This window comes from Bradyrhizobium sp. GW821-FHT12B03 (assembly GCF_058807535.1).
The window spans coordinates 56072-170552 of the sequence record NZ_JBXAQU010000004.1 but is presented as its reverse complement, the minus strand read 5'-3'; the positions used below and the strand labels follow the sequence as shown (position 1 = coordinate 170552).

The window sequence follows — 114481 nt, the reverse complement described above, 5'->3', positions numbered from 1 at the left end:
TCGCCGCGCGCTTCTCGCTCGCCGGCATCTTGATCCTCGGCGCCACGCTGATCCGCGGCGAGGCCTGGTCGCTGTCCTGGCGCGATGCCGCGATCTTTGCCGTGCTCGGCATCGCCAACAACGCGCTCTATCTCGGGCTCGGCTACACCGGCCTGCAATCGGTCTCCGCTGGTCTCGGCGGCCTGATCGTCTCGGCCAATCCGGTGTTCACCGCGGCGCTCGCCACGCTGCTGCTTGGCGAAGGCATGACCTGGCGCAAGGCCAGCGGCCTGCTGCTCGGCATCATCGGCGTCACCGCGATCGTCTGGCACCGCCTGTCGGTCGGCACTGACTCGCTGCACGGCATCGTGTTCACGCTGGCCTCGCTCGCCTCCATCGTGGCCGGCACCATCCTGTTCAAGCTGCTCGCGCCGAAGGGGTCGCTGTGGATCGGTAACGGCGTGCAGAACCTCGCCGCCGGCATCGTGCTGACGCCGGTCGCGCTCACCTTCGCCGACCTCCATGCGATCGATGTCACCCCAGGCCTGATCGGCGCCTTCGCCTTCCTGGTGCTCGGCGGCTCGATCCTCGCCTACTGGCTCTGGTTTCATCTCCTGAAAGTGTGCGGCGCGACTGCTGCCAGCGCCTATCATTTCCTGATGCCGCCGCTCGGCATGCTGTTCGCGTATCTCGTGCTCGGCGAACACGTCGAGGCCCGCGACCTGCTCGGCATCATCCCGGTCGCACTCGGCATTTATCTCGTGACGCGGCCGGCCAAGGCGGTGTCGTAGACGTGCGAAAGTCTATCAACGTCGTCCTGGCGAAAGCCAGGACCCATTACCCCGACTGGCTATTGTTGCAGCAAGCTGTGGCCACTGCGTTCTCCAACAACAACGCCCTGTGGTTATGGGTCCTGGCTTTCGCCAGGACGACGCGGAGAATTTGCACCGTCATTGCGAGCGCAGCGAAGCAATCCAGAATCCCTCCGCAGTGATAGTCTGGATTGCTTCGCTGCGCTCGCAATGACGGAGGATGGATCAATCCTTCCGGAACACGATCGACGCCATCCATCCCGTCATCAGCGCCATGGCCGCGGTGGCGAGACCGTAGATCAGGCCGTTCTGTCGCGCGGTGGTCGCGACGAACTGCTCGAAACCGACCTTGACGATCTCGAAGGCGGTCTCGGTCTTGCCGACGAAGGCTCCGTTCGCAAACAGTTTGATCTCGACCTCATAGGTGCCGATCGGCACCTCCGCCGGCAACGGAATGCCGGTGCGAAACAGGGTCGGTGTCAGGAACGTCACCGCGCTCGCATCCTCGCGATAGAGCCCGCGCTGGGTGCGCAGGCGGATGAAGGCGGAGCGGAACACGTCGTTCGGCACCACGTCGGCATAATCGCCGCTGACACGCTGGGTCAGCAGCACGTTGTTGAGCCCGATCTGCTGCCGCCGGGCGATGTCGGGCGAGGTGATGACGTCGAAGGGGCGGTTGGCGAACAGCGCCAGATAGCTCGGCACCTGCAGGAACTGCCGGTAGTCGGTGTTGATCCAGATGCCGAAGGTGCGTTCCTTGCGCCGCGTCACCATGTCGGCGCGCGGGCCCATCACGGTGACCACGAGATCGTAAGCCTTGCGGTTGGCAGGCGTCGTGGCGTCCTTCTCGACCGAGCCGAACAGCACCAGCTCCTCGCCGGAATAATTCGGCGTCACCGTGACCCGGTGGTTGGAGACTGACACGATCAGTCGCTCGGCCCGCGCGGCGTCGCCGAGCAACAGGACGAGAAGAGCTGCGAGAAGCGCGCGTGTCATCCGGTCACCCCCAGCTCACGGATGGTGAAGAGATCCGCCGGCCGGATCACCAATTCGATCGCGAAGCGGACGCCGACCGAGAGGATCAAGAGGCCCAATAGCAGCCGCAGCTGCTCGCCGCGGATCTTCTGGCCGGCCCGTGCGCCGAACTGCGCGCCGGTGACGCCGCCGACCATCAGGATCAGCGCCAGCACGGCATCGACGAGGTGATTGGTCACCGCATGCAGCATGGTCGCGAACAGCATGGTGACGAGGGTGAGGACCATCGAGGTCCCGATCACCGTCGAGGTCGGCACCCGCAGCAGATAGATCATGATCGGCACCAGGATGAAGCCGCCGCCGATGCCCATGATGGCGCCGATGAAGCCGATCAATATGCCGACGATCACCACGGGGATGACCGAGAGATAGATCTTCGAGCGCTTGAACCGCATCTTCAGCGGCAGGCCGTGGATCCAGTTGTGGGTGCGCCGTGGCGGCACCGCGCCGCGCCGGGTCCGCATCAGGGCGCGCAGGCCTTCGGAGAACATCAGGCTGCCGACGGTGGTCAGCAGCACGACGTAGGACAGCGCGATCATCAGATCGAGCTGGCCGAGCGCGCGCAGCTGCGTGAAGGTCCACACCCCCAGCGCCGTCCCGGTCACGCCGCCGCAGAGCAGCACGCCCGCCAATGCCGGATCGATCGCGCGCCGGCGCCAATAGGCGAGTGCGCCGGAAAACGAGGAGGCTGCGATGTGGCTTGCGACGGAGGCGACCGCGACGGCCGGCGTGATGCCGATGAAGATCAGCAGCGGCGTCATCAGGAAGCCGCCGCCGATCCCGAACATGCCGGAGACGAAGCCGACCGCCGCGCCCATCGCCAGCACCAGGAAGACGTTGACGGGAAGGTCGGCGATCGGAAGGTAGAGCTGCATTGAACCTGCGCACCGGCGAGACGGATCGACGAACGCGGAATGCTCGCGGAAAGATCGGAACGATTGCCGCGTCCCTCAATAGCCGAATTCGACGCCGCGCGGATCAGGAATTTGGGGTGTGGTGAATGGGTGTGGCGAGGGTGATCGAGGCGCCGTGGTTATCAATGTCGTCCCGGCGAAGGCCGGGACCCATAACCCCAGGGAGTAGTTTGGCGAAGATCAGTCGCTTGGTTCTCCTGCCGACCATACTTGGCAGATCACGCGGTATGGGTCCCGGCCTTCGCCGGGACGACTAGGAGAAATTCGTCGTCAGAGGCGACTGAGCGACCGTTCTTAACGCACCGCTGACGCCGACTTCTTGCTCGCAACCGGCTTCGGCGCGGGCTTGGCGTTCGCTTGCGGGGCGTTGTCCCAGCCGCCGTTGGGGGCGGGAACGTTGACCGCATCGTCGGGCTGCGGCTCGGCGCTGAAGGTCTGGATCGCGAGCTTGGCGGCGGCGAGCGATTGCGGATCGAGGCGCTTCGCCACGTCGTCGCGCTTGCCGGACGCATCCGCGTCGCCCTGGGCGGCTGCCAGGCTGAACCATTTGTAGGACTCGGCGAGGTTCTGCTCGACGCCGATGCCGCGGGCATAGAGGATGCCGAGATTGAACTGGCTGTCGGCGACGCCGCGATCGGCCGCTTTCCGGAACCACTGCGCCGCGCTCTTGTAGTTGGCGCCGCGTCCGCCGCCGTCGGCATCGAGCACCGCGAGATTGTGCATCGCCTTGGCGTTGCCGCGCTCGGCGGCCTGCGTGTAGTAGCGGCGGGCGATGTCGGCGTCCTTCTTCACGCCGAGGCCCTTTTCATAAAGCGTGCCGAGGCGGAAGGTCGCGGGCACCACGCCGGCCTGCGCCGCGCGGTCGTACCATTTCGCAGCTTCGTCGTAGTTGGCGGCAACGCCCTTGCCCTCGGCAAAGCGCACGCCGATCTCGTAGGCGGCGGTTGCATCGCCCTTCATCGCGGCGGTGCGCAAGGCCGGGCCGCCGATCGCGTCGGGCAGCTTTTCGCTCGGCGGCACCTGCACCATGCTGAGCCGCGCGCGGCTCGTGCCGGACAACGCGCCGGTGACGTCGTTCGACGTCGCAGGCGGGGTTGGTGCAGCGGCCGGGGTCTGCGGGATTTCGACTGAGGCGGTGCCGCTCGGGCCCGTCGCGGCATTGTTCTGCGACTGCTTTCCGATCGGCGTCGGCGAGGTCATCGACGGCGTGACCTGCTCCGGCGCGGCGGGCTTGATCTCGACCGGCGGCGGCGGGGCCCGCGGCGCGGGCTCGCTCGACGTATTCTCCATCGCCTGCGGCGCCGGCGGCGGGCTGCCGCCATCGAGCAGGTTCATCGCCATCTTGAAGGTGCCGAGCACGATCACGACCACGCTCGCGCCGACCAGCAGCGAGCGGATTTTCGAGGTGATGGTCGAGGCGCCTTCCTGGCCCTTGTCCTTGGCGCGGGCGATTGCGGCCTTGGCGCCACGCGCCGGCTTCTCGGGCGGCTGCGCAGCGGCGGCTTGCGCCGCGCGGCGTGCGGCGGCGATGAAGCTCGACGACGACACCGGCTCTTTCGGCGCGGCGGGGATTTCGCTGATCGCGCTTTCGGAGGCGGCAATGCGCTCCGACGGCGTGGCGACGCGTCCACCCGGCCGCGTGCCCGGCTCGAGCGGATGGTCCGGCGGCAGTTCCGGCGCGAGCGCACTGCGCGCGGGCGCGGTATGCGGCTCGAGGATTTCGCTGATCGCGCGCGGCGGCAAGGGTGGTGCGGCTTGCGGCGCCATCGGGACTGGCGGCGGCGCGGCCGGTGCAGCGGCAGCGTGGAATTCGCGCGGCGCGGCTGCGAAGCCAGCCTGCGCCGGTTGTTGCATGGCGGCCGGATTCGGCAGCTCAGGCTTCGGATCGTATTTCGGCGGCTGTTGCTGCGGCCGAGGCTCGCGCGCCATCGGCGCGGGCTCCATGGGCGCAGCCATCGGCATCGGCTGCGGCGGGGGGGCCGGCGGCGCGGTGCGCACCGCGCGCAGATCGCCCTCGATCATCGAGAGGCGATCGACGACGTGGCCGAGCGCATTGTGAACGGCTTCGAGCGAGTCCTGGGTGTTGCGGGTGGTCTCGGCCTGGCTGAAGCGGATGTCGGAGAGCTCGCGCTTGACGAGATCGACCATGCCGGAATCGGGCGCCGGCGCCGAATTGCGGCTCTCGGCGAGGGCCGAATACGTCGCCTGCTGCCGTTCCAGATGCCGCAGGATGTCGTGCAGGCCGTCCTCGACGCGGCTCAGATTGCCGTTCCGCGGATCGGAGGCGGCCTCGATCCGCTCCAGCAGATAGGAGACGCGCTGTTCGAGATGCGCAAAGGTCGAGGCCGAATCGCTGCCGACCTGCATGCGGTCGAAACGATCCGACAGTGCGCGGATGGCGGCTTCGAGATGCTCGTTGCTCTCGGCAGGCTGAGGCCGCTCGCGCGATTCCAGCGCGGCGGTGAGCGCCGCGATGCGCTGCTCGAGCACGGCAAAGCTGTCGCCTTGGCCGGACGAGCGGGTGACCTGGTCGACCTTGGACGACAGCAGCTGCACGTCTTCGGAAAGCCGCGCCAGCGCTTCGTTGGAGGCGACGTTGGAGACGATGCCGCGCAGCGCCGAGATCGCGCCTTCGAGCTGGCGCACCGTCGACGGATCGTCATTGGCGCGCAGGATCAGGTCGAGCTTGGCGCCGAGATTGCGGATCGCCTCGTCATAGCCGGTGAGCTGCTCGGCCGGCGTCAGCGTGCGCAGCACCTGCTTGATGTCGGACAGCGCATGTTCGATGCCTGACAGGACCTGGGCGTCGGTGCCGGACGAGCGGGTCTCGTCGATGCGACGGTGCAGCGAGCGGATCTCGTTCTCGATCGATTCGATCGCGCGGCGCGGCATCGCCTCGGTGATGGCGTTGCGGATCTCGGCAAGCTCGGCGCGGAAGCCGTTGATCGCCTGCTCGGTATTGTCGGGGCGCTGCAGCGATTCGATCTGGCTCGTGATCTTGAGCAGATGGCGCTCGAGCGACGAGAAATCCGGCCCCGGCTGCGGGGGCGGCGGAGCGTAGGCAGGCGCGGGCGGCGCCATCGGTGCCATTGGCGGCGCGTAAGGGGCGGCCGTGGGCGCAATCGACGGCGCGGCGCGCGGCGGCATTTGCCTCGGCGTAAAGCCGTCGAGCTCGCTCTGCCGCGCGGTGATCTCGGCGACGGCGACGTCGAACGAGGCGGGGCTCAGGGGCGGCGAGCTGCGATAGACCTGGGCTGCCGCGCGCTCGACCGCGTCGGCCTGGCGCTGGCGCGTCTCGGCGGGCGCGGGACGCGGTGCCTGAGGCGGCTGCGGCTGAAGCTGCTGCGGCTTTGAGATTTGCGACAGGCGCGCATCGAGCCGCGAGATCGCATCGTTGAGCTGGCGTGCGACGCCCTGCTCGCGCGAGACTTCCGGACGCGGTGCGGGCTTCGAAATCCGCTCGATCTGCTGGGTGATCGCGTCGAGCCGCTGGTGGATGTCGGCGACTTCGCGACTCTCCTGGCTCGGTGCCTGTTGAGCCGGTGGCTGGCTCGGCATGTGTTGCGGACGCTGGTCGTAAGGTCCGCGAAAGTTTGGCGGGGCAGTCTCGCCGAGCGTGGAGTTCAGCCAGTCGTTGAGCGACATGCCGGCTCTGCGCGCAGCAGCTTCGGCCCGCTCCCGGACGGAGGGATCGATGCCGTCAACACTCCACGATACGCGCGAATTCATGACTCTGTCCGGTTCCGACTCCGGCGCCCCACCCGGCGCCTCCAGTCTCCCCACGCGTGCCGGTTGCAAGACAATCGAATTCGGCGCGGGTCGTCTGCCTCGAAAACCGACTTTTTCCTGTTACGGTAAATAACGGGTTAAGGAACGCGTTGCCGATGTCTTAAAATTGGGCGGCCGGCGGCCTCCCCGCCCGTCGGATGGCGATCGGAATCTCGCCTTGCCAGGAACTCTCAGCGTGCTGGCAGCTTGGAACTTCAGCAACGAAGGATGGCTCAAGATGGCAGGTCTGACCGAAGAAGATGTCCGCGAGCGCGCCTATGAGATCTGGAAAAGTGCCGGCGAGCCCAGCGGGAAAATGGATACGTTCTGGTATGCGGCTGAAAAGGAGCTTTTGGCCGAACGCTCGGAGAAAGGCGAGGTCCCGCCCGGAATGACCGACAATTTGCCGGTCTAGCGGGCCCCGTCAGCCCTTGCCCTCGCGCTTGCCGTCCTCCAGCGGCACCACCGTGCCCTTGCCGCTCATCGTCGACAGTGCCGCGAGTGCCTCTTCGCAGAAATCGGCCACCATCTGCTCGTGGCGGGCGCCGAGGCGAAGCAGGAGCAGGTTGCCAAGATCGAGCCGGCCCTCGGCCGTGCCGTCCGGGAAACGCTTTTTCAGAATCCGCTCATAATTGGCGTGGCGGTCGCGGTGGTGCTCCAGGCGGGCCATCAGATCGGTCCGCAGCGGCTCGATGTCGATGCTGTCGAGCGCATGCAGCCGGACCAGCAGGTCGTCCTTGGTCGAGGCGGGCGTGCTTGGCCGCGCGGCCCAGTGCCGCAGCGCTGTTCTACCCTCGGGGGTAAGCGTATAAACCAGCTTGTTGGGCTTGCCGGATTGCACGACCTCGCGGCCCTGGATGTAACCGCGGTCGCGCAGCTTGGAGAGTTCGCGATAGATCTGCTGGTGGTCGGCCTTCCAGAAGAAGCCGATCGAGGAATCGAACGTCTTGGCGAGCTCGTAACCCGTCATCGGACGTTCGGTCAGGCATGCGAGGATTGCGTCGCCCAGTGCCATGACTGGCCTCCTTCGTATTCGATCTTGACCAACCTGCTTGACTTTATGCGTATCTGCGCATATGCGTCAATATGCATATGAGGCAGCTTCGGATCGGGCCACAAGACCCGCCCCGAAGATTCAGCAAAATCAACCTCTTCGCTACTGTGCATGGGGTTGTTTTCTGGTTTTTTTGCCCAGGCCTTTAGGGAGGCACCTGAGAATGACCGGCCTCGACTCCTGGTACGGCTACATGAAGTCCCATGACCGCGCTCAAGCCCGCAAGGCGCTCTGGGACCTGCTTCATCCCGATGCCGTGTTCGAAAGCCCTGTGGTGCATTCCCCCCAGCGCGGCCGCGACATCACCTTCAAATACCTCTCCGGCGCCGAAAAGGTGCTCGGCGGTCCCGGCTTCACCTATGTCGGCGAGTGGCGAAGCGAGAGCGGCGCCGTGCTCGAATTCAAGGCCATCATCGACGGCATCGAGATCAACGGCGTCGACATCATCAGCTTCGATCCCGAGGGACGCATCACGCATTTCAAGGTGATGGTGCGTCCGCTCAAGGCGATCAACATGCTGCACCGCCTGATGGCGGAGCAGCTTGCCGCCCAGTCATAGCGAATTCCACCACTTCAACGCCCATGCCGGGAGACCACCATGCCGATCTATAAAGCCCCCGTCGAAGACGTGAACTTCCTGCTCAACGACGTCTTCCAGATCGACCGCTACGACAATCTCGCCGGCTTCTCCGATGCGTCGAGCGACGTGCGCGAGGCGATCCTGGGCGAAGCCGCCAAGCTCGCCGAGGAGGTGCTGCAGCCGCTGAATCGCGTGGGCGATCTCGAGGGATGCAAGCGCGCCGATGACGGCAGCGTCACCACGCCGAAGGGCTTCAAGGACGCGTTCAAGCAGGTCGTCGAAGGCGGCTGGCTTGGTCTGTCGGCGCCGACCGAGTTCGGCGGCCAGGGCCTGCCGGTGACGCTCAGCCAGGCCGTCAACGAATTCCAGATCTCCGCCAACATGGCGTTCTCGATGTATGGCGGCCTCACCATGGGCGCGACCGCGGCGCTGATCGTTCATGGCTCGCCGGAGCAGAAGAAGACCTACGTGCCGAAGATGGTCGCCGGCGAGTGGACCGGCACCATGAACCTGACCGAGCCGCATTGCGGCACCGATCTCGGCATGCTCCGCACCAAGGCGGTGCGTCAGCCCGACGGCAGCTTCAAGATCACGGGCACCAAGATCTTCATCTCGGCCGGCGAGCATGACCTCGCGGACAACATCATTCACCTCGTGCTCGCCCGCATCGAGGGCGCACCCGCCGGCATCAAGGGCGTCTCGCTGTTCGTGGTGCCGAAGTTCCTGGTCAATGCCGACGGTTCGGTGGGGCAGCGCAACGGCGTGGTCTGCGGCTCGATCGAGCACAAGATGGGCATCCACGGCAATTCCACCTGCGTGATGAACTACGACAGCGCCACCGGCTGGCTGATCGGCGAAGAGAACAAGGGCATGCAGGGCATGTTCGTGATGATGAACGAGGCCCGCCTCGGCGTCGCCGTGCAGGGCCTCGCGCAGTCCGAGGTCGCCTATCAGAACGCCGTCGCCTATGCCCGCGAGCGCATCCAGGGCCGTTCGCTGACCGGCGCCAAGGCGCCGGACAAGCAGGCCGACCCGATCATCGTGCATCCCGACGTGCGCCGCACGCTGCTGTCGATCCGCGCCTTCAACGAGGCCGCGCGCGCCTTCGTGATGTGGACCGCGCTGAAGAGCGACGTCGCCCACCGCTCGGAGGATCCCAAGGACCGCCAGGCCGCCGACGATCACATGGGCCTGATGACGCCGGTGCTGAAGGGCTTCCTCACTGATTACGGCTTCGCCAACGCGGTGCAGGCCCAGCAGATGTATGGCGGCCACGGCTACATCGCCGAGCAGGGCATGGAGCAGTTCGTGCGCGATGCGCGTATCGCGATGATCTATGAAGGCGCCAACGGCATCCAGGCGCTCGACCTCGTCGGCCGCAAGCTGCCGCGCGACGGCGGCCGCGCCATCATGGCGTTCTTCGGCGAGGTCATGGCCTTCGCCAAGGAGAACGGCGGCGACGAGGCGCTGAAGCCTTTCATCACCCCGCTCTCGGCTTCGCTCGGCCATCTCCAGCAGGCCACCACCTGGCTGATGCAGAACGCGATGATGAAGCCGGACAATGCCGGCGCTGCCGCAACCGATTATCTGCATCTCTTCGGCTTCGTTGCGCTCGGCTATATGTGGGCGAAGATGGCGAAGGTGACGAATGCCAAGATTGCCGAGAGCGGGGCGACGCCCTATCTCTCGACCAAGCTCGTCACCGGCCGCTTCTTCATGGAGCGGATGCTGCCGGAAACCGCGGCCAATCTCGCCCGCATCCAGGCCGGCTCCGCTACCATCATGGAATTGCCGGCGGAAGCGTTCTGAGAATTTTCGCTTCCCAGATAATCCCGATCGCGCCGCGGTCGTAACCAATACTGCAATCAGGAGGCTCCCATGGCAGATGCCTATATCTACGACCACGTCCGAACCCCGCGTGGCCGCGGCAAGGCCGACGGCGCGCTGCACGAGGTGACCGCGCTCGCGCTCGCCACCGTGCCGCTCAAGGCGTTGAAGGACCGCAACAACCTTCCCGAGGATTCCGTCGACGACGTCGTGCTCGGCGTGGTCGATCCCGTCGGTGAAGCCGGCTCCGACATCGCGCGCTTCGCCGCGCTGAAGGCGGGCCTCGGCGAAGCCGTGCCCGGCGTACAGATCAGCCGCTTCTGTGCTTCAGGCCTCGATGCCGTGAACTTTGCCGCGGCCCAGGTGATGAGCGGCCAGCATGAGCTCGTGATCGGCGGCGGCGCCGAATCGATGAGCCGCGTCGGCATCGGCGCCTCCGGCGGCGCTTGGCCGATGGATCCGTCGATGGCAGTGCCGGCGTATTTCATGCCGCAGGGCGTGTCGGCCGATCTGATCGCGACCAAATACGGCTTCTCGCGGGACGACGTCGACGCTTATGCGGTGCAGAGCCAGCAGCGTGCGGCGAAGTCCTGGGATGAAGGCCGCTTCGACAAGTCGATCATCCCGGTGAAGGACATCAACGGCCTCACCATCCTCGCCAAGGACGAGCACATGCGCCCCTCGACGACGATGCAGTCGCTGGCCCAGCTCCAGCCGTCATTCACGATGATGGCGCAGATGGGCGGCTTCGACGGCGTTGCCGTGCAGTCGCACCCCGAAATCGAGCGCGTCAACTACGTGCACCACGCCGGCAACTCCTCGGGCATCGTCGACGGCGCCGGCGCCGTGCTGCTCGGCAGCAGGGAAGCGGGCAGCAAGTATGGCCTCAAGCCGCGCGCCAAGATTCGCGCGTTTGCGAATATCGGCTCCGAGCCCGCGATGATGCTGACCGGCCCGGTCGACGTCACCGAAAAGCTGTTCGCGCGCTCCGGCATGAAGAAGTCGGACATCGACCTGTTCGAGCTCAACGAGGCTTTCGCCTCGGTCGTGCTGCGCTACATCCAGGCCTTCGACATCGACAACGCCAAGATCAACGTCAATGGCGGTGCGATCGCGCTTGGCCATCCGCTCGGCGCGACCGGTGCGATGATCCTCGGCACCGTGCTCGACGAGCTCGAGCGCACCAACAAGTCCACCGCCCTGGTGACGCTGTGCATCGGCGGCGGCATGGGCACCGCGACCATCATCGAGCGCGTGTAACGAGCTGCCGTAGGGTGGGCAAAGCGAAGCGTGCCCACCGCTGCTGTCTCCGCGAATGATGGTGGGCACGGCGCAACAGCGCCTTTGCCCACCCTACGAGATCACCATCAACCGCCGCGCCTGACATCGGCAGCGGCATCGAGGAGCAACCAACATGGCTTACAAGAATTTCAAGGTTGAGACCGACGCTGACGGCATCGCGCTCGTCACCTGGGACATCCCGGGCCGTTCGATGAACGTGCTCGACGAAACCTCGACCAACGAACTCGACGCGATCGTCAAGGCGACGACGGCCGATGCAGCGGTGAAGGGTGTCGTCATCACCTCCGCCAAGGAGGCGTTCTGCGCCGGCGCCGATCTGTCCATGCTCGAAGGCATGAACCAGGCCTACGCCAAGGTGTTCAAGGAGCAGGGCGAGACCGCGGCGAACCAGATGCTGTTCGACCAGAGCCGCCGCTTCTCGCTGGTGCTGCGCTCGATCGAAACATCAGGCAAGCCTTGGGCGGCCGCGATCAACGGCCTCGCGCTCGGCGGCGGTTTCGAGATCACGCTGTGCTGCCACTATCGCGTGGCCGCGGAGAATCCCAAGACGCGCCTCGGCCTGCCCGAGGTCAAGGTCGGCCTGTTCCCCGGCGCCGGCGGAACGCAGCGCGTGCCGCGCCTGGTGCCGCCGCAGGACGCCATGACCATCCTGCTCAAGGGCGATCCCGTCACGGTCGAGAAGGCCAAGGCGCTGAACCTGATTCACGCCGTCGTTCCCGCTGCCGATCTCGTCAAGGCAGCGAAGGACTGGATCAAGGGCGGTGGCAAGGCCGTCGCGCCGTGGGACGAGAAGGGCTTCAAGCTGCCCGGCGGCCCGGTGTTCTCCAAGGCCGGCATGATGATGTTCCCCGCCGGCAACGCGATCTACCGCCGCGAGACCTACGACAATTATCCGGCCGCGCGCGCCATCATGAGCTGCGTCTATGAAGGCCTCCAGTTGCCGATCGACGCCGCGCTGCGCGTCGAGTCGCGCTACTTCACCTCGGTGCTGCGCTCGAAGGAAGCGGCTGCGATGATCCGCAGCCTGTTCCTGTCGATGCAGGAGCTCAACAAGGGGGCGCGCCGTCCGAAGGACGTGCCCGCAACCAAGGTGAAGAAGATCGCCGTGATCGGCGCCGGCTTCATGGGCGCGAGCGTCGGCTACGTCTCGGCCCGGGCCGGCCTCGACGTCGTCCTGATCGACCGCGACCAGGAGAGCGCCGACAAGGGCAAGGCGCATGCGCAGAAGGTGATCGAAGAGCAGATCAAGAAGGGCCGCGCCAAGCCCGCGGATGCCGAAGCGCTGCTCGCCCGCATCACGCCGACCGCCGACTATGCCGCGCTGAAGGATGTCGACCTCGTCATCGAGGCCGTGTTCGAGGACCGCAAGGTCAAGGCGGAGACGTTCGCCAAGGCGCAGGAATACCTCAAGCCGGACGTGATTTTCGCCTCGAACACTTCGACGCTGCCGATCACCTCGCTGGCCGAGGGCTTCAAGGACCAGGGCAAGTTCGTCGGCATCCATTTCTTCTCGCCGGTCGAGAAGATGATGTTGGTCGAGATCATCAAGGGCAAGAACACCGGCGATGTCGCGCTCGCGACCGCGCTGGATTACGTCCGGCAGATCGGCAAGACGCCGATCGTGGTCAACGACTCCAGAGGCTTCTTCGCCAACCGCTGCGTCGGCCGTTACGTCGCCGAAGGCAACGAGATGTTCCTCGAAGGCGTGCCGCCTGCGATGATCGAGAACTGCGCCAAGATGGCCGGCATGCCGGTCGGCCCGCTCTCGCTGTCTGACGAAGTCGCGCTCGACCTCGGCCTCAAGATCATGAAGGCGACGGAAGCCGATCTCGGCCCGAACGCCATCAACCCCGATCAGAAGAAGCTGATGGTGGAGCTGGTCGAGAAGCAGGGCCGCCTCGGCCGCAAGAACAGCAAGGGCTTCTACGACTATCCCGAGAAGGGCAAGGGCTCGAAGAGCCTGTGGCCGGGCCTCTCGGCGCTGCAGCCGAAGCAGCTCGACCCTGACACGCTCGACGTCGAGGAGCTGAAGCAGCGCTTCCTGGTGGTGCAGGCGGTGGAAGCCGCGCGCACGGTGGAGGATCACGTCATCACCGATCCGCGCGAAGCGGACGTCGGCTCGATTCTCGGCTTCGGCTTTGCGCCGTTCACCGGCGGCACGCTGTCCTACATCGACTTCATGGGCACGAAAAAGTTCGTCGAGCTCTGCCACAAGCTGGAAGCGAAATACGGCTCGCGCTTCACGCCGCCGAAGCTGCTCGAAGAGATGGCGGCAAAGGGCGAAACCTTCTACGGCCGCTTCGCGCCGAAGAAGGCGGCTGCTTAAGGCAGCTTGAGGTCGCACCCATTCGTGAGAGCGAGAAAGGCCGGATCATCGATCCGGCCTTTCTTATGTCCAGGCAAGGTTGCGCCACGATCTTTCAGTTTGTGGAACCGATCATAGGATCCGTATCGAGAGGCATGCCACAGTTTCGGTGCCGCCCTGTCGCGCAATTGTCATGGGCGTGCCAAAGCGGCGCCGTTCTTTTGCTTGGCCTTGGCACTACTCTTGCTCGTGGTAGGGTCGTGAGCTTGGCAATCGACCCTGTTGGACACTTGCCGATCGTTCCGCCGATCGATCCATCGGCAGGTTGAAGACGAAAGAAGAGAGCGTCCTCGATGAACTCTTTGGTGCTGCGGAAGACCGCACTCGATCGCGATGCCGCCGGGAAATACGCCGTTGCACCCGCGCCGGGACGCCATATGCCAATGCAGAAGCTTGCGCGTCTGCGACGCAAGGGGCCGATGTTTTGGGCAATGCTGGCGTCGCTGGTGCTAGCGGCGGATCTTGCGCTCGCGCTCCTCGCCTGGCTCGCCGTCGATCTCGTCATGAGTTGAGATTTCCCGTGTGTGCAGCAGGCAGGTCGCGGCCAGATAGGCGAGCTGACAAATGGCCAGGCAAGCGGCAATGACGGTCACGCCTGCGAGGAGGCCGAAATCGGAGGAGCGCAGGACCATCGCGGCAAAGATTGCGATTGGCGGCGAAGCCAGCATCAGTGCCCAGACCCTGAACGTCAAGCCGATCGCCATTCCAACCAGCGCACTTGCCAGAACCAGGAACAAGGCAATCGTCAAGTTCAACTCCAATACGAATGCCGTTAGTCTGCAACCTTAATCTGCCCGTTCGGCAGGTAGTAACAAGACAGAGCCGCTTACGAATTGTGAACTTCTGTTCACAACCTCGTTTGCCGGCACGTTGCTGCAGTGCAGCTTCGCCTTGAAGGCAATGTGTTCCAAGCGCGAAAACAGAAAAGGCCGGATGTTCGATCCGGCCTTTTGCGTGTCGTTGGGAATCAAGGCTCAGGCGGCCTGGAGCAGCCCTTCCTTCTTCAGCGCTTCCTGCACCTGCGGCCGCGCTGCGACGCGGGCCTTGTAGCCGGTGAGGTTGGGCATCGCCGAAAGGTCGAACTTCATCCGGTCGCCCCAGGTCAGCATCGTGAAGAGATAGCCGTCGGCAACCGTGAACTGCTTGCCCATCAGGTAGTCGCGGCCGGCGAGCTGGCTGTCGATGTATTTCAGCTTGCCCATGACGCGATCCTTGAAGAACGCCTTGGCTTCATCGTTCAACGCCGGCGCGAACATCGGGCCGAAGCTCTTGTGCACCTCCGAGGTGAGGAAGTTCAGCCATTCGAGCAGCTTGTAGCGCTCGGAGCTGCCGTGGGCCGGCGCCAGCGCCTTGGCCGAGGCCTGATCGGCGATCATCTGGACAATCACCGGGCCTTCGGTCACGATCTCACCGCTGTCGAGGCCCAGCGCGGGGACCTGACCCTTCGGATTTACCTTCAGATAATCCTCACCGTTTTCGAGCTTCTTGGCCCGGATATCGACCTTGACCAGCTCGTAGGGCAGGCCGGCTTCCAGGAGCGCGATGTGGGGGGACAGGGAGCAGGCGCCGGGCGAGTAATAGAGTTTCATGGAATTTCCTCCTCTTGACGCTTGGTTGTGGCGAAAGGAACGCCTACATGCACCTGCATGCAATAGTCAAGATTGATGCAGGTGCATCGAGTGGGGTAAGAGACGGGCGACGAGTTTGAGCGGGACCATGAAACGCAAACCATCGACCGAGGCAACTGCCGCCTGGATCCGCCTGATGCGGGTGCAGAGCCGCGTGCTCGACTGTGTCGAGCAGGACCTGAAGAAGGCGGGGTTCCCGCCGCTGGCCTGGTACGACGCGCTGCTCGAACTCTCCCGCGCCCCCTCCGGCGAGTTGCGGCCGGTGGAACTCGAACGGCAGATGCTGATTCCGCAATACTCCACCTCGCGCCTGATCGACCGCCTGGTCGATGAGGGGCTTGCCTCGCGCCGCGAATGCAAGATCGACAAGCGCGGCCAATTCGTCGAGATCACGGAAGCTGGCCGCGAGTTGCAGAAGCGGATGTGGAGCGCCTATTCCGCCGCGATCGAGAAATATGTCGGCTCGAAATTGTCCGATGCCGATGCCGTCAAGCTCAGCGGTCTGCTCGACCGGCTGGGCTGCTCGTGCGGCGAGATGAAGCTGCCGCCCGTCGTCAGCGTTAACGAAAGCACGCCGTCGCGATGATCGCGCGGCAAACCAGCACGTCTGCGCGCCCAGTGGGTTCGCGGACCATCCCGTCACCCGCGCATTCGGTCGAAGCGCTATTGATTAGAGTTTGATATGGCGCGAGACCAGATCGATATGACGCCGCTGCAATCGCGCGACGAGCTCGTCGCGTGGTTCGAGGCCGGCTGCAAGGACCCGTCCGAATTCCGCATGGGCACCGAGCACGAGAAGACGCCGTTCACCCTCGAAGGCCACCGTCCGGTGCCTTACGAGGGCGCGCGCGGCATCGGCGCGCTGCTCGAGGGCATGAAGCTCCTGCTCGGCTGGGAGCCGATCATGGAGAAGGGCAACATCATCGGCCTCTACGACGTCACCGGCGGCGGGGCGATCTCGCTCGAGCCGGGCGGACAGTTCGAGCTTTCCGGTGCGCCGGTCGAGAACGTGCACCAGACCCAGAGCGAGCTGATGGCGCATCTGGCGCAGGTGCGCGAGATCGCAACGCCGCTCGGCATCGGCTTTCTCGGGCTCGGCATGACGCCGTCCTGGTCGCGCGCCGACATTCCGGTGATGCCCAAGGGGCGCTACAAGATCATGACCAACTACATGCCGAAGGTCGGCCAGTACGGCCTCGACATGATGTACCGGACCTGCACGGTGCAGACCAATCTCGACTTCTCCTCGGAAGCCGACATGGTCAAGAAACTGCGCGTCTCGCTCGCGCTGCAGCCGGTCGCGACCGCCTTGTTCGCAAACTCGCCGTTCACCGAGGGCAAGCCGAACGGCTTCCTCTCCTTCCGCTCGGAGATCTGGCGCGACACCGACAATGCGCGCGCGGGCATGATGCCCTGGGCGTTCGAGGACGGCATGGGTTTTGAGCGCTATGTCGACTACGCGCTCGACGTGCCCATGTATTTCGTCAAGCGCGGTGAGGAATACATCGACGTCTCGGGCTCCTCGTTCCGCGCCTTCTTCGACGGCCGCAACAACAATCTTCCCGGCGAGCGGCCGACATTGTCGGACTGGGCCAATCATCTCTCGACGATCTTCCCGGAGGTGCGGCTGAAGCGTTATCTGGAGATGCGCGGCTCCGACGGCGGTCCGTGGGGCCGGCTGCCTGCGCTGCCGGCGTTCTGGGTCGGGCTGCTCTATGACGATGTGTCGCTTGATGCCGCATGGGACATGGTGAAGCACTGGACCGCGTCCGAGCGCCAGGCCCTGCGCGACGACGTGCCGCGTTTCGGCTTCAAGGCGCGGATCAAGGACCGCTATCTGTTCGAGATCGCCAAGGAATGCCTCGTTCTGGCACATGCCGGCCTGCGCCGGCGCGGCCGGATCGACCAGCTTGGCCGCGACGAGACGCGGCATCTGGAGCCGCTCGATCGCATCGTCGATTCCGGCCGGACGCCGGCGGAGGAAATGCTCGAGAAGTTCAACGGCCCCTGGCAGGGCTCCGTGGAACCGGCCTACGCGGAATACGCTTTCTAGATCGACCGACGCTCAGAGGTTCAGCCGTTCATCGCCCATACAGGTTTGCGGCGATCAAATGACCGGCTGAAAAAACCTGAGCATCGTCAATAACTCGAAAGCTGTTCCGATGGGGAAGGGCCGCCTGTCCGGGGCCGTCGTCTTGGCCAAGGTCTTGGCGAGCGTCGTGGCGTGCGTCACGCTGCTCTCGCTCGTGATTGCGAGCGTGCCTGCGCGGGCCCAGACGGCGTTCGACAGGCCCGGCGGCGACTATTTCAATCAGCCGATCACGTCGGGCGATCCCGAGGATTGCGCGCTGCTCTGCGAGCGCGACCGCAAGTGTCGCTCCTGGAGCTTCAGCTATCCCGACATCGACGGCGCCTCTGCGGTGTGCTGGCTGAAGAACACGGTGCCGGCGCGCGTGCCGGGCAATTGCTGCATCTCCGGTGTGCGCGGCGCCGGCGTGATCGAGCCGCGCGTCGAAGGCGTGGAAACCTCGATCGATCGCCCCGGCGGCGACTTGCGCAATTTCGAGCTCAAGGACGGCGAAGGCGAAGAGGCCTGCAAGGCCGCCTGCACCGCCGACAACAAGTGTCGCGCCTTCACCTATGCCCGCCCCGGCTACACGGGCCGCGAGGCGCGCTGCTTCCTGAAAAAGGAAATCAAGCCGCCGCGCCGCAAGGCAGGCTTCACGTCGGGCGTGGTGCGGTAGAGCTCCCTCTCGTGCCCCGGGCGCAACGCACCACGTAGTGGTGCGCTGCTGAGCCGGGGCCCAGAGGTGCTGGGTCCCGGCTCTGCGCCGCATCGCTTTGCGATGCGCCTTGTCCGGGACACGAGAGCTACGTGTCCGCCGCAATCACCGTGAGCTCCGGCCAGAGCGCCTTCCATCGCGCGGCCTTCACTGCGTAACTTGCCGCGGAAAAATTCGCCCCCGGATTGGGTCGCGCAATCAGCCCCGCGACATCGCCGAAGCCGTGCGGCGCGTAGACCTCGTAGTCGTTGCCCGCGCGCCTGACACCGACTTGCGTGTTCTGCGTGAGGAAGCGGTCGATGCCATCCGTCGAGCACGTCAGAGGCGGGTAGGGCAGGCCGTGCTTGCCCGGGTACCACAAATGCACGCGCGCCTGGTTGCGCGTCTCGACCTTGACGCCGAGATGCCCGAGCCGCGCATGCACGTTCCGGATCACCGCATCCTCCGCCTCCCATGAGGTGTCGGCGTCGAAATAGAACACGTCGTAATCGGCGATGCCGTGATCGAGCGGGCGGCCCGTGAGCGCGTTCCACGCCGTCTGCACCAGGCAACCCGAGACCAGCCATGCGTCGGGCAACCCAAGCCTGGCGAGTTCGTCGATGATCGTAACGTTGACGGGATTTCTCAGCGCGAGCGCAAGGAATTCGTCGCGGTTCATCGTGAGGTGAGGAGACTTTCGCTCAATGCACGGCGGTGAAGAACCGCGCCAGGCGGAAACCGGACAGCCAAGTCCACACCGGCTGGCCGCGCATGCCGAGATCCCAGGAGCCGAGCACGGCATCCGCGCGTCCGACCAGATTGTCGATCGGCAACATGCCGACGCCACCGGAGCGTAAGGGCACGCGGCTGTCGGCGGAATTATCGCGGTTGTCGCCGAGCACGAAGAGATGCCCGGCGGGGACCGTCACTTCCTGCGTGTTGTCGAGCGGGCCGTTGTCGCGCATCTTGAAGATCAGGTGCGAGACGCCGTTCGGCAGCGTCTCGACATAGCGGTAGGCGGGCTCGCTGCCGCCATTGTCGTCCTCGGCCGCGCCAACGCCGTCGGGCTTGAGCTCGGCGGGACGGTCGTTGATGAAGAGCTGGCCCTGCCGCATCTGGATGCGGTCGCCGGGCAGACCCACGACGCGTTTGACCCAGGCCTGCGAGCGATCGCCGGGCCAGCGGAACACCACGACGTCACCCTGCTTCGGCGTCTCTGCGAACACGCGGCCGCTCTCGGGCAGGTTGATCTGGATCGGCAGCGACGAGGTGCCGTAGCCATAGGGGAATTTCGAGGCGAGCAGGGCATCGCCGATCAGCAGCGTCGGCTCCATCGAGCCCGACGGCACGTAGAACGGCTCGGCGAGCGCGCCCTTGGCGATGAACACCGCGGCGACGATGCCGGCGAGCTGGACGAGCTGCCCGCCCCAGCCGGTGCTCTTCCGCTTGGCGGGGACGGTTACCTTGTCGACACTCATGCGCCCGTTCCACCCACCGTAATGCGTTCCATCAGAAGTGACGGCTGGCCGACGCCGACAGGCACGCCCTGGCCGTTCTTGCCGCAGGTGCCGATGCCGGTGTCGAGCGCGAGGTCGTTGCCGATCATGCGGATGCGATGCAGGTCGGTCGGCCCGTTGCCGATCAGCATGGCGCCCTTCAGCGGCGCGCCGATCTTGCCGTTTTCGATCTTGTAGGCCTCGGTGCACTGGAACACGTATTTGCCCGAGGTGATGTCGACCTGACCGCCGCCGAAATTCGCGGCGAACACGCCGTTCTTCACTGAGGCGAGAATCTCGGCCGGGTCGCGGTCGCCCGCGAGCATGTAGGTGTTGGTCATGCGCGGCATCGGCACATGGGCATAGCCCTGGCGGCGGCCGTTGCCGGTCGGCTTCATGTTCATCAGGCGTGCGTTCTGGCGGTCCTGCATGTAGCCGACCAGGATGCCGTCCTCGATCAGCACGGTGCGGTTGGTCGGCGTGCCCTCGTCGTCGATCGAGAGCGAGCCGCGGCGCGAGGCAATGGTGCCGTCGTCGACCACGGTGACACCCTTGGCCGCGACCTGCTGGCCCATCAGGCCGGCGAACGCCGAGGTCTTCTTGCGGTTGAAATCGCCTTCGAGGCCGTGGCCGACCGCCTCATGCAGCATCACGCCGGGCCAGCCGGCCCCGAGCACGACGTCCATCTCGCCGGCGGGGGCGGGAATCGATTCCAGATTGACCAGCGCCTCGCGCAGCGCGCCGTCGGCGGCGTCGCGCCAGGACTTGGCCTCGATGAATTCGGCATAGCCGGCGCGGCCGCCATAGCCCTTGCTGCCGCTTTCCTGGCGGTCGCCCTGACCGGCGACGACGGAGATATTGACGCGCACGAGCGGACGGATGTCGCGATAGCTCTCGCCATCAGGCCGCAGGATCTCGACCACCTGCCAGGTCGCGCCCAGGCTGACGCTGACCTGCCGTACCCGCGGATCCCTGTCGCGCAGATAGGCGTCGATCTCGGCCAGCAGCTTGACCTTGGTCTCGAAGCCCGGCGCATCGAGCGGATTGTCGTCACTATAAAGCCGCACGTTGGTATGCGCGGGCGGCGCCGCGAAACTGCCGGAGTAACCGCCGCGCACGGCGGCGACCGCGTCGGCGGCGCGAATCAGCGCCGGCACCGACACGTCGGAGGAATGGGCGTAGCCGACCGCATCGTCCTTGACGGCGCGCAGGCCAAAACCCTGCGAGGTATCGTAAGTCGCCTGCTTCAGCCGCCCATTGTCGAACATCAGCGCTTCGGTCTGGCTGTACTCCAGAAACAATTCGCCGTCATCGGCACCGGCAAGCCCGCGCGCGACCTCGTGGCGAACCTGGTCGCGGTCGAGATTGGCGCGGTCGAGCAGGGAGGTCGTGGCGGGGTTGGTCATGTGTCCGTCCATTATCTGGAGATCTGGGGCAAGATAATGGTTTCGGACCGGTTCCGCGAGGGCGCGAAGCCTCACATTACGGAAACAATAGGTCGTCGCGGGTCCGGCTGCCTACGGCAACTTGTCATATCCCTCACCGAGCCCGTTCAGGCTGAGCGGGAAGCCAATCCCCTCTTCCGGGGTCTCGAAGATGATGAAGGTGGCGGTCTTGGCGGTGCGGAGCTGGCCGAGCAGCTTGTCGTCCATGACGACCTCGGCGACGCAGCCATTGGGCAGGCAGCGGACGAAGCCGGCGCGGCCGACGTCCTGGTTGTCGAGCTTGAGGCCGAGGCCGGAGGGCAAGAGGACGCCGAGCGGGGCGACCACGCGCATCAGGCGGCTCTTCTGATCGGCCGTCTTGAGCACGATCACGGTCAGGCCGGCATTGGAACGGTCTTCGGCCACCACGGACTGGATCAGCGCGCATTGCTCGGTCTGGGCGCCCGGCGGGGTGTCGCAGCGGATCTGCCAGTCGCCATGGACGGAGCGCACCGCGCCCTGCGCATGGGCGAGCCCCGGCAGCGCCATGACGATGGCCGCCGCCAGCAGGGCCGTCAGCATCGTAAGGCCGCCAGCCTGCCTTTTAGCCCGCCTTGCCACGCCTCTCGAAAACCCCATCGGGTCGGTCCCTCTGCTCGCCTGGGTCGCTCGCCCTTGGTGGGCTAATCTGGCGGACTGATACGGGAATGACGGCGTCTTGAAGGCGATTCCCAAGCAAATTCCACGCCGCCGAGGCCGCCACCGCCGGCACGAATCAGGTTCCTGTGCGGCCGTTCGCAAGTGCCTACAACGGGCAATTCCGCTGTCAAGCCGCACCATCCCGGGAAACGGTATTTTTGTCTGATCTTACTAGGAAATATCTTGCGGGTGATCGCAGGCAGAGGGGGCTCAAGACTGCATTGCGATAGATCAAGAATTATGGTTTGAGAGGCTTGATTTCGGCGTTCTAGCGATCTGGCCCCAATTCCTCTTAGAGGTATTCTTGCGCGGCGGTTTGTCAGACGGGCGGATCGAATAAGCGTTTCCCAAAAATAGGGGAATGCACTTGGGGTGATTTCGTAAGGGGAGCGCGACGGCATGAGGATGTCGATGGGCCGGGTCGGCCGACACTTGCTGGGATTGGCCGTGGCGGGTCTGACGCTGGCGACGGGCGGGGCGGCCTTCGCGGAGCTTGGGCAGCCGAAGCCGTGGGAATGGACGCTTCAGGAATCCGGTTCCCCGGTGATGGACAACATCGTCTGGTTCCACAACTTCCTGTTCGTGCTCATCACGCTGATTACGCTGTTCGTTCTGGCGCTGCTGGTGGTCGTGGTTGTCAAGTTCAACGCGAAGGCCAATCCGGTGCCGTCGCGGACCACCCACAACACGCTGATCGAGGTGGCCTGGACGCTGGTTCCGGTGCTGATCCTGGTCGGCATCTCGGTGCCGTCGTTCCGCCTCCTGTTCCTGGAGCTCGACGTGCCGAAGGCGGATCTGACCATCAAGGCCACCGGCAAGCAGTGGTACTGGTCCTATGCCTATCCCGATAACGGCAAGTTCGAGTTCGACTCGCTGATGGCCCAGGACAAGCAGCCCCGCCTGCTCGGCGTCGACAACGAGATGGTGGTGCCGGTCAACAAGGTGATTCGTGTCCAGGTGACCGGCGCGGACGTCATCCACGCCTTCGCGCTGCCGGCTTTCGGCGTCAAGATCGACGCCATTCCGGGGCGGCTGAACGAGACCTGGTTCAAGGCCACCAAGGTCGGCATGTTCTACGGCCAGTGCTCGGAGCTCTGCGGCAAGGATCACGCCTTCATGCCGATCGCGATTCGTGTCGTGGAAGACAAGGAGTTCGCCTCCTGGGTCGAGACGGCAAAGAAGAAATACGCGAGCGGCGGCGCCAGCACCTACGCCTCCGCGGCCGGCCCGACGCAGTAAGCGCCGGGCGAGGCTCGAGGGGACTGAAAGCGACATAACGGGCGGGACCGCATAAGGTCCGCATGGGACGCAAGGCAGGATTTGAAAATGGCAACGAGCGCAGCGGCACACGGCGATCACGCGCAAGACCACGGACATGACGAGCACGCCCATCCGACCGGATGGCGGCGCTACGTCTATTCGACCAACCACAAGGACATCGGCACGATGTACCTGATCTTCGCGGTCATCGCCGGCGTGATCGGTGCCGCGATGTCCGTCGCGATCCGTGCCGAGCTGATGTATCCGGGCGTGCAGATCTTCCACGAGACGCACACCTACAATGTGTTCGTGACCTCTCACGGCCTGATCATGATCTTCTTCATGGTCATGCCGGCGATGATCGGCGGCTTCGGCAACTGGTTCGTGCCGCTGATGATCGGCGCGCCCGACATGGCGTTCCCGCGCATGAACAACATCTCGTTCTGGCTGCTGCCGGCCTCCTTCGCCCTGCTCTTGATGTCGACCTTCGTCGAGGGCGAGCCGGGTGCCAACGGCGTCGGCGCCGGCTGGACCATGTATGTGCCGCTGTCGAGCTCCGGCCATCCGGGCCCCGCCGTCGACTTCGCGATCCTGTCGCTGCATCTGGCGGGCGCCTCGTCGATCCTCGGCGCCATCAACTTCATCACCACCATCTTCAACATGCGCGCGCCGGGCATGACCCTGCACAAGATGCCGCTGTTCGTGTGGTCGATCCTGGTGACGGTGTTCCTGCTGCTGCTGTCGCTGCCGGTGCTCGCCGGCGCGATCACGATGCTGCTCACCGACCGCAATTTCGGCACGACGTTCTTCAACCCGGAAGGCGGCGGCGACCCCGTGCTGTTCCAGCATCTGTTCTGGTTCTTTGGTCACCCCGAGGTGTACATCCTGATCCTGCCCGCCTTCGGCATGGTCAGCCAGATCGTCTCGACCTTCTCGCGCAAGCCCGTGTTCGGCTATCTCGGCATGGCCTACGCCATGGTCGCGATCGGCGGCATCGGCTTCGTGGTGTGGGCGCACCACATGTACACGGTCGGCATGTCCTCGGCGACGCAGGCCTATTTCGTCGCCGCGACGATGGTCATCGCGGTCCCGACCGGCGTGAAGATCTTCTCCTGGATCGCCACGATGTGGGGCGGCTCGATCGAATTCCGCGCCCCGATGATCTGGGCGGTGGGCTTCATCTTCCTGTTCACGGTCGGCGGCGTCACCGGCGTCGTGCTGGCGAATGCCGGCGTCGACCGCGTGCTCCAGGAGACCTACTACGTCGTCGCGCACTTCCACTACGTGCTGTCGCTCGGTGCGGTGTTCGGGATCTTCGCCGGCTGGTACTACTGGTTCCCGAAGATGTCGGGCTACATGTACAATGAAGGGCTCGCCAAGCTGCATTTCTGGGTCACCTTCATCGGCGTGAACCTGGTGTTCTTCCCGCAGCACTTCCTCGGCCTGTCGGGCATGCCGCGCCGCTACGTCGACTATCCCGACGCGTTCGCGGGCTGGAACCTGGTCTCGTCGGTTGGCTCCTACATTTCCGGCTTTGGCGTGCTGATCTTCCTCTACTGCGTGATCGACGCCTTCGCGAAAAAGGTGCCGGCTGGCGACAATCCGTGGGGTGCGGGCGCGACCACGCTGGAGTGGACGCTGCCCTCGCCGCCGCCCTTCCATCAGTTCGAAGTGCTGCCCCGCGTGCAATAAGCCATCTTGCGCGGCGCCCGTGACGGGCGCCGCGGCTCCATAACGAAGCGAGTTGATTTAGTGTCCGTCCTCGACCAGAACGCCATCGACATCAATCCCCGCATCTCCGAAGCGGAGGTTGGCGACTATCTCGCGCTGCTCAAGCCGCGGGTGATGTCGCTGGTGATCTTCACCGCGCTGGTCGGGATGGCGATGGCCCCCGGGCACTTCCACTGGGTGCTGGCGATCACCTCGCTGCTCTGCATCGCCGTCGGCGCCGGCGCCTCCGGTGCGCTCAACATGGCGCTCGAAGGCGACATCGACGCCAAGATGTCGCGCACGGCCAACCGGCCGATTCCGCGCGGCCGCATCACCCGCCCCGAGGCGATGGCGTTCGGCATGACGCTCGCCTTCTTCTCGGTGATGACGCTCGGCATCCTCGTCAACTGGATCGCGGGCGCGCTGCTCGCCTTCACCATCTTCTTCTACGTCGTGATCTACACGATGGGTCTGAAGCGCTGGACCGCGCAGAACATCGTGATCGGCGGCGCTGCCGGCGCGCTGCCGCCGGTGGTGGCCTGGGCTGCCGTGACCGGCACGGTCGACGTCGAGCCGCTGCTGCTGTTCGCCATCATCTTTTTCTGGACGCCGCCGCATTTCTGGGCGCTGGCGCTGTTCCGCTCCGACGATTACGCGCGTGCCGGCATTCCGATGCTGCCCAACGTCGCCGGACCCGATGCGACGCGTCTCCAGATCCTGCTCTACACCGTCGTGCTGATCGCGGTCGCTGCCGCGCCCTGGGCGCTCGGTTATTTCGACGCCGTCTACGGCATCGTCTCCCTGATCCTCGGCGCCGGCATGCTGGTGCTCGCGATCAACGTCTATCTGCGCCGCGAGCGCAGCCAATCACTGCGCGCCACGCGAAAACTGTTTGCCTTCTCCATCCTTTATCTGTTCGCGCTGTTCGCGACCCTGCTGGCAGAGGTCGTGTTCCGGGCGCTTGCTCCGATGGTTGGGGGCGCATGATCGCAGGGATGGCTGACAAACCCGAGCCAGATGGAATCGTCCTCACCGAGGCGCAGAAGAAGAGCCGTCGTCAGCGCTCCATTGCCATTGCTTTGGCGCTCGGCGTGCTCGTGGTGCTGTTCTTCGCCGTCACCATGGTCAAGGGACCGGCAGTGCTAATCCGGCCGATGTAGGTAAGATGGATCACGAGCCGACCATATCGCGGGATCAGAGCCGGACGGCCAGGAAAGGCGCCGGTAAGGGCCTCGGCCGTGACGTGCTGGTCGCCTCGATCTGCGGCGGCGTGGTTGCGCTGATGGTCGGCGCGTCCTACGCGGCGGTGCCGTTCTACAACTGGTTCTGCCGCGCCACCGGCTTCAACGGCACGACCCAGGTCGCGACCTCGGCGCCGGCCACAGGGCCGATCGCGCGCAAGATCGCGGTGCGCTTCGATTCCAACGTCGCGCCCGGCCTGCCCTGGAAGTTCGTGCCGGAGCAGAACGAGATCGAGGTCAATATCGGCCAGGTCGTGACCGTCTTCTACACCGTGACCAACCAGGCGGCGCGCACCACCGCCGGTCAGGCCGCCTACAACGTCGCGCCGCTGACGGTCGGCTCCTACTTCCAGAAGATCAACTGCTTCTGCTTCACCGAGCAGACCATGGCGCCTGGCGAGAAGCGCGAGATGCCGGTCGTGTTCTATGTCGATCCGTCGATCGCCGACGACCACGAGAACGACGGGCTGAACACGATCACGCTGTCCTACACGTTCTATCCGGTGAAGGATCCGGTGGTGAAGCCGCTGGCATCGGGCGAGGATGACAAACGCAAGGGAAATCTCTGACCGCCGGCGTACGCCGCGAGGGTTGGAAACAAGGGGATAAGTGCCTGATAGGCACGGGATTGAGGAGAGAGACGGAAATGGCTACGGCGCAAGGCAAGCATCACGACTACCATTTGGTCGATCCCTCTCCGTGGCCGGTGGTCGGCTCCATCTCGGCCTTCATCATGGCGGTCGGCGCGATCACCTGGATGCATCACATGTTCTCGGCCGCCCCGATCATCTTCGGTGTCGGCACCGTCGGCGTGCTCTACACCATGGCGAGCTGGTGGGGCGACGTGATCAAGGAAGCCCAGTACAAGGGCGACCACACCCGCGTCGTGCAGATCCATCACCGCTACGGCATGATCCTGTTCATCGCCTCCGAGGTGATGTTCTTCGTGGCCTGGTTCTGGGCCTATTTCAACGCGGCGCTGTTCCCGGCCGATGCCGTTCACGCCACCCGCGACGCGGTGTTCGGCTGCGGCCTCGGCACCCAGGCCGGCGCCTGCGCGGTCCCGGGCACGTGGCCGCCGAAGGGCATCGAGACCTTCGATCCCTGGCACCTGCCGCTCCTGAACACGCTGATCCTGCTCACCTCGGGCACCACGGTGACCTGGGCGCACCATGCGCTGCTCGAGAATGATCGCCAGGGCCTGAAATACGGCCTGATCCTCACCGTCGTGCTCGGTGCGCTCTTTACCTGCGTGCAGGCCTATGAGTACGGTCACGCGGCGTTCTCGTTCGCCGGCAACGTCTATGGCGCCACCTTCTTCATGGCGACCGGTTTCCACGGCTTCCACGTGCTGGTCGGCACCATCTTCCTGCTGGTCTGCCTGTTGCGCGCCTATGCCGGCCACTTCACGCCGAAACAGCATCTCGGCTTCGAGTTCGCCGCCTGGTACTGGCACTTCGTCGACGTGGTCTGGCTGTTCCTGTTCCTCTGCATCTATGTCTGGGGACACGGCGCCGAAACCATGGCCCACGGCGCGCACTGAGCAGCTTTGGATCGACCAGAAAGGGCGGCCGCAGGGCCGCCCTTTCGTTTTTCGGCCGCCGGAAGCTCTGGCGGAAACCGTGCTAAAGCGTTTTCGAGCGAAGCGGATACCGGTTCGCGGGAAGAAAACGCGTCAAAACAAGAATCTGGTGCTTCGGTTCTGATTCAATCAGAACCGATAATGCTCTAGAGTCCGCCATCATGAACGACACCGCCGGTCCATCCGAGCCCGAAACCACCGTCCTGCAAAGCGCGATGCGCGGGCTTGCGTGCAGATGTCCGCGCTGCGGCCAGGGCAAGCTCTATGCGGGCTTCCTGACGCTCGCACCTGGCTGCGACCGCTGTGGCCTCGACTACGCTTTCATCGACACGGGGGACGGCCCGGCGATCTTCATCATCATGCTGGCCGGCGCGATCGTGGTCGGCTGCGCGCTCGTCGTCGAGGTCAAGTATCAGCCGCCATACTGGCTGCACGCGGTGCTGTGGTTGCCGCTGATCCTCGCCACCACGCTGTTGCCGCTGCGCTCCATGAAGTCGCTGCTGATCGCGCTGCAATTCCACCACAAGGCAGCGCCGGGCCGGCTGGTCGACCGCGCGAAATGAACGAGACTGCGCGCAAGCCTCGCGTGGCCGGCTTCGCGCTGTTCACGCTCCTCCTGACGGCTGTGTGCGTTGCACTCGGCGTCTGGCAATTGCAGCGTCGGACCGCCAAGCACGAACTGATCGCGGCACTCACCGAGCGTCTGGCGGCGGCGCCCGTCGCGCTGCCGCCGCCCGCACAATGGGCTGCGCTCAACCCCGCGCGCGACGAATTCCGCCGTGTCAGCTTCACTGCGACCTACGCAGCCTCACCCGACGCGATGGTCTATTCGTCCGGCTCGGCCGTGCGCAAGGACGCCTCCGGTCCCGGCACCTGGGCCTTCCTGCCGGCGCGGCTCCCGAGCGGCGAGATGGTCGTGATCGATGCCGGTTTCGTCGAGAACACGATGCAGGATCGCAGCGTCGAGGATCGTGCGGTGAAGAAGCTGGTGACCGGGCAGCCCGTCGCGCTCACCGGCTATCTGCGTTTTCCCGAGGCGCCGGGCTGGCTGACACCGGCGGAGAACCGCGACAAGCGGCTCTGGTTCGTGCGCGATCATCTGGCGATCGCAAGCGCGCTCGGCTGGGGCGCAGTTGCGCCGTTCTACGTCGATCTGGAACAGCCGGCACCCGAGAACGGCATCCCGCGTCCAGGTCCGCTCGACGTGCATCTGAAAGACGATCACCTGCAATATGCCATCACCTGGTTTTCGCTCGCGGGCGCGGTGCTGATCGCCTTCGGCGTCTGGGTGAGAGGACGCCGCCCGGGTTGAATGTTCCGTAGGTTTCCGGAAGGAACCCGGTATCGTCCGGGGTTTACCATTCAGCGCACATTCACGAGTGTGGTCCTAAGCCGCATGCAAATTTTCGCGGCAAACAGGATTGCGTCGTGAGCGATTTCGATCAGATGGGAATTGTCGTCGATTGGGTGGATGCCTGCCGGAAGGGCGACCTCGCGGCGCTGCTCGACCTCTATGCGGACGACGCCGAGGTCGAATGCTCGTGCAACGGCTCGCATCGCTATCGTGGCCGAGGCGAGCTCGAAGCCTACTGGGGCCCGCGGCTCAGCGCATTCTCGTCGGCCGGCTTCGGTCTGGAAGAGATCAATCCCGTGCCGCACGGTGTCGATCTCGAATATTCCGTCGCGGGCGCGCTGCGCATCCGTGCGTCCTTTCGCTTCAACCCGGAAGGCAAGATCTTCACCACGCTTTGCGAGCCGGCGCGACAGAAAGCGCATCACGGCTGCGCGTGCTAGCTTTGCGCCGGCCCGTCCCGCGTCGTCTCCACGGGCAGACGGCAGCGCACATAGGTTCGTTGATCCGCACGCAGCAATGACAGCGATCCGCTGAGCGCGCGCACGCGCTCATGCATGCCGGTCAGGCCCCGGCCGAAGACGTTGCCTTCGGGAAATCCGCCACCGTCGTCGGATATCTCGATGGCGAGCGCGTCGCCTGAAATGGCCGCCTGCACATGGGCATGGCGTGCGGCGGCATGGCGCAGCACGTTGGTCAGCGCCTCCTGGATGACGCGATAGACGGTCTGGGCCAGCGGCCCGCCGATTCCGTCGAGACCGGGATCGACCGTGGCCGTCAGGCCGATCTGCGGGGCCTGCTTGCGAAAGTTCCGGAGCAGCGTCTGTACGCTGGTCGCAAGGCCCAATTCCTCGATATAGAGCGGCCGCAGCCGGTCGAGGATGCGGCGGTTGGTCTGCTGGAGCGCTTCGACCGATTGCAGCACCTGCTGCGCCGAATCGCCGAGATTTCCCGCCGGCGGCGAAGCCTCGATCAGCGAGATCGTGCCGGCACGGATGCTGAACAGCAGCGGCCCGAGTTCGTCGTGCAATTCGCGGGCGAGGTCGCGCCGCTCGTCGTCCTGGAGCGAGACCAGACGGTGCAACAGGTCGCGATTGTCCTGGCTCAACTGCGCGAGCGTTGCAGCCAGAGCATTGGCCTCCTCGCAGCTTTGCCGGATTTCCGGCGGTCCTTCGATCGGGATCGGCACGGTGTAATCGCCACGCCGCATTCGCGTCAGCCCTTCACCTAGATAGAGCAGCGGGCGCAGGGCCGATCCCGCAAAGGCATAGGCAATGGTGCCGGTGATCGCCATCAGCACGACGACCAAGCCGATCAGTGCGAGGAAACCGATCCATTTCTCGAACAGGTCGGCCGACTGGTCCGGCAGGAAGACGAGATCGCCGACACGCTTGCCGTCGATCGTCACGGGAGATGCCGCATCCATGTCCGGAATGGTGAGCAGATCGATGAACCATTGCGGCACGCCATGCGGCTGCTTGCGCAGGCCGTCCATCGGGGGGGATGCGGGACCTGCATCCACACCGCGGAATTGGATATCGGAGGAGGTGTCCAAAGAATGGACAAAGGCATCGAGCGTCTGCCGCGGATTGTCCGAGGCGCGCAGGGTGTTGTTGAGCGCGGCGGCGACCGCCCGGGTCGAGCGCTGCCCCGGCTCGTTCTCGTCGGCCAGTTGGCCCGCCGCGAAGGCCTGGAGCAGCACGCCGCCCATGATCAGCGCGGCGAGGAAGCTCACGCCGAGCGGAAGAAACAGTTGCGTCCGGAAGGAGAGCCGTTGCCACATTAGGTCAATTCTAACGCGTCCCGGCGGATTTCTCTCTTTCCATTTGTTCCCGCCGGTCTATGAGTCGAAAAACAAGAGAGCGCGCGATGCAAGATACCGCCAAGCCGGCGACCAGGGTTCTGATCGTCGACGACCATCCCGTAGTGCTGTCCGGTTGCCGCACCCTTTTCGCATCCGACCATTCGATCCGCATCGACGAGGCGACGGACGCCAAATCCGGGCATCGCGCCTATATCAGCAAGCGGCCCGACGTCACCGTGATCGACATCAGCCTGCCCGACGTTTCCGGCTTCGAGCTGATGCGCCGGATCCGCAAGGACGATCCTGATGCCAAGATCATCATGTTCAGCATGAACGACGATCCGGCCTTCGTGGTGCGGGCGGTCGAGCTGGGGGCGCAAGGCTATGTCTCCAAGGGCGACGATCCCAGGATATTGCTCAAGGCGGTGCGCAAGGTGGTCGCGGGCGACAATTTCATCTCGCCGCAGCTGGCGGAGGCCGTGACGTTTTCCGGCGCCGCGATCAAGGCCAATCCGGCCTCGCAGATGACGCCGCGGGAGCTCGAGATTCTCCGCCTGCTCGGCCGCGGCGACAAGATCGTCGAGGTCGCCGAGGCGCTCGGCATCTCCTACAAGACCGTCGCCAACACAACGTCTCTGCTCAAGCAGAAGTTGGGGGCCAAGAACCATTCCGACCTGATCCGGATCGCGGTGGAAATCGGCATGAACTGACGTCCGCCAGCGACCGAACCGGCTGCTCCAGGATGCAGCGGTTCGGTCGGCAGATCGGCGCCACCACCGGCCGGGCAATGCGTGACCGAGGGCGAACGCCATCCGCCGACACAATGGGCTGAAGCTGGGTTCGTTCCTGCTGCGATGAGGGATTCGGGAAGAAACGGCAAAGGAGGCCTTCTGACTTGCTTACAGACGTCGGGTGACGTTCGTGCGCATCGGGAAAAACAGGAACATTTGTCGTCGCGCGCGGTTTTGGCCCTTGACGATCTCGTGACAGGCGACGAAAGCTTGCGCCAACAGTTTTAGCGGGCGGGCGTCCCGGACAAGCCAAACCGGTCTGCACATATCAACGACAGACCTTCCAAGAGAGAGGGCTGCGGCATCGCCGCAGCCCTTTTTCGTGGGAAAGGCCCAGGCGGGAAGCGGTTTCCCGATGCCGCAAAACACTTTATGGTGGCGCAAGCCTCTGGCTGTTAACCAGGAACATCGTGAAATCAAAGGCTTAGGGATCGAGCTCAGGCTCGGCCGGCCTTTGGAGGGCAGTTTGACTCGTTATATCTCGACCCGGGGCGAGGCCCCCGAACTCGGCTTCTGCGACGTGATGCTGACCGGGCTTGCCCGCGATGGCGGCCTGTATGTACCGGTGACGTGGCCGCAGCTTTCGTCCGAGGCGATCAGCGGCTTCTTCGGCCGACCCTATTGGGAGGTTGCGGTCGAGGTGATCCGTCCCTTCGCCGGGGGCGAGATTTCGGATGCCGAACTCGGCCGCATGGCGAACGAGGCCTACGCCACCTTCCGCCATCCGGCGGTGGTGCCGCTGCGCCAGATGTCGCCGCATCAGTTCGTGCTGGAGCTGTTCCACGGTCCGACGCTCGCCTTCAAGGACGTGGCGATGCAGCTGATCTCGCGGCTGATGGACCATGTGCTGGCCAAGCACGGCCAGCGCACCACCATCGTGGTCGCGACGTCAGGCGACACCGGGGGGGCCGCTGTTGACGCATTTGCTGGCCTCGAGAATGTCGATCTCATCGTGCTGTTCCCGCACGGTCGCATCTCCGAGGTGCAGCGGCGGATGATGACGACGACGGGCGCGGCCAACGTGCATGCGCTCGCCATCGAGGGCAATTTCGACGACTGCCAGGCGCTCGTGAAGGGGATGTTCAACAACCATCGCTTCCGTGATGCGACCTCGCTGTCCGGCGTCAATTCCATCAACTGGGCGCGCATCGTTGCCCAGGTGGTCTATTACTTCACCTCCGCCGTCGCCGCCGGTGCGCCGGCGCGCGCGGTGGACTTCGTCGTGCCGACCGGCAATTTCGGCGACATCTTTGCCGGCTATGTCGCCAAGCGCATGGGGCTGCCGGTGCGGACCCTGCGCATCGCCGCCAACGTCAACGACATCCTGGCCCGCACGCTGAAGACCGGAATCTACGAGGTGCGCGAGGTGCATGCCACGGCGTCGCCGTCGATGGACATCCAGATCTCCTCGAACTTCGAGCGTCTGCTGTTCGAAGCCGGTCGGCGCGATGCGGCCGGGGTGCGCCGTCTCATGGAGTCGCTGAAGCAGTCCGGACGCTTCGTGCTCCCCGATGCGACGCTGGCTGCGATCCGCGAGGAGTTCGACGCGGGGCGCGCCGACGAGACCGAAACTGCAGCTGCGATCCGCGCCGCCTGGCGCGAGGCGGGCGAACTGGTCGATCCCCATACCGCGGTGGCGCTCGCGGTCGCCGACCGCGACACCACCGACACCACGGTGCCCAGCATCGTGCTGTCCACCGCCCATCCGGCCAAATTCCCCGACGCGGTCGAGGCGGCCTGCGGCCAGCGGCCGCAATTGCCGGCCTGGCTCGACGGTCTCATGACCAAATCCGAACACATCAAGGTGATGAAGAACGATCAGGGCGAGGTCGAGCGGTTCGTGCTGTCGGTCAGCCGCGCCGCAAAACAGGGAGTTGCCGGATGAGCGTCGAGATTTCCAAGCTTGCGTCCGGCCTCACCGTCGTCACCGACAAGATGCCTCATCTCGAGACGGCGGCGCTCGGCGTCTGGGCCGGCGTCGGCGGGCGCGACGAGAAGCCCAACGAGCACGGCATCTCGCATCTCCTGGAACACATGGCGTTCAAGGGCACCACGAAGCGCTCCTCGCGCGAGATCGTCGAGGAGATCGAGGCGGTCGGCGGCGATCTCAATGCCGGCACCTCGACCGAGACCACGTCCTATTATGCGCGGGTGCTGAAGGCCGACGTGCCGCTGGCGCTCGACGTGCTCGCCGACATCCTCGCCAATCCCGCCTTCGAGCCCGACGAGCTGGAGCGCGAGAAGAACGTCATCGTGCAGGAGATCGGGGCTGCGCAGGACACGCCCGACGACGTCGTGTTCGAGCATCTCAACGAGCTCTGCTATCCCGACCAGCCGATGGGCCGCTCGCTGCTCGGCACCGCCAAGACGCTGCGCGCCTTCAACCGCGACATGCTGCGCGGCTATCTGTCGACCCATTATCGCGGGCCCGACATGGTGGTGGCCGCCGCCGGCGCGGTCGATCACAGCCAAGTGGTCGCCGAGGCCGAGAAGCGCTTTGCGAGTTTTGAGGGCACGCCGGGCCCGAAGCCGCAGGCCGCCATGTTCGGCAAGGGCGGCGCCAAGGTCGTGCATCGCGAGCTCGAGCAGGCACATCTGACGCTGGCGCTGGAAGGCGTGCCGCAGAACGATTTGTCGCTGTTCTCGCTCCAGGTCTTCACCAACATCCTCGGCGGCGGAATGTCGTCGCGGCTGTTCCAGGAGGTGCGGGAGAAGCGCGGCCTCTGCTACTCGATCTACAGCTTCCACGCGCCCTACACCGACACCGGCTTTTTCGGCCTCTACACCGGCACCGATCCGGCCGACGCGCCGGAGATGATGGAGGTCGTGGTCGACATCATGAATGATTCGGTGGAGACCCTGACCGAGGGCGAGATTGCACGGGCCAAGGCGCAGATGAAGGCGGGCCTCCTGATGGCGCTGGAAAGCTGCTCCTCCCGTGCCGAGCAGCTTGCCCGCCATGTGCTGGCCTATGGCCGGCCGCAGACGGTGGAGGAGCTGGTGGCCCGGATCGACGCCGTCAGCGTCGAATCGACCCGGGACGCGGCGCGTGCACTGCTTTCGCGCAGCCGCCCTGCGGTTGTCGCATTAGGCAGTGGCAGGGGTCTGGACACGGCGGTGTCTTTTGCGGAAGGATTGACCCGGGCACGTGCCAAGGCGCGGCTGCATTAGGAGCCGCGCGCGGGCTGACCCGCCCCGGGAAGCATCACCATGGCCCTCTTTCGCCTGCCATCCAGTGGACCCGCCGCCCTCGCGCCGCGCGGCAACGGGCTCGTGTTGCGCGCACCGCAGATGTCGGACTTCCTGCAATGGGCACATTTGCGCGAGTCCAGCCGCGACTACCTCACGCCCTGGGAGCCGATCTGGCCGTCGGACGATCTGACGCGCTCCGGCTTTCGCCGCCGGCTGCGCCGCTATTCCGAGGATATCGCCGCGGACCGCTCCTACCCCTTCTTGATCTTCCGTGAGCTCGACGGTGCCATGGTCGGCGGCATCACGCTCGCCAATGTCCGGCGCGGCATCGTCCAGGCCGGCACCATCGGCTATTGGGTCGGCCAGCCCCATGCTCATCGCGGCTACATGACCGCCGCGCTGCGGGTGCTGCTGCCGACGTTGTTCGGCGAGCTCAACCTGCACCGGGTCGAGGCCGCCTGCATCCCGACCAATGCGCCGTCGATCCGGGTGCTCGAGAAGTGCGGCTTCTCCCGCGAGGGCCTGGCGCGCCGCTATCTCTGCATCAACGGGGTCTGGCAGGACCATCTGCTGTTCGGCCTGCTGCACGAGGATTTCCGCGGCTGAGCCGATCGGTTCATACGGCCAAAGTCTCTGGCGTCGTGCCTTTTTTGCTGCCTTGGGTTCGCCGATTTTGGCGATATAACGCGGCGGGGAAGGCGGGCGATCGGCCGGATTGTTGTGATGGAGTATGGGCGTTGATGGTGCACGAGCTTCGGTCATCGCGGAATGCGATGCGGCGGGGGGCAGCGGTCGCGCTGGCGTTGTCGGTTGCGTTCGCATCCGTCTCGCCGGTGGCGGCCCAGTCGTTGAGCGACCGCTTCAAGAGCCTGTTCGGTGGCAAGTCCGACGAGCCGGCCCAGCCCAAGCCGGCGCCCGCGCCAGGCCAGCCTGCGGCCGACGACGATGTCGATTGTCCGCAGGTCACGGTGCGCGCCGGAGCCTCGACCTATGCGGTCGGAGCCACCGGCAAGCCGGCCGTCGGCAACGAGGTTCGCTTCCAGGCCACCATCACCAAGATGGCGCGTGAATGTATCCGCAATGGCGGCGACATCACGGCCCGGATCGGCGTTCAGGGCCGCGTCATCGCCGGTCCCGCCGGCGCGCCTGCGACGGTCGAAGTGCCCTTGCGCGTCGCCGTGGTGCAGGGCGGCGTCGGCGAAAAGGTGATCGCCTCGAAGGCCTACCGGACCACGGTCGGGATGTCGGAAGGTGGCAGCGTGCCCTTCACCTTCGTCGCCGAGGATCTGTCCTATCCGGTGCCTTCGGCCGCGACCGCCGATTCCTACATCTTCTATGTCGGCTTCGACCCGCAGGCGCTGTCGCCCGAGCCGAAGGCAAAGGGGAAGAAGAAGTAGGGTCTCGATCTCAGCTGGCGCCGCAATTTCAGCTGTCATTGCCCGCGAAGACGGGCAATCCAGTACGCCGCAGCTTCTCCGTATGCGATTGGCGTCTCTGGAATACTGGATCGCCCGCCTTCGCGGGCGATGACATCCATCGAAACAAAAAAGCCGGCGCTCATCGCGCCGGCTTTTTGATTGAATGAGGCCAAACCCCTCAGTTCAGCTTCTGCCGAACCTCGCTGATGCTCTTGGCGAGCAGGTCGTCGGCGACCGGGCCCTTGACCGACTGCGACAGGATCGTGGAAGCGGCCTGGACGGCGGCTTCCGCGGCTGCGGCGCGGACATCGGCCAGCGCCTGAGCTTCGGCAAGCGCGATCTTGCTCTCCGCGGTCTTGGTGCGGCGGGCGACGAAGTCTTCCACCTTTGCCTTGGCGTCGGTCGCGATGCGCTCGGCCTCGCCCCTGGCGTTGGCGATGATGTCGGCGGCCTCGCGCTCGGCCGAGGCGGTGCGCGCCTTGTAGTCGGCGAGCACCTTGGCGGCTTCCTGCTTGAGGCGCGTCGCGTCGTCGAGCTCGGCCTTGATGCGGTCGGCGCGATGGTCGAGTGCCGTCATCGCCTTCTTGAAGACCCCGAGATAGCCGAACACGACCATCAGGATCACGAAGGCGATGGCGACCCAGGTTTCAGGATCGAAGAACATATCCACTAACCCTTCAAGGACGCATCAACGGCGGCGTTGACCGACGCCGCATCCGGAACGACGCCGGTGAGCTGCTGCACGATCTGGCCTGCCGCATCGGCCGCGATGCCGCGGACGTTGCTCATGGCGGTCGCACGCGTCGAGGCGATGGTCTTTTCCGCCTCGGCGAGCTTGGCTGCCAGTTGCTCTTCCAGCGCCTTGCGCTCGGCTTCAGCCTGCGCATTCGCCTTGTCGCGGGATTCGTTGCCGATCGCCTGTGCCCGCGCGCGCGCCGAAGCGAGCTCGGTTTCATAGGCCTTCAGCGCCGCCTCGGACTGGTCCTTCAGCTTCTGCGCTTCGGCGAGATCGCCTTCGATCTTGTTCTGACGGGCCTCGATCGCACCGCCGACGCGCGGCAAAGCGAGCTTGGACACGATCACGTAAAGCGCGACGAAGAAAATCGCGAGCCACACCAGCTGTGAAGCATAGGTGCTGCTCTCGAACGGCGGAAAGCCGCCACCGTGACCGCCTTCGGCCCCGGTGTGGGCGCCCGCCGCCGGACTTTTCGCCCCGCCATGACTTTCAGCCATGGATTACTCCTGTTGCCGTCATGCGCGCCGCTTCGGTCGAAGCGGCGCGAAACATCGTCCTCAGAGCGGAACGAACAGCAGCAGCAGCGCGATCAGCAGCGAGAAAATGCCGAGCGCTTCGGTCACGGCGAAGCCGAAGATCAGGTTGCCGAACTGGCCCTGAGCGGCCGAGGGGTTGCGAACGGCTGCGGCGAGGTAGTTGCCGAAGATCACGCCCACGCCGACGCCCGCGCCGCCCATGCCGATGCACGCGATGCCCGCGCCGATAAGTTTTGCTGCTGCCGGATCCATTTTAGACTCCTTGGAAGAAAGATTGGGTTTTGGGTGGAAATTCCCCGGACCGCTCAGTGTCCCGGATGAATGGCGTCGTTGAGGTAGATGCAGGTCAGGATCGCGAACACGTAGGCCTGGAGGAACGCGACCAGAATCTCGAGAGCGTACAGCGCGACCGTGAGCGCCAGCGGCAGCACGCCGCCGACCCAGCCCAGCGCGCCGAGCGAGAAGCCGAGCATGGCGACGAAGCCCGCGAACACCTTCAGCGCGATGTGGCCGGCCAGCATGTTGGCGAACAGACGGACGCTGTGGGAGACCGGCCGCAGGAAGAACGACAGGATCTCGATGAACATCACCAGCGGCAGGATGTAGCCGGGGACACCGTGGGGCACGAAGATCGAGAAGAATTTCAGGCCGTTCTTGGCAACGCCGTAGATCAGGACCGTGAAGAAAACCAGCAGCGCGAGCGCCGCGGTGACGATCAGATGGCTCGACACCGTGAAGGTGTAGGGGATGATGCCGATCAGGTTCGAGACGCAGATGAACATGAACAGCGAGAAGATCAGCGGGAAGAACTTCATGCCTTCCGCGCCGGCCGTCGAACGGATGGTGCTGGCTACGAATTCATAGGAGATCTCGGCGACCGACTGGAGGCGCCCGGGAACCAGCTGCGTGCCGCTGGCGAGCATCAGAAGCGAGATGACCGCCACTGCCACCAGCATGTAGAGCGACGAATTGGTGAAGGCGATCGTTTGATTGCCGATATGGCCCAGGGTGAAGAGAGGCTCGATGTTGAACTGGTGGATCGGATCGATTTTCATCAGCGCGGCATCTCTTGTCTGCCGGGCGATGCCGGCGGGTCTCGGTCTGCCGGCCGGGCCGGCCCGTACCGGCGAGGCCGGTACGATCATTCCTCTCCTGTGCGGATCGCTTAAGAACCACCGCGCCTGTTCTGACCCGCGCCCGCCGTTCTCACCACGTTCACCACGCCGGCGACGAAGCCCAGCAGCAGGAACACGATAAATCCGAAAGGCGACGTCGACAGCAAGCGGTCGAACCCCCAACCAATCCCCGCTCCGACAGCGACACCGGCGATCAACTCGGAGGATAACCGGAAACCCAGCGCCATCGCCGAAGCTCTGGCCGCTCTGTCTTCACCGTCACCTGCGGGTTGCTCGGTCTTGACGCGGCGGTCGCGAAACTCGGACAACCGTTGATCAAGACTTCCGAGCCGTTCGGAAAGCGCAGCTTCCTCGGACGATCTATCGCGATCTCCATTCTCGCCGTGTCCCGTGCCCTGTGTCATGCAACGAAGACCCGAAACGACGCGGCTGAATGGAAATTACGCCCGCCACCCTCAAAAGCCGCGCGGACCATACTGATGGCCCATAATCAAGTCAAGCCAAGTCACGATTGCGTCGCTTTCCGTTATGTATCTGATTTATTTGATGATATTGGCGCACACCGCAGCGCTGCACACAGCGTGACGCCGCACCGCAGCAGCTCTCCTTGGGATCGGTGGATACAGCCGCCATTTCGCCGCGCTGCCGGGATCAAACCGGCCGCCGGGATCGTTGATTTCGGACGCGTGTTTTTGGCGGCGGATGGCGCTGCCCGGGTGTAGAATTGCAAATGTGCCACCTGCGGGTCGTGGCGGAGAGTGTGCGATGAGACCAGCGACGTCGTCCACAGCATCATGGTTTGCGGCAGCGGCGCTGGCCGCGGTGATGGCCATCAGCGGCGGTCTCGTTGCCGCGCAATCCGCGCCCGACGGCGAAAATGGCCGCTACAGCATGACGCCGATCCCCGAAGGCGTGCTGCGGCTCGACACCCGCACCGGCACGGTGTCGACCTGCACCAAGAACGGCGCCGGCTGGGCCTGCTACGCGGTGCCCGACGAACGTACCGCGCTCGACGCCGAGATCGGCAGGCTCCAGGCCGAAGTCGAGAAGCTGAAGGGACAGCTCGCGGCGGGACCGACCGTCTCGGGCAAGATCGACGAGGCGCTGCCGAAATCCGACCCGCTCAAGAAGGAGCCGAAGGTCGCCGAGGGCGACCGCAAGATCGAGATCCCGCTGCCGAGCGACCAGGACGTCGATCGCGTGATGTCGTTCCTGGAAAAGGCCTGGCGCCGGCTGATCGACATGGCCAACCGCGTTCAGAAGGACGTGTCGGGAAGGATTTGAGGGGCCCTCGGTGTCGTTCTGGCGAAGGCCGGGACCCATACGCCGCGGCCCCTTTGTTCTTTCCGGTGCGAGTGGCCGCAGCTTTCGCCGCCACAAGCATTTGGGGTAATGGGTCCCGGCTTTCGCCAGGACGACGAGCGAGACATCTTTTCATGACATCAGCCAGATCTGTCACGCGCTCAGCACCATCGACCGTGCAGGCCGCCACCGTCACATCGTCACTGTTCACCGTGCAGACGCCGGGGCGCGGCTTCACCGATCTCACCTCTGAAGTCGCGAAATTCATCAATGAGGCCCGCGCGCGCGAGGGCGCGTTGACGCTGTTCATCCGTCATACCTCGGCTTCCCTGACGATCCAGGAAAACGCCGATCCCTCCGTGCTGGTCGATCTCACCACTGCGCTATCCAGGCTCGCGCCGGAGAACGCCGGATGGACGCACGACACCGAGGGGCCGGACGACATGCCGGCGCATGTCAAGACGATGCTGACGCAGACGTCGCTGCACGTGCCGGTGCTCGGCGGCAAGCTCGCGCTCGGCACCTGGCAGGCGATCTATCTGATCGAGCATCGCGCCCGCCCGCACCGGCGCGAGGTGGTGCTGCAATTCATCGGCAGTCATCAATAGGGCAAAACAAAACCGGCCGCGGAGACCGCGGCCGGTTGGTGTTGGTCGAGATCGCTGCTCGCGATCAAGTCGTCTTGATATCGACGTCCTTGGTCTCGGGCAGGAAGAAGAGCCCGATCACGACCGTGATGGACGCGAAGATGACCGGATACCAGAGACCCGCGTAGATATCGCCGGTCGAAGCCACGATGGCGAAAGCGGTCGCCGGCAAGAGGCCGCCGAACCAGCCGTTGCCGATGTGGTACGGCAGCGACATCGAGGTGTAGCGGATGCGGGTCGGGAACAATTCGACCAGCATCGCCGCGATCGGGCCGTACACCATGGTGACGAACACCACCAGGATGAACAGCAGCCCGATGGTCGCGGCCACCTGCGGACGGAAGATGTCGAACGGATGGGCCATCTTCACGATGCTCGCATCACCGGCCTTGGGATAACCAGCCGCCTGCACGGCGGCGAGGACCGCCGGGTTGCCGTCCTTGGCGTTGGCGTAGGCAACATCCTTGCCGTTGACCATCACCTTCACGCCGGATCCGGCCGCGCCCGATGTCGTCGAGTACTTGACCGACGACTGGGCGAGGAAGGCACGGGCGGTGTCGCAAGGCGCGGTGAAGACGCGGGTGCCGACCGGGTTGAACAGGTCGCCGCAACCCGCGGGATCCGCCACAACCTCGACCTTGGTCTGCTCGATGGCCTTTTCCAGCGCCGGGTTGGCGTTGGTGGTGATCATCTTGAAGATCGGGAAGAAGGTCAGCGCGGCGATCAGGCAGCCGCCGAGGATGATCGGCTTGCGGCCGATCCTGTCGGAGAGCATGCCGAACACGATGAAGAAGCCGGTGCCGAGCAGCAGCGACCAGGCGATCAGGAGGTTGGCGGTGTAGCCGTCGACCTTCAGGATCGATTGCAGGAAGAACAGCGCGTAGAACTGGCCGGTGTACCAGACGACGCCCTGGCCCATCACGCCGCCGAGCAGCGCGAGCAGCACGAGCTTGCCGTTCTGCCAGTTGCCGAAGGCTTCCGTCAGCGGGGCCTTGGAGCTCTTCCCCTCGTCCTTCATCTTCTGGAAGATCGGCGATTCGTTGAGGCGGAGCCGGATCCAGACCGAGACGCCGAGCAGCAGCACCGAGACCAGGAACGGGATACGCCAGCCCCAGGCGGCGAAGTCGGTTTCGCCGAGGGCGGAGCGTGTGAACAGGATCACCAGCAGCGACAGGAACAGGCCGAGCGTGGCGGTCGTCTGAATGAAGGAGGTGTAGTAGCCGCGCTTGCCGTTAGGGGCATGCTCGGCGACATAGGTCGCTGCGCCGCCATATTCACCGCCGAGCGCGAGACCCTGGGCGAGGCGCAGCGCGATCAGGATGATCGGGGCCGCGATGCCGATCGTCGCCGCGTTCGGAAGCAGGCCGACGATGAAGGTCGACAGACCCATGATCAGGATGGTGACGAGGAAGGTGTACTTGCGGCCGACGATATCGCCGACGCGGCCGAACACGATCGCACCGAAGGGGCGCACCAGGAAGCCCGCGGCGAACGCCAGCAGCGCGAAGATATCGCGGGTTGCCGGGGGATAGGCCGAGAAGAACTGCGCGCCGATGATGCCGGCCAGCGAGCCGTAGAGATAAAAATCGTACCACTCGAAGACGGTACCGAGCGAGGAGGCGAGAATGACGAACCGTTCGTCCTTCGTCATACCTCCCGCGCCAGCTTGAGACACAGCCATTGTCGACATGTTGAGTCGCTCCCCGAAAAATGCGTTTCCTCGCGCCCCAGGTGGCCGGATCTGCCGATCGACCTGGGTCTTGCCAACAAAGTAACATCGGCGTGAAACCCACCCCAATACGACTTTCGGCCTTGCGCACTGACGCGCACCTGACGCCCGGGCCCTCTATCCGGCAACATAGTGCCTGCCTGCGGATTAACCCCTTTGCAGCAAAGGGATAATGTCCACTTGCATGCCACGGCCGGTCAGGGAAGAATTGATCAGCCGCGGCATCGACTCGCCGGCCCGGCGCGAACGACAGCAAGAGAACGATGAACGCTCCCTCGACCCATCTCGTCATTGCCGATGATCATCCTCTGTTCCGCGATGCGCTGCGGCAGGCGGTGGCGAGCGTCCTGACCTCGGCCAGGATCGACGAGGCCGGTTCGTTCGAGGATCTGACCAAACTGCTGGAACAGACCTCCGACGTCGACCTGATCCTGCTCGACCTCTCGATGCCCGGGATCTCAGGCTTTTCCGGTCTGATCTATTTGCGCGCGCAATATCCGGCGGTCCCGGTGGTGATCGTCTCGGCCTCCGACGACAGCGCCACGATCCGCCGCTCGCTCGACTTCGGCGCCTCCGGTTTCATCCCGAAGCGTTTCGGCGTCGAGACGCTGCGCGACGCCATCCTCAAGGTGATGGACGGCGACGTCTGGGTTCCCGCCGACACCGACCTGTCGGCCGCCGCCGACCCCGACATGACGCGCCTGCGCGACCGCCTGGTGACGCTGACGCCGCAGCAGGTCCGGGTGCTGATGATGCTGTCGGAGGGACTGCTCAACAAGCAGATCGCCTATGAGCTCGGCGTCTCCGAGGCCACCATCAAGGCGCATGTCTCGGCGATCCTGCAAAAGCTCGGCGTCGAAAGCCGGACGCAGGCGGTGATTGCTGCGGCGAAGATCGCCGGCGGCCAGTGGAGGCAGGGCACGCCGACGGGGTAGGGCGTGAAGCCATCTGACAGGCGGGTGCACGAACCGCCCAAGTGACACCATCTGCCATCTATTCTGACCATTCGTCCGGATACGGCTCGCAATCTATCGCAAAGTCTGTGGTGTAAGCGCCCCAGCCCTGGGAGCGATAGTAAATGGTCATAGCCTCAAAGTGACTTCCGGCCTCAAACGTATGAACCAGTCGCGCCGGTTGATCCAACAGCTCGCGACAAGCAGCGCCGCGTGGCCCCGCCAAGCACAAGCTCGGCAATCCGTTGGCGTCCGCCCAAACTTCATGAATCAACGTTGCCACAGGGGCACGACCTGTTCGATTTGCGGCTTATTTCATACCATGGCGATGTCGCCCCGTAGCCCCAAGCTCTTGCGTCGCACCTCCGGCAAAACAGCAAAAGCTGGGTCAATCAGGCTGCGCTAAAATATTCTACTTTACCGAAATTCGGTTTCGGCGTATGTGTTGCGCATCCTGATCCCGTGACAAGGGGCGGTCGTACGTCGTCACGAACCGCGGATCGGGTTGCGGTGGACGCAAGCAGCGCCGTCGCGGATGCGAGGGCAGGGCGGGGCAGTGGATTGAGCCGAGCCCCGTGAGCCTCTTCGCAAGCCGCGTTGCACGAACGGCGCTCGATGTCCGGCGAAGCCCCCCTGGGGGCGCAGCCGGGCCGTCTGCGTACGGCAAAACCGTGTGGTCCCGGCCGTCGTTGCTACGGTCAAGCCTCGCGAATGCGGCACTGGCGCCAACCGGCGCCGTGCTGGTGACTTTCGCGGTGGCGAGGGAGGCCAGAGGGAACCCGGCTCCCGGGAGAGCGCGGCATACGCCGTCCGACCATCGCGCAGGGAAGGCCGTGTGTTCGGCTACACCTGTATGCTGCTGTGCGGTTCTTCCTGCGTGTGCATTTCGCGCAGCGGACCGCGGGTGCCAGCCGGCACCCGGCCTTCCCTGCGCCCTTTGTTCAAGAGGGCGTGACGCGAAGAGCAAAACTCGGGCGAATTGCGCCGCGAGAAGGCGAGCGCATGTCTGGGAGTTGAAATGCTGACTGGGAGATGACGATGTCACCTCATGCTCCGTCATTGCGAGCGCAGCGAAGCAATCCAGAATCTTTCCGCGGAGGGACGCTGGACTGCTTCGCTGCGCTCGCAATGACGATCGTGGAAGCACCGTGCGCCAGCTCTCGTCTGCCGGACATTGCGCAATTTCTCTTCGACGATGCGCGCCTATTCCGCCGCCACCATCTGCTGGGTGCGCCACTGTCCGAGCAGGGCGCGGAGCGAGGCCGGCTTCACCGGCTTGTTCAGCACCGCGATCTTCTCGTCGCGCGCCGCCAGCTGCACCGCGGGGCTGCGGTCGGCGGTGATCAGGATCGCGGGGATGGCGTCGCCGAAGCGGCGGCGGATGTCGCGGATGGCGGCGATGCCGTTGCCTCGGTCGAGGTGATAGTCGACGAGCAGCCCGGTGACGCGCTTGCCGGCGGCTTCGATCGCGGCGATCGCGCCTTCGGGATCGGTGACCGCGATCACCTCGGCGTCCCAGGCCTTCAAGAGCGTGCGCATGCCGTCGAGGATCGCCGCATCGTTCTCGATGCAGACGATCAGCGCGCCGGAGATCGGCGTGCGCGCCAGCGGCGTCGCGCTGGTCACGGCCGCGGTGAGCGTGATCGCCTTCGCCGTCGGCACCGTCACCGAGAAGACCGAGCCGCCGCTCACATTGGCGTCGATGGCGATGCCGTGGTTGAGCACGCGCGCCAGCCGTTCGACGATCGAGAGGCCAAGGCCGAGGCCGCGCGCAATCCGCGCGCCCTGCTCGAGGCGGTGGAATTCCTTGAAGATCTCGCCGCGCTTGACCGTGGGGATGCCGACGCCGGTGTCGTAGACGCAGATCTTGAGCGAGGCGCCGCGGCGGCGGCAGCCGACCAGCACGCGGCCGCGCGGAGTGTATTTGATCGCGTTGGAGATCAGGTTCTGGAGCAGGCGCCGCAGCAGGAGGCGGTCCGACTCCACCGGCAGCGAGCAGGGCACGAAGGTGAGATCGAGTCCCTTGGCGCGCGCAATCGGCGCGAACTCGATTTCCAGCGAGCGCATCAGATCGGCCATCTTGAAGCTCGAGATCGAGGTCGCCATTGCGCCGGCGTCCAGCCTGGAGATGTCGAGCAGCGCGCCGAGGATCTCCTCGATGGCCTGGAGCGATTCGTCGATGTTCTCGACCAGTCGCGTCTCTTCGCCACTGTGCTGGCGTTCGACCAGGCTCGTGACGTAGAGCCGCGCCGCGTTCAGCGGCTGGAGGATGTCGTGGCTGGCGGCGGCGAGGAACCGCGTCTTGGAGATGCTGGCGTCTTCCGCGGCGCTCTTGGCCAGCGCCAGCTCGGAGTTCAGCCGCGTCAGTTCCTCGGTGCGGTCGCGCACGCGCTTTTCCAGCGTGGCATTGGCGCGTTCCAGCGCTTCGGCCGCCTCGAAGGTGGGCGTGACGTCGGTGAAGGTGATGACGAAGCCGCTGCCTGGCATGCGGTTGGTGAGCACCTCGATCACCATGTGGCGTTCCGGCAGGCGCTCGAGATAGGGCTCGCTGTCGGTGGTATAGGCGGCGAGCCGCCGCGCCAGCATGGCCTCGCGCTCGACCGGATCGGCCGGATTGCTCACGTCCATGAATTCCAGGATTTCGCGCAGCGGCGTGCCGAACTGGATGAAATGCGGGGGAACGTTGAGGAGGTCGCCGAACTGCCGGTTGGAGCAGATCAGTTGCAAATCGTCGTCGAACACCGCGATGCCCTGGCGCACATGGTTGAGCGCGGTCTGGAGGACCTCGCGGTTGAAATGCAGCGCCGCATGGGAATCGTCGAGCAGTTTCAGCGCGGCTTTCGCGGAGACCGTGCGCTTGCGCAGCAGCAGCGACATCACGAGGCGCGAGGACGCAGCACCGATCGACGAGGCAATCAGGTGCTCGGCGTGCTGCAACAGCTCGAAATCGGCGGGCGCGGCCGGCTCCAGCCGCACATTGCGCCGCGCCGAGAAGGCCTCGAACGAATGCCGGGCGCGGTCGGGCCCGAGATATTGCGCCACCGTGGTCTGGATGTCCTGCACCGTGACGGTGGTGCGCCAGCGGCGGAAGCTCGGGGCGATCGGCGCGAGCGTGTTCGGTACGAACAGATCGGCCTGCACCAGCTCGATCGAAGAGGGGCGGCGCGCCAGCGACAGCAGCACATAGGTGAGGATGTTGAGCGACAGCGACCAGATGACGCCATGCATCAGCGGCGGCAAATCGGCGCCGAACAGCGCCTGCGGCCGCAGCGCCTCGATCCCGAACGGGCCGTGTTGGAGCAGCAGGATGCCCGCGGTCGAGGAATCCATGAAGCTCGGTATGAACAGCGTGTAGAGCCAGACCGCGAAGCCGACCAGCATGCCGCCGATCGCGCCGCGCGCGGTCGCCCGACGCCACAGCAGCCCGCCGAAGAAGCTCGGCGCGAGCTGGGCGATGGCGGCAAAGGAGAGCAGGCCGATCGCCGCGAGCTGGGTGTTGCCGAGCGCGCGGTAGTAGAAATAGGCCATCACCATGATGGCGAAGATCGCGAGCCGCCGCGAGCGCAGCAGGAAGTCGCTGAAATCGGCGCCGCCGGCGCGTCCCTCCGGCCGCCGTTGCAGCACCAGCGGCACCACGAGGTCGTTGGAGACCATGATGGAGAGCGCGACGCATTCGACGATCACCATCGCGGTCGCCGCCGACAGGCCGCCGACGAAGATGGCGACGCTGAGCAGATCGGCGCCGCCCTCCATCGGCAACGCCAGCACGTACATGTCGGGGTCGGCCGCGCCGAACGGGAAGCTGACGAGGCCGGCGAGCGCGATCGGGATCACGAACAGGTTGATGGCGACGAGATAGAGCGGAAACAGCCATCGGGCGCGGCCGACCTCGGCATCGCTGGAGTTCTCCACCACGCTGACGTGGAACTGGCGCGGCAGCAGCATGATCGCGCACAGCGACAGCAGCGTCATGGTGAGGAAATTGCCGATCGACGGCGAATAATTGATGGCGCGCACCGCCTCCGGCGTCTTCATGGCGCGCTCGATCAATTCATGCGGCGAGAACATCCAGAAGGTGACGAAGATGCCGGCGGCGAGGAAGGCGACCAGCTTGATGATGGATTCGGTCGCGACCGCCAGCATCAGGCCGTGCTGGTGCTCGGTGGCATCGGTCTGCCGTGTGCCGAACAGCACGGCGAAGGCCGCCATCGCCAGCGTCACCATCAGCGCCATGTCGCCGAGGATGGGGATGTGGGAGAACGCCTGGTCCTCGCTCAGGATCGTTTCGAGCGAGGAGGCGACCGCCTTGAGCTGCAGCGCGATGTAGGGCACCGAGCCGATGATCGCGATCAGCGCCACGGTCGCCGCCACCGCCTGGCTCTTGCCGTAGCGCGCGCCGATGAAGTCGGCGATCGAGGTGATGTTGTGGGCCTTGGCGAGCTGGATCACGCGGCGCAGCACGCCGGCGCCGAGCCCGATCATCAGGATCGGGCCGACATAGATCGCGAGGAAGTCGGTGGAGGTGCGGGTGGCGAAGCCGACCGAGCCGAAGAAGGTCCAGGAGGTGCAGTAGATCGCCAGCGACAGCGGATAGATCAGCCCGGAGGCGCGGCCGGGGCCGGCCGGCGAGCGGCGGTCACCATGGCTCGCCACCAGGAACAGGAAGCCGATATAGCCAAAGGCGGCGGCAATCACGCCCCAGTCGTGCAGCATGGGTCGGGGGCTCTCCCTTGGGCGCGAACGCGCCCGCGTTCATTTTCCCTGCAAATCTAGCGCGTTGGGCAGGTGGTGGCGACAGCGAAATGCCGTACGGCGGTCGGGAACTGGGGTTGTCGTTAAGCGGTGGGGCGGGCGTTCTTACCCTCCCCTGGAGGGGGAGGGTCGATCGCGCGCAGCGCGAGCGGGGTGGGGTGATCTCTCGACATGGGCAGTGTTGCATGCGGAGAGACCGTCACCCCACCCCGCTACGCATTCCGCTCCGCTACATGCGTAGCGACCCTCCCCCTCCAGGGGAGGGTAAGAGGGGAGGTCTACTCCGCCGCCAGTGACTTCTCGCTGAGCGGCAGGCCGAGGCGGTCCCACACTTGCAGCAGGGCCTCGGCGAGCTGATCGATCAGGCCGTCGTCGTGATAGGGCGAGGGCGTGATGCGCAGGCGCTCGGTGCCCTTGGCGACGGTCGGATAGTTGATCGGCTGGATGTAGATGCCGTGCTCTTCCAGCAGCAGGTCGGAGGCCTGCTTGCACTTCTCGGCATCGCCGATGAACAGCGGCACGATGTGGGTGTCGCTCGACATCACCGGCAGACCGGCGGCATTGAGGATCGCCTTGACGCGGGCGGCGCGGTCCTGGTGGCGCTCGCGCTCCCAGTTCGAGGTCTTCAGATGCTTGATCGCGGCGGTTGCGGCCGAGCAGATCGCCGGCGGCAGCGCGGTTGTGAAGATGAAGCCCGGCGCATAGGAGCGCACGGCGTCGATGATCTGGCCGTTGGCGGCGATGTAGCCGCCGAGGCAGCCGAACGCCTTGGCGAGCGTGCCTTCCAGGATGTCGATGCGATGCATGACGCCGTCGCGCTCGGCAATGCCGCCGCCGCGCGGGCCGTACATGCCGACGGCGTGGACCTCGTCGACATAGGTCATCGCATTATATTTCTCGGCGAGATCGCAGATCTTGGCGAGCGGAGCGACGTCGCCGTCCATGGAGTAGAGGCTCTCGCAGGCGATCAGCTTCGGCCGGTTCGGGCCCGCCTCTTTCAGCAGCTGTTCGAGATGGGCGACATCGTTGTGGCGGAACACGACCCGCTCGCAGCCGGACTGACGGATGCCCTCGATCATCGAATTGTGGTTGAGCTCGTCCGACAGGATCAGGCAGTTCGGAATGAGCTTTGCGATCGTCGCGATACCGGTCTGGTTCGAGACATAGCCCGAGGTGAACAGCAGCGCGGCTTCCTTGCCATGGAGGTCGGCGAGTTCGGCCTCGAGCTGCACCAGCGGATGATGGGTGCCGGCGATGTTGCGGGTACCGCCTGCGCCGGTGCCGACGCGCGTTGCGGTCTCGACCATGGCGCCGACCACCTTCGGATGCTGGCCCATGCCGAGATAGTCGTTGGAGCACCAGATCACGACGTCGCGCTTGCCCTTGGGCGAGTGCCAGATCGCATGCGGGAACCGGCCCGCCATGCGTTCCAGATCGGCGAACACGCGGTAGCGCCGTTCGGTGTGGAGGCGATCAAGGGCGGAATTGAAGAACTGGCTGTAATCCATCGGCAAACCTGCAACGGAACCTGATCAAAGGGCCGCATCTTCTTAGAGCTTTTCCAGCTCTAATGTCTATGCGCTATCCCACATTTGGCCCTGTGGGGCATTTGGGCAAAATGCCCTATCCGGCGCTTTGCCGTTTGATTCCGATCAAGTTCACGCGACATATAATGCTGCCCTGCACCATCGGTGAGATGTGCACCTGGCCGGCCGAGGCCTTCCCCTGCGGCCCGGCGCGCGCTTTCCTGACCGCGGCCAAACAACCTGGTTTTCGAAAGGACCCCCATGAAGCGCGTGATGATCCTCAACGGTCCCAACCTCAACATGCTCGGCATCCGTGAGCCGCACATCTACGGCACCACGACTCTCGCAGAGGTCAACGCGAGCTGCGAGGAAGTTGCTGCGAAGCTCGGGCTCAAGCTCGCCTTCCACCAGTCCAACCACGAGGGCGTGCTGGTCGATCTGATCCAGTCGGCGCGGCAGGATGCCGACGCCATCATCATCAACCCGGCCGGCCTGTCCTTCACTTCGGTCTCGATCATGGACGCGATCAAGACGTTCGAAGGCCCGGTGCTGGAGGTCCACATCTCCAACATCCACGCCCGCGACGAATACCACCGCCACTCCAAGATCTCGTTCGTGGCGACTGGCATCATCTGCGGGCTGGGGCCGTTCGGCTACATCGCGGCCCTGCACGCGATCGCGAACATGAAGTGAGCTGCCTCCACGAACTCGTCATGCCCGGGACAAGCCCGGCCATGACGTCGTGGCTCACGTCGTCCGGAACTGCAGCACGCCGTCCTTGGTCTCCGCCGTCAGCCGGCCCTCGACGATCATGTAGTTGACGTGGGCGACGAGCTCGCCGGCGGCGAAGCCCATCTGGTGCTCGTCCAGCACGTGCTTGTTGAACACGACAGGCACCAAGGCGCGCGAGGTCTGCGGCACCTCGCGGCAGGCTTCCGCGATCAGGCGGCAGCGCTCCTCGTGATGGTCGGCGAGCTGCTTGATGCGGGTCTTGAGCCCGTAGAACGGCACGCCGTGGCCGGGCAGCACCAGCACGTCATAGGGTAGCGTCGTGGTGAGGCTGGCGAGCGAGGCGAGATATTCGCCGAGCGAGTTCTGGTCGGGCTCGACCGCCCACACGCTGACATTGGGCGAGATCTTGCTCAGCACCTGGTCGGCGGAGAGGAACAGCTTGTCGTCGGCGCAATACAGCATCACCTGGTCGAGCGCGTGGCCGCCGCCGGTGATCACCTTGAAGCGGCGTGTGCCGATCACGACGTCGTCGCCATGCGAGATGCGGCGGTAGGACGGCGGCAGCACCGAGACGCGCTTGAGATAGTCCTGGCCGCGGCCGAGCAGCTTTTCGGTGAGCGACTCGTCCATGCCGTGGCGGCGGAAGAACAGCCGCTGCGCTTCCTGCCGCTCCTCGGTGCCGCGGTTCTGGTGGTAGACCGATTGCAGATATTCGACCTGCGACATCACCAGCGGACAGTTGAACCGTTCGACGATCCATCCGGCGAGGCCGACATGGTCGGGATGCGAATGCGTGACGATCAGGCGCGTGATGTCGACGCCCTTCAGCGGGCCGTCGAACAGTTTCGTCCAGGCTTCGATCGTCTCCTCGTTGCCGAAGCCGGTATCCACCATGGCATAGCCGTCGCCGTCGGCGAGCAGGTAGATGTTCACATGGTTGAGGCGGAACGGCAGCTTCAGCCGCGCCCACAACACGCCGGGCTTCACCTCCACGACCTCGTCGGGGCCGGGATGCTGGTCCCAGGGATAGCGCAGGGCCTCGCCCGAGGACTGCACGGTGTCGGTCTTTGCGTTCATGCTACCGACTTAAACCCACCGCGAGCGGTGCGCCAGCCGAAAAAGGACGGGCCGTGGTCTCCGCATGGCCGTCATACCGGGGCGTTTTTCCGTAGCCCGGATGGAGCGGAGCGTAATCCGGGGCCCCTTGCCACAAGCAAGAAAGGTCCCGGATTACGCTGCGCTCCATCCGGGTACGGGCCGGCGGCCTACGCCGCCCGCATGTTGTTGAGGAACGCGTCGATCTCTCCGCGCAGAAGGTCGGCCTCGCGGCGCAGTGCGTCGGAAGCGCCCAGCACTTCGCTCGCCGCAGCGCCGGCTTCGGCGGAGGCGGTGGAGACGCCGACGATGTTGCTGGAGACTTCGCTGGTGCCGCCGGCGGCATGCTGGATGTTGCGGGCGATTTCGCGGGTGGCTGCGCCCTGTTCCTCGACCGCGGCCGCGATCGTGGTGGTGACGTTGTCGATCTCGCCGATGATCCGGCCGATGCCCTGGATCGCGCCGACTGCGGACGTTGTGACCTGCTGCATGCTGGCGATCTGGGTGCGGATCTCCTCCGTCGCCTTCGCGGTCTGGCTGGCGAGGCTCTTCACCTCGGAGGCGACCACGGCGAAGCCGCGGCCGGCCTCGCCCGCGCGAGCCGCCTCGATGGTGGCGTTGAGCGCGAGCAGGTTGGTCTGCGAGGCGATGGTCTGGATCAAATCGACCACGACGCTGATGCGGCTCGCGCTGTCGGCGAGGCTCTGCACCGTGGCGTCCGTCGCGCCGGCTTCGTCCACGGCCTTCTTGGCGATTGCAGCCGATGTGACGACCTGCTTGCTGATCTCCTCGATCGAGGACGACAGCTGCTCGGTGCCCGATGACACGGTCTGCACGTTGACCGAGGTCTCTTCGGCGGCGGAGGCGACCGCGTTGACCAGCGCATTGGACTGGTCTGCCGTGTTCGACATGCTCTGCGCGGTCGATTGCATCGAATTGGCGGACTGCGCGAGATTATCGAGCGCGGAGCGCACTGTATTCTCGAACTCGGCGATCCTGGCCTCCATGCGCGCGGCGCGCTCGGCCTTTGCGGCGCGGTCCTTGTCCTGCTCGCTGGCGAGCGCGCGCGCCTCGATCATGCTGTCGCGGAACACGGTCAGCGTGTCGGTCATCGCGCCGATCTCGTCACTGTGCTTCGAGCGCGCGATATCGGTGTCGAGATCGCCGGCCGAGAGTGACTGCATGGCGCGCTGGAGGCCGGTGATCCGGCGCAGGATGTTGCGGCCGACATAGAGCCAGACGAACAGCGCCGAGCCGACCAGCATCAGCGCGCCCAGCGCCAGCATCGCGATCGTCGCCAGCGAGATCTCCTGCCGCGCCTGGAAGGTCGACTCGTTGGTCTCCTTCTGCACGCCGTCGACGAGCTGCTGCACGCTGATGCCGAGGCCGACATTGAGCTTGCGGGTCTCGTCCAGGATGGTCTGGCCGTAATCGACGGCGTCGAGCTCCTTCTCGCGCAGATTGAACACGCCGGTCTTGCCGGTGCCGAGCGCCAGCAGCTTTTCCGCCGCCTCGCGCAGCATCTTGTTGCCCTGATTGTCCGGCAGCAGGTCGAGGTTGGAGCGCAGGCGTCCCTGCGCCGTCTTGAATTCCTTCTGGATGTCGTCGAGCTTGTCGCTGGTGTTCGCCGACAGCGCCGCGCTCATGTCGGCGGCCGCGAGATTGCCGCTGGCGACGACGTTGCCGAGCTGGCCGACGGTCTGCGCGGCTTCGGTGGCATCTTCCGCGGACATATTGGCCGAGCCGAGAATGGCGTTGACCCGGGTCTGCGCGTCCAGCATCGCCGGACTGGCCGCGCCGACGAACGCGCCCTGCGCGTTGCGCAGCGCGTCATACTGCTTGTCGTGGAGGGCCGCGACATCCAGCCGTTCGCGGGCGGCCTTGGCCAGGCTCTGGGCCGCCTCGTTGATGCTCTTCATTGTCTCGCTGAGTCCGGAGACGACGGTCTTGTCACCGCCAAGCTCGATGATCTCGTTGAGTTTCTGCTGCGTCTGCTCCTGCAATTCCCTGAGCTTCTTGGTGCGCTCGTTCAGGGCGTCCTCGCTTTGAGCCGCAAGCAGGGCAGGTCCCTGTGCCGCAAGGCTCGCGCTTAGTGCCGACAATTGCAGGCTGGCGGCAAGGCGCGGAATGTCCCTGCCGCTCAGTTCGGTCATGCGGCCGCCGAGATTCTGCAGCGCCAGGCCGGCGCCGGCGGCGATGACGAGGCCCATGCCTGCGACCACCGCGAAGGCGGCGAACAAGCTGCCGCGCACGCCCCATGTCGGCATCTTGATACGGGGCCTCAATCGGCCAAGGAATCGGCCAGGAAAATGACCCAGGCCCAGACGGATCGCCATCGAACTTCCCCCACGCTCTTGCTTCTGTTTTGTGGCGGGCAGTATCGGCGGGTCGGGTTAAAAAATCGCAATTGGTGCAATTGTTTGCACTGGTTCCGCAGAGCGAAAAAAGAAGGGCCGGCGATAGCGCCGGCCCTTCGTCGGGATAAGGTTTTGCTAACCGATCAGTAGCGCGCGACCACGGGGCTCGCCCAGTTGAAGCGGTAGTTGACGCCCGCCTTGAAGGTGTGGTCGTCGGTGGTGAAGTTGCCGGTGCCCGCCAGCGGGCCCGCGGTGAAGTGCGCGTCGCCGAAATTGTAGTACTGATACTCGGCCTTGGCCGACCAGTTCGGCGCGAACATGTATTCGAGGCCGGCGCCGACGGTGTAGCCGTTGCGGTGGTCGCCATCGATGATGAAGCCCGTCGGCACGCCGCCGACCGTCACCTTCTCGTTGTTGTCCGAATAGGCGTAGCCGCCCTTCACGTAGACGAGGCCCGGACCCCAGGTGTAGCCGACGCGGCCGGTGATCGAGCCGAGGCCGCGCTGGTCGTTGGTGTAGGCGATGCCGCCCGGGAACACCGCGCCGACGCTGCCGGAGAGCCAGGAATACTGGCCCTCGACGCCGACCACGAAGTTCGGGTTGAACTGCCAGTCGGCACCGACCTGCACGCCGCCGAGGAAGCGGCCGTTGCCGTTGTTGCCGGTCGAGAGGCCGTTGAAATTGTTGTCGCTGGAGAACGCGCCGCCGACATGGGCGCCGAGATAGAATCCCGTCCAGTTATAGATCGGCGCGGCATAGGCCGGTGCAGGCGTCTTGTAGTAGTTGCGGTTGCCGAGATCGGCGCCGACGGCCGGCGCAGCGGTGCCCACCACGAGCAGCGCGACGGTCGCAAACAGAATCTTCTTCATCGTCCAAACTCCAACACTTTGGTCCCCGGCAGGCGCGCTTTCCGCGCCGTCGTTGGTTTTGCAGATAGCTTGCTTTTGACGAAAATGCTGTCACATCCGTGGCACAGCGGCAGCCAACCTAACTTATTGGGTTGCAAATGATTTTCGTGCTTAATGGCGACTTAAGAAATGCTGAAGGAAGGCTTAACTTCGCGCCGTCCCGGCAACTTGCGTGCGGCTGTTGTTAACCAAGACGCCGCCGCGCCTCATCGCGCATCTGCGCGCGGAAGGCCGCGCGCTTTGCGGGCCGGTCTTCCTCGCGCACGTCGTGGCGATCGAAGATGTCGAACTTCTCCAGGATCGGATAACGCTCGCTCGCCATCGCGAGCACGCGCAGCACCTTGGTCGCGGACGGCGTCGGGCCGCTGACCTCCCAGCGCCGGATCGTGTCGGCGCCGCCCTTCTCCGGCAAGCCGCACAGCCTGGCCATGTCGGCCGCGGTGAGCTTGCGCCCGAGGGCATCGGAAAGGTCGGCGCGGAGTTGCTTCAGTTCGGGACCGGTCATGTCAATCGGGTTCAGGGCAGTTGAAGGCAATGCACTAGCGCTGATTCGGGTCCATCCGAAGGCAGCAAGCGCACGCCCCGTACTCCGGCACATTCGCCCGCGCACGGAGTTATGAACGGAGTGCCATGGAAATCCTCCGACAAATGAACAGATGGCACAACGGGCCCGCTATCGAAGGGATCAGCCATGACAACCGTCAAGCTCGCCATTGCCGCACTCATCACGACTGGACTGCTTGCTGCGCCCTTCGCGGCCGAGGCGAAGAAGTATCGGTCGAGCAGATATTACAGCACGCGCGTGGTGGCCCCGAACTATGGCGGCGCCGGATCGCCGGCGACGCAGCCCAAGGCGGCCTACGGGTCGTCCGGACAGACGGTCGGCACGGTCACGGCGCCGTCGATCGGATCGTATAATTGGCCGTCGGTCGGCGTCACCAACGCGGTTCCGACCTGGAGCAACACCACGCGATAGCGGCGCGAGCAGAAGCCGGTCAGCGCGGACCGGTCGCGAGGCCGGAAAGAAGATAGAGCGCGACCAGCAATGTCCCGACCGACAGCATCGTCGTGACCGAAACGGTGGCTGCAACGAGTTTCTCCTCGACCTTGTGCTCGTGGGCGAGAACGTACACGGTTTTCGCCGTCGGCACGGCTGCGCACACGACGGCGGCGACGGTGTAGAGCGGATTGAGGCCGGTGACCACGCAAAGCCCGTAGACGATTAGCGGCATCACCACCAGCTTCACCGCGGCGAGCGCGAACGATGCGGTGAGGTTCGACCGCAGGCCTTCGACCGACAGGCCGAGTCCGATGGCAAACAGCGCGCAGGGCGTCAGCGCGGCCGCGATCATGTTGAGATAGGCCGCAACCGGCGCCGGAATCGGCAGACCCGTGATCGCCCATGCGAGCCCAATCAGCGTCGACAGCACCATCGGATTGAGCAGGATCTGTTTCGCGAGGCCAGCGGCGTTTGCAGGCCCGCGCGCATCCCTTTCCAGCAGGATGACCGTGATCGGAAACATCACGGCGGCCACGAACACCGTCGCCACGGCGGCGGGCAGGACGGCGGGCTGGCCGTAGATCGCGTGCAGGATCGGAAGCGCCACGAAGCCGGTGTTGGTCATGGCCGCGGCCATGCCATGGATGGTGCTGCTGGCGAGATCATGCTTTCCGCCGGCGCGGGCCGCCACGAAGACCAGCGCGAAGCAGAGCAGGGAGCCGCCGCCGAACGCGAGCAGAAAACGCCATTCCAGCAGATTGCGTGCCGGCTCCTGGGCGATCGTGACGATCAGAAGCGCCGGCATCGCCACGTTGTAGGCGAAATGCACCAGCGCGTCCGCAAGCGCGCGCGAGAGATAGCCCGATACGCCGGCCAGCCAGCCGGTGACGATGATCGCGAATACGGGAAGAACGAGGCTGGCGACCTCCATCCGGCTTCCCCCTTTTGCCGAGCAACAACGCCATCCTAGACCGGCGAAGCACGCTCGTCACGGTTCAACCGGATCGCGCCGCCCCCATCGGGCGGTCTTCGAATTCAGGCACCCCTGCCGGTCTGTTGCCCGATCACGCAGCGCCATCCGGCCAGGCGTTCGGCCGGATGCTGGTTCATCCATTCGGCGAGTTGCGGCGCGCCGATCAGGCACGACTGCATCGAAACGTCGACGATGTCCGAGGTGGTGACGATCTGCTCGTGACAATTTGCCGGAGAGGCGAGGCTGCAGAGCACCGCGATGATCTTGATCATGACAGGTTTTCCACGTTGCCGCCGCCGACGGCGCGCCCGATCGTGGTCGTCTCGTGCAACTCGCTGACCGGATCAGCCGGAGGGAAGATGCTGTCATAGATCGCGCGTGCCTCCTGGATGAGGCGTAGTCGTTCGCGCTCGGATCGCGAGATAAATTGAATAACCTGGCCCATGTTTGGCTCCGAAGAGATTGGCAAGTCCATCATCAGATGATGGAAATCATTCCATTCGGATATGGGGTGCGGCCTTGTCCTTTGAAGCTGTGCGGGCGGTCACGGGGAATAAAAAGCGCGTGACCACGTCGTTGCTAGGGATGAACGATATCGGAGCGATGCGAGGTCAGTTGGGGCTGGCGTTGTCCGCAGAATTCCCAACAGTGAGAGGTGCTCAATTACCTCATATCGAGAACATTGTTCTCGGGAACGAATTTACAATGTTCTGTCTATATGAGAACAATGTCGCATGCAGAATCACGAACTCAAAGCAGCCCTCGGCGAAATCCAACTCAGTCAGACGGACTTCTCTCGTCTCCTGAGAGTGACACCTAGGGCAGTGACTCTCTGGCTTGCGGGGGAACGGGCCGTGCCTGGTCCAGTAGACGCCTACTTACGCTTGTTTCAGCTATTGCCGCCGAACTTGCGGCAAATCGAACTTAACCGACTGAAAGAGAAAGGAACTACAATGCGAGACGGTATGTATGGAATCACGTTCAGGGGCCAATACGCGACTGGCGATGGTGTCCTAGTTTTCGACAACGGTCGCATCTATGGAAGTGATAGCGCGGGCGTGAGCTATGACGGGGAATACATCTATGACGCCAGCGCCAACGCCGCCGACGTCAAGGTGAAGGTCACGTTCCCGCCCAATGTTCAAGCCGTCTTCGGTGTTTCGAATCCCTACGAATGGTCGTTCGACGTAACTACTAAGGTCAGCAGCGTTCAGAAGGCTGGCCCACTCTCACTCAAGTCCTCCTTAGGACAACCGATCGCGGCGAATTTCGTCTATCTGAGAGCTTTGCCAGACGCGGCCTAAGCGACGTTATTCGCGGCGGTTCTCCTTACGCCGCCGGCGCGCGCTCCTTGCGCCCCGGCACCGCCGCCAGCAGTTCGCGCGTATAGGCGTGCTCGGGCGCGGCGAACAGCTGCGCGGTCGGCTTCAGCTCGACGATGGCGCCGCGCTGCATCACCGCGATGCGGTCGCAGATCTGGGCGGCGACACGCAGATCGTGGGTGATGAACAGCATCGAGAGGCCGAGGCGCGCCTTGAGGTCTTCGAGCAGCCTCAACACCTGCGCCTGCACCGAGACGTCGAGCGCGGAGACGGCTTCGTCGGCCACGATGATCTCGGGCTCGAGCGCGAGTGCGCGGGCGATGCCGATGCGCTGGCGCTGGCCGCCGGAGAATTCATGCGGATAGCGTTCGAGTGCGCCGGCGTCCAGGCCGACCATCTTCAGGAGATCGCGGGCGCGGTCGAACGCCACCTTCGGATCGATGCCGGCCGCGATCGGGCCGTCGGCGATGATGTGGCCGATCTTGCGGCGCGGATTGAGCGAGGCGAACGGATCCTGGAAGATCATCTGGATGCGGTGGCGCTCGGTGCGCAACGCCCTGCCCGAGAGCGAGGTGAGATCGGTCTCGCCGATCCGCACCGTGCCGCGGTCGGCCTCGATCAGCCGCATCACGAGGCGCGCCACCGAGGACTTGCCGGAGCCGGATTCGCCGACGAGACCGAGCGTTTCGCCCTTGAGGATGTTGAAGTTGACTTGCCGCGCGGCATCGACGCGGCGGTCCTCGCGAAACCAGCCGCCCGACGTGACGTAGGTCTTGTCCAGCCCGATCACCTCGACGGCCCTGGCCTGGTCGTCGAGCGGCTGGCGCGCGGGTGGATCCATCGTCGGCACGGCGGCGAGCAGCGCCTTGGTGTAGTCGTGCTGCGGCTCGTTGAAGACGGAGCTCGCCGGGCCTTCCTCCACGACCTTGCCATGCCGGAGCACCACGACCTGGTCGGCAATGTCGGCGACCACGCCGAAATCATGGGTGATGAACATCACCGCCATGTTGCGGTTGCGCTGGAGGTTGCGGATCAGTTTCAGGATCTGCGCCTGCGTCGTGACGTCGAGCGCGGTGGTCGGCTCGTCCGCGACCAGCACCGCCGGCTCGAGCGCGAGCGCCATCGCGATCATGGCGCGCTGGCGCTGGCCGCCGGACAGCTGGTGCGGATAGGCGCGCACGATGCGCTCGGGGTCGGGCAGGCCGACCTCGCGCGCCAGCGCCAGCGCTCTTGCGCGCCGCTCCCTCGGCGTCAGCAGGCCGTGGGCCTCGAACATCTCCGCCATCTGGTCGCCGATCCGCATCAACGGATTGAGCGCGGTCATCGGCTCCTGGAAGATCATCGCCAGCCGGCGGCCGCGCAGGTCGCGCCAGCCATCGTCATCCAGCTTGAGCAGGTCGCGGCCTTCGAACTGGATCTCGCCCGACGTGACCGAGACCGTGTCGGGCAGAAGTCCCATCAGCGCATGCGCACACATCGACTTGCCGGAACCGGACTCGCCGACGACGCAGACGATCTTGCCGGGCCGCAGGTCGAGCGAGACGCCGTCGACGGCGAAGGGACGCTCGGCACCCCTGGGCAGCGCGATCCGCAGGTTTTTTATGGATACGGCGGGCGGCGCGGTCATCATCAGCGGCCCTCCCGCGACAGGCGCGGATTGAGCGCGTCGTTGAGGCCTTCGCCGATCAGGTTGAGCCCCAGCACCGAGATCAGGATGGCGACGCCGGGAAACACGGTGATCCACCAGGCCTGGCGGATCACCGTGCGGCCGGCACCGACCATGTAGCCCCAGGAGATCAGATTGGGATCGCCGAGCCCGAGGAAGGCCAGTGAGGATTCCAGGAGGATCGCGGTGGCCACCATCAGCGAGGCCAGCACGATCACCGGCGACAGCGCATTGGGCAGGATCTCGCGCAGGATGATCCAGGTGTTGCTCTGGCCGGTGACCACGGCGGCCTGGACATATTCACGCGTGCGCAGCGACAGCACCTCGCCACGCACGAGGCGGGCGACCGGCGGCCAGCTCACCACCGCGATCGAGGCCACGATCGAATAGATCGAGGGCTGCAGGATCGCGACCAGCACGATCGCGAGCGCGAAGCTCGGAATGGTCTGGAAGAATTCGGTGAAGCGCATCAGGGCGTCGTCGACCTTGCCGCCGAAATAGCCGGCCATGGCGCCGATCGGCACGCCGACGACCAGCGCGACCAGCGTCGAGACGAGGCCGACCAGCAGCGAGACGCGCGCGCCAAAGATCATGCCGGCGAACACGTCGCGGCCGAGCGCGTCGGTGCCGAGCGGCACGGTCGAGAGCGTGAAGGGCGGCAGGAACGGCCGCTGCACCATGCGCCAGGGTGAGTTCGGGAACAGCATCGGTCCGAACACCGCGATTCCGATCGCGAGCAGCAGGATGATGAGCCCGATGACGCCGCTCGGGCTCCTCAGCATCGATTTCCAGAATTGTTTCATGAGGCGAATTCGATGCGCGGATCGACCAGTCGATAGACGAGGTCGGTGATGAGGTTGAAGATCAGCACCATGGCGGAGCAGATCACGAAGACGCCGAGCAGGAGGTTGTAGTCTCGCTGCAGCAGCGCGTCGTACATCAGGCGTCCGATGCCGGGCCAGGCGAACACGGTCTCGGTGATGACGGCGCCGCCGATCAGCGTGCCGGAATGCACGCCGGCGAGCGTCACGACGGGCAGCAGCGCGTTGCGCAGCACGTGGCGGCGCTGGATCACGGCGTCGGAGAGACCCTTGGCGCGCGCCGTCTTGACGAAGTCGAGACGCTTCACCTCCAGCATCGAGGCGCGCGTCATGCGGGTATAGGTCGCCATGAAGAACAGGCCGAGCGTCATCGCCGGCATGATCAGGTGCTTTGCGACGTCGACCGCGTGGGCGAGGCCCGTGAGGTTGGCACCGACGGTGTCGTAGCCGAAGCTCGGCAGCCAATCGAAGGTGACCGAGAACAGGAGGATACCCATCAGCGCCACCCAGAAGATCGGCATGGCGTAGAAGATCAGGGCGAACACGGTGATGCCGGTGTCGAGGAAGGTTCCGGCGAAGCGTGCCGCGAAGGTGCCGAACAGGACCCCGAGCATCAGCGAGATCGCGAAGGCGGTCAGCGTCAGCAGCAGGGTCGCCGGCAGCCGTTCGCCGATCAGCTTGGCCACCGGCGCCTGCTGGCGGAAGGAGAAGCCGAGGTCGAGGGTGACGACACCCTTGACGTAGATGAAGAGCTGCTCGGGCAGCGGCTTGTCGAGGCCGAACTTTTCCCGGAGCTGCTTGACGAAGACCTGGTCGCTGGCGCCGGCTTCGCCCGCCATCACGACCGCGGGATCGCCGGGCGCCAGCCGGATCAGGAAGAAATTGAGGACGACGATCGCGAGCAGGACGATCACGCCCTTCACGACACGCTGAGCGACGAAGGAGAGCATCTAGACTTGCACGCCAGTTGGTTGAGACGGTCTCGCCGCGAGGAACACCTCTCCCCAGCGGGGAGAGGTCGCGCCGGAGGCGCGGGTGAGGGGGATCAGGTCCCACGAGAGAGCGCAACCCCTCACCCGGATCGTATCTGACGATGCGATCCGACCTCTCCCTATGGGAGAGGTCGGCACCGCCGATGCCTCAGCGTCTCGAGACGATTTCATCGTGGATCAGTTCGTACAATGGAACGACACCGCGGCGGACATTTGCCACGGTGTCGCATGCACCCCCTCACTTGTCGAGCCATGCGTCCTTGAAGCCGTCGTTGACGCCGATGCCGGTGGTGATCAGGTTCTTGACCTTGCAGCGCATGATGGTCGGGAATTGCAGCTCGAGCATCCAGGCCACCGGCACGTCCTCGACCAGGATCTTCTGCGCCTTCTCGTAGATCTCCTTGCGCTTGGAATCCGGCGTAGCGACCGCGCCGTCGGCGAACAGCTTGTCGATCTCCGGGTTGGAGTAACCCTCGACGTTGTTGAACACCTGTCCCTTCGCGATGTTGCTCGAGATGTAGTTGCGGCCGACTCCGAGCGCGGGATCGCCATACTGGTAGAGATAGGTGAAGGCGATGTCGTAGTCCCAGTCGCCGATCTTCTGGTTGCCGCCGGCAACGTCGGTGGCGATGGTCTCGATGTTGATGCCGACGTCCATGAGGTTCTGCTTCACGGCTTCACCCCAGCGCTGCCAGGTCTCGCCATAGGCAAGCGGCAGCAGACGGATCTTCTCGCCCTTGTAGCCCGCTTCCTTCAGCAGCGCCTTGGCCTTGGCCGGGTCGTACGGATATTTCTTCACGTCGTCGGTGTAATATTTGATGGTCGAGGCGGATGGTCCGGTCGCGACCTTGCCGAGCCCGTTCCAGATCACGTCCTTGGCGAAGTCGCGGTCGATCGCGTACATGACCGCCTGCCGCACGCGCTTGTCGGCGAGCGGACCTTGGCGGTTGTTGAGCCACAGCCAGGCCAGCGGCGAAAAGAACTCCCAGCCGGCGCCGGTGACGCAAGTATCCTTCAGCTTCGACAGGCGCGGCACGTCAAAGTTCTCGACCGAGCCGCCAGGCAGCACGTCGACCTTGCCGGTCTCATACGCCACCGAGCGCGCCGCGGCGTCGGGAATGATCTGCCAGTAGATCTCGTCGAGATAGGGTTTGCCCTTCTCGTAGTAATTCGGATTTTTCACCAGCCGGATGAACGAGCCCTTCTGCCATTCCTTGAACATGAACGGGCCGGTGCCCACCGGCGCGTTGTTGTAAGGGTTGGTCTTCCAGTCGGTACCTTCATAGAGATGCTTCGGCACCATCGGCATCGAGCCGACCTCGAAGATGCCGAGGAACGGGCCGAATGGCTGCTTCAGCGTGAAGACCACGGTATGGTCGTCGGGCGCCTCGACCTTGTCGACCTGCGCCAGGTTGGTGCGAGCACGGGCGTGCGTCTGCTTCAGCATCTCGATCGAGAACAGCACGTCCGCCGAGGTGAAGGGCTTGCCGTCATGCCAGGTGACGCCCTTCCTGAGCTTGAATGTGTAGGTCTTGGCGTCCTCGCCGACGCTCCAGCTCTCGGCGAGTTCCGGAAGCGGCTCGAGCTTGGGGCTGTAGCGCAGCAGCCCTTCGAAGATGTTGCCCGACACCATCTGGGTCGGACCGTTCTGGATCATCGCCAGCATCAGGCCGGGCGGCTCGGGCTGGATCACGGCATTGATCACACCCCCGGTTTTCGGCTCTTGCGCCAGTGCCGAGGCCGTGAGGCCGCAAGCCAGGAGGAGACCAAGCAACACTCGTTTTGGCATGTCGTATCTTTCTCAAGCGAGACCAGCCGTAGACGCTTCGCACGTCATGGCGCGCAAAGCTACGGCCGGCCCATCCCAGTCCCCATCCGGTATCGAGGCTCACACAGTCCCATTCGGCGCCGCAAGATGAAAGTCTCGACAGTGTTCGCACAAAAAATGTACAGCGCGTCCTGTTTTCACTTGATTCATTCTCCTGTCACGGAGACAAGTCCGCCATGGACAATGCCACGCGCTCCGAACGGTCACGCAACGCTGCGCTCGAGGCGGCGACCAGGATCATTGCGCGCGACGGGCCCGGCCGGCTGACGCTCGATGCCATCGCGCGCGAGAGCGGTCTCAGCAAGGGCGGCGTCATGCACCAGTTCCGCACCAAGGAGGCCGTGCTCAAGGCGCTCCTGGAGCGGCAGATGGATCATTTCGAGGAGTTCTCGACCCGTTATATGGCGAAGGTCAGCGAGACCTCGGCCAATCCCAATCTGGCGACGCAGCTTGCCACCGTACGGGAAGCCGCCACATCGCCGAATTCCGCCGCGCTGGCGCTGGTCGCGGCCATGGTCGAGAATCCCGGCCTGATGGTGCTGCCGCGCGAGCGCGAGCTGAAGAGGGTGGAGGCGATCAAGGCGGAGGCCGCCGATCCCGAGCTCGCGCTGTTGCGTTGGGCCGCGGCGCGGGGGCTGTTGTTGAGCTCGCTGTTCGGCATGTCGCCGCTCGGCAAGGACGAGCACCAGCGGCTGTTTGCGCGTCTGCTCGATGACGATCAGTGGCGTCCGCTCGAAAGGCCGGCCAAATCCCTCACGGCCAAATCCCTCACGACCAAGGCCCGCTCGGACAAGTCCGGCCCAGCGGCAAAGGCCGCGACTCCGCGCAAACGCGCCTGATTCATCGTTAACGGTCTCCTGCCGATCGCTGCCCAAAACCGCGCCTGCGGCCAAATGTGTCAGGGCGTCATTTCGGGACTTTACAAACCAACTGGTCGGTTTTATAAATGGAAACACTGAGACGGCCCAAGGCATCTGAAATGGCCCCGGATGATGCCTTGGGTCGGCAATGGTGAGCGCCGCAGTCGCGTCTGGTCCCAAACGCGGCTGCGGTCCCCCATCGCCTGTCCTGAAAGCCGCTAGAGGAGTCTGGAATGGATCGCTCGATCGCCCTGCGCGGTCTGGGAACGCTGGTGCTTTGCGCGGCCGCGGCCGGCTGTGCCTCGGTTGCACCCGTGCCCTACGCGGAGATGGCATCCTCGGCCTACATGGCCCCGGACAAGTCGGACCCCTCCGGCCGCGTGCCCTACCGCTATTCCACGCCGGTCGACTGGCGCGCGTACAATAAAGTGATCCTCGATCCCGTCGTGGTCTATCGCGGCAAGGATCATCAGTTCAGCGACATGTCCGCGAAGGACAAGGCGACGCTCGCCGCCTATATGCAGAACTCTTTCGCCGAACGGCTGCGCGGCCGTTTCGCGCTGGTGCGCGAGCGCGGGCCGAACACGCTGCGGATCAGGCTGACTCTCACCGGCGCCGTCACCAACACGCCGGTGCTCGGCACGCTCTCCCGCTTCGACGTCGCCGGTGCGGTCTACAACGGCGTGCAGGCCGCGCGCGACGGCGAGGGGACGATGACCGGCTCGGTCATCTACGGCGTCGAGATCTTCGACGCCGCAACCTCGCGCCTGCTCTCGGCCTACGTCACCAAGCAATACCCCGCCGCCTACGACATCAAGGCCAGCGTCGGCGCGCTCGCGGCGGCCACCGCCGGCCTCGACAAGGGCGCCGACGCGCTGGTGGCGCAACTGAACTGACGCGGCAACCCGCGCAACGAAAGGCATCGCAGATGAACATTCTTCTTCGCTTCGTGCTGCGCGTCGCGATCACCGTCGTGATGATGATCATCGGCGGTCGCGCCGGCGCTGCGGCGCCCACCGACCCCAGCGGCACCTGGCTGGTCGAGGACGGCCGCGCCCGCATCCGGCTCGAGCGCTGCGGCCCGTCGCGCGAGCGCATCTGCGGCTTTATCGTCTGGATGAAGGAGCCGGCCGACAAGCGCGGCCAGCCCTATCGCGACAAGGAAAATCCGGATGTGGACAAGCGCGCCCGTGCGCTGCTCGGCCACCAGCTCATCATGGGCTTGCAGCCGACGCCCGAGGGCCGGTTTGCCGGCGACATCTACAATGCCGAGGACGGCAAGTTCTATTCGGTCTCGCTCTGGCGCGAATCTAGCGATCGCCTCAAGCTCAAGGGCTGCCTGATCAAGTTCCTGTGCCAGACCCAGACCTGGCAGCAGACCCTCGACGTGCTGCCCGGCCAGCTCGTCGGCCTGACCGGCGATCTCAACGGACCGCGCGCCGACAAGGAATGGGCCGCCGTGCCGGCCCCGAGGCCAATGCAGGCGAAGGCGAAGCAGTAGCCTTCAGGACGTTCGCAGCGCCCGCCGCAGCTCGTCGAGCGCGTCTGCGAGCTGCTCGCGATGTGCGATGTCGTCCTTGGGGAGGGCCGCGACGCTGCCTGCGAGCTCGCGCAGGATGCCGGCGAGCAGGCCGAAATTGATGTGCAGATGCACCGATTTGCGTTCGTCGGCCGCCCCGGGATGTTGCAGCACCAGCGCAACGCCGCTGCCGTCGAGGCGTGCCTCGAACCGCGATGAATGCTCGAAAGTGCCCACATAGAACTTGTCGGGATATTCGAGCGCGATCTCTGCCTTGTCGGGAACCGGCCTGGACATCTGAACCTCGTCGATACCTGTGCATTCTGGCCGGGAATAAACCGGGCCGCCTTGCGATAGGTCAGAGGCGTCCGCTTCCGGATTTGATCCGGATCAACGTCAGGTCGCCGCTTCTGCGATCGAATGGCAACTGGCCAGACGCCGCGTTGCGCGGCCTGGTCCTTTCAGCCGTGAGACGATCGATGGATATGCAGGCCACCAATTTCCCCGCGGGCGACGACAGCGTCCCGGACGTCGTCGGAGCGGAGCCGGATGTGGGGGTGCAGCGCTGCCTGCAATTGCTCGGCGATGCGGGCCTCCGTCCAACGCGCCAGCGCCTGGCGCTCGGCCGACTGCTGTTCCCGCACGGCCATCGTCACGTGACCGCCGAGGGGCTTTATGAAGAGGCGCTGGCGGCGAACGCATATCTGTCGCTCGCGACCGTCTACAACACGCTGAACCAGTTCACCGAAGCCGGCTTGCTGCGCCGAATCGCGGCCGACGGCATCAAGTCGTTCTTCGATACCGACACGTCCGTGCATCCGCACTTCTATCTCGAAGCCGAGGATGTGCTGGTCGACGTGGCCGATGGCCTCGCCTTCACCCGGATCCCCGAGGCGCTTCCCGGCCACGAGATCGCGCGGCTCGACGTCATCGTCCATCTGCGCCGGAAGCGCCTGTAGCACCGTTGCGCTCCTGCCCTCCAGGGGAGGGCAAGAGCGTCCTACCGTAACCCCGCCCGCCGGAAGCCCTCCAGATAGTGCTCGCGATCGGCGTTGCTGGCCCAGGGCAGCTGCGTCGCGATCCAGTGCAGCGAGATGCCCGGCTGGGTACGGCGGAGCTCGCCCAGCGCCATCTCCGCCAGCGTCCCGTCGCCGCTCATGCCGGCGGAGACGGCGAGCACGCGATAGGCGCCGGTGAGGTCGCCGCGGTGGCGGATCGCCTCGCGCGCGAGCGCGATGGCTTCGTCATAGCGCCGCTCGGTGAAGCGCGCATAGCCCGCGATGCCGTGATAGATCGCCAGCGAAGGATCGCGCGGCGAGAGCCGGATCGCCCTCTGCGCCGCCTCGAACGACTCGTTCGACCGCCCGGCATAGGACAGCGCCAGCGCGTAATAGCCCTGCGCCAGCGAGAAATTCGGGTTGAGCGCGAGCGCCTGCTCGAACTCGGATATCGCGTCCGCAAGCCTGCGCGTCGAGAAGTAGACGCTGCCGAGCCCGGCATGCGCCCAGGCATCCTCATGATCGCAGCGCACCGCGGCGAGCGCTGCGGCTTCCGCTATCGGCGCCACCCTGGCCAGTTCGGCCCAGCCGAGATGCGCGCCGAACATGTGGTTGGCCGCAAGCACCGACAGCGCCTGGCCGTAATTCGGATCGATCCCGATCGCGCGTTCGAGCAACGCCTGCGCGGCCTCGTGATCCTGCCGCGTCACGCGCCAGTAATGCGACAGTGCGCGCATCAACAGATCCCAGGCGTCGAGGCTCGCGGGCGGCTTGCGTTGGCTGCGAAAATTCTCCGCCGCGTGGATCTGCGGCTCGATCGCCGCGGCGATCGCGTTGGTGATCTCGTCCTGCACGGCAAAGACGTCGACGAGCTCGCGGTCATAGCGTTCGGCCCAGAGATGGCTGCCCGTCGTCGCGTCGTTGAGCTGTGCGGTGATGCGCACCCGGTTGTCCGCCTTGCGCACGCTGCCTTCGACGACGTAGCGGACGCCGAGTTCCTCGGCGATCTGCCGGATGTGGACCGCGCGTCCCTTGTAGGTGAAGGACGAGTTGCGGGCGATCACCATGAACCAGCGCTGCTTCGACAGCGCGGTGAGGATGTCCTCGCTGATGCCGTCGCCGAAATAGTCCTGTGCGGGATCGCCGCTCATGTTCTCGAAGGCGAGCACCGCGATCGCCGGACGGTCCGCCGCGGCGCGCGGCCGGGCAGGGATGGGCTCGGCGGCCGCAGGCGCCGCTGCCACTTCTTCCCGGACGTCGCCGATGAAACGAAAGCCCTTGCGCGGGATGGTCTTGATCAGCCGCTGTGCCGCGCCGTCGTCGCCGAGCGCCTTGCGCGCGGCATTGATCCGGCTGTTCAGGGCGGAATCCGAGACGATGCGGTCGCTCCAGATCTGGCTGATCAGGTCATCCTTGCTGACCACTCGCGCCCGCTGCGCGACGAGGTAAAGCAGCAGATCGAACACCTGCGGCTGCAATGGCACGGCGACCCCGGCGCAGGTCAGCTCGCGCAGGTCGCCGTCGAGCACGTTGTTTTCAAAGCAAAATCGCACGTTTTTCGTCGTCTCAAGCAAAAATCAAAGTCGTCTCAGGCGAAAATCAACCGTCCGCGAAAGTCCGGGGCGCTCTGGTGCGGCATGGTGCAGAGACCAATGAAGTGCCGACGTTTTGGCACAACGGAGCTTTTCATGTCCCAAATTGATCACCAGGTTCATTCGGTCGGCCCGGAGGTTGCGGGCTCACGCATTTTCAAGTTCATCGCCTTTCTGTACGGAATTGCGGCGTATCTCGTGTTTTTCGTCACCATTCTCTACGCCATCGGCTTCGTGATGGGGCTGGTGGTGCCGAAGACCATCGACACCGGAACCGACACGCCGACGGTTGAGGCCGTCGTCATCAATCTGCTGCTGATGACGCTGTTCGCCCTTCAGCACAGCGTGATGGCGCGGCAGCAATTCAAGGCGTGGTGGACGCAGTTCGTCCCCAAGCCGGTCGAGCGCAGCACCTATGTGCTGTTCGCGAGCCTGTCGCTCCTTCTGCTGTTCTGGCAGTGGCGCCCACTGCCGACGGAGATATGGAACGTCGGAAACCCGGATCTCGCCGTGACGCTGGTCACGCTGTCCTTCGTGGGCTGGGTGCTAGTGTTCACCTCGACCTTCATCATCAATCATTTCGAATTGTTCGGATTGCATCAGGTGACCAACCATCTCGTCGGCAAGGAAGCGACGCCGCCACGTTTCAAGACGCCGCTGCTCTACAAGTTCGTCCGCCATCCGATCTATCTCGGTTTCATCATTGCGTTCTGGGCGGCGCCGGTCATGACGGCGGGCCATCTGCTGTTCGCGGCCGTGACCACGCTCTACATCTTCGTCGGCATCGCGCTGGAGGAGCATGATCTCGTCAATCTCTTCGGCGACGAGTACCGGCAGTACAAACAACGCGTGTCGATGCTTATTCCGTGGCGCCGGTCAGTCTAATTCTTCTGCCTCTCCGCGCGCGTCCGCCGAACGGAGGATGCGCGGCGGCTGCGAGGCGCGTAGTACAAGCTCTGCCGGAGTCCGGCCTTCGCCGTCCCCCGGGGTGATTCCCCCTCACCCCGACGCCTCTCCCCGCATCCGCCCTCGCCGAGATCCCGGTGAACCGGAGCGGGGAGAGGATTTTCAATCTTCATCAACGGAGACGACCAAATGAAACATGTCGGACATTGCTTTTGCGGCGCGGTTACGGTCGAGGTGACGGGTGCGCCGGAGGCGATGGGCTATTGCCATTGCCGCTCCTGCCGTTCCTGGTCCGGCGGACCGGTGAATGCCTTCAGCCTGTGGAAGCCCGAAGCCGTGCGCATCACCGAAGGCGCGCAGCATGTCGAGACCTTCGCCAAGACGCCGCTCAGCCAGCGCAAATTCTGCAGGATGTGCGGCGGCCATCTCATGACCAATCATCCGCCGCTCGGCCTGACCGACGTCTTCACCGCCACCATCCCCACCCTCGCGTTCACGCCGGGCGTCCACGTCAACTATGCCGAGACGGTGCTGCCGATGCGCGATGGCCTGCCCAAGCTGAAGGATTTTCCGGCCGAGTTCGGCGGCAGCGGCGAGATGATGCAGGAGTAGAAGCGCCTTACCCTTCCCCGGAGGGCTCCCTCCAGGGGAGGGTGAACGCCTACCTCATCCCGGCGCGACGCAATCCCTCGAGGTAATGCGTCCGATCCTCTTCCCGCAGCATCGGCATCTCGCTTGTGATCCAGGCGAGCGAGATGTCGGGCTGGGCGCGGCGCAGGCCTTCCAGCGCCGATGCGGCAAGGGCCGGATCACCCGACATGCCGGCGGCCGCCGTCAGCACGCGATGGGCGCCGACGAAATCGGCGCGCTGCCGCATCGATTCCCGCGCCAACTGCACGGCTCCCTCGTAGTTATGTCCGATGAACTGGGCATAGGCCGCCACCCCGCAATAGATCGCCGCAAGCGGATCGCGCGGGCTCAGCCGCAGCGCGCGGCGCGCGGCGGCATCGCCGTCATGCCATCGTCCCGCGTAGCACAGCGTGACACCGTAGAAGGCGTGCGCCATCGCGAAATTCGGATTGAGCCTCAAGGCCAGCTCGAACTCCGCCAGCGCGTCGTCGAAGCGGCGGCGGAACAGGTAGGTATAGGCGAGGCCGTGATGGGCCCAGGCGTCCTCGCGATCGGCCTCCACCGCCGCAAGCGCCGCGCGTTCGGCGACGGGCACGATCGCGCCCATATCGGCCCAGCCCATATGCGCGCCGAAGATATGGCTGGTCGCGAGCAGGCCGAGCGCCTTGCCATAGGCGGGATCGATCGTGACGGCCTTCTCGAGCAGTCCTTGCGCGGCCGCATTGTCCTCGCGGGTGATGCGCCAGTAATGCGACATTGCGCGCATCACGAGGTCCCAGGCATCCAGGCTGCCCGGCGGCTTCTGCTGGGCGCGAAAGCTCTCGGCGGCGTAGAGTTGCGGCTCGACCGCGGCGACGATCGCCTCGGTGATCTCGTCCTGCACGGCGAAGATGTCGGCAAGCTCGCGGTCGTAGCGTTCGGCCCAGAGATGGCTGCCGGTCGAGACGTCGTTGAGCTGGGCCGAGATGCGCACGCGTTCGCCGCTCCGCCGCACGCTGCCTTCGACGACGTAGCGCACGCCGAGCTCGCGCGCGACCTCGTGCATGTGCACGGCGCGGCCCTTGTAGATGAAGGAAGAGTTGCGCGCCACGACGAAGAACCAGCGCAGTTTCGACAGCGCGGTGATGATGTCCTCGCTGATGCCGTCGGAAAAATAATCCTGCTCGCGGTCACCGCTCATGTTGGTGAAGGGCAGCACCGCGATGGCGGGCCGCTCGGGCAGCGCGAGTGCCGTTTGCGGCGCCCGTATCCACCGGCCCGGTTCCGGCATGGCCGCTGTGAGCTTGGTCTCGACATCGCCGACGAAGCGAAATCCCTTGCGCGCGATGGTCCGGATCACCGCCTGGCTCGCGCCGTTGTCGCCGACCGCCTTGCGTGCCGCATTGATCCGGCTGGTCAGGGTGGATTCGGAGACGCTGCGCCCGTGCCAGATCTTGTCGATCAGCTCGTTCTTGCTGACCACCCGGTCGCGGTTTTCCATGAGATGGACGACGAGGTCGAAAACCTGCGGTTCCACGGAAACGGGAACCTGCTCGCGGCTCAGCTCGCGCCGGTCGGTATCGAGAAGGTGATCCCGGAACAGAAACTGCACGTCGAAAACTCAGACCTCACGGCGACATCGGGCGATGATGAAATCAAACGGATTTCGACTCGAAGTCTGTGAGTCCGCCGAGCGGTCGAACTGGTTCACCACGATCGCGTGATCGCTGCCATGCCGGTTTCGAGGGGGAATACAACCTGAATTAGAATTTGATCGTTCCGGTCAGATTGTCGCGGGCTACGAACTCAGCCTGATCTCGCTGAGGCCCACAATTCATCACCGTCACCTCCGCGCAACCGCGAAGCGGTTGTCGGTGGCCGCTTCTTCAGCGGCGCGCGCAGGGCGACGGCCCGGCTGCATCGGGGCCGTTCATCCTACGAGGCTCTCCACGCGAGGCGTTGCGTCGCATGGTTCGCGCCTCGGGATGACGGAGCCGGTAGCTTGGCGCGTCGGTGCGAGACGATCGCACGGCATCGAACATGTGACGAACGATGAATGTCCATTGCCGAACAGCGTGGCCTGCGTAAGCTGCCTCACACAAAACAACAGCCACGAAGAAACGCCCATGCCCGCCTTTCACGCCTCGACCACCGTGCTCGACTCCATGCTGTTCCGCGATGCCTTCGGAACGGCCGAGATGCGCGAGGTGTTTTCCGACGTCGCGCTGGTCGGCCGCTATGCCGAGGTCGAGGTGGCATTGGCGAAGGCGGAGGCGAGATGCGGCGTGATCCCGCAGGATGCCGCCGATCAGATCGCGGCGCGGACCGACCTCGCCGCGCTCGATTTCGACCTGCTCCGGCACGAGACCGACATCGTCGGCTATCCCATCCTTCCCCTGGTGCACCAGATGGTGAAGCAATGCGGCGAGGCCGGCCGCTACGTGCATTGGGGGGCGACCACGCAGGACATCATGGATACCGCCGTGGTGCTGCAATTGCGTGCCGCGCTCGAGATCGTCGCGCGCGACATCGCGGAGCTGCGAAAGATTCTCGCCGATCTCTCGAAGCGTCATCGCGACACGCCGATGGCGGGGCGCACCCATCTCCAGCAGGCGCTGCCGGTCACCTTCGGCTACAAGACCGCGATCTGGCTGGCGATGTTCGACCGCCACGCCGAGCGGCTGGCGCAATTGAAGCCGCGCGTGCTGGTCGGCCAGTTCGCCGGCGCCGCCGGCACGCTGGCCTCGCTCGGCGACAAGGGGTTTGAGGTGCAGGAGGCGCTCTGCGACGAGCTGAAGCTCGGCGTTCCCGCCGCGACCTGGCACGTCGCGCGCGACGGCTTTGCCGAGGCCGTGAACTTCCTCGCGCTCGTCACCGGCTCGCTCGGCAAGATCGCGCTCGACATCATGATCATGGCCTCGACCGAGTTCGCCGAGGTCTACGAGCCCTTCGTCAAGGGCCGCGGCGCCTCCTCGACCATGCCGCAGAAGCGCAACCCGATCTCCTCGGAGCTGATGCTGGCGGCGTCCAAGGCGGTGCGCCAGCACGCGGGCCTGATGCTGGATGCGATGGTGCAGGATTTCGAGCGCGCCACCGGCCCCTGGCACGCCGAATGGATGGCGATCCCCGAAAGTTTCGTGCTGACGGCCGGCGCCCTGCACCAGGCCAGGTTCGCGCTTGCGGGTCTCATCGTGGACGAAACAAAGATGAACGACAATCTCGCCATCAGCCGGGGCCTGATCGTGGCCGAAGCGGTCATGATGGGGCTCGCGCCGCAGATCGGGCGGCAGGAGGCGCATGACGTGGTCTATGATGCCTGCCGGCTCGCCAACGAGAAGGGTTTGACGCTGGCGGACGCGCTCTCGTCCGATTCGCGCGTCTCTGCCAGAATCGACCGCGCCATGATCGATGCGCTGACTTCACCGAAAAATTACCTCGGTCTCGCGCCTGCCATGGTTGACCGGGTGCTGAAATCGGCAACGCGTTGACAACCAAGATGCGTGAAACCGCGTATCTTTCGTAGCCTCCAAGACGCTCGCATACTTGTGTCTCGCGATGCTAGGCTTAGATTGAACGAGACTTTCGGCAGAGGACCCGGCATGACCGATCAGCGCATCACCCCCACTCCCATCGATCCTGCGAAACTCGACCGGCTGGCCGAGGTGGCGGTGAAGGTGGGCCTGGGCTTGCGGCCGGGGCAGGATCTGCTCCTGACGGCGCCGGCGATCGCGCTGCCGCTGGTGCGGCGGATCGCCGTGCACGCCTACAAGGCCGGCGCCGGTATCGTGACGCCGATCCTGTCGGACGAGGAGATGACGCTGGCGCGTTACCGCCATGGTCACGACAACAGTTTCGACCGCGCCGCCGGCTGGCTCTATGAAGGCATGGCCAAGGCATTTTCCGACAACACCGCGCGGCTCGCCATCGTCGGCGACAATCCGATGCTGCTGTCGGGCGAAGATCCGTCCAAGGTGGCGCGCGCCAGCAAGGCCAACTCGATGGCCTATCAGCCGGCGCTGGAAAAGATCGTCAATTTCGACACCAACTGGAACATCATCGCCTATCCGAGCCCGTCCTGGGCCAAGCAGGTATTTCCCAACGATCCCGAGGACGTCGCGATCGGCAAGCTCGCGGACGCGATCTTCGCCGCCTCCCGCGTCGACCGCGAGGACGCGATGGCCAATTGGGCGAGCCACAATGCGGTGCTGCGCGAGCGCACCAACTGGCTCAACGGCCAGCGTTTCCGCGCGCTTCAATACGCGGGACCGGGCACCGACCTCACCATCGGGCTTGCCGACGGCCATGAATGGGAAGGCGGCGCCTCTCTGTCCAAGAACGGCATCAGCTGCAACGCCAACATCCCGACCGAAGAGGTCTTCACCACGCCGCATTGCCGCCGCGTCTATGGTCATGTCGTGAGCTCGAAGCCGCTGTCCTACCAGGGCACGCTGATCGACAACATCGCGGTGCGCTTCGAGGACGGCAAGATCGTCGACGCAAAAGCCTCGCGCGGCGCCGAGGTGCTGAACAAGGTGCTCGACACCGACGAGGGCGCGCGCCGGCTCGGCGAGGTGGCGCTGGTGCCGCATTCCTCGCCGATCTCGCAGAGCGGGCTGTTGTTCTACAACACGCTGTTCGACGAGAACGCGGCCTCGCACATCGCGCTCGGCCAGTGCTACTCGAAATGCTTCGTCAACGGCGCCCAGCTCACGTCGCAGCAGATCGCCGCGCAAGGCGGCAACCAGAGCCTGATCCATATCGACTGGATGATCGGCTCGGCCGAGACCGACATCGACGGCATTCTCGCCGACGGCAGCAAGGTGCCGGTGTTCCGCAAGGGCGAGTGGGCGAAGTAACCGACAATCGTGCCGCGGGGAGCTTCTCACCTCTCCCGTAGGGAGAGGTCGGGTCGCATCGAAGATGCGATCCGGGTGAGGGGTTCTGGCCTCACTGGGTGTCGCACCCCCTCACCCGGATTGCTGCGCAATCCGACCTCTCCCCGTCGGGGAGAGGTCAGCATCCCGGCGACAGTCTTTCCTAGACGTTTGCTCTAGCGCGTTGCCGTCACGCCGCCGCGTTGCGCAGCGACGGGTTGTTGTCGATGCTGAAGCGGTTGAACAGCGTCGTGAACGGGCTGCCGTCGGTGGCCCGCACGATGGTGTCGGACGCAGCCACCGCATCGTAGAGCGCACCGAGCGGATCGTCCGGCGGGGGCAGGTCGAGGCCATCGCGGATTCCCTCGCGGGCTTCGTTGACCTCGTCCTCGTCGTCGAGGGTCGCCTCCAGCGCATCGGCCGCGCGCCGCATCTGCGCGAGGTCGCCGCCCGCGGAGAATTTGAGGATGTCGAGCCAATAGGGGCGGGCGACGACGAGCTGGATGAAGGCCTCGAACGTGGCAGCGATAATTCCTGCGCGGCCTTCCGATGAGACGTAGAGCACATGCTGCGACGGCAGCAGCACGAAGGCGCCGCCGGAGCCGTCGCTGCCGATCTGCCGGGGGTTTTCGATGCCGTCGATGGTAAACCAGCGCTCCTCGTCCGGCGTGAAGGAGACATCAAGGCTCCCGAGCCGGGCCACCACCTGGCTGTTGGCTGCCAGAACCTCGGGTGTGAGGGGCATCAGCACGGCTCCTTTCGGATAGTCTTCGCGCATTTTGTCGCACCCCGGAAAAGAAGGGTTCATGTGCGCGAATTTGCAGGGAAATCGCGGCGTTAACTGCTTCGCACATGCAACTTGCGGCTGATTGTCGAGGCCTGCGTAAGAAAGAATTAAAAGCCGATCACTAGCGTTGCGAACATCATTGGAAACGATCCGGGCCCCGACCGGGCCAAAACCTATTTTATTCCCTGAGGAAACAGATGTCGCGCGCAATGATTGAAATCGGCAGTTGCAATGTGGATCTCGAGCTGCGGCCGATCGAGCCGTCCTGGATCATCGAGGGCAATCCGGTGTCGCGCTCGCGCATCCTGTCCACCAGCGCGGACGGTACCGCCTCGACCATCATTTGGCAGTGCACCGAAGGCCGCTTCAACTGGTACTACGACATCGACGAGACGATCATGATCATGGAAGGATCGATCGTGCTCGAAAGCGACGGCATGCCGCCGAAGCGCTACGGTCCCGGCGACGTCATCTTCTTCCGCGACGGTGCGCATGCCAAATGGCATGTCGAAGGCCACGTCAAGAAGATCGCCTTCTGTCGCAAGACCAATCCGGTCATGATCGGCTTCCTGATCCGCGTCGTCAACAAGCTCAAGAAGATCTTCGCCTCCACCGGCGAGCGCCGTCCCGCCTCGCTGATGGGTGCTGGCTAGCGCAGGCCCGGACAATAAGGTTTCAAGGACGCTTCCCAGCGGCCACGACGAAGAGGGGTCGGGATCCATATCCCGGCCCCTCTTCTCGTCACGAGGGCAGCTCGAGCCGATAAAAATCGATCGCAGTCTGTGCGAACAGCGCCGTCTTCTCGGCCTCGCCCAAGGGCGCGGCGATGCGCTTGAAGGTGTTGAAGATCACCTGGTAGCTGCACTGGCCCTTGTCCGGCGGAAAATTGCTCTCGAACATCGCGCGCTTCGGGCCGAACGCCTCGATGCAGGTCTCGATATAGGGTCGCCAGGCCACGGCAAGCTCCTCGGACGACGGCGGCCTCTCGCGCAGATGGAAGTCATGGCCGAGCAGGCACATCGCGAGGCCGCCGAGCTTCACCACCACATTCTCGCATTTGGCGATCTCGCGGATCGAGGCGCGCCACTGCGGAAACACCTCCTCGCGCCGCCCGGCAAAGCGGCCGACGCCGGCCGGGCCGCCGCAATGGTCGAGCACGATTCTGGTGTCGGGGAAGGCGCGCGCAAGCTCGGTCAGTTCGTCGATCTGCGGATGAAACAGCCAGGCATCGAAGCTGAGATTCAGCGGCGCCAGGCAGGCAAAACCCTTGCGGAAGGTCGGATCCTGCAACAGCCCCTTCGGCCGGTTGGCATACATGCCGGCGACGACAGGGTCCTGGTCCCAGGCCGAGGAATGCCGGATGCCGCGGAAACGACCGTTGCCCGCCGCGATCTCGGCTTCCAGCACCGGCTTGGCGGCATCGCCCAGCAGCAGGTTCACATGGCTGACGATGCCGGCGCAGATCGCGGCCGTGCCGTAAGCACCGCTCGCGCTCATCGCGGCGACGCCGTTGGCGAACTCGACTTCGCCGACCGGTCGAAACGCCTCGGGGCCGTGCGCGCGATACATCGAGCGGCAGTCGACATAGACGGTGGCGATGACGTTGTGGCCGGAGGCGATGTCATCAGCCATCTCCTCGATCAGGTAGCGGTGCCCGCGATTCCAGAGATGGTGATGGGGATCGACGATCGGTCGCGAGGGATCGATGATCTCCTCCCGATGCAGCGCGAGCCAGTCCTCGCGCGGTTCGACGAATAGCCCGCTCGTGTTGGCGGGCAGACCGCTTGCAGCCATTGGCGTTCGCTCCCTTTTATATTTTTGTGGCGGGAGCCTAGCACTTCGTCATCACGCGCAGCAGCGCGCGTTGCGCAACCGCACCCGTCATCGCGAGCACAGCGGTGCGGTGACTTGCACGAATTGGGTTTCGTTCGATTGCCGCCACACGGAAGGTCCGCTCCCTCTCCCACTTGCGGGGGAGGGTTGGGGTGGGGGTGTCTCCACGGAGAGATTCCCAACGAGGAGAGAGCCCCCACCCGGCGCTTCGCGCCGACCTCCCCCGCAAGCGGGAGAGGTTGCGGCGGGCGCGGAGCCGACTTGTTCAATCAAAAGCCAGTCGATCTCAAGCCTCGCGGCGGGTTGCTCTGACGCCAACCACAAGCCGCCAATCAGCTACCGCAGCCGGCTTGACCTCGCCGAGCCAGCGAAAGGAATCTCCGGCGATGTCGACAAAGCTCCAGCGCGTCTGGTCGCCGGACTCGGTCGTACCTTCCTGCACGATGTCTTCCCCTTGCGGCCGCCCGATCTGCTGGCGGAACACGCTTCGGCCGGGATCGAACCAGGAGATCCGCCACGCGGATATGGAGGGGTCATAGACCCGCAGCGTGGTGCCGTACCAGTTGCCGGCGATCGGAAAGGCCGGGCTGCCGGTGAGACGGGGAATGACCCAGACGTCCTGGACGGCGCGTCCTTCCAGCACCCAGCCGAAATGGATTTCGCCGGGCGCGACGTGTTTCGTTCCATCGGGGCCGTGGGCGGTGATCTCGGCATCCCAGTTCCCGACGAAGCGGCCATAAAGCTGGAGCGCTGCGGCGTGCTCGGGGTTTGGTCCGTCCGCGTGCAACAATCTCGCAAAGTCCGTCATGTCGATCTCCCGTTGCGGGGAGATCAGCACCGATGGACGACAGCCGGCTTGGAGAAAATTGCGCCTCAGACGCCGTCGAGGATGATCACCGTCGGCGCCGACGGCAGCGTGTCCCGCGACATGCGGAAGGAGCGCTCGATGCGCCGGTCGATCTCGAATTGCTGGCCGATGCGGCGCATGAAGTCGTCGAGCGGGGTGGCGAAACGGTGCATCGGCAGCACCACGGAAGCGCGCAGCCGCTTGGTGATCTCGGAAACGCCGTCGAGCGACATGGTGTAGGTGCCGTCGATCGGCACCATCACGATGTCGAGCCGCCCGATCTGGGCGAAATGGCTGTCGTCGAGCTTGTGGTGGAGGTGGCCGAGATGGCCGATGCAGAGGCCGGCGACCTCGAAGATGAAGATCGAATTGCCGTCGCGGATCATGTCGGTGCCGGCGTCGTCGCCGAAATAACGGCGGATGTCGGTCGTGACGTTGCGGACGAAGGTGTCGCCGATGCGCTCCGACACGATGGCCGGCTTGCCGTCCTCGCTCCAGCCATGCAGCACATGGGGAATGCGCTTGTCGGGGAAGAGCGTGTAATGGGTGCTGTGGGCCCGGTTCATGGTGGCCACATCGGGCAGCCGGCCGATCTGATAGGCGCCGCTATAGTCGGTCGCGATGCGCAAGCCGCCCGGCGTGTCGATAATGTAGGTGGAATGGCCGGCATAGGTGATCTCGACCTCGGCCGCAGCCGCGGCTTGCCGGAAGGCGACCGGCATGGCGCGCGGCGCGGCATTGGCCATCGCCAGGCATTCGCTGCGTTGTGGCAGCTGCTGGGCGAGGGCAGGGGAGAGGAATGCGCCGAACAGCGCCAGAGCCGCCGAAACCAGTCGCCACATGAATCCGTCCCCGATGACTTCAGGGAAAGTCTAGCGTGCAATGCAGCGTGTGGCCAACAGGACGCGATCAACAGCGCGTCAGTGTCGCACCCTCACTCCCGCCGCGGACTGCACCTCCAGGTAATCGCGACGAGGCTCGCGGTGATCAGGCCGCTGATGAGGCCGGCCAGCGGCAGCGCGAGCAGCAGCGCGGCGGTCGCGGCCCAGCCGATCGAGGAGAAGGCTTCGGCAAAGGTCGCGAGCCGCGAGGAGGTCTGGCGGCGGCGGAATTGGCTGCGCCGGGCCTGCACCCGGAACCAGAGCTGGATCGCGGTCGCCGAGGCCGCGCTGATGATGATTGCACCGGCACTGACCGCGGCCTGGATCGGCGAGGCGAATGCCAGCGCCGCGACCAGCGGGCAGAAGATGATGGCGATCGTGATCAGCACCACCTCGATCTTGGCGCGGATGACGCTGGACGGCGTCAGTGGTGCGGTCGCGACCAGGTCGGGGGCGTCCTCGCCCGAGATCGTCAGCCAGGCCAGCCCGCCGGCGAGCTGCCCCGCCGCCATCACGATGACGGGCGTGATCAGCGTCAACGCCGCAGAACTGTCGGCAAAGCTGCGCCAGAGCAGCAGCGCCGGCGGCACCAGATAGAGCAGCTGCATCAGGGTCTGCGAGATCAGCCAGGGATCGCGCCAGAGCAGCAAAAATTCCTTGCGCCGCAATGCCTGCTGCCGTGATCCGCCGCGGAACGGGCGCTGCTTCGCGCGTCGGCGGCCGGACGTGCCGTAAGCCGCGGCGTCGATCGCGGTGTCGGCAAAGCGGCCCGAGAAGATCGCCATGACGCTGCCGAGCAGCACCAGCCCGAGCGCGAGCAGCAGCAGCAGTGCCTCGCTGTCACCCATGGCCGCCCGTGCCGGCCACCACCAGATGCTGTCGACGTCGGGGGCATGTTCGGCGAAGGTGCCTGATGTCAGGATGGTGATGCGCGACAGCGTGCCATAGGACATGATCGCAGCGACCTGAAGCGCGATCACGAAGCCGGCGCCGATGATGGCGGCGAGGATCTGCGCCACGAAGCGCGTCCGCGCCGGACCGATCAGGCGGAACAGCAGGATGGTGACGGCAATCGCGATCGCCGCAGCCGACAGGCCCATCGCGACCACGACGCCGAACGCCGCAAGCCATCGCGTGCCGCCACCGATCACCAGCACGTCGATGAAGGGCGTCGAGAACAGCAGCGCCAGCACCGTGACGGCGAGCGCGATCGCGGCGATCCGCACCGAGAACAGATTGGCGAGCCGCGCCGGCGAGGACATGATCAGATCGAGATCGGCGCGGGCATAGAATACCCGCGTCACCGATTCGATCGCCTGCGACAGCATCAGGGTCCAGGCCAGGAATATCGTCGCTGTGATCACGATCAGCGAGGGCTTGTCGAGCGGCAGTTGCAGATCGGCGAAGCGGCCGATCACGGCCCAGGCCGGCACGTGCAGGAGCGCTGCGAAGAGCAGCAGGCCGATGATTGCGGCGCGCGTTCGCTTGCGCCTGCCGCCGGTCATCATGGCGAGCCACTCGCGCCAGGCGAGCCGGAGCTCGTGGCGCGCAAACCAGGACAGCGCAGTCGCCGAGCTCATGCGGCTTCCTGGAGCGTCACCAGCGCGATGAAGAGATCTTCCAGGCTGGTGTCGGCATGGCCGTTCTGCTGGCGCAGCTCGGTGAGCGTGCCTTCGGCGACCAGGCGGCCCGATGCGATTACGCCGATGCGGTCGGCCATTCGCTCGGCCACCTCGAGAATGTGCGTGGTCATGATCACGGTGCAGCCGGCGCGGACGCGCTCGCTCAGGAGGCCCTTCACGTGACGGGCGGAGACGGCATCCAGCCCCGTCAGCGGCTCGTCGAGGATGATGAGGCGGGGATCGTGCACCAGCGCGCCGGCCAGCGCCACTTTCTGGCGCATGCCCTTGGAAAAGCCCTCGCAGCGCTCGTGCCGGTGTGCTTCGAGCCCGAGCGAGCCGAGCAGCCCCTCGGCAACCGGTTCCGAGACGGACGGCGCGATGCCCCAGAGCCCGGCAACGAATTCGAGATATTCGAGCGGGGTGAGCTTGTCATAGATCATCGGCTCGTCGGACACCCATGCCATCACCTGCTTGGCGGCGACGGGGTTTCCCAGCGCATCGATGCCGAAGATCGAGACCGCGCCGGCATCGGGCCGCAAGAGGCCGGCAACCATGCGCAAAGTGGTGGTCTTGCCGGCGCCGTTCGGGCCGACCAGGGCGTAGAATTCACCCGCGTGAATGGTGAGATCGAGGTCATCGACCGCCAAACGGTCAAAACGCTTCGTTAACCCTCGGACTTCCAGCGCCGAGCTGTCCGGCTTCATGACGGCCACACCATCCGGTTTTGCATCGCCGGCGACCATGACCTGAAGATGTTTCGGCACGGTGAATCGTGCTGCCGCAATTGCCGTCATCCACCTTGGACTAAAGGAAAGCCCCCCTTTGTTGACAGCGCGCGGGCGTTCAGGCTGAATTGGCGCCGGGACAAATGACGCTAACGCGGCGAAACGACTGCGTAGCGACTGGACACAAGATGCGGCGAGGCGATCGAAGAACCGCCGGTTGCATCGGGAGGAAGCGCGGCGATGCTGGATTTCGTTCAGCAGCTGGTTAGCGGTGTTGCGCTCGGCTGCGTCTACGGCCTGATCGCGCTCGGCTTCGTGCTGGTCTACAAGGCGACCGAGGTCGTCAACTTCGCCCAGGGCGATCTGATGATGCTGGGCGGCTTCTTCGCCTTCACCTTCATCGGCATGATGGGCCTCAACTACTGGATCGGCTTTGCCGGTGCCGTGGCCGCGATGGCGCTGTTCGGCATGCTGGCCGAACGCGTCGTGGTGCGGCCGATCCTCGGCTATCCGCAATTCTCCATCATCATGGCCACCATTGGCCTCGGCTACTTCCTGCGCTCGATCGCCGGCATGATCTGGGGCACCGACGATCTCAAGATCGAGACGCCGTTCAGCCAGGGCGTGCTGCGCATCGGCTCGCTGGTGCTTGCCTATGACAAGCTTTCGGTGATCGCGGCGACGATGATCCTGTGCACGCTGCTCTGGCTGTTCTTCAACAAGACCACGCTCGGCACCGCGATGCGCGCCAGTTCCGAGAACATGCTGGCGGCCTATTACATGGGCATCCCGGTCAAGCGCGTGGTGTCGATCGTCTGGGCGATCAGCGCGGCGGTGGCGACCTGCGCGGGCGTGCTGCTGGCGCCGATCACCTTCATCCACTCCAATGTCGGCCTCGTGCTCGGGCTCAAGGCGTTTCCCGCCGCAGTCCTCGGCGGCTTCGGCTCGATCCCCGGCGCGGTGGTCGGCGGCGTCCTGATCGGCGTGATCGAGAGCATGGCCGGCTTCTATCTGGCCGAGGGCTGGAAGGACGCAGCGCCCTACATCGTGCTGCTCGCCGTGCTCTTGCTCAAGCCCGAAGGCCTGTTCGGCCTTCACGTCCGCAAGAAGGTCTGAACGCCATGCGCTTCCTGTTCAAGACCGACTACGAGGACGACATCAAGCTGTTTCCGCATTCGGGTTACATCGTCTCCTACGGCATCCTGCTCGCGCTGCTGCTGATCGCGCCCTACGTGCTCTCCAGCTATCTGATGAGCCAGCTCGTCTTCGTCTGCATCTACGCAACCGTCGGCGTGGCGCTGCTGATCCTGACCGGCTTCACGGGGCAGGCCTCGCTCGGGCACGCGGCGTTCCTCGCGATCGGTGCCTACACGGCCGCCTATTTGCAGAAGTATAATGTGCCGTTCCCGGTCTACTTCCTCGCCGCAGGCCTTCTGACCGGCTGCATCGGAGCGATGGTCGGCTTTCCCGCGCTGCGGCTCCAGGGCATCTATCTCGTCATCGCCACCATCTCCTTTGCCCTGATCGTCGAGGAAATCCTGGCGCGCTGGGAGAGCGTCACCAACGGCAACGAGGGCATGCGGGTCAAGACGCTGTCGCTGTTCGGCGTCGCGGTGCCGCGCGACAGCCCGACCTTCTATTTCCTGTGTCTCGCCGTGCTGGTGCTGACCATCGTCGGCACGCTCAATCTGCTGCGCTCGCCGACGGGGCGCGCCTTCGTCGCGATCCGCGATTCTGAGACCGCGGCGCGCAGCATGGGCGTCAACGTCGCGCTCTACAAGGTGAAGTCCTTTGCGATCTCCGCGGCGATCACCGGCTTTGCCGGCGTCTTGTTCGCGCACAAGCTCTCCTTCATCTCGCCGGAGATGTTCACGCTCCAGCTCTCGATCGAGTTCATCATCGTGATCCTGATCGGCGGCAGCTTCAGCCTGCACGGCGCCGTGCTGGGCGCGATCTTCATCGTGATGATCGACCCGTTCCTGACCTATCTGAAGGACGACATGCCCGGCATCATCGCCGGCATCGCCGCGACGTTCGGCGCGGGGACGGCGACTGCGGCAAACGTCCAGGCGAAGGTCGCGGCCTTCGCCTCGCTCAACGGGCTGAAGGGCGCGATCTACGGCATCATCATCGTGCTGTTCGTGCTGTTCGAGCCGCTCGGGCTCTACGGCCGCTGGCTGAAGATCAAGCTCTTCTTCCAGCTGTTTCCGCTCTACAAGCGCGCCACCTTCAAGCGGCAGAAGATCTACGTGAAGTCGGAGCGCAACCGATGAGCTACTTTCGCGCCGAGAATCTGTCGCTGCATTTCGGAGGCCTCAAGGCCGTCGATGCGGTGTCGTTCGCGGTGGAGAAGGGCGAGATCCTCTCGATCATCGGTCCCAACGGCGCCGGCAAGAGCTCGATCTTCAACCTGATCTCGCGGATCTACCGGCCGACCTCGGGCCGCATCTTCTTCGAGGACCAGGACATCACGGAGCAGCCGCCTTACGATATCGCGCGACTCGGCATCGCCCGCACCTTCCAGAACATCGAGCTGTTCGAGAATGCGACCGTGCTGTCCAACCTGCTGGTCGGGCGGCACCGGCACTCGACCACGCAGCTCTGGCAGGAGCTGCTGTTCCTGCCGAGCGTGCGGGCCAACGAGAAGGTGCATCGTCGCCGTGTCGAGCAGGTGATCGAGTTCCTCGATCTCGAGCCCTATCGCGACAAGCTGATCTCGGGCCTGCCCTACGGCGTGCGCAAGGTGATCGAGCTGGCGCGGGCGCTGTGCTCGGAGCCGAAGCTGATCCTGCTCGACGAGCCGTCCTCCGGCCTCAATGTCGAGGAGACCGACGACATGTCGTTCTGGATCCGCGACATGAAGAACGAGCTCGGCGTCACCGTGCTGATGGTCGAGCACGACATGTCGCTGGTCAACCGCGTCTCCGACCGCGTCATCGCGCTGAACTATGGCCGCGTGCTGGCGATGGGATCGCCGTCCGAGGTGCAGCAGCACCCCGACGTCGTCGCAGCCTATCTGGGAGCCTGATGCGATGGATGCCGCGGTGACACCGGACATCATCCTGAAGCTCTCCAACATCGAGAGCTATTACGGGCCGATCATGGCGATCCGCGGCATCTCGCTGGAGGTGCCGCGCGGCCGCATCGTCACGCTGCTCGGCGCCAACGGCGCCGGCAAGACCACGGTGCTGAAGACGATCTCCGGCATTCTCGATCCGCAGAAGGGATCGATCGAGTTCATGGGCAAGCCGATCCAGCGCATGGAGGCCGACCGGATCGTGCGGCTGGGCCTCAGCCATGTGCCGGAGGGGCGCGAGGTGTTTCCGTTCCTCTCCGTGCGCGAGAACCTGATGATGGGCGCCTATCCGCGCAAGGACCGTGACGGCGTCGCGCAAGACATGGAGCGCGTCTACGGCTATTTCCCGCGGCTGAAGGAGCGGATCGATCAGCCGGCCGGCCAGCTCTCCGGCGGTGAGCAGCAGATGCTCGCGATCGGCCGCGCGCTGATGAACCGGCCGACGCTGCTGCTGCTCGACGAACCCTCGCTCGGCCTGTCGCCGTTGCTGGTGAAGGAGATCTTCACGATCATCCGCCGCGTCAACGAGGAGCAGGGCATGTCGATCCTGCTGGTCGAGCAGAACGCCAAGGTGGCGCTGGAGACGGCGCATTACGGCTACGTGCTGGAGATCGGCCGGATCGTGATGAACGACACCTGCGACCGCTTGATGCATTCACAGGACATCCAGGAGTTCTACCTTGGCGCCAAGGAAGCAGGTGCACGAGGCGAGCGGCGCTGGAAAAAGAAGAAAACTTGGCGTTAGAGTCGAACTTGGCGTTAAATGGGATCGCCCGTCCGCAAGACATGGACCGCCGGCAAGGCAGGCAGCGGAGGGGAGCGCGACAAGGAGGAGACGTGCATGGCCCGACCGGCGGTGCTGACGGTCGCTGATACGATCGCGAAAAGCTTCCTGCGCGCCGCCGAGACGCGGGGCGACAGGCCGGCGATCCGCGAGAAGACGTTCGGCATCTGGCAGCCGACGAGCTGGCGCGAGTGGCTGGAGATCTCGAAGGAGATCGCCTACGCGCTTCGCGCGATCGGCTTCATGCCCGGCGACGTCGCCTCCATCATCGCCAATGCCGTGCCGGAATGGGTCTATGCCGACATGGGCGTCCTGTGCGCCGGCGGCGTCTCGTCCGGAATCTATCCGACCGATGCCTCATCCCAGGTCGAGTATCTGGTCAACGATTCCGGCACCGGGGTGATCTTCGTCGAAGACGAGGAGCAGCTCGACAAGATCCTCACCTGCCGCACACGCTGTCCGTCGCTGCAAAGGATCGTCGTGTTCGACATGGAGGGCCTCAGCGGCTTCTCCGACGACATGGTGATGTCGCTCGACGAGTTTCGCGCGCTCGGGCGCAACCATATGGTCGGGCGCGAAGCGCTGTGGCAGGAGATGATCGACAGCCGCGTCGCGAGTGACCTCGCGATTCTCGTCTATACCTCGGGCACGACGGGTCCGCCCAAGGGCGCAATGCACGCCAACCGCAGCGTCACGCACCAGATGCGGCATGCCAACGACTTCATCCCGGCGCGGGAGAACGAGGACCGGCTGATCTTCCTGCCGCTCTGCCACGTCGCCGAGCGGATCGGCGGCTATTACATCTCGGTCGCGCTCGGCTCGGTGATGAATTTTGCCGAAAGCCCGGAGACGGTGCCGGACAATCTGCGCGAGGTGCAGCCGACCATCTTCCTCGCGGTGCCGCGCATCTGGGAAAAATTCTATTCGGCCATCACCATCGCGCTGAAGGATGCGACGCCGCTGCAGCAATGGGTCTACCGCCGCGCCATCGAAATCGGCTACCGCATGGTCGATTGCCGGATCGAAGGCAGGGCGCCGCCGCTGTCGCTGCGCCTCGCCAACCGCATCGCCTACCGGCTCGCCTTCCGCAACATCCGCCGCATGATCGGTCTCGATCGCTGCCGCACCGCCTTTACCGGTGCGGCGCCGATCGCGCCGGAGCTGATCCGCTGGTATCTCGCGCTCGGCATCGACATGCACGAGCTCTACGGCCAGACCGAGAATTGCGGCGTCGCCACCATGATGCCGGCGACGCGGATCAAGCTCGGCTCGGTCGGCACCGCCGTACCCTGGGGCGAGGTCGCGCTGTCGCCCGACGGCGAGATCCTGATCAAGGGCGACTTCCTGTTCATGGGCTACCTGAACCAGCCGGAGAAGACCGCCGAGACCATCGATCAACGCGGCTGGCTGCACACCGGCGACGTCGGCACCATCGACAACGAGGGCTTCGTCCGCATCACCGACCGGATGAAGGACATCATCATCACATCAGGCGGCAAGAACATCACGCCGTCCGAGATCGAGAACCAGCTCAAATTCTCGCCCTACATCTCGGATGCCGTGGTGATCGGCGACAAGCGGCCGTACCTCACCTGCCTCGTCATGATCGACCAGGAGAATGTCGAGAAGTTCGCCCAGGACCATGACATCCCCTTCACCAATTATGCGAGCCTGTGCCGGGCGACCGAGATCCAGGATCTGATCTGGCGCGAGATCGAGCAGGTCAACGTCAATTTCGCCCGCGTCGAGACCATCAAGAGGTTCTTCCTGATCGAACGCCAGCTCACGCCCGAGGACGAGGAGCTGACGCCGACCATGAAGCTGAAGCGCAACTTCGTGAACAAGCGCTACGCCGCCGAGATCGACGCGATGTATCGCCAGCGCGCGGTGGCGTGAATCGTCTCATTCGAAAAACAGCGAAGCGGTGATGGCCCCCGCCCTTCGCATGATACGGGCCCCAAGGAGAGGAGACGTCAATGTCGAGATCGTTAGGAACGTTCGGCCTTGCTGTGAGCGCCGTGGCGCTCACCTGTCTGCCGGCCGCGGCACAGACCAAGGTCACCAATGAAGGCATCTCGGCAACCGAGATCGTGATCGGCACCCATCAGGATCTGTCGGGTCCGATCAAGGGCTGGGGCGTGCCGGTTTCCAACGGCATGAAGATGGCGGTCGAGGAGGTCAACGCCGCCGGCGGCGTCAACGGCCGCAAGATCCGGCTGGTCGTCGAGGACAGCGGCTACGATCCGAAGAAGGCCGTGCTGGCTTCGCAGAAGCTGATCGAGCGCGACAAGATCTTCGCGATGGTGGGGCCGATGGGCTCGCCGACCGTGCTCGCCGCGCAGGATATCCTGCTCGATGCCGGCGTGCTCCAGCTCTTTCCGCTGACGGCCGCCGAGTTCACCTTCAAGTTCGATCCGGCCAAGCCGCAGGAGCGGCTGAAGTTCAACAATCTGCTGCCCTATGTCGAGAGCACGCGCGCGGCGCTCAAATACATGATGGAGTGGAAGAACTTCAAGAAGCCCTGCATCATGCACCAGGACGACGAGTACGGAAAGAACGTGCTCGACGGCTTCAACCAGCAACTGGCTGCCATGAAGGTGCAGCCGGCCTCGATCACGAGCTACAAGCGCGGCGCCTCCGACTTCAGCGCGCAGGTCGCCAAGATGAAGTCCGACGGCTGCGACCTCGTCGTGCTCGGCGCGGTGCTGCGTGAGCCCATCGGCACCATGACCGAAGCCAGGAAGCTCGGCTGGGACGTCACCTTCCTCGGTGCGACGCCCGTCAACGTGATGGAGGTGCCCGTGCTCGGCAAGGAAGCCGTCGAAGGCCTCTATGCGGCGAGCGGCTTCGAGATACCGTATGAGGACACTGCCAAGGGCAAGGTCCACGACTGGCTCGTCAACTACAAGAAGATGTTTGGCACCGACGCCAACACGCAGGCGATCATCGGCTACAATGCGGTGATGACCTTCGCCTTCTATGCGCAGAAGGCGGGCAAGGACCTCACCGGACAGAAGATGCTGGACTCGCTCGAGTCGGGCGAGAAGTTCCTCGACATCTTCAACTCGCCCGCGACGAAGTTCTCCAAGACCGACCACCTCGCCAACACCATCACCCAGGTGCAGCAGGTCAAGGGCGGCCGCTGGGTGCTGGTGAAGGACAATCTGATGTTCTGATTGAGGGCGCCCGTGCCGCGCGCTCAGTGCACCCTCTCCCCTTGTGGGAGAGGGTGGCTTCGCGAAAGCGAAGCCGGGTGAGGGGTTTCTATCTCCACGAGCGGTTTTGTGAGTGGAGAGAACCCCTCATCCGGCGCTTCGCGCCACCTTCTCCCACAAGGGGAGAAGGAAGAGAGCGTGACACGCGGAGAAAGACCTACGATCCCCCGCCCGCGGTCCCCGTGGTCACCGGCGCGAGTTCGTCCTCCCGGCAGCGCCAGCCGTCGGCGGCTTTCACGAAGGCGAAGGTGCGCTGGATTCTCAGGCGCCGCGTGACGTTGAAGACGTCCCCGGAGCGTTCTTTGACGCCGGCGGCTCCCGGCTGCGGACGACCCGTCCTGGCGTCCCAGCAGGTGCCGGTGCAGGCGGAGGCAACCTTGCTGCATGTGCTGAAGGGCGCCAGCACGACCATTTCGATCTCGCCCGTGACCTGCGCCTCCTGGTCGGTCACCTGGCTGTCGATGGCGTAGACGCGGTTGATGCGCAGGAAATTGCCGCACGAATTGGCCGCGTGAATTCGCGCGGCGCAGAAGTCGATGGCGTCGGTGTCGGGGATGCGGGCCGCGACCTGCCGGCCGAACACCTTCTTCGGATCGCCCTTGGCGGCAGCGATCTCGCCTGTCTTGTGCCTCAGATAGTCGGCAAGACAATCTTCCGCGGATTCGAGCTCGGCAAGCGGCACGTTCTCCTTGCCGACGAGATTGCATCTGCGGTCGCGCTCTCGCGTCCACCGGCCATATTCGGCATAGGCAAAGCGGGCCGCGGTCGGGTCCAGCTTGCCGATCAGGCTGAGCACCTGGCCATTGAGCTCGGTTTCGGCAAGCGCCAGCGAAGGGTCCGCGCAGATCAGCGCGCCCGCCGCGGTGTTGGCCGCAAGACAGTCGAAATCCGGATCGCGCAGGATCGCGGCGCGCTCCGCGGTGACCTTGAGAAGGCATGCCTTGACCCGGTCGACATCGTCGGCACGGACCCTGGTCTCGCCGACGATGCCGCAGCCGAGATTGCGCTGACGGATCCAGATCGCGTTTTCCTCGATCGCCGGCAGGCGATCGGGCAGGCGGGCGAGCCGTGCTTCGATCGCGCTGCCCAGCTTCTCGGCAGCGGCGGCGAGCTCGGCATCACCGCAGAACAATTGATTGCCGGGGTCGCGAATCTGCTGGCAGTTGTTCTTGGCGAACAGCGGCAGCTTGTCGGCGATGGAGCGGTCGGATGGGCCGGATTGCGCGGACGCGGGTGCCGCGAGCGCCAGCAGCGCAAGCACAATCAGCCCGATGAACCGCATTCCAGTCGTCCCCCGCTTTGCCGGGGCATGCTAGCGCCCCGGATCGCGCGGTGGAATGAATTTGTGGGGCGACGGCTTTTGTGAGGTCCCTAGCCCGGATGGAGCGGCGCAATCCGGGATTCTTGTAACAGGCGGCCCCGGACGTCGCTGCGCTCGAGCCGGGCTACAAGAACATCAACGCGCCTCAGCAGCCATCGACAGCCGCACCGGCTCATCGACATATTTCATCACGGCCGATTGGTGGAGCACGAACAGCGGCTGGTAGGTGCGCGCGTCGTCGTCCTCGACCATCGCCATGCGGCGGTTGTCGAGCATCAGCCAGTGGCCGTCGAGCTTTGCCGCGGCAACCGCGTGCTCCTCGCCGGCCCTGACGTCGCGCACCACGACGATGCGGAGGTCCTCGGTGGCAACGCCGGCGAGCCGCAGTGCGGCCAGCTTGGCGATGGCGTAGTCTTCGCAATCGCCGGCGCCGCGCTGGAAGGTCGCAAGCGGCGCGCTCCAGACGTCGTCGGCGCCGTCATCGGCGGCGCGGATGGCGAGGTTGATGGCGCGATTGGTCTCGCCCAGCCGGGCGCGGCCGTCGCGGGTGCGGGCCTGGTCGACGATGGCGAGCAGCTTCAATGCCGCAGGCGATGCGCAATTGTCCCGGTCGCCGTCGCACAGCGCGAGCTGCACCATGTCGTCGTCGAGCCTGGACTTCAGCGCGGACCATTTCTGCTGCAGCCCGCCGGACGAGATGGCAAAGGCGAACACGCCGAATGGCTCGGCGGATTTGCGCACGAGGATACCTGCGCCCGGCGACAGCAGCGTGCCGGCACGAAGCTCTGCGGCGGATCCGAGCAGGATCAATCCGCACAGGACAAGGATTGCGCGCCAGGCGCGCGAGCGAGCAGCGATCTCCATCTGACATCCCCTTCCGGCTTCGCCAGGTCCCCCTCGACCTGGTCGTGCCGGGCTTTGTTGCTTTCGCGGAGATAGTGCGAGATGGGCCGTTTTGTTCTGCTTAACGCGCCCGGCAGGGGTCCCGAAACCGTGGGACAGGCTGAAACGGGCCTGCCCAAATTGCGTAAAATTTTACGAATCGGGAGCTAGGAGGTGCCGGGCTGCCGCGAAATGCAACCATTTGCCCGGAGAAGTTGTGGGGGTGCTGATTCAGTCGCCTATGGCTAACGGCCCGTTATTTCACGGGTTCTGTTAGTTGGATCACAGATTTAGTTCCGTATTTCCCGCAGGATAGCGCGGGGTCCTGCGAAGAAAAGATGACACAAGTATCTGCCGTCTAGTCTGTACGGCAGTTTACTTAGGATGACTGGAAATGTGCGAAAATAAGTCGAATTCAACTTCAATATACTGCTGGGAATACTCCACCTTCTCTCCGAGGGGACTGCTCTTCGGGCGCCTCGATCGTCAAGTGACGCGAAATCACACAAGCAATAGATGGTTTCGCTAAGGACTTGGTAATGCTATGCAAGCTTAGGCGGTCGATACTTACTTAGATTTTAACCCTTTTGCGGTGCCCGATTGAATTACGCTGGCAAATTTGACGCCGCGATTTCCTTGGACGGCCAGGGTTTCCGCTCGCCCGCCGATGTCCATGTCGCTTCTTTTACCGCCAAGCCCTTTATCGCGAAGGGGCAGGGTCACGTGCCTGACGGCGCGTTCGTCGTTCCCGACCCGAACCTGATCTTCAACGGCGATTTCAAGCGCGCCGGCCTCGACCTCGTGCTGTCCCATGAGGGGCACGAGTTCGTCGTTCACGATTATTTTAGGGGCGACAAGCGCGCTGCGATCGCTTCGCCTGACGGCGCGCACCTCACCGGCGACGTCGTCAATGCGCTCACGGGCCATGTGCAATATGCGCAGGCCGCGCCCGGCGCCGCCGCGGCCCAGGTCATCGGCCACGTCACCAAGCTCTCCGGTAGCGCGACCGCGGTCCGCAACGGCGTTTCGGTCATCCTGAACAACGGCGACAATGTCGAGAAGGGCGACGTCGTCTCGACCGGCGCGGATTCCACGCTCGGCATCACCTTCATCGACGGCACCGTGTTCGGCCTGTCCTCCAACGCGCGGATGGTGCTGAACGAGATGGTCTACGACCCCAACGGGTCGAACAACTCCTCGCTGCTCAGCCTGGTCGCGGGCACCATCACTTTCGTCGCCGGCGAGACCGCCAAGCACGGCGACATGAAGGTCGACACGCCGGTCGCCACCATGGGCATCCGCGGCACCGCAGTGCTGACCCAGATCAACTTCGTCGTCCCCGCCGGCGGCGGCGATCCGCAGCCGCAGGCAAGCTTCCAGGTGCTGGTCGAGCCCAACGGCACGACGGGGTCCTACATCCTGTTCGACAAGGTCACGCTGCTGCCGATCGCGACGGTCAACCAGGCCGGCCAGATGATCCAGATCAGCGGCGGCAACGTCTCGATCTCCAATGCGCTGATGTCGCCGGACATTCAGAAGCTGATCACCGACGTGTTCACGCTGAAGTTCACCGACAACAACACCAACACCAAGCTGGCTTCGCACTTCACCGACACGATCACGCAGGGCAGCCAGGACCTGGTGTTCAAGTCGGGATCGGGTGCCGTCGCGATCGCGACCTTCACGAACATCAACCCGCAAGGGACGCAGACGCCCGGCACGTCCACGCCGGCCGCCACCCGTATTCCCGGCCAGCCGCTGGCACAAAGCCTCGATTCCAGCGGCAATGTGAGGACGGCGTTCGCGCTGACCGAGCGCGCGGACAAGACCGGCGACACCGTGGATTCCGATACGGTCATCTTCCGGATCACCTTTGTCGACCAAAACCTGGGCGACCGGCCGACGGTGTCGGTGAATCTCGCTGACGCACCAAACTACGTCTACATGGACGCCAGCCATCACGACGTCACCGGCTCGCTCAGCGCGCTCCAGAAGCAGGACATCGCGGCGACGCAGATCCAGATCGGCGTCGCCGCCGACGCCGGCAACGACAACAACGGTTCGGCGGTCCTGACTTACACGATTCCCGATCACGTCTTCGACTTCCTCGCGGCCGGAGAAACGCTGACGCTGACCTACATGGTCCGCGTCGATACCAATTTCCAGGTGAACCCCGAGACCAAGTTCATCCCGATCACCATCACGATCACCGGCACCAACGACAAGCCGGTGATCAGCACCAGCGTTCCGATCATCACATTCGAAGGCGGCACCAGCGTGCCGGGTGGCCCGCTCACCAGCGACGTTCCGACGTCGGGCACGCTGAATTTCACCGACGTCGATCTCACCGACAAGCATACGGTGTCGGTGGTGCTGACCAGCGCGACCCTGCCTGACGGCAGCACCGCTCCCCCGGGTCCGCTCGTGGCGTTCCAGAGCGCGATGTCGGTCGCGATCGCGGCGGGCGCCGACAGCACCGGGGACGGCACCGGCACCATCAACTGGTCGCTGGCCGACCTGCCGGTCTATCTCGCCGACTTCATCCCGAAGGGCGAGGTGCTGACTCTGGTCTACACCGTGACGCTCACGGATTCGCAAGGCGCCACCTCGCAGCAGACCATCACCGTCACGATCACGGGGACCGACGAACCCGCGGTGGTGTGGATCGCGACCGACAAGCCTGGTGTTCCCTCCGGCGGCTTCTGGAAGGATGCGGCCAACTGGGCAACCGGTACGGTCCCGACCATCAATGACGACGTCATCGTCATCACCGATCAGCTGCACGGCCTGACGCCGTCCTATCCGGTGACGATCGATACGGCCGCCTATGCCAAGTCGATCACGATGAACGATTTCGGCGGCCCGCCGCCGAAACTGATCAACCTGAGCTCGCTGACGATATCAGGCGCGCTCAACATGAGCGCGGACTCGATCCTCACCAACGCCGTGACCGGCACGATGTCGGTCGGCGGCAAGGCCGAGATCTTGGGCACGAGCGTGTTGACCAATGCCGGCCATTTGACTCTCGCCGGCGGTGGCGATTTCGCTGCCGGCGCCACGATCACCAATTCCGGCACGCTCGAGCTGTCGGGCGGCACCCTGAAGATGCTGGCCGACATTGCCAATGCCGGCGGCACGCTGAAGGCCGCTGCCGGCGCGACGCTGATCGTGGACAATGCAGCCATCCATGGTGGCACCGTCACAATTCTGGGCACGCTCGAGCTCGACGGCGCCAGCCTGATCGAGAACGGCACGCTGAACAATTCCGGCACGGTCAATGTCGAGGGCACGGTCGAATTTGCCCATGAGACCGTCGACAACACCTCCACCGGCACGATCAAGGTGCTGGCCAATGGCTGGCTGACCATCGACCAGGGCTCCAGCGTCACCAACGCCGGCCAAATCACCGTCGACGCCGCCGGAAAGCTGACGGTGAACGGCGCGACGATCACCGGTGCCGGCGAGTTGACCGGCAACGGCGAGATCGAGCTGACCGGCAGTGCCGTGCTGAGCGGCGGCGTCCTGGCGAACAATGCGACCTTCGAGGTCAGCGGCACCGGTAACGCGCTGCACGGCGAGACGATCACGAACGCCGCCGCCGGAACGATCGAGGTGCTGACGAACGGCGCGCTGACCATCGACCAGGGCTCGACCGTCGCCAATGCCGGCAACGTCATCGTCGATGCCGGCGGAAAGCTGGCCGTCAATGATGCGTCGATCGGCGGTGCCGGCGAGTTGACCGGCAACGGCGAAATCGACCTGGCCGGCAATGCCGTGCTGAGTGGCGGCATCCTGGACAACAATGCGACGCTCAAGGTCAGCAGCACCGGTAATGCGCTCGAGCACGAGACCGTCACCAATGCCGGCACCATCGAAGTGGCGGCGGGCGGTGCGCTCGCGATCGATCAGGGCGCGACCGTCGACAATTCGATTGGTACCGTCATCGTCGATGCCAATGCCGCACTGACGCTGAACGATGCCACCATCACCGGCGGCGCCATCACGGGTGCCGGCACGATCGACGTTACCGGCAACACCGTGATCGACGGCCATGCCGTGCTGAGCACGAGCGCCGTTACGGTCGAAGCTGGCAAGATACTGACGCTCGATAACGTCACGGTCGACGGCACGACGATCTCGGACAACGGCAGCCTCACGCTGGACGGCACCGTGAAGCTCACGGGTGGCGCGGTGATCAAGGGTGGGTCGAGCGCCTTCGCTCCGACGGGCGCCAGCCCCGCCACCGCACGATACGATTGGGGGCAGCTCGGCACGTCCTACACCGTGCTCGGCAGCCCGCTGCAGGTCGTAGCGACCAACGGCACCGGCGGCACGGTCAGCTCCGCTGGCGGCATCTTCGAGCTCCGCGATCAAGACAATGGCTGGTTGGGTAATTTCACGCCGGGAACCCACCTCCTGTGGGATCGGGGCGCGGGACCCGACATCACGGTCCAATTCGCGGCCCCAGTCTCTTCGGCGGGGGCACAGATCCAAGCCGACTACTACGGCAGCTTCACGGCGGAGATCATCGCTTACGACTTGACCGGCAACGTGATCGGTTCGGTCAGCAAGAACGGCGTGAGCACCAGCAGTGCCGACAATTCGGCGATCTTCATCGAGCTGACCGGCAGCAGCGCCGATATCGCCAAGGTCAAATTTCACCTGACCAGCGTGACATATTCGCTGAACGATTTCGCCATTGGCCCCGTCATATTCGCCGAGGCCGTGGGCGGTGGAAGCGGCCCGATCGTCAACAATGGCACCCTGGAGATATCGGGTCCTGCGACCCTGCTCAACGACGTCGTGACCAATAACGGCACGGTGACCGTCGACGGCGGTCAAACCCTGACGCTGTCGGGTACCGAGATCAGCGGCGGTGCGATCGGTGGCACTGGAACGATCGATGTCACCGGCAATAGCGCGATCGACGGTGGTGCGACGCTGAACACCAGCTTCGTCACGATCGAGAGCGGTGCGACACTGGCGCTCGACGATGCGACTGTTTCCGGCACGTCGATCGCCGATAGCGGTATCTTGAAGGTCAACCTTGGCAAGAAGCTGACGCTGAATGGCGCGAGCGTCACCGGCGGCCAGCTCAACGTGCTCGGTACGCTGGCCTCGTCCGGCGCCAGCACAGTCACCAATGCGTCCATCACCAACAACGGCCTGATCGAGGCGATCGGCGGGCTGCTGACGCTCGCCGCCACGACCTCGGCCGCCATTGCCAATGCCGGCACCATCAGGGCCAACGGCGCCGAGCTCGACATCAACGGCGAGGCCGTCACCAACACCGGCACGCTGGCCGCGATCAACGTCGGCACGCTGAAGCTGATCGGGATGACGGTCGCCAATACCGGCGGCACGGTGTCGGTCGAGTCCGGCTCGACGCTCGACCTCCAGGGCGCGACCATCGACGGCGGCACGGTGACGGTCGCAGGCACGCTGGAGGCGACCGGCACGAGCGCCATCGACAACGCCGGCGTCACCATCGCCAACACCGGCACGATCTCCGTCACCAGCGGCACGCTGACGATCGATCCCGGCACCCTCCACGCCATCACCAATCACGGCCTGATCGAGGCGGTGACCGGCGGCACGCTGAAGCTGACGACCGCCATCGTCACCAACACCGGCGGAACGATCACGGTCGACGCCGCGTCGAAACTCTACCTGACCAACGTTACGATCAACGACGGCAGCCTGACCAACGCCGGCAATCTCTACAGCGTCGGCATCGACACGGTCACAGGCGCTGTCACCAACACCGGCACCATCGAGGTCCAGAGCGGCACGCTGAACCTCGCCGGCGGCCTCACCGGCGTCGGCACTCTGATCATCGACAACGGCGCGACGCTCGAGCTCGGCGGCGCGGACGCGCAGACCGTGACCTTCGCCGGCGGCGCCGATACGCTCCAGCTCGACAACACGAGCCATGGCTTTACCGGTACCATCGCCGGCCAGTCGACGAGCGGCGGGACGTTTACGATCAAGGGCGCCGCCGACATCACCAGCGGAAGCGGCGATGCGCTCGATTTCACCGCGTCGGGCGGCACGCTGGCCACGCCAGCCGACATCGTCCTTGCGCCCGCCGGCGTACTGACCGGCGCGGCCAACGGCATCGTCGTCACCCAGAACGGCACCGGCGACATCTCGCTGACCGCGACGAAGGATATCGTGGGCCAGAACGGCAATGGCATCACGCTGCGCGACAGTGCGACCGGCTCCGGCGATATCACGGTCAACAACCTCACCGGCAAGGCGACCGGCACGGGGGCGAGTTCGATCGGCGTCCTCGTCGAGAACCTGAACGGCGCCAATAGCGGTGACATCTCGATCACCCAGCGCGGCGGCGCCGTGGGCGGCGACTACGGCATCGATGCGCAGACCAGGGGCGGCGGCGACATCACCATCGACGCCGGCGGCACCATCACGGGCAGCTCGATCTACGGCATCCGGTCGCGCAGTTATGGCGCCGGTGACCAGACCGTCACGACCGGGGTCGGCAGCGTCATCACCTCGGGCAGCTCCGGCATCGTCGCCGTCAACCGGGCGATTTCGCTCGGCGCGGCATCCGGCAGCACCATCACCGTCAATGCCTACGGCACGATCAATTCCGGCAGCAGCCTGAACGTGGGTAACAATCTGCCGGGCGGCATCGAGGTCGGCTACACCGGCGCCACGAATGGCGCCGTCGCCAATACCGGTGTCAACGGCTCGGTAGTCGTCAACAACCATGCCAACATCACCGCCGCGGCTGGCTACGGCATTCACGCCTACAATTACGGCAATGGCGACGTCACGGTGAACGACGGCGCCGGCACCACGATTGTCGGTGCCGAGATGGGCATCCTTGCCCAGGCACTGAGCGGCGGCACCGGCGACGTCAACGTCGCGCTGGGTGCCAACGCATCGGTGACGGGCACGTCCGGCTACGGCATTCTCGCCTACAGCATCGACGCGGGCGACATCAGCGTCACCCTGGCGAACGGCGACAGCATCAATTCGGGCAGTTCGGGCATCGTGGCCGTCAACTACGCGATCGCGATCGCCGCCGGCGTGGACAGCACGATTTCGATCGAGGCGCACGGTACGATCCATTCGGGCTCGACGCTGAACAACGATGGCACCACGCCGGGCGCTATCATCGCGGGCTACAAGCCGGGCGGCGTTGCCTCCTTCTCGAACGCAGTCGTGGGCGACGTCATCGTCACCAGCGACGCGACGATCATCGCGGATGCGGGCTATGGCATCGAGGCGTTCACTTACGCTGCCGGCGACGTCACGGTCACGACCGGCGCGACATCCTCGATCACCGCGACCACAGGCATCGCGATCGGCGCCTTCGACCACGGCGGCGGCGACGTCAGCGTCACCAACGGCGGTTCCGCCACCGGCACGGTCGGTCTGGCCGCGCTCGCGACCGGCAGCGGCGACATCACCATCGTCAATGACGGCCACATCACCAGCACGAGCCTGGCCGGCATCAGCGTCACCCAGAACGAGACCGGCGCGACCGGCTCGACGCATATCACCAACACCGGATCGATCGTGGCGCCGAGCGCCCATGCGGCGATCTACATCCAGGAAAATACCACCGGATCGGCGACGATCGACAATTCCGCCACCGGAACGATCGGGTCCGGCACCGTGACGTCGACGACCTATGCGATCGTCGAAACCGGCGGCGCCGTCACGATCAACAATTTCGGTCATATCAACGGCAACATCAACGTTGCCAGCGCGACGTTCAACAACGAAGCGACCGGCATCTGGACCGTCGCCGGCACCAGCGTCTTCGGCAACGTGTCCTCGATCGTCAACGAGGGCGCCATCGATTTGCTCAATGGCGCCTCGGTTTCCGGCTCCGGCCTGAACATCACCAATTCCCACGAGATCGACAGCTGGGGGACGACGTCGATCACCGGCGTCATCGCCAACACCGGCACCATCGAGGTCCACACCGGGACGCTGACGCTGTTCGGCACGCTGTCGGGCTCGGGCTCGGTCACCGTCGATGCCGGCGCGACGCTGAAGCTCGAGGACACGGTCTCGCAAACGATCACGCTGGCCGGCGACGGCGCCAAGCTTCAGATCGACACGTCGACCTTCGGCGGCTCGATCGCGGAGCTGTCCGCGGGCGACAAGATCGACCTGTCGAGCATCGTTTATGACGACGGCACGTCGGCGACCTACAACGCCGTGACCGGCGAGCTCGTGGTGAGCGACGCCCACAGCCATTCGATTACGTTGAAGCTCACCGGCGCCGACTACAGCGACGCCAATTTCGCCGGCAGCAGCGACGGCCATGGCGGCACGCTGATCACGTTCAACGCGGCCGACGATGCGCCGGCGTTCCAGACGGCCGGGGCGACGCTGACCGCAGCCGTGCCCGAGCTTGAAAACACCACCGGCTCCTCCGCGCTCGACCCGGCGTCCGGCGGGACAGGCTCGATCGTCTTCAAGGATTTCGACCTGACCGACCGGCCGATCGCGACCATCACCGGTCAGTTGGTGACCGCGCTCGATCACACCACGGCGATGACGCTGACGTCGGACCAGATCACCGCTCTCCAACACGCCCTGACCCTTCAGCAGGCCGGCAACAACAACGGCACCGTCACCTGGACCTATTCGATTGCCGACAAGGCGCTGGATTTCCTCGGTGCAGGCCAGACCGCACAGATCGTCTCCACCATCACGCTCGACGACGGCCATAAGACCGACACGGCAGAGGTCACCGTCAACATCACCGGCGCCAACGACGCGCCCGCGATTGACGTCGGCGCGATGACCGTCATGCAAGACGGCGGTCTCGTGACCGTCAACGGCCTGTCCGTCACCGACGCCGATGCCACTGACACGTTGACCACCGCTGCTGTGGCCGAGTCCGGGGCTGCTGCGAGCGCCTCGTTGCAATCCGGTGCTTTGGCGGTGACCTACACCGAGGCAAGCAGTGGCGGGCCCGCGGCGGACAAGGTCGCGGTCACCGTGACCGACGGCCACAACGCGAGCGACACGGTCAATTTGATCTTCAACCTGACCGAGGAAGGCACGGTGACGCTCACCGGCACGACCGGCAAGGACGTGTTCTTCGGCACCGGATACCAGGACCAGTTCGTGTTCGCGGCCAACTCGAACCACGACACGATCGTGAACTTCGCCTCCGGCACGGACCATATCGACCTGTCGTTCGTCGGAGCCTCCGACGTTTCCGACTGGATGGCTCACCATGTGGCCGCGTCAGGAACAGACACCCTGATCACGATCGATCCGGCAGACACGATCCTTCTCAAGGGCGTCAGCAGCGTCCAGGCGAGCGACTTCATCCTTCACGTCACCTAGTGAACGGGTCCCGCCCCGAAGGCTGAATTCCGCTCAGCTTTGACCGCGGCAAAAAATCCACAATCCTCCACCGCCAGGGAATAGCCAATTGTGCGCCGGCGCTGCATGATCGGCGCCCAAGGCGTGATGCACGGCAGGAAGTCCAACCCACCATGAAACGTCTCAAGATCCTGCGGCGGTGGTTTGCGTGGAAGTTCGGCTTTGCGCGGCTGATGTGCCTTGCGCTGCTGGTCGTGGCCGCCGGCGCGCGCCTGTGGGATCCGCCGCCGGTCCAGGAATTGCGGCTGCGCACCTTCGACATGTTCCAGCTGATCGACCCGCGCCACAAGACGGCGCGCCCGGTCACCATCGTCGACATCGACGACAAGAGCCTGGCCAAGCTCGGCCAGTGGCCGTGGCCGCGCACGCGGATCGCCGACCTGATCCTCAATCTCACCGCCAACGGCGCGGTCGCGATCGGTTTCGACGTGGTGTTTTCCGAGGCCGACCGGCTCAATCCGGATCTGGTCGCGAGCCAGATGCGCTATCTGGACGATGCCACCCGCGCCAAGCTGCGCGAGCTGCCGACCAACGACCAGATCCTCTCCGAAGCGATCAGGCGCTCGCGCGTGGTGCTGGGCGAGACCGGACAGCGGGCGATCTCGTCCGAGATCGACAAGTCGCTGCCGTTCACCGGCGTTGCCACGGTCGGGGAGGAGGGCGCCGAGCGCTTCCTGTTCGAATTCCCCGGCCTGCTTCGCAACGTGCCCGTGATCGAGAAGGTCGCGGCGGGGCGCGGCCTGTTCTCGATCAAGACCGAGCGTGACGGCCTGATCCGCCGGGTTCCGCTGGTCATGCGCGCGCAGGGCAACATCATGCCCTCGCTCAGCCTCGAGATCCTGCGCGTCGTCACGGGCACGCCGACGCTGCTAATTCGGACCGACAAGACCGGCATCAGGGCCGTGCGCCTCAAGGGTGTGGAGATTCCGACCGACAGGAACGGCCAGCTCTGGGTGCATTACGCGCGTCAGGATCCCTCCATCTACGTCTCCGCGGCCGATGTGCTCGACAACACCGTGCCGCCCGCAAAGATCGCCGGCAAGCTGGTGCTGGTCGGCACCTCCGCGGTCGGGCTGAACGACATCAAGACCACGCCGGTGTCGTCGACCATGCCGGGTGTCGAGATCCATGCCCAGGTGTTGGAGAGCGTCTTGAGCGGTGCGGTGATCTCGCAGCCGAACTACGCGCTCGGCGTCGAGCTGCTGGCCGCGCTCGTCATCGGCCTGCTTGTCATCATTCTGACGCCGAATCTCGGCCCCGTGCGCCTGGTGCTCGCCGGCGCGGCCTTCGCGGCCATCCTGATCGGCGTATCCTGGTTCTTCTATGCGCAGCACCGTTACCTGATCGACTTCACCTATCCGCTGCTGTCGACCACCGCGGTCTATCTGACGCTGATTTTCGCGAGCTTCGTGCGCGAGCAGCGCCAGCGCAAGGAGATCCGCGGCATGTTCGCGCAATATCTGTCGCCGGTCCTGGTCGAGCAGCTCACGCCGGAGAAGCTCGTGCTCGGCGGCGAGGAGCGCGGCATGACGGTGATGTTCTCCGACGTGCGCGGTTTCACGTCGATCTCGGAGAGCTACAAGCACGATCCGCAAGGGCTCATCGCGCTGATGAACCGCTTCCTGACCCCGCTGACCAACGTGATCACCGAGCGGAAGGGCTACGTCGACAAGTACATGGGCGACGCCATCATGGCGTTCTGGAATGCGCCGCTCGACGATGCCGAGCACGAGATCAACGCCTGCGAGGCCGCGATCCAGATGCTCGAGCGGATCGACGCCGTCAACAGGGAGCGCGAGCAGGAGGCCGCCGACGGCGGCCACGTCTACATCCCGCTCAATGTCGGCATCGGCCTCAACACCGGCATCGGCGTGGTCGGCAACATGGGCTCCGATCTGCGCAAGAACTATACGGCGCTCGGCGACTGCGTGAACCTCGCCTCGCGCCTGGAAGGGCAGACCAAGGAGTACGGTTTCCCGATCATCGTCGGCTCCAGCACGGCGCTCGCCGCCAAGGACAAGTTCGCGATCCTCGAGCTCGACTTCATCATGGTCAAGGGCAAGAGCGAGCCGGAGGTGATCTATGCCATCGCCGGCCGTGAGGACGTGATGCATTCCGGCGCCTTCCAGCGCCTGCGCAACATCACCATCGAAATGCTCGGATGTTACCGCAGCCGCGACTGGCAGGGCGCGCTGGACGCGATCGAGCGCGGCCGCAAGAGCGAGGATGCCGATACGCTGGAAAAGCTGTTCAAGCTTTACGAAGCCCGCATCAGGGACTTCCAGCTCAATCCGCCGGCGGAAGACTGGAACGGGGCCTATGCGCTGCTGACGAAGTAGTGTGGCGGGTGAGGGGGCTCCGCGCGAGCCTTATACAAGGCGTCGTCCCGGCGTAGGCCGGGACCCATACCCCCAAGGGAGAGGTTGTTGCGTGAGATCGGAGTTGGCAATCTTCGCCAAACCCGATCCTGTGGTTATGGGTCCCGGCCTGCGCCGGGACGACAGCGGTGTTCGACGCCGCAGGCCGCCTCACTCCACCCCGATCGTGGTCAGGTCCTGGAACCAGTGCTGGGCCTGCACGAACTGCTTGATCTTCGGCGACAGCGCATGCGGGTTGGTGTCGTGGACGACCCAGACCAGCGCGGCATCGTCCACGATCAGTGCGTGCGCCTGGGCCAGCAGCGCGTCCTGCTTGGCGGCATCGAAGGTCTGCTTGGCCTCGTCGATCAGCGCGTCGACCTTCGGGTTCTTGTAGCCGCCCCAGTTGACGCCGACCGGCGCGATCTGGCCGGAGTGGAAGAAGCGCACGATGGCGTAGAGCGGATCCGAGGTGACATAGGCGATGTTGTTGGCGGTGATGCCGGCGTTCATCTCGTCGGCCGCGCCCTTGCGCCAATGCGTGTAGAGCGTCTCGAGCTCGACCACCTTGAAGTCGATGTCGATGCCGATCTCCTTGAAGCTCTGCTGCAGGAATTCGTTCATCGGCAGCGACAGCATCTGCCCGGTGCCGCCCTGGGCGATGATGAAGGTGGTCTTCAGCGGCTTCGCTTTGGAGTAGCCGGCTTCCTCCACCAGCTTCTTCGCGGCAGCCAGATCATATTTCAGCTCGAAGGTCGGCTTGCCGAACCAGGGGCTCGACGGGTCGACCTGGCCCTTGGCGGGCTTTGCGAGCCCGTTCATCAGGCCCACCACCGCCTCGCGATCGATCGCGAGGTTCAGCGCCTTGCGCAGGCGGATGTCGGTCCAGGGCGAGCCCGGCAGCACGCTGAGATGATAATTCCAGACATGCGGCGTGACGTTGTCGACGAGCTTCATGCCGGCCGCCTTGAGCTGCGGCACGGCGTCCGGCGCCGGCGTCTCGATCAGGTCGACTTGGCCCGCGAGCAACGCGTTGGTGCGCGTCAGCGCCTCCGGCATCGGCACCAGCACCAGCTTGTCGACCTTGGGAATGCGCTTCTTGTTCCAGTAGTCCGGATTCTTGCTGAGCTCCGCGAGCTCGCGCGGCACCAGCTTCGTCAATTTGAACGGGCCGGTGCCGGAGGGCTGGCTGGCGAACTTGTCCCAGTCCTTGCCGAGCTTTTCATACTGTGCGGGGCTCGAGACCAGGAACCACAGCATCTGATAGGGGAAGAAGGAATCGACCGTCTTGGTGGTGATCTCCACGGTGGAATCGTCGATCTTGGCGTAGCTTGCGACCGACGGCAGGCGGGTCTTCACCTGCGCGCTCTGGCGCTTGTCGAATTGCGGCGCCTTGTCGTTGAGCACCTTGTCGAGATTCCAGATTACCGCGTCGGCGTTGAACTCGCTGCCGTCGTGAAACTTCACGCCCTTGCGCAAGGTGAAGCGCCATTTGGTCTTGTCGGTGTCGTCCACTTTCCATTCGGTCGCGAGGCCCGGCACCAGCTTGCCCGGGCGATCGGCGACGTCCATCTCCCAGGCGACCAGCGGATCGTAGATCGTGTAGGCCGTGAACTGATAGGCGCCGGCGCCGCGATCGGGCTGGCCGGTCGTCAGCGGAATATCCGCCATCGAGATGCCGTAGCGCACCACCGTTTCGGCGCGCGCCGAGATTGCGGAAACTGCCAGCGCAAGCACGGCAAGACAGGTCGACAGACGAATACGCATGGCCCAAAGCTCCCAGGAGATTTCGAGGCCAAACTTGCAATCTTGATGCCAGAATAGGCAGCACGACGACTTTGCCTTGGTGTGATCACAAGGACTTGTCGCCGCAGGGGCAATTTGCGGAAAAAGTTTCTCCTTGGCATAGCCATTGCATACGATTGCATCAAAATTAATCATCGAAAGCCGGAAAAGGACTGAGGCGATGCTTATCAAGAACAACAAGACCCGCGCGGCGCTGATTGCGCTCTTGGCGCTCGGCAGCGCGGCCGCATGGCCACGTGTCGCGAGTGCAGAGACCGTGCTGCGCATCGGCATGACTGCTGCCGATATTCCGCGCACGCTGGGCCAGCCCGATCAGGGCTTTGAAGGCAACCGCTTCACCGGCCTTACCATGTACGATGCGCTGACCGGCTGGGACCTGTCCTCCGCCGACAAGCCGAGCGTGGTGATCCCCGGCCTTGCCACCGAATGGAAGGTCGACGATGCCGACAAGACCAAGTGGACCTTCAAGCTGCGCCCCGGCGTCACCTTCCATGACGGCTCGCCGTTCAATGCCGATGCCGTGGTGTGGAACGTCGACAAGGTCTTGAAGCAGGACGCGCCGCAATTCGACGCCAGCCAGGTCGGCGTCACCGCCTCGCGCATGCCGACGCTGGCGTCCGCGAAGAAGATCGACGACATGACGGTCGAGCTCACCACCAAGGAGCCCGACAGCTTCCTGCCGATCAACCTCACCAATTTGTTCATGGCGAGCCCGGCGAAGTGGCAGCATTTCTATGACAAGGCCGAAGGCGCCGACGCCAAGGCGAAGTCGCAGGCCGCATGGACCGCGTTTGCCAAGGACGCTGCGGGCACCGGTCCGTGGAAGATGGCAAGCTTCACCCCGCGCGAACGGCTCGAGCTGGTGAAGAACGCGAGCTACTGGAACAAGGATCGCGTGCCCAAGGTCGACAAGATGGTGCTGTTGCCGATGCCGGAAGCCAACGCGCGCACCGCGGCGCTGCTCTCCGGGCAGGTCGATTGGGTCGAGGCGCCGGCGCCGGATGCGCTGCCCGAGCTGAAGCAGCGCGGCTTCAAGCTCTACGCCAACGAGCAGCCGCATGTCTGGCCGTGGCAATTCTCGCGTGTCGAGGGCTCGCCCTGGAACGACATCCGCGTCCGCAAGGCGGCCAATCTCTGCGTCGACCGCGAGGGCCTCAAGGACGGCCTGCTCGCCGGCCTGATGGTGCCCGCGACCGGCACCTTCGAGCCCGGCCATCCCTGGCGCGGCAAGCCGAGCTTCGAGATCAAGTACGACAAGGCGGCCGCGCAAAAGCTGATGCAGGAGGCCGGCTTCGGTCCAGCCAAGAAGCTGACGGTGAAGATCCAGACCTCTGCGTCGGGCTCGGGCCAGATGCAGCCGCTGCCGATGAACGAATATCTCCAGCAGGCGCTCGCCGAATGTTATTTCGACGTAAAGCTTGACGTCATCGAGTGGAATACGCTGTTCACCAACTGGCGCCGCGGCGCCAAGGACCCCAGCGCCAACGGCGCGAACGCGACCAACGTCACCTATGCGGCGATGGACCCGTTCTTCGCGCTGGTGCGCTTCCTGCAATCGAGCATGGCGCCGCCGGTCTCGAACAATTGGGGTTTCATCAACGATCCCAAGTTCGACGAGCTGGTGAAGAAGGCGCGGCAGACCTTCGATCCCGCCGCGCGTGACGCTGCGCTCGCCGAGCTGCACGCGGCCTCGGTCGACGACGCCGCCTTCCTCTACGTCGCCCACGACGTCGGCCCCCGCGCCATGAGCCCGAAGGTGACCGGCGTCGTGCAGCCGAAAAGCTGGTTCATCGACTTCTCGCCGGTGTCGATGCAGTAGTTCGCTCGCGCGACACGCTCAGTGCACCCTCTCCCCTTGTGGGAGAGGGTGGCTTCGCGAAGCGGAGCCGGGTGAGGGGTCTCTCTCCGCGAATGCGGGCCCCTCGACCGACGCAATGTTGTCCGCGGATAGAACCCCTCATCCGGCGCTTGCGCGCCACCTTCTCCCACAAGGGGAGAAGGGAAGAAAGAATCCGACGTGCTCGCCTATATCGCCAGACGCATCGTCTATGTCGTCCCGATCGTCATCAGCGTGGCGCTGGTGTGCTTTCTGCTCGTGCACATCACGCCGGGCGATCCGCTCGTCGCGGTGCTCCCGGCCGACGCCTCGCAGGAGCTCGCCGCGCAGCTTCGCGCCGCCTACGGCTTCGACCGCCCGCTGCCGGTGCAGTTCGGGCTTTGGCTGCTGCGTGCCCTTCATGGCGATCTCGGCAATTCCATCGCGACCGGGCGCCCGGTGCTCGCGGAAGTCATGCGCGCGGTCGGCAACACCGTCACGCTGGCGATTGCGGCCGCCATCATCGGCTTCACCATGGGCATCCTGCTCGGCCTGATCGCGGGTTATTTCCGCGAGACCTGGATCGACAAGGTCGCGACCTCCTTCGCCATCGCCGGCGTCTCCGTGCCGCATTACTGGCTCGGCATGGTCCTGGTCATCATCTTCTCGGTGCAGCTGAACTGGCTGCCTGCGGTTGGCGCAGGTCCCGGCGGCTCCGGCGCCTGGGCCTGGGACTGGGCGCATCTGCAATATCTGGTGCTGCCGGCGATCACGACCTCGGTGATCCCGATGGGCATCGTCACCCGTACCGTGCGCGCGCTCACCGGCGACATCCTCAGCCAGGATTTCGTCGAGGCATTGCGCGCCAAAGGCCTGCACGAGACGGGCGTATTCCGTCACGTCATCAAGAACGCCGCGCCCACCGCGCTCGCGGTGATGGGACTTCAGCTCGGCTACATGCTCGGCGGCTCGATCCTGATCGAGACCGTGTTCTCCTGGCCGGGCTCGGGATTCCTGCTCAATTCGGCGATCTTCCAGCGCGACCTGCCGCTGCTTCAGGGCACGATCCTGATCCTGGCGCTGTTCTTCGTCTTCCTCAACCTGCTGGTCGACATCGCGCAAGCCGCGATCGACCCGCGCATCAAGCGGGGCTAGGGGGATGATTTGCCACACATTCAGTGTCGTCCCGGCGCAGGCCGGGACCCATAACCCCAATAGCCAGTTGTCGGACGCGATGGTTACTACGGGTCTTCGCCAAACCACCTCTCGTGGTTATGGGTCCCGGCCTGCGCCGGGACGACGCCGGAAATTGTTGCCATGACCGAGGTCCCCCTCTCCGCCACCAGCGATGCCGCGCTCCAGGCCGCGCCGGCCACCAAGGCGCGCGGCTATTGGGCGACCGTCGGCCGCCGCATCATGCGCGACAAGGTCAGCATGGCCTGCGCACTGGTGCTGCTGCTGATCTTCCTCTCCGCGATCCTTGCACCATGGCTTGGGCTTGAGGATCCCTACAAGGGCTCGATGATCCGCCGCCTGCGCCACATCGGCACGGCAGGCTATCCGCTCGGCACCGACGAGCTCGGCCGCGACATGCTGGCACGCTTGATCTATGGCGGGCGGCTGTCGCTGGTCATCGGCATCCTACCTGTCATCCTGGCCTTCTGCATTGGCACCTCGCTCGGCCTGATCGCCGGCTATGTCGGAGGCAAGCTCAATACCGCGATCATGCGCACGATCGACGTGTTCTACGCTTTCCCCTCCGTGCTGCTGGCGATCGCGATCTCCGGCGCGCTCGGGGCCGGCATTCTCAACTCCATCGTGTCGTTGACCGTCGTGTTCGTGCCGCAGATCACCCGCGTCGCCGAAAGCGTCACGACCGGTGTGCGCAACATGGACTTTGTCGAGGCCGCGCGCGCCTCCGGCGCGGGGCCCTTCACCATCATGCGGGTGCACATCCTCGGCAACGTGCTGGGCGCGATCTTCGTCTATGCCACCAGCCTGATCTCGGTCTCGATGATCCTGGCCGCCGGCCTCTCCTTCCTCGGCCTCGGCACCAAACCGCCGGAGCCGGAATGGGGCCTGATGCTGAACACGCTGCGCACCGCGATCTACGTCAACCCGTGGGTTGCCGCGCTCCCCGGCGCGATGATCTTCGCAGTCTCGATCTGTTTCAATCTGCTCTCGGACGGCCTGCGCAGCGCCATGGACATCAGGAACTGAGATGATGATGCACATGCACACTGGCGCGGCACAGAAGGTCGTCATGCCCGGGCCTGTCCCGGGCATCCACGTTCTTTGTATCGCGTGGCAAGGCGTGGATGGCCGGGACAAGCCCGGCCATGACGGTGAAGGACGGAGGCCATGAGCGAGAGCAAGACTTCCGTCGCCATGCTGGAGCCGATCGAAGACCTTGGCGGGGCCGCGCAGCCGCTGCTCCAGGTCAACGGCCTGACCAAGCACTTCCCGGTTCGCGGCGGATTGTTCGCCGCGAAACGCACCGTGCGCGCGGTGGACAACGTCTCCTTCTCCGTCGCCAAGGGCGAGACCGTCGGCATCGTCGGCGAGTCCGGCTGCGGCAAGTCGACCACCGCGCGCCTCCTGATGCATCTGATGCCGCGCGATGACGGCGACATCATCTATGACGGCATGGCCGTCGGGCAATCGCTCTCGCTGCGCGAGCTGCGCCGTGGCATGCAGATGGTGTTCCAGGATTCCTACGCCTCGCTCAATCCGCGCCTGACCATCGAGGAATCGATCGCGTTCGGCCCGAAGGTCCACGGCATGGCGGACGGCACGGCGCGCGCGCTCGCGCGCGAGCTGCTCGGCAAGGTCGGCTTGCGCCCCGAAAACTTCGCCAACCGCTATCCGCACGAGATTTCCGGCGGCCAGCGCCAGCGCGTCAACATCGCGCGCGCGCTCGCGCTCTCGCCGCGGCTGGTGATTTTGGACGAAGCCGTCTCCGCGCTCGACAAATCCGTCGAGGCGCAGGTGCTCAACCTGCTCGCCGATCTCAAGCGCGAGTTCGGCCTGACCTATCTCTTCATCAGCCACGACCTCAATGTCGTCCGCTACATCAGCGATCGCGTGCTGGTGATGTATCTCGGCGAGGTCGTCGAGCTTGGTCCGGTCGACCAGGTCTGGGATAGCCCTGCGCATCCCTATACGCGCGCGCTGCTTGCCGCGATGCCGTCCTCCGATCCCGATCGCCGCACCGAAAAGCCGCCGATCACGGGCGATCCGCCCAATCCGATCGATCCTCCCCCCGGCTGCCGCTTCCACACCCGCTGCGCGTTTGCGGAGCCGCTCTGCGCAAATGCCGCACCAAAGCTCACGGCCGTCGATACAATGGGTCACGAGGCCGCGTGCTACATGGCAATTCCGGGTTCAGGCCATAGCCGTGCGCCGGAAAAGGAAATCGCATGACGAGACCGACACCAAAAGAGATCAAGCCCATCGCGCAAGTTGCCGGCGTTCCCGTCGACGACGAGATTGCGACGCGTATCTCCAGCTCCATCGGGCCGGCCTTCGAAGGCTTTGCGGCCATCGCCGGCACGCTGCCGTTCGATCTCGAGCCCGCTTCCTACGTGATCGCGCAGACGCAGAAGGTGTCGAAATGAGCACCGAACCTGCCTTGATGACGCTCACCGAGGTCGCGCGTGCGATCGCGATGAAGCAGCTGTCCTCGCATGAGGTGACGCGCGCGCTGCTGCACCGCATCGCGCAGTGGCAGCCGCATCTCAACGCCTTCATGTCGATCGAAGCGGAGGCGGCGCTGAAAGCAGCCGAGGCGGCCGATGCCGAGCTCGCCAAGGGCGAAGTGCGCGGGCCGCTGCATGGCGTGCCGCTCGCGCACAAGGACATGTATTACGACGCCGGCAAGATCGCGACCTGCGGCTCGCTGATCCGCCGCGATTTCGTCGCGACGACGACCTCCACCGCCTTGCAGCGGCTGAAGGATGCCGGCCAGGTCCGGCTCGGCACGCTGCACCTCGCCGAGTTTGCCTACGGCCCGACCGGCCACAACGCCCATTACGGCCCGGTGCGCAATCCCTGGAACGTCGCGCACATCACCGGCGGCTCGTCCTCGGGCTCCGGCTCGGCGGTCGCCGCGCGGCTGACCTATGCGGCGCTCGGCTCGGACACCGGCGGCTCGATCCGCATGCCCGCGCATTTCTGCGGCGTCACCGGGCTCAAGACCACCTGGAGCCGCGTCAGCCGCGCCGGCGCGATGCCGCTGTCGCAATCGCTCGACACGGTCGGCCCGCTCGCGCGGACGGCCGAGGATTGTGCGCTGCTGCTCGCCTTGATGGCGGGTCCGGATCCGGAAGATCCGACCGCGAGCCACGAGCCGCTGTCGGACTACGTCGCCGCGACCAAGGGCTCACTGAAGGGCCTCAAGATTGGCGTGCCCGCGTCCTTCTATGTCGACGACCTCGACAGCGAGGTTGCGCGCGTGCTGGACGAGACCATCGCGGTGCTCAAGCGCGAGGGCGCCGACATCGTCAAGGTCGAGCTGCCGGACCAGCGGCAATTGCAGGCGGCAAGCCAGCTCGTGCTTGCCGCCGAAGCCGCCGCCTTTCACAAGCGCTGGATGATCGAGCGTTCGCAGGATTACGGCGCGCAGACATTGATGCGCCTCCAGAACGGTCTGGCCGTTCCCGCCATCACCTATCTCGAAGCGATGCGCTGGCGTGGTCCGGCCCTCGCCGCGCACAACGCCGCGACTGCGGGCGTCGACGTGATCATCGCTCCGGCCTCGCCGGTGCCGGCGCCGACCATCGAGGAGAGCGATGTCGGCGGCGGGCCGAACGCGCCGGCCATGGTGCAGCGCCTGACGCTGTTCACCCGCCCGGTGAATTTCCTCGGCCTGCCGTCGCTGACCGTGCCGTCCGGATTCACCAAGAGCGGCCTGCCTGTCGGCATGCAGCTGATCGGCCGCTCCTTCGATGAAGCGACCCTGCTCACCATCGGCGCCGCCTTCCAGCGCGTCACCGACTACCACGACCGGGTACCCAAACTGCCGTCATGACAAAGCTCGTCGACATCTCAGGCCTCAACATCCGCTTCACCGGCGAGCGCACGGTCTATGCCGTGAACGATCTCAGTCTCTCGCTCGGCGACGGTGAGGTGCTGGGCCTGCTCGGCGAATCCGGTTCGGGCAAGAGCGTGACCCTGCGCGCGCTGATGCGGCTGCTGCCGAAGAAGCGCACGCAGATCACCGGCAAGGTCAATGTGATGGGCCAGGACGTGCTCGCCATGAACGACGAGCAGCTGTCCTCGTTTCGCGGCCAGACCGTCTCGATGATCTTTCAGGAGCCCGCGCTGGCGCTCGATCCGGTCTACACCATCGGCGCTCAGATCGCCGAAAGCGTGGTGCGTCACGAAGGCAAGTCTTATGCGGAAGGCAGGGCGAGGGCGTTGGAGATGCTCGAGGTCGTGCGCATCCCCTCGGCCAGGCGTCGGCTCGATGCCTATCCGCACGAGATGTCCGGCGGCATGCGCCAGCGCGCGATGATCGCGCTGGCGCTCGCCTGCCGGCCCAAGATACTGCTCGCTGACGAGCCGACCACCGCGCTCGATGCCACCGTACAGATCCAGATATTGTTGCTCTTGCGAGAACTCCAGCGCGAGTTCGGCATGTCCGTGATCTTCGTCACCCACGACATCGGCGTCGCCATCGAGATCTGCGACCGCGTCGCGGTAATGTATGCTGGCCAGATCGTGGAGCAGGGGACGCTTCGCGACATCGTTCGCACCCCCGTGCACCCCTACGCCAAGGGCCTGCTCGCCTCCACCATCCACGGCGCCAAACGCGGGCAGCGGCTCGAAACCATCCCCGGCACCCCGCCGTCCTTGGCCGAAAAGCCGAGCAATTGCTCCTTCGCCCCGCGTTGTGCTGTGGCCCAGCCGCGCTGTGTCGAGCAACTGCCCGCGAATGTGGAGGTGGGACCGGGCCGGGCGGCGCGGTGCGTGCTTGCGGAGCCTGAGGTCGCGTCGTAGGCCGGCGCGCTCCTCAATTCAAAAATCCGCTGCGGCAGGATGGGGTTATCGGCATTCACCGGCATTCTTTCGGCCAGCGCCGTTCTACTGTGCATGGGGTTGTTTTCGACCTTTTTGTTGGAGCGGGGCGACCGGGGAGCGGGCCCGCAGCATTCAGACCCCATTCATCCCGTTTCCGGTTCCATGGGACCGTTCACGGAGAGGGACCTCACTTATGTACATTTCCAATGAAGGCCTGCTTGTCATCCTGTTCGTCGGCCTGGTCGCCGGCTGGCTCGCCGGCAAGGTGGTGCGCGGAACCGGGTTCGGCATCATCGGCGACATCGTGGTCGGCATCGCCGGCGCATTTGTCGCGAGCTTCCTGTTCCCGAAGCTCGGCATTCGCATCGGCACCGGGCTGATATCCGAGATCGTCTATTCGGCGATCGGCGCCATCATCCTGCTGCTGGTGGTCCGCCTGGTGCGCGGCGGCGGGCGGCTCTAGCGTCGACGCCGTTGGAACCTGACGTCTCTCCTTCCGGGAGAGGCGTCAGGGGCGCAAGAAAAGGCCGCAAGTCTGTGAAATTCCGGATTTGCGCGCGAGGCCGGCCGGGGTAGATGTGGCCCACAGGAGTTCGGATTATTCAGCCGCGTTGGACAAGGGGCACAAACGCGATGTTAATCCGGGTCAATTACTCCTGAAATTGCCTTTGAAATCAGGGGCCTTGCCCCTTACCCGAAAGTGATCCGACTGATGGCAGCCGTCCCTGGCGTTCGCCGTTCAGAGCTCGCCGACGCGCTGCGCGCTTGTCGCACGGCGTTCGTTGGCGTCGGCCTGATGAGCTGCATGATCAACCTGCTCTATCTGACCGGGTCGATCTTCATGCTGGAGGTCTACGACCGGGTGCTGCCGAGCCGCAGCATTCCGACGCTGGTCGGCCTGATCGTCCTCGCCAGCTTCCTCTATATGGCGCAGGGCCTGCTCGACATGATCCGCAACCGGATCCTGGGGCGGATCGGTACCGCGCTCGACGAAGCCCTGAACAAGCGCGTGTTCGACACCATCGTGCGCCTGCCGCTGCTGGTCGGCAGCCGCAACGAGGGCCTCCAGCCGCTGCGCGACCTCGACAATGTCCGCTCCTTCCTCGGCGGCATGGGACCGAGCGCGTTCTTCGACCTGCCCTGGCTACCGCTCTATCTCGCCATCTGCTTCGCCTTCCACGTCGTGATCGGCGTGACCGCACTGGTCGGCGCCATCATCCTGGTCGGGCTGACGGTGGTCACCGAATTCCTGTCCCGCCAGCCGGCGCGCGAGGCGATGGGGCTCGCGGCCCAGCGCAACGATCTCGCCGCCTCCAGCCGCCGCAACGCCGAAGTGATGGTGTCGATGGGCATGACCGGCCGGATGAACCAGCGCTGGAGCGAGGCCAACGAAAAATACCTCGCCGGCAATCAGCGTGCGAGCGACGTCGCCGGCGGCCTCGGCGCGGTGGCAAAGGTGCTGCGCATGATGCTGCAGTCCGCCGTGCTCGCGGTCGGCGCCTATCTCGTCATCCACCAGGAGGCGACCGCCGGCATCATCATCGCCGGCTCGATCCTGTCGGCCCGCGCGCTGGCGCCGGTCGATCTCGCCATCGCGCACTGGAAATCCTTCGTCGCCGCCCGCCAGAGCTGGCAGCGCCTCACCCGCCTGTTGGAGCAGATGCCGGCGCAGACGATGCCGACCCAGTTGCAGGCGCCCACCAGCCGCCTCTCGGTCGAAGGCATCGCCATGGTGGCGCCGGGCGACCAGCGCCTCATCGTGCAGGACGTCACCTTCGCGCTCGCCGCCGGCAACGGCCTCGGCGTGATCGGGCCGAGCGGCTCCGGCAAGTCGTCGCTGATCCGCGCGCTGGTCGGCGTCTGGCAGCCGGTGCGCGGCAAGGTGCGGCTCGACGGCGCGGCGCTCGACCAATGGTCGTCCGACATGCTCGGCCGCCACATCGGCTATCTGCCGCAGGACGTCGAACTGTTCGGCGGCACCATCGCGCAGAACATCAGCCGGTTCGATCCCGAAGCCACCTCCGACGGCATCATCGCGGCGGCCAAGGAGGCCGGCGTGCACGAGATGATCATCAAGATGCGCGAGGGCTACAACACGCAGGTCGGCGAGCAGGGCACTTCGCTCTCAGCAGGCCAGGCGCAGCGCGTCGCGCTGGCGCGCGCGCTCTACGGCAATCCGTTCCTGATCGTGCTCGACGAGCCCAATTCCAATCTCGACACCGAGGGTGACGAGGCGCTGACCCGCGCCATCCGCGCCTCCCGCGAGCGCGGCGCCATCGTCATCGTGGTGGCGCACCGCCCGATCGGCGTCGAGGCGGTCGACCAGGTCCTGGTGCTGCGCGACGGCCGCATGCAGGCCTTCGGCCCGAAGGAGCAGGTGCTTGCCCAGGTGCTCCAGCCGCGCGTGACCCCGCCGGCACCGATCAAGATCGTCAGCGAAGGCGGAGCCAAGGCATGAGCACGATGACGATCGGCGGCGCCAAGCCCGCCGCCAAGAAGACCGTGCGCCAGTCGATCCAGTTTCACCTGATGCTCGGGCTCGGCATCGTGCTGGTCCTGATCGTCGGTCTCGGCGGCTGGGGGTCGACGGTGCTGATCTCCGGCGCGCTGATCGCGCCGGGCCAGATCGTGGTCGAATCCAACGTCAAGAAGGTGCAGCACCCGACCGGCGGCGTGGTTGGCGAGGTGCGTGCCCGCGACGGCGACGTGGTCAAGGCCGGCGACATCGTGGTGCGGCTCGACGACACCGTCACCAAGGCGAATC

99 protein-coding genes (2 of these 99 cut by a window edge) are annotated in these 114481 nt (G+C 65.0%); 57 read left to right on the top strand and 42 right to left on the bottom strand.

Annotated features, from left to right (window positions below; all coding sequences use genetic code 11):
* On the top strand, nt 1–770 hold the 3' portion of the coding sequence (locus AC1RUR_RS10365) for a DMT family transporter (RefSeq protein ID WP_492843461.1). The gene continues 142 nt to the left of window position 1, outside the view; 770 of the gene's 912 nt are visible here — the last part of the coding sequence; its start codon lies beyond the left edge, outside the window; it ends in the stop codon at nt 768–770.
* 246 nt (nt 771–1016) lie between these two features.
* Here AC1RUR_RS10365 and AC1RUR_RS10360 read toward each other — a convergent pair whose 3' ends face one another.
* The 3 genes from AC1RUR_RS10360 to AC1RUR_RS10350 all read right to left on the bottom strand — a co-directional run bounded on the left by AC1RUR_RS10360 (nt 1017) and on the right by AC1RUR_RS10350 (nt 6469).
* Nucleotides 1017–1787, bottom strand: a complete 771-nt coding sequence (locus tag AC1RUR_RS10360) for a TIGR02186 family protein (protein ID WP_492843459.1) — start codon at nt 1785–1787, stop codon at nt 1017–1019.
* Nucleotides 1784–2701, bottom strand: a complete 918-nt coding sequence (locus tag AC1RUR_RS10355; protein ID WP_492843457.1) for a sulfite exporter TauE/SafE family protein — start codon at nt 2699–2701, stop codon at nt 1784–1786. Before AC1RUR_RS10355 ends, AC1RUR_RS10360 begins: the two co-directional genes overlap by 4 nt.
* Nucleotides 2702–3034: 333 nt before the next feature.
* Nucleotides 3035–6469, bottom strand: coding sequence for a tetratricopeptide repeat protein (locus AC1RUR_RS10350; protein WP_492843455.1), 3435 nt, complete (start codon nt 6467–6469; stop codon nt 3035–3037).
* A 277-nt stretch (nt 6470–6746) separates the two neighbouring features.
* Between AC1RUR_RS10350 and AC1RUR_RS10345 the strand changes: the two genes are divergently transcribed.
* Nucleotides 6747–6923 (top strand): DUF2934 domain-containing protein, encoded by a 177-nt coding sequence (locus tag AC1RUR_RS10345; RefSeq protein WP_492843892.1) that lies wholly within the window; start codon nt 6747–6749, stop codon nt 6921–6923.
* A 9-nt stretch (nt 6924–6932) separates the two neighbouring features.
* On the opposite strand, the gene AC1RUR_RS10340 is transcribed toward AC1RUR_RS10345, so the two are convergent.
* On the bottom strand, nt 6933–7523 hold the full coding sequence (locus tag AC1RUR_RS10340) for a PadR family transcriptional regulator (RefSeq protein ID WP_492843453.1): 591 nt from the start codon (nt 7521–7523) through the stop codon (nt 6933–6935).
* 202 nt (nt 7524–7725) lie between these two features.
* On the opposite strand from AC1RUR_RS10340, the gene AC1RUR_RS10335 reads away from it, so the two are divergent.
* From AC1RUR_RS10335 to AC1RUR_RS10320, 4 genes are all read left to right on the top strand, one after another.
* Complete coding sequence (locus AC1RUR_RS10335; RefSeq protein ID WP_492843451.1) at nt 7726–8121, top strand: nuclear transport factor 2-like protein; 396 nt, start codon at nt 7726–7728, stop codon at nt 8119–8121.
* 39 nt (nt 8122–8160) lie between these two features.
* Nucleotides 8161–9951 carry an acyl-CoA dehydrogenase C-terminal domain-containing protein gene (locus tag AC1RUR_RS10330; RefSeq protein WP_492843449.1) on the top strand — a complete coding sequence of 597 codons (1791 nt, stop codon included), beginning with the start codon at nt 8161–8163 and terminating at the stop codon, nt 9949–9951.
* 69 nt (nt 9952–10020) lie between these two features.
* Nucleotides 10021–11229, top strand: coding sequence for an acetyl-CoA C-acetyltransferase (locus AC1RUR_RS10325; protein ID WP_492843447.1), 1209 nt, complete (start codon nt 10021–10023; stop codon nt 11227–11229).
* 154 nt (nt 11230–11383) lie between these two features.
* Nucleotides 11384–13597, top strand: a complete 2214-nt coding sequence (locus AC1RUR_RS10320; RefSeq protein WP_492843445.1) for an FAD-dependent oxidoreductase — start codon at nt 11384–11386, stop codon at nt 13595–13597.
* A gap of 488 nt (nt 13598–14085) precedes the next feature.
* Here AC1RUR_RS10320 and AC1RUR_RS10315 read toward each other — a convergent pair whose 3' ends face one another.
* Nucleotides 14086–14385, bottom strand: coding sequence for a hypothetical protein (locus AC1RUR_RS10315; RefSeq protein WP_492843443.1), 300 nt, complete (start codon nt 14383–14385; stop codon nt 14086–14088).
* A gap of 225 nt (nt 14386–14610) precedes the next feature.
* Entirely contained in the window at nt 14611–15225 is a 615-nt protein-coding gene (gene gstA / locus AC1RUR_RS10310) for a glutathione transferase GstA (RefSeq protein WP_492843441.1), read from the bottom strand.
* Between the two features lie 127 nt (nt 15226–15352).
* On the opposite strand from gstA, the gene AC1RUR_RS10305 reads away from it, so the two are divergent.
* The 3 genes from AC1RUR_RS10305 to AC1RUR_RS10295 all read left to right on the top strand — a co-directional run bounded on the left by AC1RUR_RS10305 (nt 15353) and on the right by AC1RUR_RS10295 (nt 18008).
* Nucleotides 15353–15850 (top strand): MarR family winged helix-turn-helix transcriptional regulator, encoded by a 498-nt coding sequence (locus AC1RUR_RS10305; RefSeq protein WP_492843439.1) that lies wholly within the window; start codon nt 15353–15355, stop codon nt 15848–15850.
* Nucleotides 15851–15946: 96 nt separating this feature from the next.
* Nucleotides 15947–17317, top strand: coding sequence for a glutamate--cysteine ligase (locus AC1RUR_RS10300; protein ID WP_492843437.1), 1371 nt, complete (start codon nt 15947–15949; stop codon nt 17315–17317).
* A 109-nt stretch (nt 17318–17426) separates the two neighbouring features.
* Nucleotides 17427–18008 carry a PAN domain-containing protein gene (locus AC1RUR_RS10295; protein WP_492843435.1) on the top strand — a complete coding sequence of 194 codons (582 nt, stop codon included), beginning with the start codon at nt 17427–17429 and terminating at the stop codon, nt 18006–18008.
* Nucleotides 18009–18135: 127 nt separating this feature from the next.
* On the opposite strand, the gene AC1RUR_RS10290 is transcribed toward AC1RUR_RS10295, so the two are convergent.
* From AC1RUR_RS10290 to AC1RUR_RS10275, 4 genes are all read right to left on the bottom strand, one after another.
* Nucleotides 18136–18705 carry a nucleotidyltransferase family protein gene (locus AC1RUR_RS10290; protein ID WP_492843433.1) on the bottom strand — a complete coding sequence of 190 codons (570 nt, stop codon included), beginning with the start codon at nt 18703–18705 and terminating at the stop codon, nt 18136–18138.
* 22 nt (nt 18706–18727) lie between these two features.
* Entirely contained in the window at nt 18728–19504 is a 777-nt protein-coding gene (gene lepB, locus AC1RUR_RS10285; protein ID WP_492843431.1) for a signal peptidase I, read from the bottom strand.
* Nucleotides 19501–20928, bottom strand: coding sequence for a metalloprotease TldD (gene tldD / locus AC1RUR_RS10280; RefSeq protein ID WP_492843429.1), 1428 nt, complete (start codon nt 20926–20928; stop codon nt 19501–19503). Before tldD ends, lepB begins: the two co-directional genes overlap by 4 nt.
* 111 nt (nt 20929–21039) lie before the next feature.
* Nucleotides 21040–21585 (bottom strand): invasion associated locus B family protein, encoded by a 546-nt coding sequence (locus AC1RUR_RS10275; protein WP_492843427.1) that lies wholly within the window; start codon nt 21583–21585, stop codon nt 21040–21042.
* A gap of 459 nt (nt 21586–22044) precedes the next feature.
* Here AC1RUR_RS10275 and coxB point away from each other — a divergent pair, with 459 nt between their 5' ends.
* The 9 genes from coxB (at nt 22045) to AC1RUR_RS10230 (ending at nt 29232) form a co-directional block, all read left to right on the top strand.
* Complete coding sequence (gene coxB, locus AC1RUR_RS10270; protein WP_492843425.1) at nt 22045–22884, top strand: cytochrome c oxidase subunit II; 840 nt, start codon at nt 22045–22047, stop codon at nt 22882–22884.
* A gap of 87 nt (nt 22885–22971) precedes the next feature.
* Nucleotides 22972–24597, top strand: coding sequence for a cytochrome c oxidase subunit I (gene ctaD / locus AC1RUR_RS10265; protein WP_492843423.1), 1626 nt, complete (start codon nt 22972–22974; stop codon nt 24595–24597).
* 60 nt (nt 24598–24657) lie between these two features.
* Nucleotides 24658–25602 carry a heme o synthase gene (locus AC1RUR_RS10260; protein WP_492843421.1) on the top strand — a complete coding sequence of 315 codons (945 nt, stop codon included), beginning with the start codon at nt 24658–24660 and terminating at the stop codon, nt 25600–25602.
* Nucleotides 25599–25775: a cytochrome c oxidase system small membrane protein gene (locus AC1RUR_RS10255; RefSeq protein ID WP_492843419.1), complete on the top strand. Its 177-nt coding sequence runs from the start codon at nt 25599–25601 to the stop codon at nt 25773–25775. Before AC1RUR_RS10260 ends, AC1RUR_RS10255 begins: the two co-directional genes overlap by 4 nt.
* 5 nt (nt 25776–25780) lie before the next feature.
* Nucleotides 25781–26425 carry a cytochrome c oxidase assembly protein gene (locus AC1RUR_RS10250; protein WP_492843417.1) on the top strand — a complete coding sequence of 215 codons (645 nt, stop codon included), beginning with the start codon at nt 25781–25783 and terminating at the stop codon, nt 26423–26425.
* Between the two features lie 77 nt (nt 26426–26502).
* Entirely contained in the window at nt 26503–27399 is an 897-nt protein-coding gene (locus AC1RUR_RS10245) for a cytochrome c oxidase subunit 3 (protein ID WP_492843415.1), read from the top strand.
* Between the two features lie 200 nt (nt 27400–27599).
* Nucleotides 27600–28001, top strand: a complete 402-nt coding sequence (locus AC1RUR_RS10240) for a DUF983 domain-containing protein (RefSeq protein WP_492843413.1) — start codon at nt 27600–27602, stop codon at nt 27999–28001.
* Nucleotides 27998–28750: an SURF1 family protein gene (locus tag AC1RUR_RS10235; RefSeq protein WP_492843411.1), complete on the top strand. Its 753-nt coding sequence runs from the start codon at nt 27998–28000 to the stop codon at nt 28748–28750. Before AC1RUR_RS10240 ends, AC1RUR_RS10235 begins: the two co-directional genes overlap by 4 nt.
* 116 nt (nt 28751–28866) lie before the next feature.
* Nucleotides 28867–29232, top strand: coding sequence for a nuclear transport factor 2 family protein (locus tag AC1RUR_RS10230; RefSeq protein ID WP_492843409.1), 366 nt, complete (start codon nt 28867–28869; stop codon nt 29230–29232).
* Here the strand turns inward: AC1RUR_RS10230 and AC1RUR_RS10225 are convergent.
* Nucleotides 29229–30572, bottom strand: a complete 1344-nt coding sequence (locus AC1RUR_RS10225) for a histidine kinase (RefSeq protein ID WP_492843407.1) — start codon at nt 30570–30572, stop codon at nt 29229–29231. The two genes, AC1RUR_RS10230 and AC1RUR_RS10225, sit on opposite strands and share 4 nt — an antisense overlap.
* 86 nt (nt 30573–30658) lie before the next feature.
* On the opposite strand from AC1RUR_RS10225, the gene AC1RUR_RS10220 reads away from it, so the two are divergent.
* The 5 genes from AC1RUR_RS10220 to AC1RUR_RS10200 all read left to right on the top strand — a co-directional run bounded on the left by AC1RUR_RS10220 (nt 30659) and on the right by AC1RUR_RS10200 (nt 35973).
* Entirely contained in the window at nt 30659–31303 is a 645-nt protein-coding gene (locus tag AC1RUR_RS10220; protein WP_008139927.1) for a response regulator transcription factor, read from the top strand.
* 547 nt (nt 31304–31850) lie between these two features.
* Nucleotides 31851–33269: a threonine synthase gene (gene thrC / locus AC1RUR_RS10215; protein WP_492843404.1), complete on the top strand. Its 1419-nt coding sequence runs from the start codon at nt 31851–31853 to the stop codon at nt 33267–33269.
* Nucleotides 33266–34555: a M16 family metallopeptidase gene (locus tag AC1RUR_RS10210; RefSeq protein WP_492843402.1), complete on the top strand. Its 1290-nt coding sequence runs from the start codon at nt 33266–33268 to the stop codon at nt 34553–34555. The genes thrC and AC1RUR_RS10210 overlap by 4 nt, the downstream gene beginning before the upstream one ends.
* Before the next feature lie 39 nt (nt 34556–34594).
* Nucleotides 34595–35182 carry a GNAT family N-acetyltransferase gene (locus AC1RUR_RS10205; RefSeq protein WP_492843400.1) on the top strand — a complete coding sequence of 196 codons (588 nt, stop codon included), beginning with the start codon at nt 34595–34597 and terminating at the stop codon, nt 35180–35182.
* 134 nt (nt 35183–35316) lie between these two features.
* Nucleotides 35317–35973 (top strand): hypothetical protein, encoded by a 657-nt coding sequence (locus AC1RUR_RS10200; protein WP_492843398.1) that lies wholly within the window; start codon nt 35317–35319, stop codon nt 35971–35973.
* Nucleotides 35974–36172: 199 nt separating this feature from the next.
* On the opposite strand, the gene AC1RUR_RS10195 is transcribed toward AC1RUR_RS10200, so the two are convergent.
* The 5 genes from AC1RUR_RS10195 to AC1RUR_RS10175 all read right to left on the bottom strand — a co-directional run bounded on the left by AC1RUR_RS10195 (nt 36173) and on the right by AC1RUR_RS10175 (nt 38806).
* On the bottom strand, nt 36173–36658 hold the full coding sequence (locus tag AC1RUR_RS10195) for a F0F1 ATP synthase subunit B family protein (RefSeq protein ID WP_492843396.1): 486 nt from the start codon (nt 36656–36658) through the stop codon (nt 36173–36175).
* Nucleotides 36659–36663: 5 nt separating this feature from the next.
* Entirely contained in the window at nt 36664–37227 is a 564-nt protein-coding gene (locus tag AC1RUR_RS10190) for a F0F1 ATP synthase subunit B (protein WP_492843394.1), read from the bottom strand.
* Between the two features lie 60 nt (nt 37228–37287).
* On the bottom strand, nt 37288–37518 hold the full coding sequence (locus AC1RUR_RS10185; protein ID WP_007599451.1) for a F0F1 ATP synthase subunit C: 231 nt from the start codon (nt 37516–37518) through the stop codon (nt 37288–37290).
* A 53-nt stretch (nt 37519–37571) separates the two neighbouring features.
* Nucleotides 37572–38321 carry a F0F1 ATP synthase subunit A gene (locus tag AC1RUR_RS10180; protein ID WP_492843392.1) on the bottom strand — a complete coding sequence of 250 codons (750 nt, stop codon included), beginning with the start codon at nt 38319–38321 and terminating at the stop codon, nt 37572–37574.
* 110 nt (nt 38322–38431) lie between these two features.
* Nucleotides 38432–38806, bottom strand: coding sequence for an AtpZ/AtpI family protein (locus AC1RUR_RS10175; protein WP_492843390.1), 375 nt, complete (start codon nt 38804–38806; stop codon nt 38432–38434).
* On the opposite strand from AC1RUR_RS10175, the gene AC1RUR_RS10170 reads away from it, so the two are divergent.
* The 3 genes from AC1RUR_RS10170 (at nt 38714) to AC1RUR_RS10160 (ending at nt 40312) form a co-directional block, all read left to right on the top strand.
* Nucleotides 38714–39124, top strand: a complete 411-nt coding sequence (locus tag AC1RUR_RS10170; protein ID WP_492843912.1) for a hypothetical protein — start codon at nt 38714–38716, stop codon at nt 39122–39124. The genes AC1RUR_RS10175 and AC1RUR_RS10170 overlap by 93 nt on opposite strands.
* A 43-nt stretch (nt 39125–39167) precedes the next feature.
* On the top strand, nt 39168–39686 hold the full coding sequence (locus AC1RUR_RS10165; RefSeq protein ID WP_492843389.1) for a hypothetical protein: 519 nt from the start codon (nt 39168–39170) through the stop codon (nt 39684–39686).
* Between the two features lie 152 nt (nt 39687–39838).
* A complete protein-coding gene (locus tag AC1RUR_RS10160; RefSeq protein ID WP_492843387.1) occupies nt 39839–40312 on the top strand; it encodes a secondary thiamine-phosphate synthase enzyme YjbQ in 474 nt (157 codons plus the stop codon).
* A 64-nt stretch (nt 40313–40376) separates the two neighbouring features.
* Here AC1RUR_RS10160 and AC1RUR_RS10155 read toward each other — a convergent pair whose 3' ends face one another.
* Nucleotides 40377–42002 carry an MFS transporter gene (locus AC1RUR_RS10155; RefSeq protein WP_492843385.1) on the bottom strand — a complete coding sequence of 542 codons (1626 nt, stop codon included), beginning with the start codon at nt 42000–42002 and terminating at the stop codon, nt 40377–40379.
* Between the two features lie 341 nt (nt 42003–42343).
* On the opposite strand from AC1RUR_RS10155, the gene AC1RUR_RS10150 reads away from it, so the two are divergent.
* The gene (locus tag AC1RUR_RS10150; protein WP_492843383.1) at nt 42344–43015 is read left to right on the top strand and encodes a response regulator; all 672 of its coding nucleotides are present in this window, start codon (nt 42344–42346) and stop codon (nt 43013–43015) included.
* 1221 nt (nt 43016–44236) lie between these two features.
* Here the strand turns inward: AC1RUR_RS10150 and AC1RUR_RS10145 are convergent.
* Both AC1RUR_RS10145 and hemA read right to left on the bottom strand, forming a co-directional pair.
* Entirely contained in the window at nt 44237–47746 is a 3510-nt protein-coding gene (locus tag AC1RUR_RS10145) for a PAS domain-containing hybrid sensor histidine kinase/response regulator (RefSeq protein ID WP_492843381.1), read from the bottom strand.
* Between the two features lie 317 nt (nt 47747–48063).
* Entirely contained in the window at nt 48064–49293 is a 1230-nt protein-coding gene (gene hemA / locus AC1RUR_RS10140) for a 5-aminolevulinate synthase (protein WP_492843379.1), read from the bottom strand.
* Nucleotides 49294–49572: 279 nt separating this feature from the next.
* Here hemA and aroQ point away from each other — a divergent pair, with 279 nt between their 5' ends.
* A complete protein-coding gene (gene aroQ / locus AC1RUR_RS10135; protein ID WP_492843377.1) occupies nt 49573–50004 on the top strand; it encodes a type II 3-dehydroquinate dehydratase in 432 nt (143 codons plus the stop codon).
* Between the two features lie 54 nt (nt 50005–50058).
* Here the strand turns inward: aroQ and AC1RUR_RS10130 are convergent, their stop codons facing one another.
* The 4 genes from AC1RUR_RS10130 to AC1RUR_RS10115 all read right to left on the bottom strand — a co-directional run bounded on the left by AC1RUR_RS10130 (nt 50059) and on the right by AC1RUR_RS10115 (nt 54908).
* Complete coding sequence (locus AC1RUR_RS10130) at nt 50059–51120, bottom strand: MBL fold metallo-hydrolase (RefSeq protein ID WP_492843375.1); 1062 nt, start codon at nt 51118–51120, stop codon at nt 50059–50061.
* 188 nt (nt 51121–51308) lie between these two features.
* Complete coding sequence (locus tag AC1RUR_RS10125; protein ID WP_492843373.1) at nt 51309–53474, bottom strand: methyl-accepting chemotaxis protein; 2166 nt, start codon at nt 53472–53474, stop codon at nt 51309–51311.
* A 164-nt stretch (nt 53475–53638) separates the two neighbouring features.
* Nucleotides 53639–54364: an outer membrane protein gene (locus AC1RUR_RS10120; protein ID WP_492843371.1), complete on the bottom strand. Its 726-nt coding sequence runs from the start codon at nt 54362–54364 to the stop codon at nt 53639–53641.
* Nucleotides 54365–54587: 223 nt separating this feature from the next.
* Nucleotides 54588–54908 (bottom strand): hypothetical protein, encoded by a 321-nt coding sequence (locus tag AC1RUR_RS10115; RefSeq protein ID WP_492843369.1) that lies wholly within the window; start codon nt 54906–54908, stop codon nt 54588–54590.
* 186 nt (nt 54909–55094) lie between these two features.
* Here AC1RUR_RS10115 and AC1RUR_RS10110 point away from each other — a divergent pair, with 186 nt between their 5' ends.
* Entirely contained in the window at nt 55095–55379 is a 285-nt protein-coding gene (locus AC1RUR_RS10110; protein ID WP_492843367.1) for a hypothetical protein, read from the top strand.
* Between the two features lie 19 nt (nt 55380–55398).
* Here the strand turns inward: AC1RUR_RS10110 and AC1RUR_RS10105 are convergent, their stop codons facing one another.
* The 3 genes from AC1RUR_RS10105 to AC1RUR_RS10095 form a co-directional block, all read right to left on the bottom strand.
* Complete coding sequence (locus AC1RUR_RS10105) at nt 55399–56334, bottom strand: AEC family transporter (RefSeq protein ID WP_492843365.1); 936 nt, start codon at nt 56332–56334, stop codon at nt 55399–55401.
* A gap of 104 nt (nt 56335–56438) precedes the next feature.
* A complete protein-coding gene (locus AC1RUR_RS10100; protein ID WP_492843363.1) occupies nt 56439–56648 on the bottom strand; it encodes a hypothetical protein in 210 nt (69 codons plus the stop codon).
* A complete protein-coding gene (locus tag AC1RUR_RS10095; RefSeq protein WP_492843361.1) occupies nt 56645–56821 on the bottom strand; it encodes a hypothetical protein in 177 nt (58 codons plus the stop codon). The genes AC1RUR_RS10100 and AC1RUR_RS10095 overlap by 4 nt, the downstream gene beginning before the upstream one ends.
* 508 nt (nt 56822–57329) lie before the next feature.
* Here AC1RUR_RS10095 and AC1RUR_RS10090 point away from each other — a divergent pair.
* Nucleotides 57330–57680, top strand: coding sequence for a hypothetical protein (locus AC1RUR_RS10090; protein WP_492843359.1), 351 nt, complete (start codon nt 57330–57332; stop codon nt 57678–57680).
* Nucleotides 57681–57705: 25 nt separating this feature from the next.
* On the opposite strand, the gene AC1RUR_RS10085 is transcribed toward AC1RUR_RS10090, so the two are convergent.
* The 4 genes from AC1RUR_RS10085 to AC1RUR_RS10070 form a co-directional block, all read right to left on the bottom strand.
* A complete protein-coding gene (locus AC1RUR_RS10085; RefSeq protein WP_492843890.1) occupies nt 57706–59325 on the bottom strand; it encodes an ABC transporter ATP-binding protein in 1620 nt (539 codons plus the stop codon).
* Between the two features lie 2 nt (nt 59326–59327).
* Nucleotides 59328–60167, bottom strand: a complete 840-nt coding sequence (locus AC1RUR_RS10080) for an ABC transporter permease (RefSeq protein ID WP_025575214.1) — start codon at nt 60165–60167, stop codon at nt 59328–59330.
* A complete protein-coding gene (locus AC1RUR_RS10075) occupies nt 60164–61135 on the bottom strand; it encodes an ABC transporter permease (RefSeq protein WP_492843357.1) in 972 nt (323 codons plus the stop codon). Before AC1RUR_RS10075 ends, AC1RUR_RS10080 begins: the two co-directional genes overlap by 4 nt.
* Before the next feature lie 280 nt (nt 61136–61415).
* The gene (locus tag AC1RUR_RS10070) at nt 61416–62966 is read right to left on the bottom strand and encodes an ABC transporter substrate-binding protein (RefSeq protein WP_492843355.1); all 1551 of its coding nucleotides are present in this window, start codon (nt 62964–62966) and stop codon (nt 61416–61418) included.
* A gap of 215 nt (nt 62967–63181) precedes the next feature.
* Between AC1RUR_RS10070 and AC1RUR_RS10065 the strand changes: the two genes are divergently transcribed.
* The 3 genes from AC1RUR_RS10065 to AC1RUR_RS10055 all read left to right on the top strand — a co-directional run bounded on the left by AC1RUR_RS10065 (nt 63182) and on the right by AC1RUR_RS10055 (nt 65366).
* A complete protein-coding gene (locus AC1RUR_RS10065; protein ID WP_492843353.1) occupies nt 63182–63844 on the top strand; it encodes a TetR/AcrR family transcriptional regulator in 663 nt (220 codons plus the stop codon).
* Between the two features lie 254 nt (nt 63845–64098).
* Nucleotides 64099–64761 (top strand): DUF3313 domain-containing protein, encoded by a 663-nt coding sequence (locus AC1RUR_RS10060; protein ID WP_492843351.1) that lies wholly within the window; start codon nt 64099–64101, stop codon nt 64759–64761.
* Between the two features lie 32 nt (nt 64762–64793).
* Nucleotides 64794–65366 (top strand): DUF2147 domain-containing protein, encoded by a 573-nt coding sequence (locus tag AC1RUR_RS10055; protein WP_492843349.1) that lies wholly within the window; start codon nt 64794–64796, stop codon nt 65364–65366.
* Between the two features lie 3 nt (nt 65367–65369).
* Here the strand turns inward: AC1RUR_RS10055 and AC1RUR_RS10050 are convergent, their stop codons facing one another.
* On the bottom strand, nt 65370–65681 hold the full coding sequence (locus AC1RUR_RS10050) for a hypothetical protein (RefSeq protein ID WP_492843347.1): 312 nt from the start codon (nt 65679–65681) through the stop codon (nt 65370–65372).
* Nucleotides 65682–65863: 182 nt separating this feature from the next.
* Between AC1RUR_RS10050 and irr the strand changes: the two genes are divergently transcribed.
* A complete protein-coding gene (irr, locus tag AC1RUR_RS10045) occupies nt 65864–66343 on the top strand; it encodes a Fur family transcriptional regulator Irr (protein ID WP_492843888.1) in 480 nt (159 codons plus the stop codon).
* 41 nt (nt 66344–66384) lie between these two features.
* Here the strand turns inward: irr and AC1RUR_RS10040 are convergent, their stop codons facing one another.
* Nucleotides 66385–67935 carry a winged helix-turn-helix domain-containing protein gene (locus AC1RUR_RS10040; RefSeq protein WP_492843345.1) on the bottom strand — a complete coding sequence of 517 codons (1551 nt, stop codon included), beginning with the start codon at nt 67933–67935 and terminating at the stop codon, nt 66385–66387.
* 135 nt (nt 67936–68070) lie between these two features.
* Between AC1RUR_RS10040 and mddA the strand changes: the two genes are divergently transcribed.
* Both mddA and AC1RUR_RS10030 read left to right on the top strand, forming a co-directional pair.
* Nucleotides 68071–68859, top strand: coding sequence for a methanethiol S-methyltransferase (mddA, locus tag AC1RUR_RS10035; protein ID WP_492843343.1), 789 nt, complete (start codon nt 68071–68073; stop codon nt 68857–68859).
* A gap of 210 nt (nt 68860–69069) precedes the next feature.
* Nucleotides 69070–69492: a GFA family protein gene (locus AC1RUR_RS10030; RefSeq protein ID WP_492843341.1), complete on the top strand. Its 423-nt coding sequence runs from the start codon at nt 69070–69072 to the stop codon at nt 69490–69492.
* Between the two features lie 49 nt (nt 69493–69541).
* On the opposite strand, the gene AC1RUR_RS10025 is transcribed toward AC1RUR_RS10030, so the two are convergent.
* Complete coding sequence (locus AC1RUR_RS10025; RefSeq protein WP_492843339.1) at nt 69542–71101, bottom strand: winged helix-turn-helix domain-containing protein; 1560 nt, start codon at nt 71099–71101, stop codon at nt 69542–69544.
* 514 nt (nt 71102–71615) lie between these two features.
* Between AC1RUR_RS10025 and pcaB the strand changes: the two genes are divergently transcribed.
* On the top strand, nt 71616–72977 hold the full coding sequence (gene pcaB, locus AC1RUR_RS10020; RefSeq protein ID WP_492843337.1) for a 3-carboxy-cis,cis-muconate cycloisomerase: 1362 nt from the start codon (nt 71616–71618) through the stop codon (nt 72975–72977).
* 111 nt (nt 72978–73088) lie between these two features.
* Entirely contained in the window at nt 73089–74345 is a 1257-nt protein-coding gene (locus tag AC1RUR_RS10015; RefSeq protein ID WP_492843335.1) for an aminopeptidase, read from the top strand.
* A 208-nt stretch (nt 74346–74553) separates the two neighbouring features.
* On the opposite strand, the gene AC1RUR_RS10010 is transcribed toward AC1RUR_RS10015, so the two are convergent.
* Nucleotides 74554–75108, bottom strand: a complete 555-nt coding sequence (locus AC1RUR_RS10010) for a hypothetical protein (RefSeq protein ID WP_492843333.1) — start codon at nt 75106–75108, stop codon at nt 74554–74556.
* Between the two features lie 239 nt (nt 75109–75347).
* Between AC1RUR_RS10010 and AC1RUR_RS10005 the strand changes: the two genes are divergently transcribed.
* On the top strand, nt 75348–75803 hold the full coding sequence (locus tag AC1RUR_RS10005) for a cupin domain-containing protein (RefSeq protein ID WP_492843331.1): 456 nt from the start codon (nt 75348–75350) through the stop codon (nt 75801–75803).
* Nucleotides 75804–75891: 88 nt separating this feature from the next.
* Here the strand turns inward: AC1RUR_RS10005 and AC1RUR_RS10000 are convergent, their stop codons facing one another.
* The 5 genes from AC1RUR_RS10000 to AC1RUR_RS09980 form a co-directional block, all read right to left on the bottom strand.
* The gene (locus AC1RUR_RS10000) at nt 75892–76944 is read right to left on the bottom strand and encodes an amidohydrolase family protein (protein WP_492843329.1); all 1053 of its coding nucleotides are present in this window, start codon (nt 76942–76944) and stop codon (nt 75892–75894) included.
* Nucleotides 76945–77269: 325 nt separating this feature from the next.
* Entirely contained in the window at nt 77270–77791 is a 522-nt protein-coding gene (locus AC1RUR_RS09995) for a hypothetical protein (protein ID WP_492843327.1), read from the bottom strand.
* Nucleotides 77792–77856: 65 nt separating this feature from the next.
* A complete protein-coding gene (locus AC1RUR_RS09990) occupies nt 77857–78672 on the bottom strand; it encodes an MBL fold metallo-hydrolase (RefSeq protein ID WP_492843325.1) in 816 nt (271 codons plus the stop codon).
* 92 nt (nt 78673–78764) lie between these two features.
* Complete coding sequence (locus tag AC1RUR_RS09985) at nt 78765–80291, bottom strand: permease (protein WP_492843323.1); 1527 nt, start codon at nt 80289–80291, stop codon at nt 78765–78767.
* Nucleotides 80288–81037 carry an ABC transporter ATP-binding protein gene (locus AC1RUR_RS09980; RefSeq protein WP_492843886.1) on the bottom strand — a complete coding sequence of 250 codons (750 nt, stop codon included), beginning with the start codon at nt 81035–81037 and terminating at the stop codon, nt 80288–80290. The genes AC1RUR_RS09985 and AC1RUR_RS09980 overlap by 4 nt, the downstream gene beginning before the upstream one ends.
* A 261-nt stretch (nt 81038–81298) precedes the next feature.
* On the opposite strand from AC1RUR_RS09980, the gene AC1RUR_RS09975 reads away from it, so the two are divergent.
* From AC1RUR_RS09975 to AC1RUR_RS09950, 6 genes are all read left to right on the top strand, one after another.
* Nucleotides 81299–82174, top strand: coding sequence for a branched-chain amino acid ABC transporter permease (locus AC1RUR_RS09975; RefSeq protein ID WP_025575149.1), 876 nt, complete (start codon nt 81299–81301; stop codon nt 82172–82174).
* Between the two features lie 5 nt (nt 82175–82179).
* Nucleotides 82180–83331: a branched-chain amino acid ABC transporter permease gene (locus AC1RUR_RS09970; protein WP_492843321.1), complete on the top strand. Its 1152-nt coding sequence runs from the start codon at nt 82180–82182 to the stop codon at nt 83329–83331.
* On the top strand, nt 83328–84086 hold the full coding sequence (locus AC1RUR_RS09965; protein WP_492843319.1) for an ABC transporter ATP-binding protein: 759 nt from the start codon (nt 83328–83330) through the stop codon (nt 84084–84086). Before AC1RUR_RS09970 ends, AC1RUR_RS09965 begins: the two co-directional genes overlap by 4 nt.
* Nucleotides 84087–84090: 4 nt before the next feature.
* Nucleotides 84091–84879: an ABC transporter ATP-binding protein gene (locus AC1RUR_RS09960; RefSeq protein ID WP_492843317.1), complete on the top strand. Its 789-nt coding sequence runs from the start codon at nt 84091–84093 to the stop codon at nt 84877–84879.
* 96 nt (nt 84880–84975) lie between these two features.
* Entirely contained in the window at nt 84976–86814 is a 1839-nt protein-coding gene (locus tag AC1RUR_RS09955; protein ID WP_492843315.1) for an AMP-dependent synthetase/ligase, read from the top strand.
* An 80-nt stretch (nt 86815–86894) separates the two neighbouring features.
* Nucleotides 86895–88094 carry an ABC transporter substrate-binding protein gene (locus AC1RUR_RS09950; RefSeq protein ID WP_492843313.1) on the top strand — a complete coding sequence of 400 codons (1200 nt, stop codon included), beginning with the start codon at nt 86895–86897 and terminating at the stop codon, nt 88092–88094.
* 196 nt (nt 88095–88290) lie between these two features.
* Here the strand turns inward: AC1RUR_RS09950 and AC1RUR_RS09945 are convergent, their stop codons facing one another.
* Both AC1RUR_RS09945 and AC1RUR_RS09940 read right to left on the bottom strand, forming a co-directional pair.
* Entirely contained in the window at nt 88291–89415 is a 1125-nt protein-coding gene (locus AC1RUR_RS09945; protein ID WP_492843311.1) for a lysozyme inhibitor LprI family protein, read from the bottom strand.
* Between the two features lie 174 nt (nt 89416–89589).
* On the bottom strand, nt 89590–90318 hold the full coding sequence (locus AC1RUR_RS09940; protein WP_492843309.1) for a transglutaminase-like cysteine peptidase: 729 nt from the start codon (nt 90316–90318) through the stop codon (nt 89590–89592).
* Nucleotides 90319–91059: 741 nt separating this feature from the next.
* On the opposite strand from AC1RUR_RS09940, the gene AC1RUR_RS09935 reads away from it, so the two are divergent.
* Both AC1RUR_RS09935 and AC1RUR_RS09930 read left to right on the top strand, forming a co-directional pair.
* The gene (locus tag AC1RUR_RS09935) at nt 91060–99678 is read left to right on the top strand and encodes a FecR domain-containing protein (protein ID WP_492843307.1); all 8619 of its coding nucleotides are present in this window, start codon (nt 91060–91062) and stop codon (nt 99676–99678) included.
* Between the two features lie 152 nt (nt 99679–99830).
* Entirely contained in the window at nt 99831–102056 is a 2226-nt protein-coding gene (locus tag AC1RUR_RS09930) for a CHASE2 domain-containing protein (protein WP_492843305.1), read from the top strand.
* A 189-nt stretch (nt 102057–102245) separates the two neighbouring features.
* Here the strand turns inward: AC1RUR_RS09930 and AC1RUR_RS09925 are convergent, their stop codons facing one another.
* Nucleotides 102246–103841 (bottom strand): ABC transporter substrate-binding protein, encoded by a 1596-nt coding sequence (locus AC1RUR_RS09925; RefSeq protein WP_492843303.1) that lies wholly within the window; start codon nt 103839–103841, stop codon nt 102246–102248.
* A 199-nt stretch (nt 103842–104040) separates the two neighbouring features.
* Here AC1RUR_RS09925 and AC1RUR_RS09920 point away from each other — a divergent pair, with 199 nt between their 5' ends.
* From AC1RUR_RS09920 to AC1RUR_RS09875, 10 genes are all read left to right on the top strand, one after another.
* Nucleotides 104041–105699 carry an ABC transporter substrate-binding protein gene (locus AC1RUR_RS09920; RefSeq protein WP_492843301.1) on the top strand — a complete coding sequence of 553 codons (1659 nt, stop codon included), beginning with the start codon at nt 104041–104043 and terminating at the stop codon, nt 105697–105699.
* A gap of 198 nt (nt 105700–105897) precedes the next feature.
* Entirely contained in the window at nt 105898–106851 is a 954-nt protein-coding gene (locus AC1RUR_RS09915; protein ID WP_492843299.1) for an ABC transporter permease, read from the top strand.
* Nucleotides 106852–107013: 162 nt separating this feature from the next.
* The gene (locus AC1RUR_RS09910) at nt 107014–107916 is read left to right on the top strand and encodes an ABC transporter permease (protein ID WP_492843297.1); all 903 of its coding nucleotides are present in this window, start codon (nt 107014–107016) and stop codon (nt 107914–107916) included.
* 141 nt (nt 107917–108057) lie between these two features.
* Nucleotides 108058–109119 (top strand): ABC transporter ATP-binding protein, encoded by a 1062-nt coding sequence (locus AC1RUR_RS09905; protein WP_492843295.1) that lies wholly within the window; start codon nt 108058–108060, stop codon nt 109117–109119.
* Entirely contained in the window at nt 109116–109313 is a 198-nt protein-coding gene (locus AC1RUR_RS09900; protein WP_492843293.1) for a hypothetical protein, read from the top strand. The genes AC1RUR_RS09905 and AC1RUR_RS09900 overlap by 4 nt, the downstream gene beginning before the upstream one ends.
* Nucleotides 109310–110725 carry an amidase gene (locus AC1RUR_RS09895; RefSeq protein ID WP_492843291.1) on the top strand — a complete coding sequence of 472 codons (1416 nt, stop codon included), beginning with the start codon at nt 109310–109312 and terminating at the stop codon, nt 110723–110725. Before AC1RUR_RS09900 ends, AC1RUR_RS09895 begins: the two co-directional genes overlap by 4 nt.
* Nucleotides 110722–111696 (top strand): ABC transporter ATP-binding protein, encoded by a 975-nt coding sequence (locus AC1RUR_RS09890; protein ID WP_492843289.1) that lies wholly within the window; start codon nt 110722–110724, stop codon nt 111694–111696. Before AC1RUR_RS09895 ends, AC1RUR_RS09890 begins: the two co-directional genes overlap by 4 nt.
* 214 nt (nt 111697–111910) lie before the next feature.
* A complete protein-coding gene (locus AC1RUR_RS09885) occupies nt 111911–112180 on the top strand; it encodes a GlsB/YeaQ/YmgE family stress response membrane protein (RefSeq protein WP_492843287.1) in 270 nt (89 codons plus the stop codon).
* 249 nt (nt 112181–112429) lie between these two features.
* The gene (locus AC1RUR_RS09880; protein WP_492843285.1) at nt 112430–114175 is read left to right on the top strand and encodes a type I secretion system permease/ATPase; all 1746 of its coding nucleotides are present in this window, start codon (nt 112430–112432) and stop codon (nt 114173–114175) included.
* Nucleotides 114172–114481, top strand: partial view of an HlyD family type I secretion periplasmic adaptor subunit gene (locus AC1RUR_RS09875; protein WP_492843283.1) — the 5' end (the start) only. Its footprint extends 1025 nt past the window's final position; the window shows 310 of its 1335 coding nt (coding positions 1–310); the start codon lies at nt 114172–114174; its stop codon lies off the right edge, out of view. Before AC1RUR_RS09880 ends, AC1RUR_RS09875 begins: the two co-directional genes overlap by 4 nt.

Excerpts from the sequence above, each read along its gene's own strand:
- irr (WP_492843888.1), top strand. The coding sequence starts at position 65,864 with ATGGATATGCAGGCCACCAATTTCCCCGCGGGCGACGACAGCGTCCCG.
- coxB (WP_492843425.1), top strand. The coding sequence starts at position 22,045 with ATGAGGATGTCGATGGGCCGGGTCGGCCGACACTTGCTGGGATTGGCC.
- tldD (WP_492843429.1), bottom strand. The coding sequence starts at position 20,928 with ATGACCAACCCCGCCACGACCTCCCTGCTCGACCGCGCCAATCTCGAC.
- AC1RUR_RS09925 (WP_492843303.1), bottom strand. The coding sequence starts at position 103,841 with ATGCGTATTCGTCTGTCGACCTGTCTTGCCGTGCTTGCGCTGGCAGTT.
- AC1RUR_RS10160 (WP_492843387.1), top strand. The coding sequence starts at position 39,839 with ATGACATCAGCCAGATCTGTCACGCGCTCAGCACCATCGACCGTGCAG.
- AC1RUR_RS10205 (WP_492843400.1), top strand. The coding sequence starts at position 34,595 with ATGGCCCTCTTTCGCCTGCCATCCAGTGGACCCGCCGCCCTCGCGCCG.
- AC1RUR_RS10210 (WP_492843402.1), top strand. The coding sequence starts at position 33,266 with ATGAGCGTCGAGATTTCCAAGCTTGCGTCCGGCCTCACCGTCGTCACC.
- AC1RUR_RS10095 (WP_492843361.1), bottom strand. The coding sequence starts at position 56,821 with ATGGGCCAGGTTATTCAATTTATCTCGCGATCCGAGCGCGAACGACTA.
- AC1RUR_RS10105 (WP_492843365.1), bottom strand. The coding sequence starts at position 56,334 with ATGGAGGTCGCCAGCCTCGTTCTTCCCGTATTCGCGATCATCGTCACC.
- AC1RUR_RS10015 (WP_492843335.1), top strand. The coding sequence starts at position 73,089 with ATGACCGATCAGCGCATCACCCCCACTCCCATCGATCCTGCGAAACTC.
- gstA (WP_492843441.1), bottom strand. The coding sequence starts at position 15,225 with ATGAAACTCTATTACTCGCCCGGCGCCTGCTCCCTGTCCCCCCACATC.
- AC1RUR_RS10075 (WP_492843357.1), bottom strand. The coding sequence starts at position 61,135 with ATGCTCTCCTTCGTCGCTCAGCGTGTCGTGAAGGGCGTGATCGTCCTG.
- AC1RUR_RS09990 (WP_492843325.1), bottom strand. The coding sequence starts at position 78,672 with ATGTGGCGACTGGTTTCGGCGGCTCTGGCGCTGTTCGGCGCATTCCTC.
- AC1RUR_RS10130 (WP_492843375.1), bottom strand. The coding sequence starts at position 51,120 with ATGAACGCAAAGACCGACACCGTGCAGTCCTCGGGCGAGGCCCTGCGC.
- AC1RUR_RS10305 (WP_492843439.1), top strand. The coding sequence starts at position 15,353 with ATGAAACGCAAACCATCGACCGAGGCAACTGCCGCCTGGATCCGCCTG.
- AC1RUR_RS09920 (WP_492843301.1), top strand. The coding sequence starts at position 104,041 with ATGCTTATCAAGAACAACAAGACCCGCGCGGCGCTGATTGCGCTCTTG.
- AC1RUR_RS09950 (WP_492843313.1), top strand. The coding sequence starts at position 86,895 with ATGTCGAGATCGTTAGGAACGTTCGGCCTTGCTGTGAGCGCCGTGGCG.
- AC1RUR_RS10200 (WP_492843398.1), top strand. The coding sequence starts at position 35,317 with ATGGTGCACGAGCTTCGGTCATCGCGGAATGCGATGCGGCGGGGGGCA.
- AC1RUR_RS09895 (WP_492843291.1), top strand. The coding sequence starts at position 109,310 with ATGAGCACCGAACCTGCCTTGATGACGCTCACCGAGGTCGCGCGTGCG.
- AC1RUR_RS10065 (WP_492843353.1), top strand. The coding sequence starts at position 63,182 with ATGGACAATGCCACGCGCTCCGAACGGTCACGCAACGCTGCGCTCGAG.
- AC1RUR_RS10290 (WP_492843433.1), bottom strand. The coding sequence starts at position 18,705 with ATGAACCGCGACGAATTCCTTGCGCTCGCGCTGAGAAATCCCGTCAAC.
- AC1RUR_RS10360 (WP_492843459.1), bottom strand. The coding sequence starts at position 1,787 with ATGACACGCGCGCTTCTCGCAGCTCTTCTCGTCCTGTTGCTCGGCGAC.
- AC1RUR_RS10195 (WP_492843396.1), bottom strand. The coding sequence starts at position 36,658 with ATGTTCTTCGATCCTGAAACCTGGGTCGCCATCGCCTTCGTGATCCTG.
- AC1RUR_RS10165 (WP_492843389.1), top strand. The coding sequence starts at position 39,168 with ATGAGACCAGCGACGTCGTCCACAGCATCATGGTTTGCGGCAGCGGCG.
- AC1RUR_RS09960 (WP_492843317.1), top strand. The coding sequence starts at position 84,091 with ATGGATGCCGCGGTGACACCGGACATCATCCTGAAGCTCTCCAACATC.
- AC1RUR_RS10245 (WP_492843415.1), top strand. The coding sequence starts at position 26,503 with ATGGCTACGGCGCAAGGCAAGCATCACGACTACCATTTGGTCGATCCC.
- AC1RUR_RS10125 (WP_492843373.1), bottom strand. The coding sequence starts at position 53,474 with ATGGCGATCCGTCTGGGCCTGGGTCATTTTCCTGGCCGATTCCTTGGC.
- AC1RUR_RS09955 (WP_492843315.1), top strand. The coding sequence starts at position 84,976 with ATGGCCCGACCGGCGGTGCTGACGGTCGCTGATACGATCGCGAAAAGC.
- AC1RUR_RS10340 (WP_492843453.1), bottom strand. The coding sequence starts at position 7,523 with ATGGCACTGGGCGACGCAATCCTCGCATGCCTGACCGAACGTCCGATG.
- AC1RUR_RS09930 (WP_492843305.1), top strand. The coding sequence starts at position 99,831 with ATGAAACGTCTCAAGATCCTGCGGCGGTGGTTTGCGTGGAAGTTCGGC.
- AC1RUR_RS10070 (WP_492843355.1), bottom strand. The coding sequence starts at position 62,966 with ATGCCAAAACGAGTGTTGCTTGGTCTCCTCCTGGCTTGCGGCCTCACG.
- AC1RUR_RS10005 (WP_492843331.1), top strand. The coding sequence starts at position 75,348 with ATGTCGCGCGCAATGATTGAAATCGGCAGTTGCAATGTGGATCTCGAG.
- AC1RUR_RS10100 (WP_492843363.1), bottom strand. The coding sequence starts at position 56,648 with ATGATCAAGATCATCGCGGTGCTCTGCAGCCTCGCCTCTCCGGCAAAT.
- AC1RUR_RS10085 (WP_492843890.1), bottom strand. The coding sequence starts at position 59,325 with ATGACCGCGCCGCCCGCCGTATCCATAAAAAACCTGCGGATCGCGCTG.
- pcaB (WP_492843337.1), top strand. The coding sequence starts at position 71,616 with ATGCCCGCCTTTCACGCCTCGACCACCGTGCTCGACTCCATGCTGTTC.
- AC1RUR_RS10295 (WP_492843435.1), top strand. The coding sequence starts at position 17,427 with ATGGGGAAGGGCCGCCTGTCCGGGGCCGTCGTCTTGGCCAAGGTCTTG.
- AC1RUR_RS10120 (WP_492843371.1), bottom strand. The coding sequence starts at position 54,364 with ATGAAGAAGATTCTGTTTGCGACCGTCGCGCTGCTCGTGGTGGGCACC.
- hemA (WP_492843379.1), bottom strand. The coding sequence starts at position 49,293 with ATGGATTACAGCCAGTTCTTCAATTCCGCCCTTGATCGCCTCCACACC.
- AC1RUR_RS10060 (WP_492843351.1), top strand. The coding sequence starts at position 64,099 with ATGGATCGCTCGATCGCCCTGCGCGGTCTGGGAACGCTGGTGCTTTGC.
- AC1RUR_RS10010 (WP_492843333.1), bottom strand. The coding sequence starts at position 75,108 with ATGCCCCTCACACCCGAGGTTCTGGCAGCCAACAGCCAGGTGGTGGCC.
- AC1RUR_RS10345 (WP_492843892.1), top strand. The coding sequence starts at position 6,747 with ATGGCAGGTCTGACCGAAGAAGATGTCCGCGAGCGCGCCTATGAGATC.
- mddA (WP_492843343.1), top strand. The coding sequence starts at position 68,071 with ATGTCCCAAATTGATCACCAGGTTCATTCGGTCGGCCCGGAGGTTGCG.
- AC1RUR_RS09885 (WP_492843287.1), top strand. The coding sequence starts at position 111,911 with ATGTACATTTCCAATGAAGGCCTGCTTGTCATCCTGTTCGTCGGCCTG.
- AC1RUR_RS09970 (WP_492843321.1), top strand. The coding sequence starts at position 82,180 with ATGCGCTTCCTGTTCAAGACCGACTACGAGGACGACATCAAGCTGTTT.
- AC1RUR_RS09940 (WP_492843309.1), bottom strand. The coding sequence starts at position 90,318 with ATGGAGATCGCTGCTCGCTCGCGCGCCTGGCGCGCAATCCTTGTCCTG.
- AC1RUR_RS10235 (WP_492843411.1), top strand. The coding sequence starts at position 27,998 with ATGAACGAGACTGCGCGCAAGCCTCGCGTGGCCGGCTTCGCGCTGTTC.
- AC1RUR_RS09880 (WP_492843285.1), top strand. The coding sequence starts at position 112,430 with ATGGCAGCCGTCCCTGGCGTTCGCCGTTCAGAGCTCGCCGACGCGCTG.
- lepB (WP_492843431.1), bottom strand. The coding sequence starts at position 19,504 with ATGAGTGTCGACAAGGTAACCGTCCCCGCCAAGCGGAAGAGCACCGGC.
- AC1RUR_RS10250 (WP_492843417.1), top strand. The coding sequence starts at position 25,781 with ATGGATCACGAGCCGACCATATCGCGGGATCAGAGCCGGACGGCCAGG.
- AC1RUR_RS09910 (WP_492843297.1), top strand. The coding sequence starts at position 107,014 with ATGACCGAGGTCCCCCTCTCCGCCACCAGCGATGCCGCGCTCCAGGCC.
- AC1RUR_RS10220 (WP_008139927.1), top strand. The coding sequence starts at position 30,659 with ATGCAAGATACCGCCAAGCCGGCGACCAGGGTTCTGATCGTCGACGAC.
- AC1RUR_RS10240 (WP_492843413.1), top strand. The coding sequence starts at position 27,600 with ATGAACGACACCGCCGGTCCATCCGAGCCCGAAACCACCGTCCTGCAA.
- AC1RUR_RS10325 (WP_492843447.1), top strand. The coding sequence starts at position 10,021 with ATGGCAGATGCCTATATCTACGACCACGTCCGAACCCCGCGTGGCCGC.
- AC1RUR_RS10350 (WP_492843455.1), bottom strand. The coding sequence starts at position 6,469 with ATGAATTCGCGCGTATCGTGGAGTGTTGACGGCATCGATCCCTCCGTC.
- AC1RUR_RS09905 (WP_492843295.1), top strand. The coding sequence starts at position 108,058 with ATGAGCGAGAGCAAGACTTCCGTCGCCATGCTGGAGCCGATCGAAGAC.
- AC1RUR_RS10080 (WP_025575214.1), bottom strand. The coding sequence starts at position 60,167 with ATGAAACAATTCTGGAAATCGATGCTGAGGAGCCCGAGCGGCGTCATC.
- AC1RUR_RS10275 (WP_492843427.1), bottom strand. The coding sequence starts at position 21,585 with ATGGGGTTTTCGAGAGGCGTGGCAAGGCGGGCTAAAAGGCAGGCTGGC.
- AC1RUR_RS09965 (WP_492843319.1), top strand. The coding sequence starts at position 83,328 with ATGAGCTACTTTCGCGCCGAGAATCTGTCGCTGCATTTCGGAGGCCTC.
- AC1RUR_RS10155 (WP_492843385.1), bottom strand. The coding sequence starts at position 42,002 with ATGACGAAGGACGAACGGTTCGTCATTCTCGCCTCCTCGCTCGGTACC.
- AC1RUR_RS10320 (WP_492843445.1), top strand. The coding sequence starts at position 11,384 with ATGGCTTACAAGAATTTCAAGGTTGAGACCGACGCTGACGGCATCGCG.
- AC1RUR_RS10225 (WP_492843407.1), bottom strand. The coding sequence starts at position 30,572 with ATGTGGCAACGGCTCTCCTTCCGGACGCAACTGTTTCTTCCGCTCGGC.
- AC1RUR_RS10175 (WP_492843390.1), bottom strand. The coding sequence starts at position 38,806 with ATGACACAGGGCACGGGACACGGCGAGAATGGAGATCGCGATAGATCG.
- AC1RUR_RS10090 (WP_492843359.1), top strand. The coding sequence starts at position 57,330 with ATGCGAGACGGTATGTATGGAATCACGTTCAGGGGCCAATACGCGACT.
- AC1RUR_RS10300 (WP_492843437.1), top strand. The coding sequence starts at position 15,947 with ATGGCGCGAGACCAGATCGATATGACGCCGCTGCAATCGCGCGACGAG.
- AC1RUR_RS09945 (WP_492843311.1), bottom strand. The coding sequence starts at position 89,415 with ATGCGGTTCATCGGGCTGATTGTGCTTGCGCTGCTGGCGCTCGCGGCA.
- AC1RUR_RS09900 (WP_492843293.1), top strand. The coding sequence starts at position 109,116 with ATGACGAGACCGACACCAAAAGAGATCAAGCCCATCGCGCAAGTTGCC.
- AC1RUR_RS10255 (WP_492843419.1), top strand. The coding sequence starts at position 25,599 with ATGATCGCAGGGATGGCTGACAAACCCGAGCCAGATGGAATCGTCCTC.
- AC1RUR_RS10050 (WP_492843347.1), bottom strand. The coding sequence starts at position 65,681 with ATGTCCAGGCCGGTTCCCGACAAGGCAGAGATCGCGCTCGAATATCCC.
- AC1RUR_RS10190 (WP_492843394.1), bottom strand. The coding sequence starts at position 37,227 with ATGGCTGAAAGTCATGGCGGGGCGAAAAGTCCGGCGGCGGGCGCCCAC.
- AC1RUR_RS10000 (WP_492843329.1), bottom strand. The coding sequence starts at position 76,944 with ATGGCTGCAAGCGGTCTGCCCGCCAACACGAGCGGGCTATTCGTCGAA.
- AC1RUR_RS09890 (WP_492843289.1), top strand. The coding sequence starts at position 110,722 with ATGACAAAGCTCGTCGACATCTCAGGCCTCAACATCCGCTTCACCGGC.
- AC1RUR_RS09975 (WP_025575149.1), top strand. The coding sequence starts at position 81,299 with ATGCTGGATTTCGTTCAGCAGCTGGTTAGCGGTGTTGCGCTCGGCTGC.
- AC1RUR_RS09995 (WP_492843327.1), bottom strand. The coding sequence starts at position 77,791 with ATGACGGACTTTGCGAGATTGTTGCACGCGGACGGACCAAACCCCGAG.
- aroQ (WP_492843377.1), top strand. The coding sequence starts at position 49,573 with ATGAAGCGCGTGATGATCCTCAACGGTCCCAACCTCAACATGCTCGGC.
- AC1RUR_RS10335 (WP_492843451.1), top strand. The coding sequence starts at position 7,726 with ATGACCGGCCTCGACTCCTGGTACGGCTACATGAAGTCCCATGACCGC.
- AC1RUR_RS10355 (WP_492843457.1), bottom strand. The coding sequence starts at position 2,701 with ATGCAGCTCTACCTTCCGATCGCCGACCTTCCCGTCAACGTCTTCCTG.
- AC1RUR_RS09985 (WP_492843323.1), bottom strand. The coding sequence starts at position 80,291 with ATGAGCTCGGCGACTGCGCTGTCCTGGTTTGCGCGCCACGAGCTCCGG.
- AC1RUR_RS10055 (WP_492843349.1), top strand. The coding sequence starts at position 64,794 with ATGAACATTCTTCTTCGCTTCGTGCTGCGCGTCGCGATCACCGTCGTG.
- AC1RUR_RS10150 (WP_492843383.1), top strand. The coding sequence starts at position 42,344 with ATGAACGCTCCCTCGACCCATCTCGTCATTGCCGATGATCATCCTCTG.
- AC1RUR_RS10115 (WP_492843369.1), bottom strand. The coding sequence starts at position 54,908 with ATGACCGGTCCCGAACTGAAGCAACTCCGCGCCGACCTTTCCGATGCC.
- AC1RUR_RS09980 (WP_492843886.1), bottom strand. The coding sequence starts at position 81,037 with ATGAAGCCGGACAGCTCGGCGCTGGAAGTCCGAGGGTTAACGAAGCGT.
- AC1RUR_RS10030 (WP_492843341.1), top strand. The coding sequence starts at position 69,070 with ATGAAACATGTCGGACATTGCTTTTGCGGCGCGGTTACGGTCGAGGTG.
- AC1RUR_RS10330 (WP_492843449.1), top strand. The coding sequence starts at position 8,161 with ATGCCGATCTATAAAGCCCCCGTCGAAGACGTGAACTTCCTGCTCAAC.
- AC1RUR_RS10185 (WP_007599451.1), bottom strand. The coding sequence starts at position 37,518 with ATGGATCCGGCAGCAGCAAAACTTATCGGCGCGGGCATCGCGTGCATC.
- AC1RUR_RS10145 (WP_492843381.1), bottom strand. The coding sequence starts at position 47,746 with ATGCTGCACGACTGGGGCGTGATTGCCGCCGCCTTTGGCTATATCGGC.
- ctaD (WP_492843423.1), top strand. The coding sequence starts at position 22,972 with ATGGCAACGAGCGCAGCGGCACACGGCGATCACGCGCAAGACCACGGA.
- AC1RUR_RS10180 (WP_492843392.1), bottom strand. The coding sequence starts at position 38,321 with ATGAAAATCGATCCGATCCACCAGTTCAACATCGAGCCTCTCTTCACC.
- AC1RUR_RS10110 (WP_492843367.1), top strand. The coding sequence starts at position 55,095 with ATGACAACCGTCAAGCTCGCCATTGCCGCACTCATCACGACTGGACTG.